We start from the raw sequence: 84,047 nt of genomic DNA, 5'->3' as shown, positions 1-84,047 counted from the left end.
CCAACCTTCAGCGCCAGCGAGAATGGCGCTGATGACAAGAAAAATAACATCAATCAGCTCGTATTGACGATTGATGTCAGAACGAGTTTCTTTCACAACGGTTAAATGTTCAATCAGGGTCTGGTTCAGATTCATGGGCGAGTATTAAAAAGAAAAATAAGGAGAATGAGATCATATAATTACGGTTCATTCAAGGGGGGGTAAAAAAGTATGCTCGCGCCCTGGGGTGATGCCAGTTGCCATTCTGTTGTCAGGAATACGATAAGGTTCAGGCACGAATAGGAGAAATTCAGGAAAAAGCCAGAATGCAGGGGCTGGATTCCCTTACGCCGGCAGAAGTACGGGAATGGGCTGATTTACGGGGTGCGATGTTGAATATTGACGCATCTCGGAATTTGGTGATCCAAACCGTTTTGCTATATTTATATACCCTATGGATTTCAAGATGGATCGCGACGGCAAGGGAACGAATCCCCGGGAGCATAGATAACTATGTGACCGGGGTGAGTGAGTGCAGCCAACAAAGAGGCAACTTGCAAGATGACGAGTATACAATTTAAGAGGTAATTTAATAGGGGTGTTTATCGGACTAATAAGTTATTGTTTTATATATTATCACCTGTATGATTTACGTAAATTAATAATCAATCTTTGGATTGAGATGACTATTTGGAGAAATTTTATGAAGTGTATTAAATGTGAAAACCCAGTATTGCATGAATCAGATTTTTGTGCAGCATGTGAAGAGAAAGAACTGAGTAGAATTGGCGGGTTTCTCTATTTTCCGGCAATAAATATTATCTTTGTAATATTAAGTTCTTTATTTAGTTCATATAAAACAATGACAACCTTGATCTTTGGTTATGATTTTCTAGGTGAATTACGTATCCTTATAGGATTTGAATTTATTTGTTTTACTATTATTTTTGGAGTTGCACTTTATACATCTATTCTTTTCTTTAGAAAAAAGAAAGAAACACCTTTATTTTATATTATCCTTTTAGTTTTTACTTCATTATTTATAATAACTGATTTATCATTGGCTCATTATGTATATGAAATAAAACTGGATTATAATTATCTCTTCTTACTTTTTAGAGCTGTGTTTTATACATGTATATGGGTACCTTACTTTATTATATCTATCCGAGTTAAAAGAACATTTATAAAGTAACGATTAAAATTAAACTATTTTGCAACTCATATTTATTCAAAAAATATGGCAATTAAAACTAGCCCGGCTTTATGAATTATTTACAAAAGTCAGGCAATTTAAATCACTCGTTCATCAAGGTCTGAGTACTGTATTTTGCTGAGCTCAGACTATTTAATTTCTACTTGATTCGTAAGCATGCGGCGGAAAAGGGTAAGCTAGCGATAATACCCTTGCGAGATTACGATGGCCCACCTATCCAGTGAGCCATTTTTACCGTTATTGCTTAGCCTTATGGCAAGTTAAATCAGGCAAATTTTCCCTTGCCAATTATGGTGTCTGCCCACGCCGTCGTAATAGCCTCTTTCGCCTTGCTGTCCAGCCCTTCGATAAAACCGTTATCACCGGCTGTTGGGGAAAAACTGCTCATTGCCTGAATTAAGGTATCAACCGCATTGTCGGAAAGTGCCGTAAATTCACGCTCTCCTGATGTATCCTTATGCTCCATCTGTGTCACTAATTTGGCACGGTTACCATTAAAGTAATCACTAAAGGTGACTGAACCCACCGATTCAAACAGGCTCTGAGCAGTTTTATCCTGAGTAGGGCGATTCACTGATAAAACCAGATCATATCCACTGCGCTGGAACCACAAGTCTTGCCAGTCAATATCGTTAAAGGCAATCATATCTTCTGCATTAATATCATCAACCTGACTGTCAATCACCTTACCACTGACCACAAAGCTATCTACTCCTGCCCCTCCTTGGAAGTGGTTCTGGTATCCCCCCAACACCAGTAGATCCTGACCCTCTCCGCCGTCAAACTGGCTGAATTTCGAAATTGAGGCCGCTATCAGGTGGTCATCACCTTCTCCGCCATTAATTACCGCATGATAGCCCATCAGTTTAATGACATCGCTACCCATGTTGCCATCAATTCGGTTGTCATTACCAAACACCCTGCTAAAGTCATTGCCTTCACCTAACTCAACCCGGTTGTTATTACCGATGGTCACGGCATAATCTTGATCTTCTCCAGTATCCACCTGGTTGTAGTTACCAGAAGTGACAACGTAGTCCTGTCCATTACCGGCATCAATAATGCCGCCTTCACCAAAAACAAATGTCTGATCATTACCCTCACCCATGAACACATGGTTAATGCGTCCGGCTACCACTGCGGTATCATCGCCACTACCACCAAACATCCAGTTTTCACGTCCCATCAGAACGCCCAAGTCATCACCTTCACCACCGGTAAAGATGTTGGAAGTACCGATGGAGTAATAAACATCATCTCCGCGACCACCCCAGAAGTTGTTGTTATCGCCCAGATAAGCACCGAGATCTTTACCGTCACCGCCCCAGTTGAAGTTATAGTTCCCTAACGAGATATGGATATCGCTATCCCCTTGCAGATGACCGCTGTTACGCAGGAAATCAAACGTTTTCTGCTCCATATTGAGCAGATCTGCCGTGAGATTCTCTTTCAGATTGGTCACTAATGACTTCATCTCTTTTTGTTTATCTTTGCTGAATATCGTCGCAAACAGGTTAGGCAAATTCAGCGAATTAAAGCCCAAAGCACGCTCTGATTTGTCATTAGCCTGACTATCCCCACTGTTGATGGCACCCGGTATACTCTTTTCCCGATTTTTATCAGGCGCTTTCTCTTTCAGCCCATGACTGACAAAAAATGACTCAATACCATCAGCACTCATATCAGCGTTCTGTTTCAAACCATTAATCAATTTATCCGGATCAGTGAAGGCACTTAGTTGATCACCACCAAACTGCTTAATCACTTCCAACATCTCTCGCAAAATCACCTTGCCATCAACCGGCTTACCAGTACGGGCAACAATCTGTCCCTCCGGCGTGTAATCCACACAAAAAATATCCGCTAACGTGGTCTCTGCATCCACACCGGCTAACCGACCCTGTAGCTTGTTTTTAAGCTGACGCGGTAAGTCCTGTAGATTGTAAGTAAATGTTGTTTTCGCCAGGCCCGTTGTTGAATATTGCTGCGTCATCAGACCAAACAGAGAACCCAGGTTGGTATCCAAAATCGATTGAATATGGTCACCGAACATAAAGTTCCAACTACCGGTTGTGACCTGAATGTCCGCCCCTTGACCACCTACCGCAAAATTGAAAGCCAGTTTCTCATTGGCCTGACGAAATTTATCCGCACGGCTCATTTTACTGGTATCAATCTTTTTACCGTGACCACTTAACCAATGGTGGTATTTTTTATTCAATGCCGCTTCTGTGTCACTTTTCAAACCACGGCTACTGCGCTCGCGCTGCGAATCCAGATCAACCAATGTCTTGTAATCCACACTACTGGTTTGGTCTAAACCAGACATGTCCCGCACAAATTTTTTCGCACCAGATAGTGTCCACTGCTGATTTTGCACCGCCAACCAATCCCACTCTTCGCCGGAATGAGCAATAGATTTCAGTACACCGGTAATACGCGCAGCGCCATCAAATGGATTAACCAACGGTGGTGTAGGGAGGGATTTATCCATCATGACAATCAGGTCATTGCTGCGACCCTGGTTGAAGCTGACGTTACGGTTGCCAATAAACATCTGCGCCCCTTCAAATGCTTGATAACCACCCAGATTAACGCTGTGCTTACTGTCACCCTCCCCGATGTGAATCATCACATTGTTGTCGCCAAAGGCCAGTGATTTAAAACCACCCGTACCCACTTTGATACCGACGTTCGAGGTTCCCCAGTTGATCGCGGTAAATTCACCGTCACCCACGTTTACCTGTATATTCCCGGCGTAACTCAGCGGCTTCGATTGAGGATTTGAACCGAGCTCAACCCTGTTTTTGCGCTTCCCTGGCACGGTGAAAACATCATGGTTATCCGCAATTGCCCCTTTGGTTGTTGAATCCGCTTCCGTGTACCCCACCCGGGCAAGGTTGATATCGCTTTCAGCCACACCACGACGCAGTTTTTCTGTTGTAGCCGTTAGTTCATCCTGTTCATTCCAACGTAACACCAGTTTGTTATCGCCCAACTTGTTAACCCACTGATGATTTTTATCGCGGGTAAATTTACGACCTGTTGCATCAACGGCCACTGTACTACGACGCGCTGAAACCTCACTACGGATACCCTGTTTATCTAAAGCGGTAATAAAATGGTAGGCAAAACCGTGCTGCTTATCATCACTAATCAGTGAACAACCCACGATGCTGATACGATCAGGTTTACCCGCTTGGTTAAAGTTCTGACTGAACTGTTTTAGTTTTATTGCCAATTCATCGGCACTGTAACCACTCAAACGAGTGTTATTTTGTGCCGATTCATCACGGCCATGACCAACAATCTGCCAACGTAATTTGCCTGATAATCTGGCAGGATCACCATAAATGACATGATATTTGCCATCAGCATCAAATTTCACCACCACGCTGGATTCCCGGTGTTTACCCGCCAGATTGATCGCGGCTTTTGCTACAATCGGGTCATCTTCCATTTGAATAATGATCTGACTATCAAAACGTGTCCCATGATTGCCACTCTTTTGCAACGAGTTCTTCACCATATCCCGATTTTTATTTTGAAAATCGGAGAGCGTAGAAACAATCCTATCAGTATATTGGCTCATTAAAGCACCGCTCTCAACATGACCATAAAAGGTTTGTTCACCCGATACGCGATAACCAGAAGCGGTCAATCTTGCACGCAGCTTTTCCCCTTCATGCCCTAAACCTTGATTGTCAGTTAACAGCATGATCGGCGTATTGATCGGCAGACCTTTGAGGTTTTTTTCTACTGAAAATTGTCCGTTCATCGCTTTTGCCAATGCCCCAATCATGCCACCAGGGTTTGGTACGTCATGCGCGGTTATGGTTTTGGTTATACTCGATATTGGCCTGTCGAGTAACAGACCTGACACGGCTTGATTATTTTGCGCTGCATATCGAGCAAGATCTGCCGCCACCGGCCCACCAACGGAATAACCATGAAGGATAATATTACCCGGCTTAATACCGCGATCTTGCACCAAATAGCGAAACATCGTCCGGGCATCCTGATAGAACTCTTGCTCACCGGGACTACCATCACTACCACCATAGCCGCGCATGTTGACAGCCAGTATATCAATGCCCTGATTTTGATAGTGGCTTTGGATGTCATGAGCTTGCTCTTCCGCGGACAAACCTGAATCATGAAGGAAAAGCACGACTTTTTTCTCTGCTGCCGTCGAGATATCATCTGGTTTTATGTCACCTTGATGATAATATCCCGTTAAACGTCCCCCTTCGCCTTTTAGGGTGATTTTGCTTGAGCTGCCATTAGCAACCGCATCATTAAGCATAGTCTGCGTCTCATCACTGATATGGCGGCGCTCTTCTTTAAAACCATACAATTCGTTGTTAAAGAATCGGGTCACTGGGTTTAAAGAGTCTTTCTCCCGTGGCGAAGTACCATCATTCTCAATTAATACCGACTCTGACGCTCTATTTTTGCCCGATAACGCCTGTAATGCTTCCACTGAAGAGTCGTTCTGTTCTCTCTCAGGGGTATTTTCTCGATAAAGATGTTGGGTTTTCTCAAATGCGCTATTTAATGCCTGATTTATCCACAGTTTCCCTTTATCTCCCGCGATATCCATCAGATCTGTATAACTGGCGGTGTAGTTTTGCAGTACCTGCCGACGTTCATCACCAGCCGTCTGCAATGCTTTGTAGACCACCAAACTTTCATTAACTGAATGACCGCCATCAAACACCAGGAACGCCAAAGTATTAAGATATGCCTGCTCCGGCGAGAAAGTGGGATCTTGACTAGCAATATGGTTATTGAGATGAACCATGATATTAGTTGATCCAGATGCCCCCGTCACCACGGAATGCCCTTGTGCCAAGGCGTTACGCTCAAGCGTTGTTTCCTGTCCAGGCGTCAGTACTCTGCCCGCCGCCACCTTTCTGCCATACAGGAAATCTTCATATTGATCACCGGATGGCTGGTAAGGCAGTGCAATACCATAATCATTGGTTTGCTGTTCAGTTAATTTCACTTTATAGGTAACATCCGCCCTATTCGTTAATTTACTACTGGTGGAACGAGCCTTATAGATCTCATCCCGATAAAAAATATCCGCTTCCGCCTTCCATTGAGATAAATGTAACCCCATACCATCAGTGTTCGACATTTTTACTGCCAGAAACGGAATTTTGATCATTTCAAAGCCGCTATCCACCTTGGTCATCATGATCTTAAAGTTATCAAAGGTCGGTTTTTGCAGGAATGCGGTCAGTTCAGGCACCCGACTGAACCAAGGACGAATATCCTTTTTAATTTTTTCGGCAAAAGCTTGCATTCTGATAGCAATCTGTCCGTCGAGTACAGGTGAGCCCGGAGTACTTTGCATATACGACTCAAACTCCTGCACCAGAAACTGACCTATCCGTCTGGAGGTCGCTCTCGCATCCGGTGACGCGTTTTTCACCAACGTATGCGCCAACTCAGAATCAAAACGACGGCCAAATAAGTTGTCAATATATTGGGTAGTTGACTTTTCTCTGTGAGCATCAGCCTGTAATGACAGTACCAAAGCATGTAACTCAGGATATGCCTGTAACTGGCTAGCAGCAGCATCAAATAACTTGATAGTTTCCTTCGATGTGACTTGTCCAGTGAGCCAGAGTCTTCTAGCCCGTCCAATCAAAAGCCTCGCTTCCGGGATATTCGCGGTTTCCAATCGGCTCATAAAAGCAACCAAACTTTCACTCTCGGTCTTAGGCGCTTCCCGTTTAGCGGTTGAGTTCGTTCGAGTCAACGGTGTAATTTTCCACTCAATAAGATGATTAATTTCGTTTTGTGTTACACCGTTTTTTAAACCGACAACACGTCCAGTTCCATCAAATATGACCCGCTGCTTAAGATGTTCAGCATGTCGAGGCGCCACGGCGATCCCAAGGACGCCAGCGGATTCAGCTCGCTGAGCCTGCAAGTGCTCTATCATTCGGCCCATTTTAAAACGTACTAAGTTCACCTGATTGGTGCGTAGAGCAAATTCCTTTGGGCTATGCTGTTGCCAATCAGCTATCGCCTGCTCAAGCAGCAATATATGCTCTTCATCGAAATGGCTCATCGTTTTATAGAACATATCACGTACAGCAACCAGCGCTTTACTAAGTCGCCTTTTCCGCCCCAATGTTCGTACATTAGGGTTGATAAATAGCTTATTTCCCTCTTTCAATACATTAAATTTTGCATTGTCAAATATTGCAGAATCTTTCTGTTCTACCTTGACATCATTCCCCAACGATTTCAGATTAATGCCTGAAATCCGCGGCACTCTTCTGACTCGCTCACCTGAACTGTTCGACGTTGGTATCACCCTATCGTCAGATTGTCCTTTGGCAAACTTTGAAGTAGTTAAAACGCCAGTATTTTTCGCGCGGATACTGGCATTTATCTGTAGACGCTCAACCGCTTGTTTAGCATCATCCAACGCCTGTAGCTCTTCTTCGGTCAATCCCTTGTAGAATCTTTTTTCAGCTTCCGGTATTAATTCGGGATCAATATAGCTACCGGTTTCTCCCGCGCCTGTCGATTCGTAGGCATTACCAGACAAACCACTACCACCGGCACCGGTACGATCAGGTTTGGAATCGCCCTGTTTTGCCCCTCTAACATCTTCTTGTACCTGGGCAATTTTATTTTCAGCCGCAGCAATATCACGTTTACCCCGATATTCCGACCCCTGATAGGCGATATTTGCGTCATTTTCCGCTTCTTTAGCCCGCTGTTGCTGCAATAATGCTTCTTCTTTTCTTAACTCTGCTTTCTTCTGAGCCTCTGCAATATCTTGTTTTGCACTGGCATGATGCTGCTCACTTTGCGCTACGCCAATCTCGGATTTCTTAACCGCTTCTTTTACTTGTTGTTGGTTATCCGTAATAGATCGTTGAGCATTAGCTAATTTTTTTTGGGTAATAAATTTGGTGTAATTCAGCTCGTCCTGGGTACGGTTCAAAAATTGGGAAGCAAACTGATTACGCCACTGGTCACCTGATTGGCCGCTGTAGTTGGCATAGTCACCAAGCACATCCAAACCTTGCGTCATGGAAACCAGTTTGTCAGTCTCCGCCTGCGCTTCTGTTTCTATCGCCTTACGCTGTGTCAGCCCATTTCGGCTAACTGCTGCCTGATCCGTTAATTCCAACTGGGATTGCGATTTCGCAATTTCTGCCAGTTGTTTCTCTTTTTCCTGTTCCAACAGTTGGCGATCTTTTTCTGCTTTTTCTTTATCGCTTAACGCATTTTGCGCCGCTTTATCCTGTTTCACCTGTTCGGTAATAATATTGGCTTGTCGTGAGCGCTTAGATTTTGCAATAACGTTGTCCAGAATATAGCCTATACCATCATTCAAACCAGTTCCTTTAAACTCAATTCGATTACTGCCCGCTTTTGCTGTCAGCTCTAGTGTTTTATTTTGCCATTTCTCGGCATCGCCAAAAGTCGAGAATACAAGTTTGCCGTTCCAGAAAACATCCATACCATTGTCAGCTGAATAAGCATTGGGACGATTGGCAAAATCAAAGCTCAGCGAAATCACTTCTCCCTCAGAACGGTTTTGCAGGTCCTGGTAAATTGTGGTGTTTTTATCAACATCAAGTTCACTGACTCGTTCGCCATAACGGGTATTATTAGGTTCATCAGTACTCACTGGGCTATAGGCCGCAATATCATTGGTTGATTGCCAACCCAATTTACCTTGCTCAAGGTCACTATTGACAATCAGTGACGTCTCAGATTTCACAGCGATATTGTCTAAGATATAGCTAAATCCATCATCCTGGCCTGTACCTTTAAATTCAATCCGGTTAGTACCTGCTTTTGCCATTAAATCGAGTTTTTGAGTTCGCCATATAGCTCCCGGTCCAGAAGCTGAGAATACAGACTTACCATTCCACAACACCACTATTCCGCAGTCACTCAGATCACGGTCCACCATCTCTAAATGACTCATAAAATCAAAAGTCAGTGAAACCACTTCTCCTTCAGACAAATTTTGTAATTCCTGCCAAATTACAGTATTTTTATCAACATCAAATTTACCGGCTCGTTCACCATCACCGGTATTATCAAGACCATAAGCACTCGCTGGGTTATATGCCTCTATGCCATGAGTTGACTGCCAACCTTGATTACCTTGCTCAAAGTCACCATTGACAATCAGATTTTCATCCTGATCTGACTCCGATAGCGTTTTTTGACTCAAAACACTTTCTATTGAACTGACGTCAGGCGTCTCCACGGCTGTTATAGCACCATTGAAACTATGGTTTAAATCTGAACTTACCGACGCAATTTCATCCATCTGAAAGCCATCAATAGCAGATACTTCCGCTAAATGAATCGCCCCTCTGCCTTCATGGGTGCCCGACGTGTTAGCTTCCTGTCCATGAACCAAATAGTTGATTGCCTGACTGCCGCCCACACCTAATGTTGTCTGTTTGATATGCTCAAAGAGGGAAGAAAGTTTGTTGCCTTCTGTAACAGAGAAGCTGTAGAAATCACCATTACCAATCTTAACCACCACGTTATTACGTGCATAACAAGCGTTGATACCCAGACCATCACCCACATGGATATTGGCATTAGCTTGACCTTTCATGACCGCAACATTGAGGCCATTGCCCACTTTGGCATTAATATTGTGCTTACCCCACGCCAGGTTAACCGAAACGCCATTACCTACATGAGTGTTAATGTTAACGTCACTATGAGCAGCGGTGATATTTAAGCCATTGCCCACTGTTGTCGTTACGTTAGCTTTCCCTTTTGCCACCGTCACCTGCATACCGTCACCCACTTTGGTGACGGCATTGCCTTCGCTCCATAAGGCATTAAAACCGTCTCCTTTACCCACCTGAGTGACAATGTTAGCCTTACCTTTCGCCAGCACCACATTACGCCCGTCACCGACTTTAGTGATCACGTTGGCTTTACCCCAGGCACCGGTGTAATCGTCACCGTTACCCACATGGGTAATGATATTGGCATCGCCCTGCACCACCGTGACTTCTTGTCCCTTCCCTACTTTGGTAATGATGTTAGCTTTACCTTTCGCAAAGGTGTAACGGTCGCCATTTCCCACCTGAGTCAGGATATTCGCTTCACCCCAAGCCGCATTCACCCCGGTGCCATCGCCAATTTTGGTGATAAGATTGGCTTTACCTTTGGCAAACCCCACTGTCGTGCCCTCGCCGACATGGGTCATCACGTTACCGACATCGGAAATAAGCAGGCCGACTGTGGTACCGTCGCCCACTTTGGTCAGGATATTACCCTTGCCAAGAAGCACGCCCGCAGTTGTTGAATCTCCCACATGCGTGATGACGTTCGCTTTCGCCGCCGCAACCACCCCCATAAAATCATCACCCACCTTGGTGACGATATTCGCCTCACCCAGTGCTAACACCCCTGTTAAGCCATCCCCCACATGAGTCATAACGTTGGCTTTACCAAACATGGCCGCCAGTGTTGTCCCCTCGCCGACTTTGGTCATCACGTTCAGTTCACCGGCAAACAAACCAATACTGACGCCATTACCCACATGGGTAAAAATATTCGCTTTCCCTATCATTAAGGCGGCGGTCTGGTCATGACCGACTTTGGTCAGCACATTAATCCCGCCAATCAGAGCCGCAAAGGTATTGCCATCCCCAACATGGGTAAAGAGATTGGCTTTGCCGATCATCGCCGCCAGGGTCATGCCATTACCCACTTTCGTGGCGATATTGCCTTTTGCCAGCATCAGCGCAACACTGGTGCCATCCCCAATATGCGTAAACACATTGCCTGCGGCTACCATCAAGGCCAGCGCATTACCGTCACCCACTTTGGTAAATACGTTCACTGCGCCGCCCATTAACGCCCAAGTATCCCCTTTGCCGACATGAGTAAACAGGTTACCCGCGCCAATCAGGGACGCAATTGATGTCCCCTCCCCGACTTTAGTGAAGATGTTCCCTGCCGCGGCCATCACGCCCAGTGTCAAACCGTCGCCAACATGGGTCAGCACGTTGCCAATGCCGAACATGATGCCGGTGGTGTCACCCTTTCCGACTTTGGTTAAGATATTCGCGCCACCCAGCATCACGCCCGTGGTATTGCCGTCACCGATATGTGTAAGAACATTCGCACCGCCGCCCATGACCGCCAGCGCATAGCCTTTCCCTTTCTTGGTAAAGATGTTAGCTCCGCCCAACGCTATTGCTGTAGTGTTTGACGTTTCAGTCTCCTCACTGAGATGGGTGATAATATTGGCACCGCCGAACAGACCGGAAACCAGATCTCCCGCACCGAGTTTAGTCAGTACGTTAGCACCACCCAAAAGTACGGAGAAGATATCCCCTGTTCCGGCCTGGGTGATGACGTTAAAACCGCCCGCACCGGACCAGTTCCCATTGCCATTACCGATTTGGGTATGAGTGTTGTACCCGCCTAACATCAGCACCCGGCTGTTACCGCTGCCTTTGTGAATTGAAATATTGCCATAGGACAGAAGGTGAGCCAGATATTGTCCATCCCCGACACGCACAAGAATATTTACCGCGCCGCTGGCGTAAACATCCATTTTCCCGCGCTGGCTTTGGTGAACCAAGACATTGGCTAAACCCGCACCACGGAACGATAGATTGCCCTCTTCACCGTTTTTCACAATAACATTAGCACCACCTCCCCCGTCAAAATAGGTATTACCGAATGTTGAACTGTGTAGAATAATGTTAGCCGCGCCCGCTCCTGTGAAATTAATATTACCGTGCGACACATTGGATGTAATAACGTTTCCACCCCCTGCACCGATGAAATAAATATTACCCGAACTATCACCGCCATTCTTTGATGATTTAATAACATCTTGCTCAAAATAACCTTCAATATCAGTCAGACAATCAGTAATCTCATCTGTTACATTTAAATCATAGTGAAGCTGACTTAACGTATAACCAGCCCCCATTGATCGATAACCGCGAGGATAGGAAAAATGTTCATTCGCCAAACGGCCAGTATGGTCCCCTTTTTTATACCAAGATTTTGCAATATATTTCAGCTTTCCTGTTTCATAATCATTCGCCAACTTAACCTCAACCACTTTGGTATAAGGTTCCAGAAATATTGCATATACATAAGTATCCGGCTGCTCGTTTGATTTCACCGGAGAGACATCGATTTTCAGCCCATCAGAAGAGAGCGCGTATCCCCCCATTTTGGCACTACCCAGTGTGACATTTTTCGCTTCAATGTTAGTACCATCGGAATAATTCACCCATCTATCGGTTAATAATGCCTCCTCAACGCCCTGTATTGTGGTTTCTTGTCGATATACAAGATTAATATTGGCAAGCGTAATAGCACCTTCCCTTTTAACGGGGATAAATCCATTATTTACGTTGATATTTTCCTTAGCAATATCCTTAAGATGATTACCTTCCTTATACCAAGAAGTGGCATAATAACGGAGCTTACCGGTATCAGGATTATTTTGCAGCCGCACAGAAACAACTTTAGTATTAACATTATTGGCAATGGCAAAGAGATAAGTATCAGGCTCTACCGCGGATTTAACCGCGTTAACTTGCTGGGATTGTTGAATCCAGCGTCCTTCCATTGTGGCTGATGTCATCACAATATCTTTAGCCTGAGCAAATTCTATTTCATTTTCCATCCCTGCTCGGGTAATTTCGTTATAAGCCCCTGCACCAGTAAAATGAATATTACCGTGAGCAACGTCAGAATAGAGTTTGTTATATCCCCCCGCACCTTTAAAAGTAATATTACCCTGTGTCTGTCCATACCTATCTTCACTGTGGCGTATACGTTCAATGCGATTCGCTGCCCCCGCACCACGCAAGATAATGTTACCTTCTCTACCTTTACGTACAATATGATTATCAGCACCAACCCCATTCAAAATGACATCGCCGCTTTCTATCCGCGAATCGATACTATTTGCAGCGCCTGCGCCGTTAAATGTCACATCTCCTTGAGTACCCTCATAATGATTAAACCAGGTACGGTCAATTTTGTTAGCCGCTCCTGCGCCAGCAAAATAAACATTTCCCTGATCAGTTTCATGCCATAACTGATTATATCCACCAGCCCCTTTAAAACTTGTATCTCCAGATAAACCTTTACGAACCAGTTTGTTATAGCCGGCAGCACCCGAATAATTTAAATTTCCAACTTCACCCGTGTGATTAATAATAGCCGCACCGGCTGCACCGGCAAATGACAAGCCGCCATTTCCCGTTTTACTAATACCGGTATAACCTGAGGCTCCCTTTACCGAAAGTTCACCATTCGTATGGTATACACCGACCTTTAATGAACCAACAGTAACATCATCATCTCCGCCATAAGCATAAACTTCACCACCAATACCAATAGCAGTAATACTGTTACCGTCATTATCGTCATAATATTTCCCAGTAAAAAAGTACTCTGTACTTCTATTTGATGATTTCCCCATCAATAGTCCTTTAATTTATTATTGAAGTTAAGCAGAAAACCACTGCACCTAACAGATAGGGCAGTTATTTTGAATATTCAATCTCTCACGAAACAGTGAAATCTTCTGAATTTTTAATAGCAAAAAATCAAATAAAGAAAAAACCGCCATTAAAATTAACATCAGATATTGTTTGCATGAATTTATCAAACATACTTTTTCCAAAAAGTAATTTATTAATAACACGGATATAACAAAGAAAATATTAAGTTCAGAAAAGTTTCAATTTGATCGATTTACAAACACCTTAAAACAAATCCATCGAATGAGATAAATAAAAAATTCAAAAAGATCGTTAACACAGATGTTTTTTCCGCGATAATATTGAAAATACAGAGAAGATAATAAAGTAACGACTAAACTAAGATATAAAATTTCATCAATTACGATCAATTACTTTATTCCATTCCCATAAATAACCACACAGATTATAGACATTAAAACAGTACAAGTAAATGAGATAATAATATCCTACTTTTTTAGTCAGGAAATAATAATGACAAATGAAATTAATCAATAAAAATAACCATTGGTCAGTGAACAAACTATAATATAACGAGCATTTGTTATTCAGCGGAAAAAAAAGCTCACCCATTCTGTGAGCCATTTTTATTATTCATTTTAACTTTTATTCTTGAGAACTAATTACGCAAACTGCGTCTTACCAATAGTAGTATCTGCCCACGCCGTTGTAATGGCAATTTTTGCCTTACTGTCCAGATTTTCAATAAAACCATTATCGCCCGCTGTCGGAGCAAAACTGCTCATTGATTGGATCAAGGTATCAACCGCATTATCCGATAGAGCCGTAAACTCACGCTCCCCCGATGTATTCTTATCCCTCATCTGTACGACCAGTTTGGCGCGGTTACCATCAAAATAATGACTAAAAGTGACTGAACCTATTGATTCAAATGCCCCCTGAGCGGTTTTATCTTCGGTATGGCGGTTTACTGATAACACCAGATCATATCCGCTACGTTGGAACCACAGGTTTTGCCAGTCCATACCGTCAAAGACAATCATATCTTCTGCATTGATATCATCAATCTGACTGTCAATTACCTTACCGCTGACCACAAAACTGTCTACGCCGGTACCACCCTGAAAACGGTTCTGATAACCCCCTAATACCAGCAGATCCTGACCATCACCGCCATTAAACTGGCTGAACTTCGAAATAGCGGCCGCTATCAGATGGTCATCACCTTCTCCACCATTAATCACCGCATGGTAGCCCAACAGTTTAATCACATCGTTACCGGCGTTGCCGTCAATTTGGTTGTCATTACCAAATACTCTAGCAAAGTCATGGCCTTCACCTAACTCAACCCGGTTGTTATTACCAATAGTCACGGCATAATCTTGATCTTCTCCGGTATCCACCCGGTTGTAGTTGCCTGAGGTGACAACGTAATCCTGGCCCTTATCGGTATTAATTAAGCCGCCTTCGCCAAAGACAAACGTCTGGTCATTACCTTCCCCCATGAACACATGGTTAATGCGTCCGGCTACCACCGCGGTATCATCGCCATTACCGCCAAACATCCAGTTTTCACGCCCCATCAGTACGCCCAGATCATTACCTGCACCGCCCGCAAAGATGTTGGAAGTACCGATTGAATAATAAACATCATCTCCGCGACCACCCCAGAAGTTGTTGTTATCTCCCAGATAGGCACCAAGATCTTTACCATCACCGCCCCAGTTGAAGTTATAGTTCCCCAACGATACATGGATATCGCTATTCCCTTGCAGATGACCGCTGTTACGCAAGAAATCAAACGTTTTCTGCTCCATATTGAGCAGATCCGCGGTTAGATTTCCTTTTAAATTGGTCACTAATGACTTCATCTCTTCTTGCTTATCTTTGCTGAACATCGTCGCAAACAGGTTAGGCAAATTCAGCGAATGAAAACCAAGTGCACGCTCTGGTTCGGTGCTCTCCGCTTTTTCATTTTCATCAGGCTCTTTCTGTTTCAGTCCATGACTCTCAGCAAAGGATTTAATGCCATCCGTCCCCATATTGAGGTGAGATTTCAGGCCGTCTAGCAATTTATCTGGATCAGTGAAAACTTTCAGTTGTTCACCACCGAATTTTCCAATGACTTCAATCATCTCTTTTAGAATAGCCACACCATCCACTGGCTCGTCTCCACGGGAGACAATACGACCATCCGCAGTGTAATCCACATCAAAGATATCCGCTAAAGTGGTATCTACATTCACACTGGCTAACCGGCCAAGCAATTTATTCTTAAGCTGGCGAGGCAAATCCTGCGGATTATAGGTAAACGTGGTCTTCGCTATACCGGTTGTCGAGTATTGCTGAGTCATTAAACTGAACAACGAACCCAGGTTAGTATCGAGAATCGACTGGATATTGTCACCAAACATAAAGTTCCAGTTACCCGTGGTCACTTGAATATCCGCCCCTTGGCCCCCTACTGCAAAGTTGAATGCCAGTTTTTCATTGGCTTGGCGGAATTTATCTGCGCGGCTCATTTTGCTCATATCAACGCTGTTGTCATTACTGCTTAGCCACTGGTTGAATTGCTTATTCAGCGCGGCTTCCGTATCACTTTTCAGACCACGGCTACTACGCTCATGTTGAGAACCCAAATCAACCAGCGTCTTATAGTCAACGCTGCTGGTTTGGTCCAAACCAGACATATCCTGAACAAATTTTTTCGCGCCAGCGATTGTCCATTGCTGATCTTGCACCGCTAGCCAGTCCTGCTCTTCACCAGAATGAGCAATGCTTTGCAACACACCGGAAATACGGGCTGCACCATCAAATGGATTAACCAACGGCGGCGTTGGCAGGGATTTATCCATCATCACAATCAGGTCATTACTACGGCCTTTATTGAAACTGACGTTACGATTGCCAATAAACATTTGTGCCCCTTCAAGCGCCTGATAACCTGCAATATCGAAGCTGTGTTGACTGTCACCATTGCCGATGTGCACCATCACATTATTATCCCCGAAGGCCAATGATTTAAAGCCACCAATACCTACTTTGATGCCAACGTTCGATGTTCCCCAATTGAGCGCAGTAAATTCACCATTCCCCACATCCACCTGAATATTACCTGAGTAAATTAGTTGGTTATTCGATACATGACTTGAATCGGTTTCAATTTTATTTTTGCGCTTCTCTGGCGCAGTGAAAATATCTGCATTATCCACAATTGCACCTTTAGGTGGCGTATCAGTATCCGCGACACCGACACGAGAAAGATTGATATCGCTTTCAGCAATATTGCGACGCACTCGCTCTGAACGAGTTTCAAGTTCACCTTTTTCATTCCAACTCAAGACGACTTTGTTATCAGTCAGATTATTGATCCATTGATTATTTTCATTCTGGGTAAATTTACGCCCAGTCACATCAACGGCAACTTCACTACGACGAGCCGAAACAGTTGTGTGAATACCTTGCCCTTTTAAGGTGGTGATGAAGTGACGAGCAAAGTCATCTCGTTTGTCATCATTAATCAGCGAACAACCCACGATGCTAATATGGTCTGGTTTACCCGCCGGACCAAAGCTTTGAGTGAATTGTTTGAGTTTTATTGCCAGTTCATCGGCACTGTAACCACTCAGACGCGTGTTATTCCGCTCTGATTCGCTACGACCATGCCCCACAATCTGCCAGCGTAACTTGTCCGATGGTGTAAATTTAGATGAATCACCATAGACAACGCGGTATTTACCCTCAGAATCAAGCTGAACAACTACGCTGGAATCCGGGTGCTTACTCGCCAGATTAGCCGCTGCTTTGACTGTTACAGGATCATCCTCCATCTGGATAATGATTTGACCATCAAAGCGGGTCTCTCGACCATCGGTTTGTGGTATTACCTCTACTGTTTGCCAGAGCTCAACGGGCTTATGAACTAACTCTACCGCTGATGTGGCTTGCAAACCATTAAGCAATTGAATACGCAGCACATTGGCAACATCGTCATAACGCTTGCGCAGGCTAATATCATCCGCCTGAGCTATGAAACGGTTATTTGCATCCACTTTAAGGGCCGGCAAACCGAGACGATGAGTCATGCCAGGTACAAAATGATCAATACCTTCATGGGATTGCAGATGAGCATCACCATAAATGGCAACAAATTTCTCTCCCTCAGCTAATTGTCCCAACTGCCCAACCGCCACATTATTAGCTGCACCAGCACGATACATCAGGCCATGTTGTGATCCCTCTATTGCCGGACGAGTCGTGCTGTTGTCATCCAATACAATAATTTTGATCCCTTTACTTTTAGCCCGCGCAAATAAGTCAACAGGCAAATGTTTGGTCTCAATCATAGCGGCCAGTTCAGCGGGCATATCTCCACCTGCCAAGAACTTATCTATCAACGGCTGAGCCAAATCCGAACGCAAATGCTCCAATCCAATAACCGTCACGCCATGAGCTTTCAACGCATCCATCTGCTCATTGACAAAACGCAATCCATTAAGATCTGAACCATGACTCTCACCGATCAGCAACCCTTGGCGATCCTTAAGTAGCACCGATAACTGGTTATTCAGATCTACCCCGTCACTAAGCTGACGGTTGAGTTGTGTCAGGGCGTCTGAGGAATATTGTTTGTCCCAAGCCGCGACATCTGTTTGACGGGAGCTGTGATATATCGCTTCTATCTGTGCCAACCTACCCCGCTCCAACTGAACCAAGTAGGCAGGATTAGCAAACCGATTAAGTAAAATCGCTTCGTGTGAACCAGCAAAATTTGGATCCGCTTGTTTAGCGACTTCCTTAAGGAAATAGACCGCCATCTTCACATCTTCAGATCCCGTCATATCCAGCAGCTCATTATAACTGTAGCCGAGATGAACCCGCTTATTCCGCTCATCAATCCGAGCATGAGTCAGCAATCCCTTATCTTGAGCTCGACTCAGGCATTGTTTGAAATCATCAAACTGATCACCTAAATCCACATGGAATTTAGGATTAAAAGCGAGATCGGCGGGAATTTCCCCCTGATATCCTAACTTAGCAGCAAGATAAGGATCTTCCTTCACCCAACGCACCATCAGATCTGTCAGTCCTGGTGTATCACCACGAACTTCATTGCTGGCAATCTGGTAGATCCGTAATGCCATCTCAGGTCGAGTTTGAGCTATCTCCAGCAACGGGCCACGCACCTCCTGTAATGCACCGCTAAACATAATATCCCCCAGTTGCGTCTGTACGTTGCTCAAGGCGGTATTACGTTTGGAATCAGGATGTGCATCAAGGTAACGGGTAATACGTTGATATAGTTCGAAGCCTGCGGCTAACTGCTCGTTTCCAGTCAGGTTATGAATGCGGTCAAGTTCGTCCAGAATTACCTGATAAGAAGGACCTATCGGTTTAGCAAAAACTTTGGCCTCCTTACGCAAACCATCCTTGGTAATAAGTTCATTCAATAATGGAGTGCTATCATTCTCCATGACGACTGTTTCTAATGCCTTATTTTTGCCAGATAACGCAGTTAAATCTTCCACAGGAGAGTGGTTTTGTTTTTTCGCTATTGTTTCAAGCTGAGCTTCCTGAAGTGCCTGAGCATAATTAAACAACTCAGTTGGCGTCCAGGTACCAAACTTTGGTAGCCACTTATGACCGACAAGTTTATCCGCACCCCCTGCTTTTAATACTCTGGCAACAATGCTTGAACAGTTATTCGTCAGCAATTGATAATGCTTATTAGGGTCGCTACTGATTTTATTCCATTCCGCCTGCATTGCCGCCACATCCAGACCTTCAAGGTTAATGCGGAATACGCGCCCTTGATCGGCTTCGCTAATTTTAAAGTCCCGAATATTCTCCAACTCTCGCTCTTTAAATTCACGAATGACATTAGCAACACGTTTTTCTGCCAGTTGAGGATCTTGTACATTTTTATCGGCTTGATATCGCAATTCTTCCGCAAAAAGTCTGCCAACATCGGCCATCTCATATTGATGATCATTCCACATTTCAACAAATGGCTGGTATATCTGCTCAGGAATGTCGGCTGATTGCAACAACGTAGGATTTGCCAATGCCATCATGGCAAAGCCTTCAGTAACATCTTTGAAGGTTATATCTATCCCTCGTGCCAATTGCAGCTTTTCAATGAAACGTTGTAATTTACGATCACCATCTTTCAGGCCGAACTTATCATGCTCTTCAAAGGCTACATCTGCTTCAAGAGTTTTATGGTTCAACGACGGCCACCAACTGACATAATTTTTCTCATTGATAGCACCCGCGTCGTCAGTATTAATATGCGCACGTCCCTGACCAATTTGCATGGCGACGTGACCCAATTCGCTATGATCGCTTGGTTTCCAAACAAACAGTGTGGCACTTATCGGAGATAAATGCTGCTCAATCGCTTGATGGATTTTTCCTAAACCAGAGACATCAATGCCTTTACCATCCATCGATAAATCGCTGGCTTTCAGATTCGAGAAGACGGCATCTGAGACATCTTGACCATATTCTTTAATAACCGCCGCCTTGACTTGCTCAACCGCTTTATCAGAACTCTCCGCTTTCTGGTTAATATGAATATTTGCCTTACCCCGAGTGACAAAATCACCATTTTCATCAATATAAAGATGTTTTGAATCCTTGATATTCGCACTGTCAAACTTATCGTACAGACTACTGAAATCGCCTTGCTCTGGGATTCTCACCGTGGATTCAGCAAGCACCATCGACTCTTCGAAACGCGTGTCAATTTGAGACAATAAGTCCTTCATTGCTGGTACACGACCTGAGTCAGGATGACCTAAGAGATATCCTTCAACCTGTTGGCGCAAATCGGATAATTTTCCAATCACATCCAATTCATAGTCTTTTCTTCCTTGTCGGGCATTGTGATAACTCTCTAATGCATCAATCACTTTTTGATAACTGTCACCACGAATTTTACCTGCAACAGATGCGGCTTGCTGGAACTCACTCACCGACATCAATTTTGGTATGGGCTTCCAGATGCCATTCACTTTCTCAGTAAGAATTCGAGTATGTCCTTGATGATGAGATATAATCCGATCTTCAATGAAATATAACTCATCAGGTAACTGTGCATAATTGTCGTAATTAGCAAGAATAAAACGTTCAACTGCTTTAAGCAGATTATTGCTAGTGGTATTTTTTACAATAATTCTCTTAAATTCATTGCCATTACCTGGCCACGAACGCACCTCAAATCCTTCATCACTCTTTTGCACTAATATGTTACGTTCTGTACGTAATCCATAAAACGGCAATGCTTGATTCAGCATCGTGTCGATAGCACTAAGCTTAATATCGAGATCAACAACGGTATCGGCTTTATAGCCGCCGGGGTTAGCTAACAGCCGTTTTTTCTGTTCTTCAATAGTCAAAACATCAAACCGCGCCTGCACAGCAATACCCGCCTCTGTTAATTTGCGGCCAATCGACTCGGTAGGCAACCCTTTATATTCACTTGCCGGCTTATCCAACAATCGAATATCACCGACTAATCCTTCACGTTGTAGTTTACGCAATACAGGTAATTCAACATTCCAGAAATAGTTGCCAAGACGTAATCCCCCCTCAGAGATCAAATAAACATCACCACGTGATCCCGCGGCATAGATGGAACTCCAGAAACCAGTGTTGCTATACGTAGCAGCATCAATTGCCGATCTTAGCGCTTTATGTTCACTATTTTCAGGATCGGCGAGGTACATAATTCCCCAACGCATGAGTTGCTGATTGAGTTGAATCGCAAAAGCGTTTCCCTGCACATCAACATCGTAAACAATTTTCTTACCATCCGGTTGAGCGGCCTCAAGAACATCTCGATGCCTTCTAAAACTCTTCCCGGACCAGAATGAAACAATACTTTTGTCATCGCGGGCAGGTTCAAAGCCATAGCCATAACTGTCTAGTTTTGTAATAAACTCAACTCGTTTATCCCAGTCATAATCTAATGTGGCGTCAACAAATAGTTTCGCTAAAGATGTGATTTCATTTTCAGGTACTTTATTTTTGGCATTGGGATTCTTGAGATGCCGTTCAACAAAAGTCACTATCCGTTGCCTGGTTTTATCAGAAATATCTGCATTAACACGCTTAAATCCGGGAACAGGAATATATTCGTCCGATGCATTATTGTTACCATTATCAAGCCAACGGTAGATATGGGCGATTTTTTGTGCACGACTGAGTACGGAAGAATCGACTGCCCTCTTCTTGCTGCCACCCAATCCTTCCAGATTAATACCAGAAATTATCGGCGCTTTTCTAACGAGTTCACGCGTCTCATGTGAAAGAGGAACCACAATGCTGTCAGATTGTGTTTCAACAGACCGAGGAATAAACGAAACACCAGTATTTTTTGCACGAATTCCCGCGTTGATCTGCAACCGGCTAACAGCTTGTTTAGCACTCTCCAACGCTTGCAATTCTTCTTCGGTCAGTCCTTGATAATATCTGTTTCTCGCTTCTGGCATCGATTCAGGATCAATATGGCTGCCGGTTTCTCCCGCCCCCGTTGACTCATAGGCTTTTTCTCCTGACAAGCCACTGCCACTTGCACCAATACGAGCAGGTTTAGAGTCACTTAGTTTCGCCCCTTTAGCATCAGTTTGGGTCTGAGCTGCTTTACTTTCCGCCGCTACGGTATCACGCTTACCACGGCTTTCTGCATTCTGATACGCAATATTGGCGTTGTCCTTCGCCTTTTCTGCCTGCTGCTGTTGTGAAAGAGCTTCTTCTTTTCTCTGATCTGCTTTGAATTGTGCGTCTACACCATCAAGAATCGCCTTATCACGATTTTGTTTACCTTTTTCAGCACCTGCTTCTGATAGCACCACAGCATCTTTTACTTTTTGCTGTGTATCAATAGTATCCCGATGTATCTCTGCCAGCCGTTTTTCTAATGTCGGACGGATATCATCCAACCGCTTCTGGATGTCCTCAGAAATTCCACCCACGTAGTCGAGATAATGGTTATCCAACTCACGACTATCATCAGTTTCATCTTTAAGTTGTTTAAATTTGTCAGCGATTAAAGTCAGTTCTTCAGTCGCTGCCTGAGCTTCTTCTTTTATCGCATCACTCTGTACTTGCCCATTTTGGTTAAGAGCTTCCTGATCCGTTGATTCCAATTGAGATTTCGATTTTTCAATCGCTGCCAGTTGTTTCTCTTTTTCTTGTTCCAGAAGCTGGCGATCTTTTTCGGCTTTATCTTTATCACTTAACGCATTTTTAGCCGCCTGATCTTGCCTGGCATATTCAGTAACACTATTGGCTGGCAATGTACCTACAGATTTTGCAACAACGTTATCCAAGATATAACCAATACCATTATTATCGCCGATACCTTTAAATTCGATACGGTTAGTACCTGCTTTAGCGATTAATTCCAGTGTTTCACTTTGCCATGCCGTATCACCATTAGTAATGGTAAATTTACTTTCACCATTCCAAATAACTTCCATGCCTTCATTAGGCATAACATTATTTGCACGTTTTGCAAAATCAAAGCTTAATGAAATGACTTCACCTTCAAACCGGTTTTTCAGATCCTGGTAAATAGTGGTACTGACATCCACATCAAGTTCACTGACCCGTGAGCCATGACCTGCGTTATCAAGGCCGTAAGCACTTGCCTCATAATATGCTTCAACACCATTGGTTGATTGCCAACCTTGATTACCTTGTTCAAAATTACCATTGACGATCAGATTTTCGTTCCGATCTGATACCGACCGCGTTTTTCGATTCAACGAACTGGCTAAAGAATTTTCTATTGAGTCAATATTAGGTACTTCTACCGCTGTTACAGAACTGCTCAGATGATTATTTAAGTCCGAACCAACTTGATCAATTTCATCCATCTTAAAACCATCAATGGAGGAAACTTCAGTTAAGTTAATCGCACCTCTGCCTTTGTGGGTACCCGATGTGTTTGCTTCATCCCCATGCACCAGATAGTTAATCGCCTGGCTGCCACCCACACCGAGTACAGTTTGTTTGATATTGTTGAAGAAAGAGGTAAGTTTGTTGCTTTCTGTATTACTCGATGCCACAGCCAAGCTGTAAAAATCACCATCACCAATCTTAATCGCCACATTGTTGCGCGCATAAGAGGCATTAACATATAAGCCATGACCAATTTGAATATTGGCATTACCTAAGCCTTTCATTACCGCAACATTGAGGCCATCCCCAACTTTGGTATTGACGTTATATTTCCCCCACGCCACGTTAACCGAAACACCATTACCTACATGAGTATTAATGTTAGCGTCACCATGAGCAGCAGTGACATTTAAGCCATTGCCCACTGTCGTCGTGACGTTAGCTTTGCCTTTTGCCGCCGTCACCTGTATACCGTCACCCACCTTGGTGACGGCATTGCCTTCGCTCCATAAGGCGTTAAAGCTGTCGCCCTTCCCTACCTTGGTGACAATGTTAGCCTGACCTTTAGCCAGCACCACATTACGCCCGTCACCAACTTTAGTGATGATGTTGGCTTCGCCCCAGGCTCCGGTGTAATCATCACCGTTACCCACATGGGTGATAATGTTGGCATCCCCCTGAACCACTGTGACTTCTTGTCCATTTCCCACTTTGGTAATAAGGTTAACTTTACCTTTCGCGAAGTTGTAACGGTCGCCCTTTCCCACTTGAGTCAGGACATTCGCTTCCCCCCAAGCCACATTTACGCCGGTACCATTACCAACCTTCGTGATGATATTGGCTTTTCCTTTGGCGAAGCCCACTGTCGTGCCTTCGCCAACATGGGTCATCATGTTACCGACATCGGAAATAAGCAGGCCGACTGTCGTGCCCGTGCCGTCGCCCACTTTGGTCAGAATATTGCCTTTGCCAAGCAAAACAGCCGCCGTCGTTGAGTTGCCCACGTGGGTAATCACGTTCGCTTTAGCCGCCGCAACCACCCCCATAAAATCATCACCCACTTTGGTAACGATATTGGCCTCACCCAGTGCTAACACGCCGGTTAAACCATCCCCCACATGGGTCATCATATTGGCTTTACCAAACATGGCCGCCAGCGTTGTGCCATTACCGACTTTGGTCATCACGTTCAATTCACCGGCAAACAAACCGATACTGGTGCCATCACCCACATGCGAATAGATATTGGCTTTCCCTATCATTAAGGCGGCGGTCAGGTCGTTACCGACTTTGGTCAGCACATTGGCACCCCCAATCATGGCGGCAAAGGTATTGCCCTCCCCGACATGGGTAAAGATATTGGCTTTGCCCATCATCGCCGCCAGGGTCATGCCATTACCCACTTTCGTGGCGATATTGCCCTTTGCCAGCATCAGCGCAACACTGGTGCCATCCCCAATATGCGTAAACACATTGCCCGCCGCTACCATCAAGGCCAGCGCATTACCGTCACCCACTTTGGTAAAGACGTTCACTGCGCCCCCCATTAACGCCCATGCATCCCCTTTGCCGACATGGGTAAACAGGTTGCCCGCACCAATCATGACCGCAATTGATGTCTCCTCCCCGACTTTGGTGAAGATGTTCCCTGCCGCAGCCATCACGCCCAGCGTCAAACCGTCACCAACATGGGTCAACACATTGCCAACGCCAAACAGGATGCCAGTCGTGTCACCCTTTCCGACTTTGGTCAAGATATTCGCGCCACCCAGCATCACGCCCGTGGTATTGCCGTCACCGATATGCGTAAGGACGTTTGCACCACCGCCCATTACCGCCAACGCATTGCCTTTCCCTTTCTTGGTCAAGATGTTGGCTCCGCCCAACACAATGGCGGTGGTGTTGGCGGTTTCAGTCTCCTCACTGAGATGGGTGATAATATTGGCACCGCCGAACATACCGGCAACCATATCTCCCGCACCGAGCTTTGTTAGCACGTTAGCGCCACCTAAAAGTACAGAAGAGATATCCCCTGCTCCGGCCTGGGTGATGACGTTAAAACCGCCCGCTCCGGACCAGTTCCCATTGCCATTACCTATTTGGGTATGAGTGTTGTACCCGCCCAACATCAACACCCGGCTGTTACCGTTGCCTTTGTGGATCGAGATATTGCCATAAGCCAGAAGATGTGCCAGATATCGCCCATCCCCGACCCGCACAAGAACATTTACCGCACCACCAGCGTAAACATCCATTTTTCCGCGCTGGCTTTGGTGAACCAAGACATTGGCTAAACCCGCGCCACGGAATGTCAGATCGCCCTCTTCACCACTTTTTACAACGACGTTAGCTGCACCAGCACCATCAAAATTGGTATCACCGAATTTTGAGCCGTGCAAAATGACATTCGCTGCTCCTGCGCCCTTAAAATTAACATTTCCCCGCGTGACATTAGATTTAATAACGTTTCCACCACCCGCACCGTTAAAATTAACGTAACCACTGCTTGTGGGTGACTTTACAAGGTCTTGCTGGCTATATTCTTCGCTATGTACTAATCGATGGGAAGTACGGCGCACCGTATTAACGTCATATTGAAGCTGGCTTAACGTGTAACCGGGGCCAATAGAGGTATATCCGTTAGCATAGGAAAGCTCTTCATTAGCCAAATTACCCGTATGATCGCCTGCTTTGTACCATGCTATTGCTTTGTATTTCAGTTGCCTTGTTTCAGGATCGTTTTTCAACTGAACTTCAACAATTTTGGTATATCGCCCCATTACCTTGGCATACACATAAGTATTGGGCTGCCGGTTCGATTTGACTGCGGAAACCTCAACTTTGCGGCCATCAGAGAAGATCGCATATCCCCCCATTTTGGCATCGCCTAGCGAGATATCCTCTGCTTTAATTACCATGCCGCCCGCATAGGTTACCCACCGATCTATCAATAGGCTTTCCTCGATAGCATGAATCTCGATAGGTTGCTGATGCTCAAAAACCAAACTGGAGAGACGGTAAGCCCCATTAGCGTTTACCGCGATAAATCCATTGCCTGACGAAATTTCTTTCGCCGCAAGATTTTTAAGGTGGTTACCTGCTTTATACCAAGAAGTGGCATGATAACCGAGTCTACCTGTGGTGGGATTATTCTGAAGCTGGACTTTGCTGATTTTAGTGTACATTTTGTCAGCAAACGCAAAAAGATAGGTATTCGGTTCGACGGTTGATTTAATACCTGTAACTTGCTGAGACTCCTGAATCCAGCTTCCTCCCATCGTTGCCGTCGTCAATACGATTTCTTTAGCTTTAGCAAATTCCAGTGTCTCACCATCGGAATCGCTATTCATGCCTATTCTGGTGATTTCATTGTAAGCACCCGCACCGGAGAAATTAATATTGCCATGCGCGACATCAGAATAGAGTTTGTTATACCCCCCCGCACCTTCAACAGTAATATCACCGCGGGTCTGTTCATACTCGTCTTTATTTTGGCGTACACGCTCAATGCGATTCGATGCCCCCGCACCACGTAAGATAATATTACCTTCTTTACCTTTACGTACAATGTGATTATCAGCACCAGCCCCATTAAATGTAACGTTACCGCTCTCCACTCGTGAGCTGATGCTGTTTGCAGAGCCTGCGCCATTAAAAGTCACATTTCCCTGTGAATCTTGATAACGGTTAAACCAGGTACGGTCAATGTCGTTGTATGCCCCTGCGCCGGCAAAATCTAAATTTCCCCGGTTAGTTTCATGCCATAACTTATTGTATCCACCAGCCCCTTTAAAATTTGTATCACCAGACAAACCCTTACGAACCAGTTTATTGTAGCCGGCAGCACCCGAATAATTTAAATTTCCCGTATCACCCGTATGATTAATAAAAGCCGCACCGGCGGCCCCCGCAAATGACAAGCCACCATTTCCCGTTTTACTAATGCCGGTGTAACCTGAAGCTCCCTTTACCGCAAGGTCACCATCTGTGTGGTATACATCGACTTTAAGTGAACCAACAGTAACATCATCATTTCCGCCATAAGCATAAACTTCACCACCAACACCAATAGCAGTAATACTATTACCATCATTATCGTCGTAGTATTTTCCTGTAAAGAAGTACTCTGTACTTCTATTTGATGATTTCCCCATCAAAAATCCCTTTAAATCATACAAAAATTAAACAAAAAACCACTGTACCTGACGAATACAGCGGTTATTTTGAACATCCAGCTTCCCGCGGACAGTACAAGCTTTCTGGCCTTTCCACGGCAAAAAGACACGGCGGCGCAAATCCTTGGCAACTTCACGACCGTGACCAAAAGGAGCAATCATTTCGGGAAAAAAGATATGTGGACCTGAGCGCCAGTCTGTGTGGATAAGCTCTCTTTCTCCCGAAAGAAGCTCATCTCGATTCTGCTCAGATAAAAAAGCCCAATTACAAAAGGCGATTGGGTGCCCGTGTTCATCTTCGTAATAGCAAAACTGATTCAACTCAAATGAAGGCAAGATACGCTGTTGCCACTCGGACACCAGGTATCTCCGATGCAGAGGAGAATGCTGACTCAGCAGCATTACTCCTCCAATCATTGCTTGAATTTCTGCGTTATTCAGTTTCACTGGTTGATGTATAATCGCCATCCGCTAATCAACCATGAGATCTTATTTTGTATTTTTAGATAGGCGTTTTTTAGCGTTAGCAGGTTCTTCCGCTATAGATTCCGATGCAATTTGCTCTTCAGCCACTTGTGGCGCAGGTAAAAACCCGGCTGCAACCAATTTGTCAAATTCAGCCGCCATTCGTGGATCTTCCAACATATTTTTAACCATCGAAACCATATACATAAATCCCGATGCTGGCATATGGATAACTTGCTTTAATTCAAGTTCATTATCATTTTCTGCCATTATCCCATTCGCCATACGATTAGGTTCTTGACCAACGAAATAAAGAGAAAAAATCCCTTTATTATAATTAACACTAGAGATGGTTTGTACGAATTTTTCAGACATATTTTTATTTACCAAAAATAAACAATTTATTAATGAAGTTATACAATGTTTACAACAAAAAAGACATTTGATTCACGGGTATCTTGAATTTTTATATCTATAAATACATTAAGAGTAAAAAAACCAATGAAATAATATAGAGAAAAAACTCAAAATCAACATTTACACCCAAAAAGTCCTTTTACCCCACATATATAGTCCCATTTACCCACATCGATAATGACAATAAATATAAGATAATAAGCAACACTTAAATGCTACACAAAATTAATATAACCATTTGTTTTAATTCATATTTTGTGGATTTTAAAGATATTTTTTCATGAATAAAATTGAGAAATTGACCATAGCATCATTAAAATTAATATTGATGATATATAATAGAAAAGAAAACATCACTGACATTGATAAATTAAAAAAATCTAATTGTTATTATTCATCTATAAGTAATATAGAGGAAAAATTTAATTTATCGATTTCAAGTAAAAATTCCGTAGGCAAAAAGCACCATAATATACTTCTACCCGCAATCTTGTTTGATAATAATGGCCTACCCTTTGTTTTAGCCAAATCGAATAAAGAAAGCTCACTAATACAGAGGGTTGATAAAGAAAATCCTGAAATATGGTCCGAAGAAAGGCTGATAAAAGAGTGGAATGGAAAATGGATTAAAATAAAACAGAAACAAGCTAAATTTAACATCCGTTGGTTTATTCCAGAATTTCTGGCACAAAAGAAAAATCTATGTGAGATACTGTTATTTTCCTTTGTGTTACAGATTCTTGCGCTAATTTCTCCCTTGGTTATTCAAGTGGTAATGGATAAGGTCTTAATCCATCAAGCGCTATCAACACTTGATGTATTAGTCTTTGGCTTAATCATCGCCGGCATCATCGAGGTGATTTTGCGTGGATTACGAGAATACCAATACGCTCACACCGCAAACCGCATTGATATCAAACTGGGATTAAAACTAGTCCGGCATCTGTTCGGGCTACCTTTACTCTTTTTTAAATCCCGCCAAGTGGGCGCTATTGTTACTCGGGTGCGTGAACTGGATACCGTTAGAGAGTTCCTGACCGGCTCAATGTTCACCTTATCTGTCGATGTTCTATTTATGTTTATTTTCATCTACGTGATGAGCCTGTTATCCGGCCTACTAACTTGGGTTTTTCTCGCAACCTTCCCTTTTTATGCCATTTTGGCATGGTGGGTAACGCCTCGTATGGAAAAAGCGGTTGAACAACAATTCACCCATGCAGCAATAAATACCTCTTTTCTGACTGAAACGGTTTCTGGTGCTGAAACCCTGAAAAGTCTGGCGGTAGAGCCCAAATTCGTTCGCCGTTGGGATAGCCAGACTGAGAAGATGGTCAATACTAGTTATGCAGTACAGCAACTGGGTAATCGCTCAAACCATATTGTTATGCTACTGCAAAAAGTTACCAGTGCGGCAATTCTCTGGTTAGGCGCATCAGAGGTTTTATCACTGCAAATGACCATCGGTCAGTTGATCGCCTTCAATATGATGGTAAATCACACGGCCCAACCATTAGCCAGATTAGTGGAACTATGGGGACAATTTATCAGAACACGGGTGGCCGTCGATAAGTTAGGAGATATGTTAAACCTGCCAACCGAGCATCAATCCGGCCAGCAGCAAATCACACTGCAAGGAGCAGTCTCATTTAACCATGTTGTTTTTCGCTATCAACCCGATATTCCACCAACGATTAAAGGATTGACGCTCGATATCAGAGCCGGAGAAACCATTGGTATTATCGGTGCCTCTGGTTCCGGAAAAAGTACATTGGCTCGTTTATTACTCCGCCTTTATACCCCAGAAATAGGCGCAATTACCTTAGATGGAATCCCATTACAAAATATAAATATTGAAACACTCAGACAGCAAGTCGGTGTGGTTTTACAAGAAAATTTCTTATTTAACAAAACGGCATATGAAAATATTGCCCAGTCAAAACCTGACGCCGACCTGGAAACCGTGATTAAAGCAGCTAAGCTGGCGGGTGCTCATGAATTTATTCTCAAGCTGCCGATGGGATATGACACAACTATCGCAGAAGGCGGACAATCTTTATCCGGCGGTCAACGTCAGCGGCTGGCTATTGCCCGCACTCTCCTGACTAACCCCAAAATTCTCATTCTTGATGAAGCAACCAGTGCGCTTGATGATGAATCACAATCACTCATTCAATCCAATATGGCAGAAATTGCCCAAGGCAGAACGGTTATCACAATCGCACACCGCCTTTCAACTGTACGTCATTGTGATCGCATCATTGTTCTTAAACAGGGGGAAATTCTCGAACAAGGCTCCCATGAACAGCTACTTAACCACGGTAGACAGTACCGGAAGCTCTGGCAGTTACAACAAGAATTAAAACAGGAGATGCCTTGTCATGATTAAAGCTTTTAAGAATAAAATTAAAACCTGGTTGCGCCCTTGCCCACGGCACTATGACTTTTTACCGACACATTTAGCGTTGTCACAACGACCACCGTCGCCTTTTGCCCGCTACACTGCAATAATGCTCAGTATCGGCATTATCATAGCCTTGCTCTGGGCCTATCTGGGTAAGTTGGATGTTCAGGCAACCGCAACCGGTCGCCTAATTGTCTCTGGCCGTTCTCAGATAATTCAGGCATACGAACAGAGCAGAGTAACCGCTATCCATGTTCAGAATGGGCAGCAGGTAAAGAAAGACGCCCCACTTCTGACACTCAATACACTCGGTGTTAACCAGGATATCATCCGGTTATTAAAGCAGATCGAATATCAAGCCCACGAAAAAATTCGTTATCAGGCTTTGACAAAAGAGCAGGAACCGACAGAACAGGAACTGTTTCAGGCGTTGCCGGCATCTCAACAAACACAAGTTGCTGACAACTATTCCCGGGAGAAAAGAGAATACGAAGCTGTTGTAACAAATCTGAAAGCAGAGATGAACGTCAATCTCTCTTCTCAACAATCACGAAAAAGCGATATCAATGCGCTCACTAAGCTCCGGCAAAATATCAGCCAGCGTTTAAAAGCACGTCAAACCTTAAGTCAAAAACAAGTGATCAGTAAAGTTGAATATCTTGAACAGGAAAAAGAATTTCTGGAAACAGAACGCCTGATTGCCCAACAAAATGCGGAGCTTCATGTTCTGCAATCGCAATATATTAGCCTGGAAGAACGCTTAAACAGCCTGAAAACACAAAAAGAGCGCGAATGGTTTGATAAAAGAAAACAGGCCGAAGTTCAATTGGTCGTTTTAGAGCAAGAGCTGGCAAAAGCTCAGGTACGGGAGCAACTTGAAGTCATTCGCTCCCCCGTTACAGGAACAGTTCAACAACTCAGCGTCCATACATTAGGCGCGGTACTGCAACCAGCACAAAACTTAATGGTGATCGTCCCTGATGACAATGTGCAGTTGGCGGAAGTGCAAATTTTAAACAAAGACGCCGGGTTTGTTTATCCAGGCCAACTAGTCACCGTTAAGGTAGATGCTTTCCCTTATACACGTTACGGCACGATTGACGGCGAACTGCTGAGTATATCCAGAGATTCAACCACCGATGAACGGTTAGGATTGGTCTTTCCCGCTCAAGTGAGCCTTAAAAGTAATAGCATTGCCATAGACGATACCCAGGTTGAAATTACCCCAGGTATGTCAATCGTCGCTGAAATCAAAACCGACCAACGCCGCGTTATCGATTATCTCTTGAGCCCTATCAGAGAGTATCAATCCGAAGCATTGAGGGAGAAATAATCGTGAACCTATTACCTTCTTCTGCCACTGATTCCAGTAACTACACTCATAATCAGGCGCTAAATTGCATCGTCTATGTGGGGAAACAATTTCATAAGTCAGCTACTGTTGATCAACTTCAGCACAGCCTGGGTTTTGACTCCTTATATCTGAGTGATTTACAGCTGCGTGAAGCCGCCAACACTATTGGGCTACACAGTAAAATTGAGCAATTAACTGTCAACACAGGGCCAACATTACCCTTACCGGCATTGATTGAGCTGGAACAACAATGGTGGGTACTCATTAAAATCGAGAATGACAATGTTACCATTCTCGATCCTGTGACTGAACAAACGCAATCGCTTTCCTTATCTACATCTACGGGTAATAAAGAGAATGTATATAAGATTCTTTTAATCGCAGATCAGGAATTAACTAAAAAGCATGTCAAATTCGGCTTGAGCTGGTTTTATCCCTCCATTTTCCGGCAGAAAAATCAGATAAGAGATCTGTTTTTGTTTGCCATAGTTCTCCAGTTATTTGCCCTGACCAGTCCGATCTTATTTGAAAACATCATCGATAAGGTATTAGTAGGACGAAGTTTATCTAGCCTGCATGTATTAGGTATAGCCATGCTAGCTATCGCCCTTGCCGAACCCTTGTATAGCTTTATGCGCAACACCGTGTTTGGGCACATGGCAAGCCAGATAAATTCTGAGCTCTCCGGCCGACTGTATCGTCATCTGGCAGGATTGCCGCTGCAATATTTTAAGCAACGGCAAACAGGGCAGATCATTGCCAGAGTCAGAGAGATGTCTCAAATCCGCCAGTTTCTGACAGGTTCTACCCTGATGCTGTTGCTGGATTTAATTTTCGTCATCATGTTTATTGGCATCATGTTTTATTACGCCTGGATACTAACCTGGATTGTTATTGGCTCACTTTTTGTTTACTTCGTATTCTGGGTAATCGCCGGGCCGGTTATTCGCCGCAAAGTAGAAGCAGAATATGAAACCGATGCAAATGCAACAAGCTTTCTGACTGAAGCCGTCACTGGGATTGAAACCATCAAAACCACCGCGACTGAAAACCGTTTCTTACATCAGTGGCAACGTATTCTCAGCCAGCAGTTGACTAAAAGCTTCGCGGCACAGAAAAGCGGTTTAATCGCAGGACAGGGAATCGATTTTGTCCAGAAATTTACCGCCGCGATCCTCCTATGGTGGGGGGTGACAGAAGTCTTACGCGGTGAACTGACTCCGGGGCAACTTATCGCCTTCAATATGCTGGCCGGACATGTCACGCAACCTATCCTCCGGCTCGCACAGGTTTGGCAGGATTTTCAGCATACGTTAATCGCCTTGAAACGTGTGGGGGATATTCTCGATGAGCCAATGGAAAACAGTAAACAGGGATTAGCTTCTGTACCTGAGCTGGAAGGCCAAATTGAATTCAAAAATATTCGCTTCCGCTACCATGACGACACGCCAGAAGTTCTGGCGAACCTGTCATTATTGATAAAATCGGGTCAATTTATTGGTATAACTGGACCGTCCGGTTCAGGTAAAAGTACTCTCACCCGTTTGCTACAAAGGTTGTACATACCTCAACATGGACAAGTTTTGATTGATGGCATGGATTTGGCTATTGCTGATCCCGTCTCTTTACGCCGCAATATGAGTGTTGTGCTCCAGGAAAGTATCCTGTTTTCTGGCAGTATCACCGATAACATTCGGCTGTGTAAGCCCAACGCAACAGATGCAGAAGTCTATCGTGCCGCTGAGTTAGCGGGGGCCATTGAATTTATTCAATCCTTCCCTCACGGTTTTGCGCATCCAGTTGGGGAAAAAGGAGTCAATCTTTCAGGTGGTCAAAGACAGAGAATCGCATTAGCAAGAGCGCTCCTGGTCAACCCAACTATTCTGATCCTTGATGAAGCCACCTCAGCATTGGACTATGAATCCGAAGCGGCAATCATGGCAAATATGGACGAAATATGCCGTAACAGAACAGTGATCAGCATTGCTCATAGGCTCAATACAATTCGCCACGCGGATAAAATCTGTGTGTTAGATCAGGGACAAATTATCGAATTTGGCTCGCATGACCAATTGCTCCAGCAAGGCGGCTTATACGCGCATCTGTGGCATCAACAAGTTGGCGAAAATTAAATGACAATTCAGCCAACTCTAAACAAAGACGGAATAAGTTTTGGCTGAAATTATTTTTTATTTTACTTATTTGTTCAAAAAAAATAATTCAATGTAATTAACTTATTTAAATTGTTACAATAAGTTATTAAGATGTTAGGCAATGAAATATCTTGATACATCTTAATTTTTAAGTTGGAGAATTCTTATGGACAGGAATCCAGTTTCTTTAAGCGTGTTAGTATTTTCAGGAGGATCTCTGACTTCTATTACTGGCCCAATAGAAATTTTAACCACTGCTGCTCGTTTAGCCGGAGCGCCGGAGCCAGAAATCAATATTGTCACACAGGATAATCAGGATGCTGTCGGGATGGGGGGTATTCGGCTAAAACCTAATAAACTCATAGGAGAAATAAAACAAACAGATATTGTCCTGGTGGGTTCAATTGGGGCCCCTTATTGCGATTTCGATCTTTGTACTCAAGAAACCTTAGATTGGCTCCAGATGATGGGAGAAAAAAATGTTCCTATCGTCTCCGTTTGTACAGGTTCTTTTATACTGGCTAAAGCTAATTTACTCAATAACCGCAAAGCCACCACACACTGGCTATTTACCAAATTATTCAAGGACATGTTTCCGCAAGTACAGTTACATTCAGAAATAAAAGTCACCAGCGATAACAATATTTTTTGTACTTCTGGCACCTATGAATACAACGATGTCATGATGCATATTATTGAACAGATATATGGTCAAAATACTAGGGAAACCTGTAGTCAGTTCATATTTGGTCATAATATGGAAGGTCTCCCCTCTCATACTCTCGCAAGTTTTGTACCCTATCGCCAACATTCAGATACATTAATCCACAAACTACAAGACTGGATGCATTCTGCCCCATCAGACAGATTATCAGTTGGCAATTTGGCCGATAAAATTCATCTGTGTGAAAGACAGATGAAGCGGCGCTTTAAGACTGCAACCGGCCAGACACCTATTCAATATATCCAACAGATTCGACTATCTCTGGCGAAATGCCGGTTGGAAAAATCGAATAAGACCATAGAAGAAATCAGCCATGAAGTTGGCTATGAAGATACTCGCTATTTCAGAGAGTTATTCAAGAAACTTAATGGGTTAACACCAATAGAGTACCGTAGAAAATACCAACACCGCTAAAACGGAAACTCAACCACAATCCTTTACAGATAAGCAATGACGCCGTTTTTATCTTTGTCAGGCAGTAGCGATACACTAGAAGCTGGGGTATCATGGCGTGCTATATTTTATGGTATACGCCCTTTACTAATTGAATTTATGGCAAAAGAACAAATGGATCGCACCACTCTGGATTTGTTCGCAAATGAACGCAGACCGGGGCGCCCAAAAACCAACCCACTTTCCAGGGATGAACAACTCAGAGTCAACAAGCGTAACCAACTTCGCCGTGATAAGGTGCGCGGTCTGCGTCGTGTGGAGCTGAAAATAAATGCTGATGCAGTAGATGCGCTTAACTTTCTTGCACAGCAACGCAACATCAGCCGCAGTGAACTCATCGAGCAAATTTTGCTGGCCCAGTTAGCAGAAAGTAACATCACGACTTGATAGCATTGAAGGCACGAAATCACACAAATTTGACAGAATTGTCCTGACTGTTTAGTCAGAATAGGATTTTGTTTTTTTATTAATACAATCAGAACCTTTTCTACTGATTTTTAACATTTTATACGTATATCTCATACAGAAATACACAAATAAAACAAGAGGTTATATTATCCTATGGCAATTATAGGTATATTTTTTGGCAGCGATACCGGCAACACAGAAAATATTGCCAAAAAGATCCAAAAAATTCTGGGTTCCGACATTGCAGAAGTTCATGATATTGCCAAGAGCAGCAAAGAAGATATCGAACAGTTCGATATTCTGCTGCTCGGCATCCCGACCTGGTACTACGGTGAAGCACAGTGTGACTGGGATGATTTCTTTCCTACTCTGGAAGAGATCGATTTTGAAGGGAAGTTGGTCGCCCTTTTTGGTTGTGGTGATCAGGAAGATTACGCGGAATATTTCTGCGATGCTATGGGAACTATCCGTGACATTATTGAACCCCGCGGCGCCATTATTGTTGGTCATTGGTCAACCGAGGGCTATCACTTCGAAGAATCAAAAGGTCTGGCTGATGATAGCCATTTTATTGGGCTTGCTATTGATGAAGACCGCCAACCAGAATTAACAGAAGAGCGTGTTAATGCCTGGACTAAACAGATCTACGAAGAGCTGAGTTTGTCAGAAATTCTTGCAGGATAGCGGCCTATCCCAGTAAGCGTAATTGGTGCAGGCCATTTCTTATCAATAGTGAACCCACGGTAGGTTGAGAAGTGACTCGCTTCACTCGCCCTGTGGGATCGCATTCAAAGGCTATTACTTTTGTCAGAACACTGCTTAAATCCGCTTTTTATTACGAAGAATGGCAAAAAACAGCCTAAGCATGATAAATAGTAAGGTTATTCCTGCGTTTTATAAACGATTATTCTGGCAAAATGTGTAATGAAAGTTAAGGTTAACGTGGTTTTCATTTTCATTAGCCATGCCTATAATCATAATCTGATAACTAACTGGTACTTTTTGAAGTATCACTAAGTTCACTTTACTGAGTAACAGGACTGAATCCGCATGACCGACAACAATAAGGCATTAAAAGATGCTGGACTTAAAGTTACACTTCCTCGTCTGAAAATATTGGAAGTGTTACAGGAGCCTGAATACCACCATGTCAGTGCGGAAGATCTCTACAAGAAACTGATTGATAACGGTGAAGAGATTGGACTTGCTACTGTCTACCGCGTGTTGAATCAGTTTGATGATGCCGGTATTGTCACCCGCCATAACTTTGAGGGTGGCAAATCGGTTTTTGAACTCACTCAACAACACCACCACGACCATTTAATCTGCCTGGACTGTGGTAAGGTCATTGAATTCAGTGACAAATATATCGAAAAACGCCAGAAGAACATTGCTGACCGTTATGGGATTAAGCTTTCAAACCACAGTCTTTATTTATATGGTCACTGCTCTGCCGGTAATTGCCGCGAAGATAGTAGCGCACATGACGAGAAATAATTCACGCCTGAACCACTAATTTTTTATCTACCTAGAGAGGAGAGAGGAACCCATCAGGGTTCCCCTCTTGCTACAACATTATCATGCCTTTACGTTATCAATTCGACTATAACGTTTACCATCCGGGCTGACAGAACGGATCAACACATCACCCCTCACTCTTGGACGTTTATGGTTATTATAAACTTCCCAGTGACGACCGCCATCCGTCGAATACTGGATTACCAACCCAGGCAGAGCAACATTAGCCCGCAAAATGCCACGTTTTACCTTAGCCCCCGGCACCGGTAGACGGTAAGCAATGCCGGCTTTATCCAGTTTACTAAGCTCACGTTGCCCTATCAGGTTAGCGAACCGGGTCCAGTCACGATTAAGCGCATCTATATCGACTTTATACGTTTCTCCACGCTGATATACCTGGCCCGGAACATAATCCAGCTCCCAACTGGCCCGGTGCCATGCCCGTTCCGCCAGCGGTAACAAGCGCGGATAAATCATATATTCCATCTGTTCATCAGTCCGAACCGTTTCACTCCATCCTTGACCTGAAAGCCCATAAGCGCCCGGCCACGGTTTATCACTTTTCGCACGGAATGCATTACCATCACGGTCAACGGAAGTTTCAGCATTTTGAGGTATGTTATTGGGTGCAAAACTAAAGATCTTAGCTTCATCGTTAAAACGAGCCGCCCAATAATAGCCACGCTCCTGTGGATGAACTTCATATGGCATATCCAGATAAATATAATCTGGGCTAGATATCACCACTTCATAGCCCTTATTCGCCCAATCATTGACTGAATCAAAGCCGCCATCGTAGAGAGCGTCCCAGAAATTCACCCCAACGCGTTTGGTGGCAAAATCTTTAGCGCTGCCAACATGTTTAAAACCATCCTGCCACGCCTGCATCCTTTCGATGCCATTAGCATTCACAATTTTGCTCACTTCAATTGCAAAGTCGCTGGCAAGATGATCAATGTCTTTCACAACCCCCTGTTCTATCAACTTCTGACAAATCTGAGACTTAGCCCATGGTTTATCTTCCGCATTTTTATCAATAATGCCCTTACCCGGTACGATAGGACCATTTTTATCCTGGAATCCGTCTCCCAAACGGATATTCTTCGCTTCATCTCCCCCGAAATGCCAAGTCTCCAATGGTGAGCCTGCTGCTTTATGCATAGCGGCAATTTCACCAATGACTTTCTCAACAAACCGTTTTGAAGAATCCATACACGGGTTCAAATAACTGCGACGATCATAGAGCTGAACAGATGTTGCTCTGGTGGTATCTGTTGGGTCCAGCAAACGATATTCATTCGCCCCTTTCACATTTCCCTGAGCGATTAATTTCTTATAGCGGGCTTCCATAGAAACAACAGCGGCACGAGCATGGGCTGGCATATCAATTTCAGGAATAACGTCGATATAACGGGCTTTGGCATATTTCAAAATATCAATGTAATCTTGACGGCTGAAATATCCGCTACCCATGTTGTTATCGGGGCCTGAACCCAGTTGTGGTAACAAACATTTAGTTTCACTTAAATCATGACACCGCTGGCTGCCAACTTCCGTCAACTCAGGTAATCCAGGAATTTCCAAACGCCAACCTTCATCATCAGACAGATGAATATGGAATTTATTCAGCTTGTAACTTGCCATTTGGTCGAGCAAACGCAGAACAGCCTGTTTACTGTGGAAATTACGCCCTACATCAAGGAGAACCCCACGATACTCAAAGCGGGGCGCATCTTTTGCCGTCAAAGTAGCAATCTTCCTATCGCCATCAACAGGAATTAATGACAACAGAGATTGAAGACCGTAAAACACTCCTGATTGGTCAAAAGCAACAATTTGTGCCCCATGTTGGGTAATATTTAGACGGTAAGCTCCTTTAACCTGCAAATCACCAGTAAAATCTGAAGAGACAATCTGGGTCGCAACGAGATAGCCACTATTCTCTAATTTAATTCCTTGATCAGTAAAACGTTTTCTGACAAGAATAACTGCCTCGTCATTTAAACCACCTAATTCCAGCCTTACCCCGCCAGATAAATCAGCATCCCCGGTAAAAATCTGAACCTCTTTTGGTGTCGGGATAATTTGCCCACGCAACTTTTTTGATCCAACCTTTTTGACCTGCAAATTCTTCATATAACGATTTTCAGGTGTCATCAAAATATTGTTATCTGTCTGTGTGCGTTTCCATTGATCACCGGTGAAAGCAGATAAGAATTGACTTAGATCTTCTGTATCTGTACTAACAAGCACTTTAGGTTTCGCATCACCCGACGTTGCATACCAGCGAGGTAGAAAATCAGTGCTGTAAATCTGCCAGTATTCTCCAATAAACGGCAGTTTTACCTGCTCATTAGCTTTAATACCGGTGAATTTTTCGGTCGGCTCCAGTCTATGTAAATCGCCCGTGATACGCGTGACTTTGAACTGTTCATTATCTACGCTCAGGACTTGGCGAATACTATGGAAATAAATCGCCCAGTCAACAGAGTCAATCGCCTGATTACCATTGGTTAAAGTAATATCCACTCGATTACATTTAGCCCAGTCAGCCCCCAACACTGCGCAGTTAACACCGTGATCTCCCGCCTGATTATCAATGACCTTATAATTAACTTTTAATTGACTCAGTGCATCAACCACTTGCTGCGCTGTTTGGGAAGCATACACAGAACCCATAAGTCCAACTGTTGCAGTCAGTGCTGCTAATGTATGCAATTTAAATTTCTTCATTATTACCTCTTTCAAACACAAACGTTATGTAAGGTAAGCCGCTGCCCAGAAGCACTAAGAACAGCAACAATGAGCCATGAGAAGACAATAAACGGCATGATGACGTTGAATTTAATCGCTTTCTCGTTTTGGAAAAAAATACCAATCTTTACGCCATATATAACCATAAAATTACTGCCAAAAATGTAAATCGATTTATAAAATAAAAAACATTACATTAAGAAATAAAATTAAAATCATCTAATCGACATCTATAAAGATTATTTTTCGCACCACAAATTATCAATAGTGAAAAAAGGATTTTTTTGTAAAACATGACAGAGAACACATTAAAAAGGAACGAGATAAAAGTTATATACCTCATTGATATAAAAATGTAAAATAATACAAAAACGAAAGATTAACAATATAAAAAACATACTGGAAAATAGATTGACTAATACAAATGCTTTCCAACTAAAATAGATATAAAATTATTTACCAATGATAATATTTAAAAAAATAAACTACCAATTGTGATTTGTTTTTCTATTATAGAGAATCATTAAATGATCAGAGTTTAACTGAATAAAAAATTCAATCATTGAGATGCAATTAATATATATAAACCACCGGGATACTGCTAATAACCTCTATCCCGGTGAAATCATTATCTGTTTTTAAATACAAATCTATAAAACCTACACTTACTTAAATTCAAAGCTCTTCACGAACAGCAAGACCTAAGTTTTGCAACATTGGCGCATTCTCACATGCAATATAGAATACTTCATCAATAGCACCACTATTAACATGTTGATGCCATGCCCATACAGGAATATAGATCGCATCACCGGCTTTCCATGAAATATGTTGTTCACCAATGAGTGAATACCCCTCCCCATTAACGATATATATTATGGTTTCATAACTATGTCTGTGTTTACGGGTCGATTGTCCAGGTTGTAACCCTCCCAGAGTCATACTGAGAACTTTACTGGGTAAATTAACCATAGCCACTTTATGGCGCCTTTCATTTGAGAAATTCAAATCTTGACTCACTTCAGAGTTCAATACATTTTCATGAATCAATTGAGTAGGCTTATCTTCAATTAACTCTCCGGGAACTTTACCAAAGTCTCCAGATGAGAAAAACGTTTTTTTCACTATAATTACCTCTAATATTGTAGTTTATTGTAAAATTTGTATTTTTTAACCATCTTGAAATAATACTCAACATATTTTATCTTAGTTATCATTTCTGCCTATCTTCTCTAATTATCTTAACAATACCATGTCATATGTCCGTAATTTCTAACAAACGCACAAGAAGTGCCATCAAAATTACCGATAAGTTTTTTTATAATATTAACTGCATCATTCTGCGTAATAACAGTGGTGGTTGAACTATATTATCGTTCTATACCCGTTATCCTTCAAGTTGCCTCTTTGTTGGCTGCACTCACTCACCCCGGTCACATAGTTATCTATGCTCCCGGGGATTCGTTCCCTTGCCGTCGCGATGCATCTTGAAATCCATAGGGTATAGATATTACCAAAAGGGCTGTTACCTGCCATAAAAACATCCGCCTTAACCATCATATTGTGATCCCTATTTCATTAGCGTTAATATCTTCATCCCAGAAAATCATCCCTTTACTTACCTACCGACAATTTTATCCAATATTGAACCTATGTTGCTAGGAACCCTATCACCTCTCCAGGCAATATATTGGTCAGGACGCACTAAAAGGAGCCTAGTTTGATATAATTGCCAAGCATCATGGCCGGGAAGATCAATAATCTTGACCGGAATTTTACGTTGATGTGCCTGAGCTAATAATTCAGATATATCGGGAAAATGCGATCCTACCCGAAGCAAGCTAAATCCAGTGCCTAAAATATCGAACAGAGATACCCTGGTGCCAGGAATAGGTGTGAGCCATAAGTGCGGCAATCTCCCTCCGGGTACACTACTTGGTTTATAATTAAGCCAATCATCATCCGGTACGGGATCGCTATTAATAATATGAGGAGAACTATCATATCGGGCACCAAGTTCCACTCCGATAGAAGTAAATTGACAGCGAAAATGACTTAGCTCAGTATTAATCTTTTCACGCGCCAGCTCACCCGCATAATCCGCATCTTCCAAATTTGCAGGCACATATAGTGATGCTGTCTGCTGGGTATAAGAACGAGCAACGGCAGTATTTCTCCATGCAATTGGACGACGCTCGCTTTCATAAGAATCCATTAACGCATTACCTGCCCAACCATTTATAGACGCAACAATTTTCCAAGCTAAATTGCTAGCATCGTCGATCCCCGTATGCATGCCAAAACCACCGGTGGGAGCAAATAAGTGAATAGAATCTCCTGCTAAATATACCCTACCCTCAGAATATTTATCAGCAACGAGAGCAACACCGCCTTTCCATATCGTATTGCCAAGGACTAATACCTCAATATCTGAACCTATTCCTGCCTGAGCTATGCGAACGACTTCCAAATCATCGATAACTTTCCCATCCTTACTCTGGGTCACAAATAAAAAATCATCTTCACCGTCCAGGCAGATAAATAACATATTTTCCCTAGGTGAGACAATATTATACATCCAGGATTTTTTGTCTCGTAATAATCCCTGGTGAATTCCGGGAACACGGATATAACTGGAAACCATTCCACCCGTTAGAAAACCTGCCTTAGCTTCAACGGTTCCTTCGTAAACTATACCAAGTTTAGATCGAACAAAGCTCTGTCCGCCATCACACCCAACCATATATGCTGCTTGCCAGACTTCATCAGCATACTTTCCATCAATATGCTCCGCATAAAGTTTTACTTCATCTTTATATTGGATAAAATCTTTAACGCGCCAGCCATATCTTATTATGATATTTGGACGACTCTTTGCATGTTGTAGTAGAAACCTTTCAACATACATTTGATTTGCACGTATTATTGGTTCTGGAACGGAATTTGTCGAAGCCGCATTTTCGCACATAGACATTTTCTCCATTTCCGACGGTAACGTAATCCGTGCAAGCTCCCATCCATTAAACTTAGTAAAATATGATACGTCCAAAGGGAACTCTTTTGGCACACCTAATGACCGAATAGGCTGAGATATACCTACACGACGAAAATGCTCCATAATACGGGCACTATGGGTACTGCCTTTAGGTTGCCATCGGGTCTCTTCCTCCAAATTAAAGATAACGGAACGAACACCATATAAATCCAGGAATAAAGCCAACATTAGACCAACGGGTCCACCACCAACGATAGCAACTGGTAATACAGAAATATTTTCCGAAGTCAAAATATACTCTCCTTAATAATGATTAATAACAATAAATATTTCATACCAAATATATTAATTAAAAAATTTATATATCTGCGAATTATTTCCTTTTCCTCTCTCCTCATATAAAACAAAATAGTTATAGCCATGCTCTATGCATCATTCACTAAACACCGTTTCATTTCCCTGGCGGTTAAGCTCCACAACTCTTTTTCCTGAGTAATTGTGATACTTTCTCATTTCTTTAAGGAAACGCTTATATATTATATATTGTGTTTCGTCAAACACATGATAAGTTTCCCTTTTAAAAGAGTCACTTTCAAGAATAAATAAAAAATTAAAGTTCAAAAAAAACAACATCAAATTTTTCACTATTTTTTAATATTTAAAATAAATCGCCATATTTAACAGAAACGAGTTCATTTACCTTATATCACACTATACTAAACAAGGTATTCTTTATCGTTTCCTTAATATAATAAACAATAATCTGATAATTCCTCTCTCATGCTGTCATAAAAACAATAACTCTTACGCCGTAGCTTAATTCCAAAAAAGAGGTATCCTAAATTCTTAGTAAAAATACCGGTGGACTGAAAGTAAGTTGGTGGGAACACATCTTTGTGAATGTTAAAGAACCACTCCATGCGTTCAAACTCAGAGACATCGGGAGATTCAGCAAGAATTAATCTTTTTATAGCTGCGATAACAGTATTTTCATAAAAACCTCCATTCACAATATTTTACCTTCTCCATAATCAACTCTAATTACTGGATGTATAATTAGCAATTTTTAAAATCCTATCAGGAAATTCTTTATTTCTTTCATATTTATCGAGAATTTTAGGAGAAATATCACTTACTTAAGTTTCAAAACTTTACCTATTGCCATCGAGGAAATTTGACCGAAACTATTCACAACAACGACATATTCTCTAATATAGTATTTATTCTCGACCTTTTCCAATATTAGCTGAATAATTTATTGTCCAACAATATTTACATCTAAATTTAACTTTCCATTCAATAGAATCAATAATTACTAATTTCGTTTTTTTATTTTTGACATCATACGAGTTCAATCCAATAATTATTCCATTATATATGATTACGATCATTGGTATTGCTTATTTTGCCAAAAATATACCCACCAACACTTTATGCAGATATTTCATCACCAGAAACTATATCAAGTACCTTTACTGTACATGTCATTATGCACACAAAGTATCTCAATCACACTCGGATAAAAGCATCGTTACGTCTATGTTTATCCTGATATTGTTTTGATATAGTTCATTAAGCATCCCAATGCGAAAACGCACCATTTCTTCACCAACCGCAATAACATCCCCCCTTCGGTAAGGTTTCTCTTCAATCATTCGATCAATAATTTTTCTCATCGCAATCGCATGATCTTCATCCTCTTCAACATGGATTCTAAAGAAATGTAATGCATCATTAGGTGCCTTTATTAATTGCAAGGCATCTAAAATTGGGCCATAAACCAAAGGTACGATCGCTTCAGCACCTAAACACAGTGCCGCAAGCCCTCTTAGAGAATCATCACTGCGGCAGTGGCGAAACATGGCATCAATCAGTTGTTGAGTACTGTTAAGAATCGGGTCACTTTTAGGAACAGCGTTAATAGCCGCCATCGCTTTTTTATATAACTCTGCATGAGATATCTTTGCTGCATCGGTTCCTGTTAGCTCTTCCAACAGATTATGAGAAAGCAGAATAAAATCTTTTTGATCTGCTAAACCTCCCATCAATGAACACAAATAACGGGTGAAATATTGTGAATAGTAATGGTGCTGGATCATAAACTTTCTTAATAAATTCTGGTCCGCCTGACCAGAGCGGCAAGCGACCAAAAATACATTCGAATTGAGTTCCTCCAATAACACCTTAGAGAAAACGTCTTCCCATAGTGGAGATAAAAAGTAACCGGTTTCTTCTTTAAGCTCGTTTTGAGTATTGATAGTGAGTTCCATAATAAACCCTTTTAGTAACATTCAACCGATGGAATAGATGATATACCCGTCATCTTTCAAATTGCCTCTTTGTTGGCTGCACTCACTCACCCCAGTCACATGGTTATCTATGCTCCCGGGGATTCGCTCCCTTGCCGTCGCGATCCATCTTGAAATCCATTGGGTATATACAAGCTTCTCAAGCCAAAAATATTAGTTCTATGTTTATGCAACCCTATCAATCTATTAACAGAGATTGATCTGTAAAGCCGTAGGTAAGTTAATGACCCAACTCAATTCTACTGTGCTTCCATTATGTACTGTATTCAAAGGGATAAACGCAGCAATAAGACAAGCAGTCAGGACAAGTGAAATTTTATTTACACTCGATCCTATGTCTATTTTGGTTTTCATGGCCATTTGAATTTTCAGCCTTGAATCTGTGTGGCTTTCCGCTATATAGCAGCTAAAGCAAGATAAATTCTATTTCATACTACAGATTCGCTAATAGTGGATAAATAGACCTACAATCACTTCTGAAGTGACTTTCTTGTCACCAATCGCAACCTAAAAAAACCCAGGAGGCCCAAGTGAATAATTTGAGTGGATTCATAATCTTCATTCATGTCGCCGAAGCTCGTAGCTTCGCAACCGCAGCCAGGCAACTCGGACTCTCTCCTTCGTCCGTTAGCAAAAGCATATCCCGATTAGAAGAAAAATTAGGTGTACGTCTGCTCCAGCGCAGCACTCGTAGTGTCAGTTTGACGGCTGAAGGCACACTGTTCCTTGAGCGCTGCAAACGCATCTTGGACGAGATTTCCACTGCGGAAAATGAGCTATTAAGCTCTATCTCTGCCCCTCAAGGCCGCCTGCGAGTGAGTTTGCCATTGCTCAGTAACCTGATGTTACCCGTATTATCTGCTTTTGCGACTTGTTACCCACAGATAGAACTGGAGCTGGATTTTAGTGATCGATTAGTTGATGTTATCGATGAAGGCTTCGACGCCGTGGTTCGCACTGGAGAACTCAACGATTCACGACTGATGAATAAACGTATAGGGTCCAGCCATTTCGTCTATGTTGGTGCTCCAAGCTACTTTGCTCAACATGGTAAGCCATCACACCCCGGAGAGTTACTACACCACGCCTGCTTGATACATCGTTTTCCCACTACCGGCCTTTTAGAGAAATGGCCGCTGTGCTTAGGAAGATCCGAAATAGACATACATCTTCAAGCAAAGATAACCAGCAATCATGTCGAAACACTGCTACACATGGCGATTCAAGGCCACGGCATAGCCTGTTTGCCTGATTTTACCGTTAAACAAGCATTAGCTAACGGTACATTGTTAACAATCTTGGATAAGTGGGCGGGTACTTCAAGCACCTTCCGTGTTCTCTGGCCATCTAACCGTTGGGTATTACCTAAAGTCAGAGCTTTTGTCGATTTCATGGCAGATAATTTATTCCCAAAAGAGAAATAAAATATTTATCAAGAAATTGATTATATTAGGTAATTAAATATAAATGACATAATTAATCTCTTTAACTTTATTCTGTAATTCTGATACCTCGTTTATCCATGACTCAATCTTCTCTAGTAATGATAAATTTAGCCATAAAAAACTGCACCTCAATGCTGGATTAAGTGTCCAACTTGTGAGGTACAGTCCATTATCTCAATTAATCCTAAGAAATTTTTGCCCAAGTATCACGCAGGCCAACGGTACGGTTAAATACCAAATTTTCTGCACTGGAATGACAACTATCAGCACAGAAATAACCTTCACGCTCAAACTGATAAGTTTGTTCTGATTTAGCATCAGCTAAACTTGGCTCAACAAAGCCCTGACGGATCACCAGTGACTCTGGATTGATTGTCGCCAGAAAATCATCCTCCGCACCGGGATTCGGTACGCAGAACAGACGATCATACAGACGGAATTCAGCAGCAACCGCATGAACCGCACTGACCCAATGAATGACACCTTTCACTTTCCTACCATCCGCTGGATCTTTATTCAACGTTTGATCATCGTAGCTGCAATAGATTGTCGTGATATTATCATCAGCATCTTTCTCAACGCGCTCCGCTTTAATGATATAAGCGTTACGCAGACGAACTTCTTTACCCAATACCAGACGCTTATATTGACGGTTCGCTTCTTCACGAAAATCTGCTCGGTCAATATAGATCTCACGACTAAATGGCACTTCACGGCTACCCATCTCCGGTTTGTTCGGATGATTAGGCATATTCAAAATCTGCTCCCCTTCTGGCATGTTTTCGATCACTAATCTAACCGGATCAAGAACAGCCATTGCGCGAGGCGCATTTTCGTTCAGATCATCACGGATACAAGATTCCAATGCCGCCATTTCCACATTATTATCCTGCTTGGTGACACCAATACGACGACAGAATTCACGAATAGACGCGGCAGTATAACCACGACGACGCAAGCCTGAGATCGTTGGCATGCGGGGGTCATCCCAACCTTCAACAATCTTATCTGCCACCAGCAGATTCAGCTTACGCTTAGACATAACCGTATATTCAAGGTTCAAGCGCGAGAATTCATATTGGCGTGGACGACAATCAATGGTGATGTTTTCCAGCACCCAGTCGTACAGGCGGCGGTTATCCTGAAACTCCAGCGTACACAGCGAATGTGTAATACCTTCAAGCGCATCAGAAATACAGTGAGTAAAATCGTACATTGGGTAGATGCACCATTTGTTACCACACTGATGATGTTCTGCAAATTTAATCCGGTACAAAACCGGATCACGCATCACAATAAAAGGGGATGCCATATCAATTTTAGCACGCAGACAAGCTTTACCTTCGTCAAATTCACCGGCACGCATTTTTTCGAACAACACCAAGTTTTCTTCAATATTGCGGTCACGATATGGGCTATTTTTACCCGGTTCTTTTAACGTGCCACGATATTCACGGATCTCTTCCGGGCTCAATTCATCAACATAAGCCAGACCTTTGTTGATCAATTCAATAGCATACTGATACAGCGTATCGAAATAATTAGAAGAGTAGCGAATATCGCCACTCCACTCAAAACCTAACCACTGAACATCATTTTTAATAGAATCGACGTATTCAACATCTTCCTTAACTGGGTTGGTATCATCAAAACGCAGATTACACTGCCCCTGATAGTCCTTTGCAACACCGAAGTTCAAACAGATAGATTTTGCATGACCAATATGCAGATAACCATTGGGTTCAGGCGGGAAACGAGTATGTACCGATGTATGTTTACCAGTTGCCAAATCTTCGTCAATTATCTGACGAATAAAGTTTGTCGGGCGGGCGTCTGCCTCACTCATTGTTTTATACCTCAATAATGCCAAAAACGCGTCACGTAACCGCATATAATCCAACAAGCAGTGCCGAGAAACAACCGTTTGTTCATGTAAATTGACGATTCAGTACAAAATTGGAGCGAAAAGACACTCAACAGTAGCACATGTCAACAATACAGCTCGCTTTATTATATACCCGTCATCTTTCAAGTTGCCTCTTTGTTGGCTGCACTCACTCACCCCGGTCACATCGTTATCTATGCTCCCGGGGATTCGCTCCCTTGCCGCCGCGATCCATCTTGAAATCCATAGGGTATAATTATCCGTGAAAACAAAGGAGGATTGAATAAGTTATGATAATGAAATAACCAGTGAAACAGTTTTTAACCTATATTTCATTCAATCATAACAGATATTACTGAATAACAATCATCCAATTTTAAAGAATAAATAATTGGCACTATATCCTATGGATTTCAATATACGAAAAAAACCTATTCACTATTAATCAGCAGTTACAATATATAAGCTCTTTAATTTCAAAAGCATGTTTTGAAGATAGTATGGGCAAAGCCTGGGAAGAAGTTTCAATAAGTTATATGGCAAAAAAAACCCGTTTCTGAGTGTCTATCATAACACTTCAACTATTCCTCAAATCAATGGGCACATACAAACGCCCATTTACAAAATTCCTGGCAACATCTTCCCGTAATTAAATCATTAAGTTAATTCAGTTAAAAATTTGAACCCGTTTACTACAGATGACTCAATTTATGCAATTTTAAACAATATCGCTACAGTGATCACAATTACTCACTTATGTGTAGCTTTTTATTATTTTTCGACTAAAAATAAGTTGTATTGCTGTTGTTAATAGCGAGCTATTTTTTCAATAAAACTTCCTACAACTAAGGTAAGCATTATGGGTATATTCAATTACTTGCAGCGATTGGGAAAAGCATTAATGCTTCCCATTGCCACGCTTCCCGTAGCGGCGCTTTTGCTACGTTTCGGTCAACCCGACGTATTTAATATTCCTTTCATCGCCAGCGCTGGCGGTGGTATCTTTGAAAACCTCCCTCTGCTATTTGCATTAGGTATCGCGATAGGCTTAGCAAAAGATAATGCTGGCGCTGCCGCGCTGGCAGGTGTCGTCGGTTTTTTAGTACTCACTAAAGCCACGTCAGTCATAGACTCGACTATCAATATGTCTTTTTTCGCAGGTATTATCGCAGGTATTGTTGCCGGTCATTGTTATAACCGTTTTTCAAATACACGTCTGCCAGAGTTTCTTGCTTTCTTCGCCGGTAAGCGATTAGTCCCTATCATGACCGGCATTATTTGTCTGTTCATTGCATGGATATGTGGCTATGTATGGCCATATGTCCAGCACGGTATTGATACTTTCAGCCTTTTAGTATCAAAGAGCGGCATGGCCGGATGGTTTACTTATGGTGTGCTTAACCGCTCTCTCATTCCATTTGGTTTGCACTATATCCTGCATTCTGTTTTCTGGTTTAGCCTAGGTGACTGTCTGAAAATTACTTATGACTTAGCCAGTTCTGTACATAATATCTGCCTGGCTCCAGATGTTGTCCGTTCTCTGACCGTCGGCGCAGCAGTTCCAGGTATTGATGGCTCTACCATTACCCAAATAGCCACCGATATGAGCCGCGGCGACTTGAACCGTTTCTTCGCCGGTGATCCACATGCCGGAATCTATATGGCCTGGGCTTATCCCATCTTTATGGGCGGTTTGCCCGGTGCTGCGCTGGCAATGTATCTTGCAGCACCAAAGGAACGTCGTCCTCAGATCGGCGGGATGCTATTATCCGTCGCTTTGACAACATTCTTAACCGGTATAACTGAACCAATAGAATTCTCATTCCTATTCTTGGCTCCAGCTTTATATGTTCTACATGCAATATTGGCTGGTGTTAGCATGGTTATCGTCAATTCATTGGGTATTCTGCATGGCTTTGGATTCTCTGCCGGATTAATTGACCTTGTATTGAGCTGGGGTCTGGCAACCAAGCCGTGGTTGTTAATCCCATTAATCGCCTTGTTCTTTGTGCTGTATTTTGTTTGCTTCACCCTCATGATTCGTATTTTCAACTTACGTACACCAGGCCGCGAAATTGGAGAAACAACCCAAGCGACTTCCGCCTCCCAAGACAACGAAACAATTCAACATTACATTACCGCTCTTGGTGGTGCACAAAATATTCATACCGTAGATGCCTGTATTACCCGTCTTCGCTTGACCGTTGAAGACAACACACAATTGGATGAACACCGGTTAAAACAATTAGGTGCAAAAGGCGTCCTGAAAATAGGTAAACAGAGTGTTCAAGTGGTATTGGGACCCCAGGCAGAAAATATTGCCGGGCAGATACGTACTCAGCTACCCTCAGATAGACCAGACAAAAGGTCACCAAATAAAAGATCGTAGTTAAAAACACCTCGAACTTAAAAGGGAACTCATCTCTCGTTCCCTTTTATTTTTCTTGCAAAAATAAGATGACTTAATAAGTGACAAAAACAGTAAAATCCCTCATTTCTCCTATTAATTTTCTGGCTATTTTTCGCATCTTATTTTAAGATGAAAAATATCTTTGAAGTACAGCATATCTCTGCTTATAAAAATGATTTAATATTCACGCGATAAAAAGATTAGTTAATCAACTAATTTATCCAACTGCTATAATTTCTTGTTTTAAGAGGCAATTATGAGGCTGATCCCCCTAACGAATGCAAGTGACGTTGGTAAATGGTCCGCACACTATATCGTTAGCAAAATCAATGCATTTAACCCCACCGCCGAGCACCCTTTTATTTTGGGGTTGCCAACCGGCAGTACACCACTGGCAACTTATAACGAATTAATTGCTCTGCATAAAGCAGGGAAAGTCAGCTTTAGACATGTCGTGACATTCAATATGGATGAATATGTCGGTATCGCCGAAAATCATCCACAAAGCTATCACCATTTTATGCACCAAAATTTCCTTGATCATATTGATATTCCAAAGGAAAATATCAACCTGCTCAATGGTAATGCTTCTGATGTCGAAACAGAATGTCAACGTTATGAAGACAAAATTAAATCTTACGGTCAGATTCATCTATTTATGGGGGGAGTCGGTAATGACGGTCATATTGCTTTCAATGAACCCGCATCATCCCTGACTTCCCGTACACGCATTAAAACACTTACCGTAGAAACCCGCACGGCTAACTCCCGCTTCTTCGATAATGATATTAATCAGGTGCCTAAATATGCCCTGACCGTAGGTGTAGGCACGTTAATGGATGCAGAAGAAATTATGATCCTTGCAACGGGTCTAAATAAGGCCCAAGCCATTCAGGCGGCAATTGAAGGCAATGTTAACCATATGTGGACAATAAGCTGTCTGCAAATGCATCCTAAATCCATCATTGTCTGTGACGAACCGGCAACAATGGAATTGAAGGTAAAAACAGTCAAATACTTCCATCAACTGGAAGCAGATATTATCAACGAATTCGCCAGCAAAAAATAAGAATCTACGCAGCCTGATGCCTCTCTCAGGCTGATTACCGTCATTATCTTCAATCATCATCTCCCGATCCCATAGGAGGCTAAGATGTATGCTTTAACCAACTGCATTATATATACCGGTCACAACAGACTAGATGAGCATGCCGTTATAATTGCAGACGACTTAATCAACAGTGTTTGCTCAATACAAAATTTACCAAAAGATATTGTCACACGCGATATGAATGGTGCAATACTTTGCCCCGGCTTTATTGATTTGCAAGTTAATGGTTGTGGTGGTGTTCAGTTCAACGATCAGTTGGAAAACATTTCAGAAAAAACACTGGATATCATGCAAAGAACCAATGAACGCTCTGGCTGCACCAGCTATTTGCCAACTCTGATTACCAGCACAGACGAATTGATGATAGCCTCTGTTGAGGTAATGCGCACCTATCTTAAACATAATCAGCATCAGGCCTTAGGTTTGCATCTGGAAGGACCTTATCTCAATCCAGCAAAGAAAGGCACTCATAATCCAGAGCTTATCCGTAAGCCTACATCTGAAATGATAAATTTCCTGTGCGATAACGCTGATGTCATCACTAAGTTGACCCTCGCACCGGAAATGGTTGAGCAAAAATATATTCAGCAGTTGGTAGAAGCCGGTATTGTTGTTTCTGCCGGTCATTCAAATGCCAGTTATGAAGAGGCCCGACAGGGATTCCAAAACGGAATTACTATCTCAACCCACCTTTATAATGCCATGCCTGCTATTTCGGGACGCCAACCCGGCTTGATTGGCGCTATCTTTGATACACCTGAAATCTATGCTGGAATCATCGCTGATGGTTTGCACGTTTCATGGCCAAATATTCGTAATACTAAACGTTTGAAAAATGATAAATTAATTTTGGTAACGGATGCGACGGTCCCAGCAGGACTTGATCCTGCCATCAGTAAAATGGAACATTTCACCTTTGCAGGTAAGGTCATATACTATCGCAACGGATTATGTGTTGACCAAAACGGCGTTCTAAGTGGCTCCTCTCTCACTATGATAGATGCCGTTAAAAATAGCGTTGAACATGTTGGTATTGCACTGGATGAAGCACTGAGGATGGCAACTCTTTACCCTGCCCGCGCAATTGGTGTTGATAAATATCTTGGCACTGTTGAAACCGGGAAAATCGCTAACCTCATTGTTTTCAGTCACGACTTTGAAATTCGCAAGACCATCGTTAACGGAAAAGAAACTGAACTTTGACGGACTAAATAGCTGATGAGTTATAACAACACACAAAAACAAATTGGTAATATTGACCTTGTAAAGCAACTTAACGGAGCCGTGGTATATCGGCTGATTGATCAACAAGGGCCAATCTCTCGCATTCAAATTGCTGAACAAAGTCAACTTGCGCCAGCTAGTGTGACTAAAATTACTCGTCAGTTACTTGAACGCGGCTTGATTAAAGAAGTCGATCAACAAGCCTCTACCGGAGGCCGCCGCGCCATTTCCATCGTTACAGAAAATCGCCACTTCCATACTGTTGGTGTCCGCCTTGGCCGCCATGATGCTACTCTTGCTCTTTATGATATGAGTGGCAAGGCATTGGTTGAAGAACATTATCCACTGCCTGAAGCGACTCAGCAAAAAGTTGAAAACCAGCTCATCAACGCAATAGAAAATTTTATCCAGCAAAATCAACACAGAATCTGCGAACTGATCGCCATTTCAGTTATCCTGCCCGGATTAGTTGACCCAGATACCGGCATCGTCCGTTATATGCCTCATATCAAAGTAACCAACTGGACTCTGGTCGATAACCTGAAAAAACATTTCAACATTAGCTGTTTTGTTGGTCATGATATCCGCAGCTTGGCATTGGCTGAACACTATTTCGGCGCCACCCGTGATTGTGAAGACTCAATACTGGTACGTATCCATCGGGGTACCGGTGCCGGGGTGATTATCAATAGCCAGATACTTCTCAATAATAGAGGAAACTTAGGTGAAATTGGTCATATTCAAATTGATCCACTCGGTGAACGCTGTCACTGTGGCAATTTTGGCTGCCTGGAAACTATCGCCGCTAACTCAGCGATAGAAGCGCGAGTTCAACATCAATTAAAGCAAGGTTTTCCAAGCCAGCTAACATTGAATAACTGCAATATCAGAGCTATCTGCCAAGCCGCTAATCAAAATGATCCATTAGCATCTGAAGTAATAAAAAGTGTCGGCCATTACCTCGGCAAAACTATCTCTATCGCGATTAATTTATTTAATCCACAGAAAGTTGTTCTGGCGGGAGAAATTACTGAAGCTCAGAAAGTACTCTTACCCGCTATTCAAAGTTGTATCAACTCTCAGGTCCTGAAAGAATTTCGTCAAGATCTGCCGATCGTTATTTCTGAATTAGTCCACTGTTCTGCTATTGGCGCCTTCGCTCTGACTAAACGTGCTATGCTTAATGGCGTTCTGTTACAACACTTACTCGAAGGGTAATGTTATTTTTTGTTGATTTTGCCATCAAAATGCTTATATGCCAAACAAACAAGCGACTTTAAACAGATTTCGAGAAAAAAGCAGTTGACGCATTTAGCTGATATACGCATAATGCGCCCCGCAACGCCGATGAAGGTAATGCAAAAAAGATGGCTACGTAGCTCAGCTGGTTAGAGCACAGCACTCATAATGCTGGGGTCACAGGTTCGATTCCCGTCGTAGCCACCATCTTTTGCGGGAGTGGCGAAATTGGTAGACGCACCAGATTTAGGTTCTGGCGCCGCAAGGTGTGCGAGTTCAAGTCTCGCCTCCCGCACCATTCATTCATCGAGTTGTCGTTACTCAGATGGGGTATCGCCAAGCGGTAAGGCACCAGGTTTTGATCCTGGCATACCCAGGTTCGAATCCTGGTACCCCAGCCATAATTCTGATAGCACAATTCTGACAACATGTTGCACAGTGACCACTTTCAGTTGGGGTATCGCCAAGCGGTAAGGCACCAGGTTTTGATCCTGGCATACCCAGGTTCGAATCCTGGTACCCCAGCCATTGACTGGATGTCGTTCACTGGTGTTTTTTAATAAATTTTCTCACATCAAAAAAGGCTACGTAGCTCAGCTGGTTAGAGCACAGCACTCATAATGCTGGGGTCACAGGTTCGATTCCCGTCGTAGCCACCATTTATTGGGGTATCGCCAAGCGGTAAGGCACCGGATTCTGATTCCGGCATTCCCAGGTTCGAATCCTGGTACCCCAGCCATATTTATCAATGTGTTACATGAAGCGACGTGTTGAAAAAATATACAGAAAGAATAGAAAAAGAATATACAGGTAGAATATATTTTGATGTAGAAGGCCGCCAAGAGGTGGTTTTTTTGCTTTCCAGCCCCCTATCTTTTCTTGCTTGCTTGTTAATTGCTGCATATAAAAAAGCAAACCGTCCACGCCATAATATAAACTTACGACGTGCTTGTAATCTTCACTACCAGTTCTATACCCTATGGATTTCAAGATGGATCGCGACGGCAAGGGAGTGAATCCCCGGGAGCATAGGTAACTATGTGACCGGGGTGAGCGAGTGCAGCCAACAAAGAGGCAACTTGAAAGATGACGGGTATATACGCTACAATCCCAACGCATACTTAAGCACCGCTTTTTTTATTACGCTAGCCCGTTGAGCTGCCATCAGCGCCAGATTACGAGCAACTTTCAGCCCTGGTAATTCATTACTGAACACGGTGTAAAATAGATCCATTCCAGCTTGCATCATTAGGTTATCCGGCATTCTACGGCGCTGATAACGCTTCAATACTTCCAATGAATCCCACTGTTCTGTTAATTCTCTCGCTTTCACCAAAACATCAAGCAGAGTATTCACATCCCGATAACCAAGATTTACTCCTTGCCCGGCCAGTGGATTAATGGTATGAGCTGCATCCCCCAACAATACTAATCCTTCACGCACATAACGGTTAGCATGATGACGAGTCAAAGGAAATGAACCAGCGGCAACGGGAGTCACTTTACCTAACCGTACAGGAAATGCCTGGAAAATCTCCTGTTCAAGTTGAGCCATTGACATTGTCTGTAATTGTCGTATACGTGCCGGTTTGTCATACCACACCAGCGAAGCCCATTGATCAAACAGTGGAAGAAACGCTCTCGGGCCAGAAGGAAAAAACTGCTGCCAAGTCATATCCTGCTGTGGCTGTTCTGTTTTTACCGTGATCAACATACAAGACTGTCTGTACTGCCAACCACGACTGCCAATTCCTGCCATTTGCCGAACCTGAGAACGAGCACCATCAGCCCCAACAATCAAACGTGCAGCCATTTTCATTCCATCAACCAGAGTCACTAACCACCCTACTTTCTGCCACTGCATTGATTGCAATACTGCCGGGCATAGCAAAGTCAAATTGGGATATTTTTCAAACTGCTGCCACAGAGCCAGTTGCAAGATACGGTTTTCAACCATATAGCCCAACTCAGGCAGCCCTAAACTTTGTGCATCAAACACCAAATTAGAATCATTCTGTTCCCAGGTCTCTAATCTACGATACGGCGCACTGCGCATCTGTAATACCGCATCCCATGCGCCAAGTTGTTTGAACAAATCGACAGAAGCACAACTGATTGCTGATACGCGTACATCTGGCTGACTCTGTGTATCATAAGATTGTGGTGGTTGATGATCCAATAAAGCGACTTTCCAACCTTCCTGTGCCAACCCCAATGCTGTTGCAGCGCCGATCATGCCAGCACCGACCACCACTACATCAAAAATCTGTTGTGAATTATTCATATCAGCCATGCTATTAACCCATTGATTAGTACAGTGTACCGAATTTTTAATTCTCCGGTAGAGAATATCCTGTTTAACAGTCTGGTCACTGCTCCTGCAAATGACTACAATATCCGACAACTTTATGCCTAATACACAATTGCTTTTGCCGTGTAATAACACTTTTCAGCGCGGTAGAAAGCTCGGATGCACAAGAAAATGTCGACGATAAAAAAACTGTATATTAAAACTTGGGGCTGTCAGATGAATGAATATGATTCATCTAAAATGGCCGACCTGCTGGAAAGTACTCACGGTTATCAGTTAACCGATGTCGCCGAAGAAGCAGACATTTTGCTATTGAATACCTGTTCAATCCGCGAAAAAGCACAGGAAAAGGTTTTCCATCAATTAGGCCGCTGGAAAAACCTAAAAGATACTAATCCTGATATCATCATTGGAGTCGGTGGCTGTGTAGCCTCTCAGGAAGGAGATTTCATCCGTCAGCGCGCTCAATGTGTGGATATCATTTTCGGGCCGCAAACATTGCACCGTTTACCTGAAATGATCAACCAGGTGAAAGGCACCCGCAGCCCGGTTGTTGATATCAGCTTCCCGGAAATCGAGAAATTTGACCGTCTACCTGAGCCGCGTGCTGAAGGTCCGTCTGCATTCGTTTCTATTATGGAAGGCTGCAACAAATACTGTACTTTCTGTGTCGTACCTTATACTCGCGGAGAAGAAGTTAGCCGCCCATGTGATGATATTCTGTTTGAAATCGCTCAACTTGCCGCTCAAGGCGTACGTGAAGTCAACCTTCTCGGTCAAAACGTGAATGCTTATCGTGGTGCCACTTATGATGGTGATATCTGCTCTTTCGCTGAGTTAATTCGTTTGGTAGCGGCTATAGATGGTATTGACCGTATTCGCTTTACGACTAGCCACCCAATTGAGTTTACAGACGATATTATCGCTGTTTACGAAGATACACCGGAATTGGTTAGCTTCCTACATCTACCGGTGCAAAGTGGCTCGGACCGTATTCTAACGTTGATGAAACGTGCCCACACAGCCCTTGAGTATAAAAGCATTATCCGCAAACTGCGTAAAGCACGTCCTGATATCTTGATAAGCTCTGACTTCATTATCGGATTCCCAGGTGAAACCCAAGATGACTTCGAGAAAACCATGAAACTGATCGCTGATGTCAATTTCGATATGAGCTACAGCTTCATCTATTCTGCTCGTCCGGGAACGCCGGCAGCCGATCTGCCTGATGACGTCAGCGAAGAAGAGAAGAAACAGCGACTTTACCTGTTACAACAACGTATCAACCAACAAGCTATGAGCTACAGCCGTGCTATGTTGGGCAGTGTACAACGTATTCTGGTTGAAGGAACTTCCCGTAAGAATGTGATGGAACTTTCTGGCCGTACCGAAAACAATCGGGTTGTCAACTTTGAAGGCCAGCCTGATATGATTGGCAAATTCGTTGATGTTGAAATTGTTGATGTCTACGCCAACTCACTACGCGGTAAAGTTATCCGTACCGAAGATCAAATGGATCTTCGTACACACGAATCACCTGAGTCCGTTATAGCCCGTACCCGTAAAGAAGATGAAATCGGGGTCGGCACTTATCAGCCATAAATATAGAGATAATCAGTGATTCAACAAATTCATTCACAAATAGCAACTCAGGAAATTTTCCTCGAACCCGCCGACAATCAGCGCCTAATGAGCCTGTGTGGTCCGTTTGACGACAATTTGAAACAGCTTGAACGTCGGCTAGGTATTGAAATTAACCGTCGTGATAACCGTTTTAAACTGATGGGCAAACCGCTGTACGTTAGCGCAGCCACCAATATCCTACGGCATTTATATGCGGAAACTTCCCCTGTCCGTGGTGTGATCCCAGATATCAAGCCAGAACAGATTCATCTGGCAATTACCGAGAGCCGGGTTCTGGAGCAAACTGCCGAGAGCATACCCGAATACGGTAAATCCGTTAATATTCGCACCAAACGCGGCATGGTGAAACCACGTACGCCCAATCAGGCACAGTATATTGCCAATATTCTTAGCCACGATATTACGTTCGGGATTGGCCCCGCAGGCACAGGAAAAACTTACCTGGCCGTTGCAGCTGCGGTTGATGCACTGGAACGACAAGAGATTCGCCGTATCCTGCTAACCCGTCCGGCCGTCGAAGCAGGCGAAAAATTGGGTTTCCTACCGGGTGACCTGAGCCAAAAAGTGGATCCGTACTTGCGCCCACTCTACGACGCTTTGTTTGAAATGCTCGGCTTTGAAAAAGTTGAGAAGCTGATCGAACGTAACGTTATTGAAGTTGCTCCATTAGCTTATATGCGAGGACGAACCCTGAACGACGCTTTTATTATTCTGGATGAGAGCCAGAATACAACCATCGAACAGATGAAGATGTTCCTGACCCGTATCGGCTTCAACTCCAAAGCGGTTGTTACCGGTGACGTTACGCAGATTGACCTGCCTCGTGGGCAAAAATCCGGCCTACGCCATGCCATTGAAGTTCTATCAGGCGTCGGCGAGCTGAGTTTCAACTTTTTCCACAGTGATGATGTTGTCCGCCATCCGGTGGTTGCCAAAGTTGTCATTGCCTATGAAGAGTGGGAAGCAACCGAGCAAAAACGCAAACAGGCACTCAGTGAACAACGCAAGCAGGAAGCACAATGAGTTCAGTAATACTTGATTTACAAATTGCCTGTGAGCATTCACAAGGTCTTCCTGAAGAAACCCTGTTCCAGCGGTGGCTGGACGGGGTTTTACCTCAATTTCAATCTGAAAGCGAAGTCACTATCCGCATTGTTGATAAGGCAGAAAGCCACGATTTAAATCTGACCTACCGTGGTAAAGATAAGCCAACAAATGTGTTATCTTTCCCATTTGAGGCACCACCAGAGGTTGATTTACCCCTGCTTGGCGATTTAATTATTTGTCGTCAAGTCGTTGAAAAAGAAGCGGAGGAGCAACAAAAAACAATAGAAGAACATTGGGCGCATATGGTTGTCCACGGCTGTCTACATCTGCTGGGTTATGACCATATCGAAGATGATGAAGCTGAAGAAATGGAATCTTTGGAAACAGAAATTATGCAAAAGTTAGGTTATACTGACCCCTATCTTGCAGAAAAAGAGTAACCATTCGTACCATTTTTATGCTAAAAAATACCAACAATAACTTATTTAATGGGAAATTTTCATTAAAACTCCATGAGCGACGACCATCCTTCAAATAACGACAACCCTGGCCCTAAGAAAGGGTTTTTCACTCTTCTTCTTAACCAGCTTTTCCATGGTGAGCCAAAAAGCCGTGATGAACTGGTGGAATTGATCCGTGACTCTGAACAAAACGATCTGATTGATCCTGATACCCGCGATATGCTCGAAGGGGTAATGGATATTTCCGATCAGCGTGTCCGGGATATCATGATCCCCCGTTCTCAAATCGTTACCTTAAAACGTAATCAAACCCTGGACGAATGTCTGGATGTAATTATCGATTCGGCTCATTCTCGTTTCCCTGTGATCAGTGAAGATAAAGATCATATTGAAGGGATTTTAATGGCAAAAGATCTATTGCCATTTATGCGCACCGATGCCCCACCATTCAGCATAGATAAGGTTCTGCGTCAGGCTGTCGTTGTACCTGAAAGTAAACGGGTTGACCGCATGCTGAAAGAATTCCGTTCTCAACGTTATCATATGGCAATCGTCATTGATGAGTTTGGTGGTGTATCGGGCCTAGTCACTATCGAAGATATTCTTGAACTGATCGTCGGTGAAATTGAAGACGAATACGATGAAGAAGAAGATGTCGATATTCGTGCTTTGAGCCGTCATACCTATACGGTACGAGCGCTGACTCAGATTGAAGACTTTAATGAAGCCTTTAGCACCCAATTCAGTGATGAAGAAGTGGATACTATTGGCGGTCTGGTTATGCAGGCATTCGGTCATTTACCCGCCAGAGGAGAGTCCGTTGATATCAACGGCTATCTCTTTAAAGTTGCTATGGCCGACAGCCGAAGGATTATTCAGGTTTATGTTACGATACCGGACGATGCGCCAATACCTAATCTTGAAGAAGAATAAAATCTGAATGAACAAAGCTTCATTATTAAATTGCCAGCGGCTGCGCGCCTTACTGGCACTGTTTTTTGGAGCCAGTGGAACACTGGCTTTTTCGCCTTTTGACTTCTGGCCCGCCGCGATTATCTCCCTGTTTGGACTACAACTTCTGACTTTAAACAGAACACCCCGACAAGCGGCATTTATTGCTTTTTGTTGGGGGTTCGGTCTGTTCGGCAGTGGTACAAACTGGGTGTATGTCAGTATTGCTAATTTCGGTGGCATGCCAACAGCAGTCAATATTCTGCTGGTCATATTACTTGCCGCCTATCTCTCGCTCTATCCTGCTTTATTCGCTGGCTTACTCAATCGTTTCTTCGCAAAAACGAACGGGTTGAGGCTGGCTGTAGCAGCACCTGTATTATGGCAACTCACAGAATTCCTGCGAGGCTGGATTCTAACCGGTTTCCCCTGGCTACAATTCGGTTACAGTCAATTAGATGGTCCGATGAAGGCTATCGCGCCAATTTTCGGTGTTGAAGCAATCACTTTCCTGCTAATGGCTATCAGTGGGTTATTCGTTCTGGCTGTGGTACACCGGAAAATTGTCGCGGGTATTATCGCTATCGTCATTCTACTGTTACCATTGCCTATGCGTCATTATCAATGGTACAGCCTACAACCTGAAAAAACCGTTGATGTAGCGCTAGTTCAAGGAAATATTCCACAGTCCCTGAAATGGGACCCTAAAATGCTCAGCGAAACTATAGACATTTACATGGGCAACAGCCTGCCATACATCGGTAAAATACCGATAATCATCTGGCCGGAATCCGCTATTCCTTCATTGGAAAGTTATCAACGCCACTTTCTAACAAAATTGGATGAGCTATTACGTAATCAACATACCAGCCTTATTACCGGTATTGTCGATGAAAGAGCCGTTGGCGACAGTGATAAAATCTATAATAGCGTGATTGTCCTCGGCGATAAAAGACCTTATCAATATCCAGCAGCTATTCGCTACGATAAATATCATCTGGTACCATTCGGTGAATTTGTCCCGCTGGAATCCCTACTCCGGCCTCTGGCGCCATTCTTCAACTTACCCATGTCTTCATTCAGCCGTGGCAACTACATTCAACCGCAGCTTTCTGTTGCAGGATATAACCTGACGGCTGCTATTTGTTATGAAATCACACTGGGTGAACAAGTTCGTGCGAATTTCAAGCCGGATACCGAATTCTTACTCACTGTTTCCAATGATGCTTGGTTTGGTGGTTCAATCGGCCCTTGGCAGCATTTCCAAATGGCGCGCATGCGTTCCCTTGAATTAGGACGCCCGTTACTACGTGGTACCAATAACGGCATTACAGCCGTTATCCGCCCGGACGGAAAAGTGCAAGCAGCACTTCCACAATTTACCCGTAATGTTTTGGTAGCTAAAGTGACACCTGCAACCGGGATAACACCCTATGCACGCTGGGGTAACTGGCCGGTATGGATAATTACCGTATTGTTTGCCCTGTTTGCCTTAACGTATAACCGCCGTAAATCTTAATCCAAATATCCATATAGCCAAAAGGGAGCAAAAATGCTCCCTTGAGATTGTCGATTTAACATTATTAATCGGCCTTATCAACCTATGGAATCGTCTGGCGATTAGTATGAAATATACCTTGCCCAATTCAATCGTTGACCCATCCTAAAATAATTTGGCATGGTTAATAATCAACTATGCCAACTCTCAATAACTGATATCACTCTATGTTATACAAATAACCTACTTAAACAACTTATTGGTATTAATTTTACCCTTCTTTATTATTTTGGCACGCTAATTGCTGCTATATCTATGAATGAAAAGGAAAATAGCTGTTTCACTAATAAAAAATGGGAACATGCACCAAAAAAATGATAATCACGTATCTTTATTGTGCAAGATAAACAACATTGTTCATTTATAGTGCGAGACAGCTCCCGAAATAGAAACAATTCATTTTCATTATCTAACCCTTTTGTACTATTTTTTAACACTATATGTACATATAACAGCAAATGATCCTCGATAAAAAACAAATCCCAGAGAGTCTTTTGCAAACACAACATCGCAAACGATAGCCACATTAAAGGAGTTATATATGCGTATGCGTAACCTAGTATTAACCATGATGTTACTTGGCATCGCGGGGGCTGCTCAAGCCGAAGAATTAACGGGAACACTGAAAAAGGTTAAAGATGATGGTGTGATCATTGTGGGACATCGTGAATCCTCCGTACCTTTTGCTTACTACGATAACCATCAAAAAGTCGTCGGCTACTCTCAGGATTATTCTAATCTGATTGTTGAAGCAGTGAAGAAAAAACTGGACATGCCAAATCTGCAAGTAAAATTGATACCCGTGACTTCGCAAAATCGCATCCCATTGCTACAAAATGGAACTTATGATTTCGAATGCGGTTCCACTTCCAATAACCTTGAACGTCAGAAACAAGTCACTTTCTCTAACAGCATCTTTATTATTACGACGCGTTTGCTGACTAAAAAAGGTTCCGGTATAAAAGATTTCCCAGATTTGGCAGGTAAAAATGTCGTTGTCTCAGCAGGTACGACTTCTGAAATATTGCTGAATAAACTCAACGATGAGAAAAACATGAAAATGCGCATCATCAGTGCAAAAGATCATGGTGACTCATTCCGTACTCTGGAATCTGGCCGTGCAATCGCCTTTATGGTAGATGATGCACTACTAGCAGGTGAACGCGCTAAAGCGAAAAAACCTGATCAATGGGAAATTGTTGGTACACCTCAATCTAGAGAAGCCTATGGTTGCATATCACGCAAAGACGATCTTCAATTCAAGAAGCTGATCGATGAGACCATTGTTCAAGCGCAAACCTCCGGAGAGGCAGAGAAATCATTTGAGCGCTGGTTCAAACACCCCATTCCACCCAAGAACTTGAACTTGAATTTCTCTTTGTCTGATGAAATGAAAGCACTATTTAAATCGCCAAATGATAAGGCACTTGACTAGAAATATAATTAGAAAAATGACTATTTGATTGGCATCACAGGGTGCGAGGTGGCCGTTCCCTACCTCGCTTTTTTTTCTCAGCCAATCAATCGTTTTCAGGGGATCAAGCTACACCCTAACAGGGAGTATTATTATGTCAATCGATTGGAATTGGGGCATCTTTTTGCAAGCTGCCCCTTTCGGCAATACGACTTATCTAGGCTGGTTGATAGCTGGATTTCAGGTGACGATTGCCTTGTCTATCTGCGCCTGGATTATCGCTTTCATTGTCGGCTCACTGTTCGGCATCTTACGCACTGTTCCCAATAAAATATTATCTGGAATAGGTACCTGTTATGTTGAGCTCTTTCGTAACGTACCATTGATAGTTCAATTTTTTATCTGGTATCTGGTTGTACCTGAACTACTACCAGAAAAAATCAGTCTGTGGTTTAAAACTGAACTGGACCCTAATATCCAATTTTTTATCTCATCCACTGTCTGTTTAGGTCTTTTCACTGCTGCTCGGATGTGTGAGCAGGTTCGTGCCGCCATACAATCACTACCACGCGGTCAAAAAGCGGCAGGGCTGGCAATGGGGCTAACTCTGCCACAAACCTATCGCTATGTCCTATTACCCAATGCCTATCGAGTGATTATTCCACCCATGACATCAGAAATAATGAATCTGGTGAAAAACTCCGCCATTGCCTCCACTATTGGTCTGGTAGATATGGCAGCACAAGCAGGTAAGTTACTTGATTACTCAGCACATGCTTATGAAACATTTACGGCGATTACACTAGCTTATATCGGAATCAATCTGGTGATTATGCTTGCCATGCACTTGCTTGAGAAAAAAGTGCGTTTACCGGGTAATATTGGAGGTCAATAAATGTACGAGTTTGACTGGAGTTCGATTATCCCCAGTATCCCATTTCTGCTACAAGGCTTAGTCATTACCGCAAAAATCACGATTATTGCTGTTGTTGTCGGTATTCTCTGGGGAACTGTACTGGCTGTTATGCGCCTCTCTTCGGTAAAAATATTGAGCTGGTTTGCCACTTTATATGTCAATCTGTTCCGTTCTGTACCATTGGTTATGGTACTGTTATGGTTCTATTTGATTGTGCCTAGCCTGGTGCAAAACGTTCTGGGGATTTCTCCAAAGACTGATATTCGTTTAATTTCAGCTATGGTAGCGTTTGCCTTTTTCGAAGCTGCTTATTATTCAGAAATTATCCGGGCGGGAATTCAGAGTATCTCCCGCGGGCAATCTTCGGCAGCACTGGCATTGGGTATGACACCAATGCAAAGTATGAGGCTGGTTATCCTGCCTCAGGCATTCCGTGCGATGACCCCGCTGTTACTGACTCAGGGTATCGTACTGTTTCAAGACACCTCATTGGTGTATGTGCTCAGTCTAGCGGACTTTTTCCGTACTGCGGCAAATATCGGTGAGCGTGATGGCACTCAGGTCGAAATGATCCTATTTGCTGGTTTGGTTTATTTTATTATTAGTATTGCCGCATCTATGCTGGTTAACTATTTGAAGAAAAGGACTGTTTGATGATCTCCCTGAAAAATGTATCCAAGTGGTATGACCAATTTCAGGTTCTCTCCGACTGCTCAACTGAAGTTAAAAAAGGTGAAGTCGTTGTGGTCTGTGGCCCATCTGGCTCAGGCAAATCCACCCTGATAAAAACGGTCAATGGCCTGGAATCCATCCAACAGGGTGAAATTCTGGTTAATGACATTAAAGTTAATGATAAAAACACCAATCTGGCACAACTACGCTCTAAAGTCGGCATGGTGTTCCAACATTTTGAGCTTTTCCCCCATTTATCCATCATTGAGAATTTAACTCTAGCGCAGATTAAAGTGCTTAATCGCAATAAAAAAGCGGCGGAAGAAAAGGGGTTGAAATTACTTGAACGCGTTGGGCTTGCCAGCCAAGCGGATAAATTCCCGTCTCAACTTTCCGGTGGTCAACAACAACGTGTAGCAATCGCCCGTGCTCTTTGTATGGACCCAATTGCTATGCTATTTGACGAACCTACCTCCGCACTCGATCCTGAAATGATCAATGAAGTGCTCGATGTCATGGTTAAACTGGCAAATGAAGGGATGACCATGATGGTTGTTACTCACGAAATGGGCTTCGCTCGTAAAGTAGCCAACCGAGTTATCTTTATGGATGAAGGCAGAATTGTTGAAGATAGCAAAAAAGAAGATTTCTTTGCGAATCCAAAATCAGATCGCGCCAAAGAATTTCTAGCTAAAATTCTTCACTAACCTCATTTCATCCCCGGTGGTGGCTCCCGTCGCCATCGGATTTTCCCTCATAACCTCTGTTTCTTATATATCAAATCAGATATGCTATGCCGACCTCATATTTTACCAACTAAATGATTGCTACAAACGTAGCTTTTTACTCACCATAGGATCATCGGTGCCATGCAAGAACAATACCGTCCAGAAGATATAGAGCCGCAAGTTCAGCTTCACTGGCAAGAGAAGCAAACTTTCAAAGTGACAGAAGACAACAGCAAAGAAAAATATTACTGCCTGTCCATGCTACCTTACCCTTCTGGTCGACTACACATGGGCCATGTACGTAACTACACTATTGGCGATGTTATCTCCCGCTATCAACGTATGCTTGGTAAAAACGTCCTGCAACCTATCGGTTGGGATGCGTTTGGCCTGCCTGCGGAAGGTGCTGCGGTCAAAAACAATACCGCACCTGCTCCGTGGACCTACGCCAACATTGAATATATGAAAGGTCAATTGAAAACACTGGGCTTCGGTTACGACTGGGATCGTGAAGTCACAACCTGTACCCCGGAATATTACCGTTGGGAACAGTGGTTCTTCACCAAATTGTATGAAAAGGGCTTGGTTTATAAAAAAACCTCCGCAGTTAACTGGTGTCCCCACGATCTGACTGTTCTGGCTAATGAACAAGTGGTCGATGGCTGCTGCTGGCGTTGTGATAGCAAAGTTGAACGTAAAGAAATTCCGCAATGGTTTATCAAGATCACTGATTATGCCGAAGAGTTGTTAAATGATCTGGATACGCTGGAAGAGTGGCCTGAACAAGTCAAAACCATGCAGCGCAACTGGATTGGTCGTTCTGAAGGGGTAGAAATCACTTTTGATGTGGCTGATAGTCAGGAGAAGCTGACCGTTTATACCACTCGTCCTGATACGTTCCTGGGTGCCACTTATGTTGCGGTTGCCGCAGGTCATCCTCTGGCAAAACAAGCAGCAGAAAATAACCCCGAACTGGTTGCTTTCATTGATGAGTGCCGTAATACCAAAGTTGCAGAAGCAGATATGGCAACAATGGAGAAGAAAGGCATGGCAACCGGTATGTTTGCTATTCATCCATTGACCAAAGAAAAAGTGGCAATCTGGGTTGCAAACTTCGTCCTGATGGAATACGGCACCGGTGCTGTCATGGCAGTGCCTGGTCACGATCAACGCGACTGGGAATTTGCGACAAAATATAACCTGCCAATAAAAGCCGTTATTCTGGATAGCGAAGGCAATGAACCAAACGTCCATGAAGCGCCTGTAACAGATAAGAATATCCTGTTTAATTCCGGTGAATTTAGCGGTCTGAATCACGAAGATGGTTTCAATGCTATTGCTGATAAACTGGTGGAAATGGGCGTAGGTAAGCGTAAAGTCAACTATCGTCTGCGTGACTGGGGAGTTTCTCGTCAACGTTATTGGGGCGCTCCTATTCCAATGGCAACGCTGGAAGATGGCACAGTTGTTCCGGTTCCAGCAGCTCAACTGCCAGTTATTCTGCCAGAAGATGTCAAAATGGACGGCATCACCAGCCCAATTAAAGCTGATCCTGAGTGGGCGAAAACCACTATTAACGGCCAACCAGCACTACGTGAAACAGATACCTTCGATACTTTTATGGAGTCTTCCTGGTACTACGCTCGCTACAGCTGTCCAGATTATGACAAGGGCCTGCTCAATCCAGCAGCAGCTAACTATTGGCTGCCAGTTGACCAATACATCGGTGGTATCGAACATGCTATCATGCATCTGATGTATTTCCGTTTCTTCCATAAACTGATGCGTGATGCTGGCCTGGTCAATTCCAATGAACCTGCTAAGCGCCTGTTATGTCAAGGCATGGTTCTAGCCGATGCTTTTTATTACATCGGCAAAGATGGTGAAAAAATCTGGGTTTCCCCAGCTGATACTATTGTTGAGCGTGATGATAAAACCCGAATCATTAAAGCGACGGATAAAGAAGGCCATGAACTGGTTTATACCGGCATGAGCAAAATGTCTAAATCCAAAAACAACGGTATTGACCCACAATTGATGGTAGAAAAATATGGGGCTGATACCGTTCGCCTGTTTATGATGTTCGCGGCTCCACCAGAGCTGACGCTAGAATGGCAAGAATCCAGTGTTGAAGGGGCAAATCGCTTCCTGAAACGTGTATGGCGCCTAGTTTATGAACATAGCAGCAAAGGGGCAACTCAACCGCTAGACATCACAAACCTGACAATGGAACAAAAAGATCTATTCCGAGATCTGCACAAAACCATTGCTAAAGTCACAGATGATGTCGGTCGCCGCCAGGCATTCAATACTGCTATCGCTGCCGTAATGGAATTGATGAATAAACTGGCCCGCGCACCACAGGAAACTGAACAGGATCGCGCTCTGATGCAAGAGGCTCTGCTGGCAGTTGTCCGTATGTTGTCACCAATAACTCCCCATGCTTGCTTTATTATGTGGCAAGCTCTGGGAGGTGAAGGTGATATTGATACGGCTGATTGGCCACAAGCTGATGAACAAGCAATGGTTGACGATACCAAGTTAGTCGTCATTCAAGTTAACGGTAAAGTGCGTGGTCGTATTACTGTGCCAGCTGAGGCGACTAAAGAATATGTTCATGATATGGCAGCAAAAGAGTATGGTGTGACGAAATATCTTGAAGGCGTCACTATTCGCAAAGTCATTTATGTACCAGGCAAACTGCTGAATCTGGTCGTCGGCTGATAAAGGAGGCAATGTGCGACATCGTATTTTAGCGTTGTTGCTGGGGTTAGCGGTGCTGGTCACCGCTGGCTGCGGTTTTCATCTGCGCGGTACCACCCAGGTGCCACCTGAACTCAAAAAGCTGCAATTAACAAGCAGTGACCCATATGGGCCACTGGCCCGTTCCGTTCGCCAACAGCTTCGTCTGAATAATGTCACTATCCTTGAGGATGGTAGCGCTGATGTTCCTGTTTTGAAGTTAATTAACTCTTCTGAAAATAAAGATACTGTCTCTATTTTCCAAGATGGTAAGGCGGCTGAACGTCAATTGACACTGAATGTCGATGCTCAGGTTATTATGCCAGACGGTAGCGTATACCCGCTGCGATCCAGGGTTGACCGCTCTTTTTTCGACAACCCATTAGAGGCCCTGGCGAAAGATGCTGAAAACGAGATAATCAATCAGGAAATGCGCGAACAAGCTGCTCGCCGGTTAGTTCGCCAGTTATTGACCGTTCACAACGCAGAAAAGCAGAAAGCCAGAGAAAAACAGGTGGGACAGCAAGCTGCGCAAGCACAATGATCAAACTCTATCCCGAACAACTGATTTCGCAGCTCAATGAGGGGCTGCGAAACTGTTATCTAATATGGGGTAATGAACCCCTACTATTACAGGAAAGCCAGGATCATATCCGCAAGGCTGCTGAAAAACACGCCTTCACTGAACACTTCACCTATACACTGGATAATCACACCGAGTGGGATGAGATATTCAGTGTTTGTCAGTCACTAAGTCTGTTTGCTAGCCGTCAAACACTCACTTTACTACTGCCGGAAAATGGCCCTAACACAACCATAGCCGAACAACTGGTGAAACTGGCAGGACTACTTCACCCAGATATACTGCTAATACTACGCGGTTTGAAATTGACCAAGGCTCAGGAGAACAGTAACTGGTTCAAAATACTAGGAAAAAATGGTGTTTATGTCAGTTGTCAGCCCCCCGAACAGAACCGTCTGCCGCAATGGGTTGCACACCGGGCCAAAGCCATGAAATTGGCACTGGAAGAACAAGCCAATCAACTCCTGTGTTATTGTTATGAAGGAAATTTACTGGCGTTAGCTCAGGCACTTGAGCGACTTTCCCTGCTATACCCAGACGGTAAACTAACCTTACATCGTGTCGAAAATGCGGTGAATGACGCGGCTCATTTTACACCTTATCACTGGGTAGACTCGCTATTATCAGGTAAAGCAAAACGAGCCTGGCATATTCTGAAACAGTTAAAACAGGAAGATTGCGAAGCTGTTATTCTATTACGTACCGTACAGCGTGAATTACTGCTGCTGCTCACTCTGAAACGTCAAAGTACCACAACCCCGATGAAAACACTGTTAGATCAGCATCGGGTATGGCAAAACCGCCGTCCATTACTGACAAGCGCACTGCAACGTCTCACTCAACATGATTTGCAGCGAGCAATTCATTTACTTGTACAGATGGAACGCCAGATCAAACAGGATTACGGCCAGTCTATTTGGTCAGATTTAGAAACTCTTTCCATGCTGTTATGTGGAAAAACCTTACCTGAGAGCTTTTTTAATGCCTCATACCATTGATTCTACTTGCCCGAAACAACCCGTTATTAAAGCATTATTTGGTGGAACATTCGATCCCATCCATTACGGGCACTTACAACCAGTTGAAACCCTGGCATATCAAACTGGCCTGAATCAAGTGATTTTACTACCAAATCACGTCCCCCCACACCGCCCACAACCGGAAGCCACTGCACAACAGCGGCTTGAAATGGTACAACTGGCAATACAGGATAGCCCACTGTTTACCGTCGATAAGCGTGAACTGGAGCGCACTATCCCCTCTTACACAATTGATACGCTAGAGTCATTCCGTCAGGAACTTGGTAACAAACAACCACTAGCATTTATAATCGGCCAGGATGCTTTGTTATCACTGCATACTTGGCATCGTTGGTCAGAACTACTGAGTTTCTGCCATTTGCTAGTTTGTGCTCGTCCTGGTTATCAAACTCAGTTTTCCACAACTGAAATGCAACAATGGCTTACAAAACATCAAATCTGCGATCCAAGCCAGCTTGGCAGTAAACCTAACGGTTATATCTATCTGGCAGATACACCTCTGCTGTCGATCTCAGCAACAGACATCCGTCAACGCCACCAGCAAGGGTTAAGTTGTGACGATTTACTCCCCCTTTCAGTACAAAAGTATATAGATTCACAGGGGTTATATCGCCAATAGCGGAATCTGCCTCGATTAGTCGCTTAGTTGACTTACCCTTAAGTGACCTGACATGCTATTATTCCGCACTATTTAATCAATTGTGATAAAAAATAAGGATGAGCCTTTTGCAAGGTAAAGAACTCCAACAGTTTGTTATTGATAAGCTTGAAAACTCCAAAGCACAGGATATTGTTTCCCTTGATGTCCAAGGGAAATCAAGTATTACCGATTGCATGATTGTCTGCACCGGAACTTCCAACCGCCATCTGATGTCTGTCGCAGATAATCTGGTTGATGACTGTCGTGCGAGCGGCCTGATCCCACTTGGCGTTGAAGGACAAGGCGTATCTGACTGGATTGTCGTAGACCTCGGTGAAGTTATCGTACATGTCATGCAAGAAGAGAGCCGCCGCATGTACGAACTCGAAAAGCTCTGGAGCTGAGTTTGAAGCTGCAATTAATCACTGTAGGTACAAAAATGCCGGACTGGATACAGGCCGGCTTTACAGATTATTTGCGTCGTTTTCCCAAAGACATGCCATTTGACCTGATAGAAATTCCGGCTGGCAAACGGGGGAAAAATGCGGATATTAAACGCATTCTGGAAAAAGAAGGCGAACAAATGCTGGCCGCTGTCAGCAAAGGCAGCCGTATTGTCACCCTGGACATTCCGGGTTCCCGCTGGGAAACGCCTCAATTGGCGCAACAGCTTGAACATTGGAAACGGGATGGTAGAGATGTCAGTTTGTTGATAGGTGGGCCCGAAGGTCTCGCTCCGGCATGTAAAGCTGCCGCAGAACAAAGCTGGTCACTGTCACCGCTAACCTTACCCCATCCTCTGGTGCGAGTTTTAGTTGCGGAAAGCCTGTACCGGGCATGGAGTATTACGACCAATCATCCCTATCATCGGGAATAATTTGGTTATCAACGGATAAAAGCGAATTTCTGGCAATGGGATGAAGAATAAACGTACCCCTTTTCGTGATTATACGGCTGAATCAGCCCTATTTGCTCGCCGCGCATTGGTGGCGTTTATTATCATCCTGGTACTGACTGGTATCCTGATGGCCAATCTTTACCATTTACAAATCACCCGCCACGAAGACTATCAAACCCGCTCAAACGAAAACCGTATTAAACTGGTTCCAATTGCGCCAAGCCGCGGGATCATTTATGACCGAAACGGCACGCCATTGGCACTTAATCGAACTATCTATCAGTTGGAAATCATACCTGAAAAGGTAGAACACCTTGAGCAAACGCTGAATGATTTACGTAATGTTATCGATCTGACTGACGAAGATATTGCCAATTTTGAAAAAGAGCGTAAACGCTCGCGCCGCTTTACCTCTATTCCATTGAAAACTTCACTTGATCATATTCAAGTAGCACGCTTTGCCGTTAACCAATATCGTTTCCCTGGTTTTGAAATAAAAGGCTACCAACGCCGCTTCTATCCTTATGGTTCAGCACTGACACATATCATCGGCTATGTTGCTAAAATTAATGATAAAGATGTAGAACGATTGGATAAAGAAGGTATTTTACCTAATTACGCCGCTACCCATGATATCGGCAAACTGGGTATTGAACGCTATTATGAAACTGTTTTACACGGCAAAACGGGTTATGAAGAAGTCGAAGTGAATAACCGAGGCCGGGTGATACGCCAATTACATGAACAACCACCACAGGCCGGACAAGATATTTACCTAACTATCGATCTCGAATTGCAGATTTACATTGAGAAACTCCTCACAACCAGCCGCGCTGCGGTCGTTGTCAGTGATCCACGGAATGGGGAAATTCTGGCACTGGTATCTAACCCAAGCTATGATCCAAACCTATTCGTAAACGGTATCTCCAATAAGAGCTACCAAGAGCTATTAAACAATCCTGATAGGCCGCTTATTAATCGTGCTACTCAAGGAATCTATCCTCCAGCTTCGACAGTGAAACCTTTTATTACCGTCGCAGCACTAAGTACAGGCGTTATCAATAAAAATACCACTATTTTTGATCCGGGTTGGTGGCAATTACCGGGTTCAGAAAAACGCTACCGTGACTGGAAACGTTGGGGGCACGGTAGTCTCAATGCACACAGAGCCATTGTAGAATCGGCGGATACTTTCTTCTATCAAGTAGCCTATGATATGGGAATTGATCGTCTATCTGAATGGATGACCAAGTTTGGCTATGGCGAACATACTGGCATCGACCTAGCCGAAGAGCGCACCGGTATCATGCCTACCCGCGAATGGAAACAAAGAAAATATAAAAAACCTTGGTATCAAGGAGATACCATTCCTGTGGGTATCGGCCAGGGATATTGGACAGCAACCCCCATTCAACTGGTAAAAGCGCTGACAACCTTAATTAACGACGGTAATGTAAAAACACCACATCTTCTGCTAAGCAAAAAGCTGAAAGGTGAGATGATCCCTTATCAACAAATAGAAAATATTCAGATCGGTGATATCCATTCAGGATATTGGGAATTAGCAAAAAACGGTATGTACGGTGTTGCTAACCTGCCAAACGGTACCGGCCACAAGAGTTTTATCGGCACGCCTTACAAAGCAGCGGCCAAATCAGGAACAGCACAGGTCTACAGTTATGAAACCTACAATGCCAGTAAAATTGCTGAGCATTTACGGGATCATAAGCTGATGATCGCTTTCGCTCCTTATGAAAATCCGACAGTAGCCCTTTCCATTATTTTAGAGAATGGTGGTGCAGGTCCAGCAGTGGGAACCCTTGTTCGCCAAATCCTCGACCATGTACTATTAGGGGATAACAACACAACATTGCCGAATGCTGTCCCTACACCTCCCGGAACAGAAAGTGACTGATTAACACCATGACAGAAAACCAAAAAAGGGTTCCTCTCTGGACCAGATTACATATCGACCTACCGTTACTCCTGTGCATTTTAGCATTGCTGATATACAGCGCTTTTGTTATGTGGAGTGCCAGCGGTCAAGATATGGGTATGATGGAGCGCAAAATTGGCCAAATTGGTGCTGGACTGGTTGTCATGCTCATCATGGCGCAAATTCCACCAAGAGTTTATGAAAGCTGGGCGCCCCATCTCTATATTGTTTGTGTCATTTTACTGATTTTTGTCGATGCTTTCGGCCAAATAAGTAAAGGTGCCCAACGCTGGCTAGATTTAGGGATCATCCGCTTCCAACCTTCAGAGATTGCCAAAATAGCCGTACCTCTGATGATCGCACGTTTTATGAACCGCGATTTATGCCCCCCATCACTGAAAAATACGACTATCGCTCTGATGCTCATTTTTCTGCCCACTTTACTGGTTGCCGCTCAGCCAGACCTAGGGACTTCAATACTGATCGCGGCTTCTGGTCTGTTTGTCTTGTTCCTTTCGGGCATGAGCTGGAGGTTGATCGGTATCGCCGCTCTACTGTTAACCTGTTTTATCCCCATCTTGTGGTTCTTCCTGATGCATGGCTATCAGCGTGATCGCGTCATGATGCTACTTGATCCAGAAAGCGATCCACTAGGTAAGGGTTACCATATTATTCAATCAAAAATCGCGATTGGCTCCGGTGGTTTATCAGGTAAAGGCTGGCTATTAGGAACACAATCTCAATTGGAATTTCTGCCAGAACGTCATACAGATTTCATATTTGCCGTACTGTCAGAAGAACTTGGTTTGATTGGCGTACTACTATTATTAACATTATATATGTTATTAATTACTCGTGGGCTGGTTATCGCAACCAGAGCACAGAACACTTTTGGTCGGGTTATGGTTGGCGGCCTAATGTTAATTCTATTTGTTTATATCTTCGTCAATATTGGCATGGTGAGTGGTATCCTGCCTGTAGTAGGCGTTCCTTTGCCATTTGTCAGTTATGGCGGCTCTGCGTTAATCGTCTTAATGGCGGGTTTCGGCATTATCATGTCGATTCACACACACAGAAAATTGTTGTCCAAAAGTTTATAGAGAAGAGGTTTCAATGCGTCAACACTGGCTTATATTCGGCATGATTGCAGCCCTGCTATCTGGCTGTACTACTCCTGACAAACAAAAACCTGCCCCGTTACCCGTAGTACCAACGCAGGATGTTCTGGGTGCAGAACCTCGTTATGAGCCTTATCATCCTAGCGCCAATGATGATTATCAGATGAACGGACATACTTATCACATTGTGCAAGCCCCCTCTCAGTTTAGTGAGACAGGTTACGCTAGTTGGTACGGTGAAGAATCTAGCGGCAAAATGACCGCAATTGGTGAACGTTTTAATCCTTATGCTCTGACAGCCGCCCATCCTACCCTGCCAATTCCAAGTTATGTCCGTGTGACCAACTTGAGCAATGGCCGCATGATGATTGTTAGAGTCAATGACCGTGGTCCTTATAAACCAGGGCGAATTATCGATCTATCGAAGGCTTCCGCTGAACGGTTAAACCTAACTCAAAGTACCAAAGTTAAGGTTGATTTTATTGCGGTTGCCCAGGACGGTTCTGTATCCGGTCCCGGTACCATTGGCAGCCAGATAGTTAAACAGAGTTATGCTCTACCGGGTAGACCAACGCTGACAACCAGTCCATTAGGAACACCAACAATGGAGAATATCCCTGATCAGACTAGCAGCCAGCCCTTAACAAATCAGCCGATGAAACTGACGATACAACCGGAAGCGACTGAACAGCTCCCCGCAATGAAGCTGCAACCACCTAAGCCTGTTACAAACAGTACTTCAATAGTCACAACACCAACAGCCGCCTCAACAAATGGTTTTATAGTTCAAGTTGGTGCTGTTAGCAGTGAGCAACGAGCAAAAGAGTGGCAACAAACACTGGCGCAACGCTTTAATGTTCAAGGCCGCGTAACTCAATATAATAACGTTTATCGTGTACAGTTAGGGCCATTCAACAATCGCCAGCAAGCTGCCGATTTACAACAAAAACTGGCTGACCAGATACAGCAATCTTCTTTTATCGTCAGTCCTTAATCGTTCTCTTACTGATATCTCACTTTGATTCAAATATCAGTAAGAGGAGTAAAAAAATGTAAACCTGAGTCTTGTCAAAATTTGGCAATGTCAGTATTTTTTTCATTTGCTATGATGTGGCTCGATATCAATCTTTTCTCACGGATGTTGTCAAACTAACCATGAAATATACAACCACTTCTCGTTTTATAAAAAGCACCACCTTGGGTATTGCGCTGGCAATAAGTGCTTCTGCCTTTGCCAATGGGAATGATGTCAACCTGAAAACGATGATCCCAGGAGTGCCTCAGATTGATGCGGAAGCTTATATCCTTATCGACTATAACTCAGGCAAAGTGCTGGCTGAGATGAATGCAGATGCACGCCGTGATCCTGCCAGTCTGACAAAAATGATGACCAGCTATGTTATTGGTCAAGCAATCAAATCAGGCAAAATCCACCCAAATGATATGGTCACTGTTGGCACTGACGCATGGGCAACCGGTAATCCGGTATTTAAAGGCTCTTCCCTGATGTTCCTCAAGCCAGGCGATCAGGTCTCGGTTTCTATGTTATCCCGCGGTATAAACTTGCAATCCGGTAACGATGCCTGTGTTGCAATGGCAGATTATGTTGCCGGTAGCCAAGAGTCTTTCGTTAATTTAATGAATGGTTATGTGAAATCGCTTGGATTAAAGAATACGAATTTCAAAACCGCTCATGGCCTGGATGCAGAAGGCCAATACAGCTCTGCCCGTGACATGGCATTGATTGGTCAAGCGCTGATCCGTGATGTTCCTGAAGAGTACACCATCTATAAAGAGAAAGAATTTACCTACAACAATATCCGCCAGACAAACCGTAATGGCTTATTGTGGGATAAGAGCCTGAATGTCGATGGTATTAAAACCGGTCACACTAGCGCAGCGGGCTATAACCTAGTTGCTTCTGCAACGGAAGGCGATATGCGCCTGATTTCTGCGGTATTAGGAGGCCACACTCATAAAGGCCGTGAAACAGAAAGTAAGAAACTGCTGACCTGGGGTTTCCGTTTCTTTGAAACTGTTGCTCCTCTGAAAGCAAGCAAAGAATTCGCCTCTGAACCAGTCTGGTTTGGAGATAACGATAGGGTTCAATTAGGTGTTGATAAAGATGTTTATCTAACTATTCCCCGTGGTCGTCTGAAAGATCTGAAAGCCAGCTATGTCATGAATAATAGTGAATTACATGCACCACTGGCGAAAAATCAAGTCGTAGGTACTATCAACTTTCAACTTGATGGCAAAACTATTGAACAGCAGCCTTTAGTCGTCATGAATGAAGTAAAAGAAGGCAGCATCTTCGGCCGCTTTATCGATTACATCAAGCTACTATTTCATCATTGGTTTGGCTAATTCTTGAGATAATGAAGCGATAAACAGAGTCCATCAAAGCGAATCGGACTACTGCCCGATCGCAATAAGCACCTCCGCGTTTTAAGGCGGAGGAAAGTATCAAATTTTACAGAAGAAACTGACCGTACGTATCGCGGAAAGCAAAACAGGAGCGCCCATGAAAACGAAATTAAATGAACTGCTTGAGTTCCCTTGTTCATTCACTTACAAAGTGATGGGTTTGGCGGAGTCTGAGCTAGTCAATCAGGTCGTTGAAGTGGTTCAACGTCATGCGCCGGGCGATTACTCTCCACAAGTGAAGCCAAGCAGCAAAGGTAACTACCACTCAGTGTCCATTACTATCAATGCGACTCATATTGAACAAGTAGAAACGCTGTATGAAGAATTAGGTAACCTTGAATTGGTACGGGTAGTATTGTAATACACATTAGAGAAATCCCCTATAATTTCACAGGGGATTCTTTATCTATCAGGAATACTACAGTTTCAGGTGCACTAAACTGGTGAGAAGCTCTTCTGAGGGTTATACTGACCAAATCTTATAGCTATCAAATGAAGTTTCAATTGCAACATAAAACGATTTTCTTACGTCAATTAGGAATACAACCCTACGAGCCGATTTCTGATGCAATGCACTTGTTTACTGAGCAGCGAGATACTAATACACCTGATGAAATCTGGCTGGTACAGCATCCAAAAGTCTTTACTCAAGGACAAGCAGGTAAAGCTGAGCATTTGCTGTCCCTCGGTGATATTCCGGTTATTCAATCCGATCGTGGTGGACAAGTCACCTATCATGGCCCTGGTCAGCAGGTTATGTATGTCATGATTGACATTAAACGCGCCAAAATTGGTGTACGGCAACTGGTTACGGCGATAGAGGATACTGTCATTAAAACCCTTGCTCACTTTGGTGTGAAAGCCCATGCCCGCCCGGATGCCCCTGGTGTCTACGTCAATGAAGCAAAAATTTGCTCTCTTGGATTACGGATACGTAAAGGTTGTTCTTTCCACGGACTAGCCCTCAATATCGCAATGGATTTAGAACCCTTCCAGCGTATTAACCCTTGTGGCTATGCCGGTATGAAAATGATTCAACTCAGTGACTTAGTTCCTGGAATTACTGTTGAACAAGTACAGCCTGTTTTGGTAGAGAAATTTTGCCAGCAGTTAGGATTTAACCTGAACAGTTAAAGATGCTATAATTTTTTAACATTTTTCAAAAATTTTTAATTTTTTATCATACAGTAGACTGAATGATAAATCTCAACCTGATGAATTTAACACTGGAACCAGCACGATTATGAGTAAACCAATTCAGATGGAACGCGGAGTTAAGTACCGCGACGCAGACAAAATGGCGCTGATCCCTGTCAAAACAGTGATGACCGAACGTACAGAAATCTTGCGTAAACCTGAGTGGATGAAAATCAAACTTCCTGCGGATTCCAGCCGCATTCAGGGCATCAAATCTGCCATGCGCAAAAATGGTCTGCATTCCGTTTGTGAAGAAGCGTCTTGCCCTAACCTGGCAGAATGCTTCAATCACGGTACAGCAACCTTTATGATCCTTGGCGCAATTTGCACCCGCCGTTGCCCTTTCTGTGATGTTGCGCACGGCCGCCCAATGGCACCTGACACCAACGAACCCATAAAACTGGCACAAACCATTAAAGATATGGCACTGCGCTACGTTGTCATCACCTCCGTTGACCGTGATGATCTACGTGACGGTGGTGCTCAGCACTTTGCTGACTGCATCTCTGCTATTCGTGAAAAAAATCCATCTATTAAGATTGAAACCTTAGTTCCTGACTTCCGTGGACGTATGGATCGTGCACTTGAAATACTGACAGCGACACCGCCCGATGTCTTTAACCATAATCTGGAAAACGTACCCCGGGTTTACCGTCAGGTGCGCCCTGGTGCAAACTATGAGTGGTCATTAAAATTACTTGAAAAGTTTAAAGAAACCCATCCTGATATTCCAACCAAATCGGGTCTGATGGTCGGTCTTGGTGAAACCAACGAAGAAATTCTTGATGTTATGCGTGATCTGCGCCGCCACGGTGTGACTATGCTGACTTTGGGACAATATCTACAACCTAGTCGCCATCATTTACCGGTACAGCGCTACGTCAGCCCACAGGAATTTGATGAAATGAAAGAAGAAGCGTTAGCTATGGGGTTCACCCATGCCGCCTGTGGTCCATTTGTCCGTTCTTCTTATCATGCTGACTTGCAAGCCAAAGGTGAAGAGGTCAAATAACCCAGTTTCTTATACCCTATGGATTTCAAGCTGCATCGCGACGGCAAGGGAGTGAATCCCCGGGAGCATAGCAAACTATGTGACCGGGGTGAGCGAGTGCAGCCAACAAAGAGGCAGCTTGAAAGATGACGGGTATATTATGACTAATATTATTCTGGCTGTATTTATCGGAGGTGGCTTAGGCAGCGTATTACGCTGGTTTATCAGCCTCCGTCTTAATAATATTTCTTCTAATATCGCGATTGGCACCCTTACCGTTAACTGTATTGGTGCATTAATTATCGGACTAGGGTTAGCCTATTTTAATAAATCTACACATCTTGATCCGGCTTGGAAATTGATGTTGACCACCGGTTTTTGCGGAGGTTTAACAACCTTTTCTACATTCTCTGTTGAAGTTGCTTATTTGGTACTGGACGGGAAACTAGGATGGGCACTGGGAACAGTTTTGCTTAACCTTTTTGGATCATTACTGATGACCATGTTAGCTTTCGTATTGATGCATGAACTTTAAATTAAAATCACCTACATATCGGCCTCATACAAGCCAAAAAAAACCCGTTGTAATAACGGGTTTTCGAAATATGGAGTTAAAATCAGATAGCGACAACGTTTACAGCAGATGGACCTTTAGCGCCGTCAGTGATTTCAAACTCTACTTTTTGACCTTCTGCCAAAGTTTTAAATCCGTTACTCTGAATAGCAGAGAAATGCACGAATACGTCTTTGCTACCATCTTCTGGAGTGATAAACCCGAATCCTTTAGATTCATTAAACCACTTAACGTTACCTTTAATTTTTGACATCAAACTTACCTTTAACGTGAAAATTAAGACACAAAATCTGCGTCGCATACAGTACAACAAATAAGTTGGCTCACTGTCTACAACCAAGATCACGAAAAGCATAATAAAATACGATAGATGTTATCTTTATTTAGTTTTACTACTAAATAATACACATATATAAATATCTATAATCCTCCCTGGTCTTTTATCACACAAGTTATCTAATAAACAAATGACTAGGTTTTTTCATGTTCTAATAGCCAGCTTTTAATATTCAGGCCACCGGTATATCCCACCAATTTACCATCATGTCCAATAACACGATGACAAGGCACAATTAATGAGATCGGATTACGAGAATTAGCCATTCCTACCGCACGACAATAATTAACTGAACCTAATGCTAATGAAAGTTGCTTATAACTCCACACTTCTCCAAACGGGATCTTACATAACTGTAACCATACACGCTGCTGGAATTCAGTTCCTGCCGGGTTGAGTGGAACGGAAAACTCAGTTCGCTTACCCGCAAAATATCCTCGTAACTCTTTCACGCACTGCTTAGTAATATCATTTTTCACTTCAGGCGCTGTTTTTTCATCAACAAAATATAGACTGGTCACTCCCTTATCATCCGCAGTGATATGAATATACGGTTTAGGAAATCCTTTGGGTGTATCAAAATAGTGATGATACATAACCACCTCCATTGAAAAAAATATCAATCATTATAGAGATTAGAGTAAATCGTCTTTTCGACAAATTGCAATGATGAATTCAGTTGCTCCCTTACCACCGACTAGAAAACTTAAACTTGTCTGAAGACGAAAAGCCTGCCAACAAACAGAGAATAACCCACATCGTAATTTTAATGATAGTCACTCGATGTAAAATTAACACCACATATAGTATGGTTGAAATAAAATTTCACTATATATAGTATGATTCAAGTTCTGGCCTTTAGGTAAATTATTACTCATGAACCAAATTTTGCCATCACATGCCCACAAACTGACAAAGGAGTCGTTAATGAGCATTACCATTTATAGCAAACCGGACTGCGTACAATGCAGCGCAACCTATCAGGCGCTAAGCCGAAGAAATATTCCTTATCAGATTGTCGATTTAACCGAAAACCCGCAGGCTTTAGCGACTATCCGTGCTATGGGCTACCAGCAAATTCCTGTGGTTGTAGCAGGTACACAGCATTGGTCAGGATTTCGTCCAGATAAAATCAACGCATTAACCGAGGATTTATAGGTTTATTATGAATATAAATCCGCTGATCTATTTCTCCAGTTCATCCAGTAATAGCCATAGATTTGTTCAGAAACTGGAGATACCAGCCTTTCGTATTCCAATAAATCAATCAGACAGCCCATTAAACGTAACTTCTCCTTACATTTTACTGACCCCCAGTTACGGTGGTGGCAGTACTAAAGGCGCTGTTCCACCACAAGTGATCCGATTTCTCAATATCGCCGAAAACCGGGCATTCATCCGGGGAGTCATCGCGGCCGGGAATACCAACTTTGGCGAAGCTTACGGCATCGCTGGGCGGATAATTTCAGAGAAATGCCGGATACCCCTCCTATACCGTTTTGAACTGTTGGGTACTGAAGAAGATGTACAACGGGTACGCAAAGGTATTCAAAGGTTCTGGCAACATGATTCATTAGAGAATATGTAATTATGACTTTTCAAATTAATGCACAACAGGATTATCATGCTTTAAATGCCTTGCTCAATCTGTACGATAGTGAAGAAAAGATTCAATTTGACAAAGACAAACTGGCTATTCATTATTATTTTCGCCAGCATGTAAATCCAAACACACTATTTTTCCATAGCCTAAAAGAGAAACTGGATTTCCTCCAACAAGAGGGATATTACGAAACAAACGTGCTGGAGCAATACGATTTTGCTTTTATTAAAAAGCTCTTTCAGCAAGCCTATAGCAAAAAATTCCGCTTTCAAACCTTTCTGGGCGCATTCAAATATTACACCAGTTATACTCTGAAAACCTTCGATAATAAACGTTATCTAGAACGCTATGAAGATCGGGTATGCATGGTAGCACTGACCCTAGCCCAAGGCGATCAAGTGCTGGCTTGTCGTCTAGTGGATGAGATGATCAATGGCCGTTTTCAACCAGCAACGCCAACTTTTCTTAATTGCGGTAAGAAACAGCGAGGAGAATTGGTTTCCTGTTTCCTGCTACGCATTGAAGATAATATGGAGTCCATCGGACGTTCAGTTAATTCAGCCTTACAGCTTTCAAAACGTGGTGGAGGGGTCGCATTCTTACTCAGTAATCTACGGGAAACGGGTGCACCGATAAAAATAATTCAAAATCAATCATCAGGTGTTATCCCTGTGATGAAAATGCTGGAAGATGCGTTTTCATACGCCAATCAACTCGGTGCACGCCAAGGTGCAGGGGCCGCTTATCTCCATGCACATCATCCCGATATTCTTCGTTTTCTGGATACAAAACGGGAAAATACCGACGAAAAAATCCGTATAAAAACACTCTCTATTGGCGTTGTTATTCCTGATATCACTTTTAAGCTGGCTAAACATAATGAAGATATGTATCTATTCTCCCCTTATGATATTCAGCGGATTTATGGTGTGCCAATGTCCGAAATTAGCATGACAGAAAAATATACTGAAATGGTAAATAACCAACAAATTAGGAAATCAAAAATCAATGCTCGTGAATTTTTCATGACGTTAGCTGAGCTCCAATTCGAATCTGGTTATCCCTATATTATGTATGAAGACACGGTGAATAATGCTAACCCGATTAAAGGTCGGATTAATATGAGTAATTTATGTTCCGAAATTTTACAGGTTAACAGTGCCAGCGAATATGAAGAGGATTTAAGTTACCACCATATTGGGAAAGATATTAGTT

The 84,047-nt window shown here is 43.2% G+C and carries 56 protein-coding genes, 6 tRNA genes and 1 pseudogene (1 of these 63 cut by a window edge); 47 read left to right on the top strand and 16 right to left on the bottom strand.

Going from position 1 to position 84,047, the window contains the following annotated elements; genetic code table 11:
• A pseudogene (locus tag AAC155_RS02850) lies at positions 1–135 on the bottom strand (transposase family protein); the annotation flags it as partial.
• Positions 136–236: 101 nt separating this feature from the next.
• Here AAC155_RS02850 and AAC155_RS02845 point away from each other — a divergent pair.
• Together AAC155_RS02845 and AAC155_RS02840 are read left to right on the top strand one after the other, a co-directional pair.
• Positions 237–560: a hypothetical protein gene (locus AAC155_RS02845; protein ID WP_113040950.1), complete on the top strand. Its 324-nt coding sequence runs from the start codon at positions 237–239 to the stop codon at positions 558–560.
• Positions 561–682: 122 nt separating this feature from the next.
• Positions 683–1,174 (top strand): DUF2569 domain-containing protein, encoded by a 492-nt coding sequence (locus tag AAC155_RS02840; protein WP_158536474.1) that lies wholly within the window; start codon positions 683–685, stop codon positions 1,172–1,174.
• A 286-nt stretch (positions 1,175–1,460) separates the two neighbouring features.
• Here AAC155_RS02840 and rtxA (AAC155_RS02835) read toward each other — a convergent pair whose 3' ends face one another.
• The 4 genes from rtxA (AAC155_RS02835) to rtxH all read right to left on the bottom strand — a co-directional run bounded on the left by rtxA (AAC155_RS02835) (position 1,461) and on the right by rtxH (position 28,619).
• A complete protein-coding gene (gene rtxA, locus AAC155_RS02835; RefSeq protein ID WP_113040948.1) occupies positions 1,461–13,673 on the bottom strand; it encodes an MARTX multifunctional-autoprocessing repeats-in-toxin holotoxin RtxA in 12,213 nt (4,070 codons plus the stop codon).
• 684 nt (positions 13,674–14,357) lie between these two features.
• Positions 14,358–27,758: an MARTX multifunctional-autoprocessing repeats-in-toxin holotoxin RtxA gene (rtxA, locus tag AAC155_RS02830; protein WP_113040947.1), complete on the bottom strand. Its 13,401-nt coding sequence runs from the start codon at positions 27,756–27,758 to the stop codon at positions 14,358–14,360.
• A gap of 27 nt (positions 27,759–27,785) precedes the next feature.
• Complete coding sequence (rtxC, locus tag AAC155_RS02825) at positions 27,786–28,247, bottom strand: RTX toxin-activating lysine-acyltransferase RtxC (RefSeq protein WP_113040946.1); 462 nt, start codon at positions 28,245–28,247, stop codon at positions 27,786–27,788.
• A gap of 21 nt (positions 28,248–28,268) precedes the next feature.
• Positions 28,269–28,619 carry a protein RtxH gene (rtxH, locus tag AAC155_RS02820; RefSeq protein WP_113040945.1) on the bottom strand — a complete coding sequence of 117 codons (351 nt, stop codon included), beginning with the start codon at positions 28,617–28,619 and terminating at the stop codon, positions 28,269–28,271.
• A gap of 322 nt (positions 28,620–28,941) precedes the next feature.
• On the opposite strand from rtxH, the gene AAC155_RS02815 reads away from it, so the two are divergent.
• From AAC155_RS02815 to fur, 7 genes are all read left to right on the top strand, one after another.
• On the top strand, positions 28,942–31,047 hold the full coding sequence (locus AAC155_RS02815; RefSeq protein ID WP_113040944.1) for a peptidase domain-containing ABC transporter: 2,106 nt from the start codon (positions 28,942–28,944) through the stop codon (positions 31,045–31,047).
• Positions 31,040–32,395 (top strand): HlyD family type I secretion periplasmic adaptor subunit, encoded by a 1,356-nt coding sequence (locus AAC155_RS02810; protein WP_113040943.1) that lies wholly within the window; start codon positions 31,040–31,042, stop codon positions 32,393–32,395. The genes AAC155_RS02815 and AAC155_RS02810 overlap by 8 nt, the downstream gene beginning before the upstream one ends.
• A gap of 2 nt (positions 32,396–32,397) precedes the next feature.
• Complete coding sequence (locus tag AAC155_RS02805) at positions 32,398–34,548, top strand: type I secretion system permease/ATPase (RefSeq protein WP_113040942.1); 2,151 nt, start codon at positions 32,398–32,400, stop codon at positions 34,546–34,548.
• 187 nt (positions 34,549–34,735) lie between these two features.
• Complete coding sequence (locus AAC155_RS02800; protein ID WP_113040941.1) at positions 34,736–35,707, top strand: GlxA family transcriptional regulator; 972 nt, start codon at positions 34,736–34,738, stop codon at positions 35,705–35,707.
• A gap of 138 nt (positions 35,708–35,845) precedes the next feature.
• Positions 35,846–36,133, top strand: coding sequence for a LexA regulated protein (gene ybfE / locus AAC155_RS02795; RefSeq protein ID WP_049583800.1), 288 nt, complete (start codon positions 35,846–35,848; stop codon positions 36,131–36,133).
• A 174-nt stretch (positions 36,134–36,307) separates the two neighbouring features.
• The gene (gene fldA / locus AAC155_RS02790) at positions 36,308–36,838 is read left to right on the top strand and encodes a flavodoxin FldA (protein WP_112878100.1); all 531 of its coding nucleotides are present in this window, start codon (positions 36,308–36,310) and stop codon (positions 36,836–36,838) included.
• Positions 36,839–37,204: 366 nt separating this feature from the next.
• Positions 37,205–37,651 (top strand): ferric iron uptake transcriptional regulator, encoded by a 447-nt coding sequence (fur, locus tag AAC155_RS02785; RefSeq protein WP_113040940.1) that lies wholly within the window; start codon positions 37,205–37,207, stop codon positions 37,649–37,651.
• 81 nt (positions 37,652–37,732) lie between these two features.
• Here fur and AAC155_RS02780 read toward each other — a convergent pair whose 3' ends face one another.
• The 6 genes from AAC155_RS02780 to AAC155_RS02755 all read right to left on the bottom strand — a co-directional run bounded on the left by AAC155_RS02780 (position 37,733) and on the right by AAC155_RS02755 (position 45,691).
• A complete protein-coding gene (locus tag AAC155_RS02780; protein WP_113040939.1) occupies positions 37,733–40,405 on the bottom strand; it encodes a beta-N-acetylhexosaminidase in 2,673 nt (890 codons plus the stop codon).
• 696 nt (positions 40,406–41,101) lie between these two features.
• Positions 41,102–41,551, bottom strand: coding sequence for a cupin domain-containing protein (locus tag AAC155_RS02775; protein WP_113040938.1), 450 nt, complete (start codon positions 41,549–41,551; stop codon positions 41,102–41,104).
• A 240-nt stretch (positions 41,552–41,791) separates the two neighbouring features.
• Positions 41,792–41,986: a hypothetical protein gene (locus AAC155_RS02770; protein WP_158536473.1), complete on the bottom strand. Its 195-nt coding sequence runs from the start codon at positions 41,984–41,986 to the stop codon at positions 41,792–41,794.
• A gap of 58 nt (positions 41,987–42,044) precedes the next feature.
• The gene (locus AAC155_RS02765) at positions 42,045–43,712 is read right to left on the bottom strand and encodes an FAD-dependent oxidoreductase (RefSeq protein ID WP_158536472.1); all 1,668 of its coding nucleotides are present in this window, start codon (positions 43,710–43,712) and stop codon (positions 42,045–42,047) included.
• Between the two features lie 452 nt (positions 43,713–44,164).
• Complete coding sequence (locus tag AAC155_RS02760) at positions 44,165–44,431, bottom strand: hypothetical protein (RefSeq protein ID WP_113026470.1); 267 nt, start codon at positions 44,429–44,431, stop codon at positions 44,165–44,167.
• 495 nt (positions 44,432–44,926) lie between these two features.
• Positions 44,927–45,691 (bottom strand): TenA family transcriptional regulator, encoded by a 765-nt coding sequence (locus tag AAC155_RS02755; RefSeq protein ID WP_158536471.1) that lies wholly within the window; start codon positions 45,689–45,691, stop codon positions 44,927–44,929.
• A gap of 569 nt (positions 45,692–46,260) precedes the next feature.
• Between AAC155_RS02755 and AAC155_RS02750 the strand changes: the two genes are divergently transcribed.
• Positions 46,261–47,154, top strand: a complete 894-nt coding sequence (locus AAC155_RS02750) for a LysR family transcriptional regulator (RefSeq protein WP_113040934.1) — start codon at positions 46,261–46,263, stop codon at positions 47,152–47,154.
• 205 nt (positions 47,155–47,359) lie between these two features.
• On the opposite strand, the gene glnS is transcribed toward AAC155_RS02750, so the two are convergent.
• Together glnS and AAC155_RS02740 are read right to left on the bottom strand one after the other, a co-directional pair.
• Positions 47,360–49,021, bottom strand: a complete 1,662-nt coding sequence (gene glnS / locus AAC155_RS02745) for a glutamine--tRNA ligase (RefSeq protein ID WP_113040933.1) — start codon at positions 49,019–49,021, stop codon at positions 47,360–47,362.
• Positions 49,022–49,120: 99 nt separating this feature from the next.
• A complete protein-coding gene (locus AAC155_RS02740; RefSeq protein ID WP_262405098.1) occupies positions 49,121–49,246 on the bottom strand; it encodes a hypothetical protein in 126 nt (41 codons plus the stop codon).
• A 673-nt stretch (positions 49,247–49,919) separates the two neighbouring features.
• Between AAC155_RS02740 and nagE the strand changes: the two genes are divergently transcribed.
• From nagE to AAC155_RS02685, 11 genes are all read left to right on the top strand, one after another.
• The gene (gene nagE, locus AAC155_RS02735) at positions 49,920–51,449 is read left to right on the top strand and encodes an N-acetylglucosamine-specific PTS transporter subunit IIBC (protein WP_113040932.1); all 1,530 of its coding nucleotides are present in this window, start codon (positions 49,920–49,922) and stop codon (positions 51,447–51,449) included.
• Positions 51,450–51,726: 277 nt separating this feature from the next.
• A complete protein-coding gene (nagB, locus tag AAC155_RS02730; protein WP_113040931.1) occupies positions 51,727–52,539 on the top strand; it encodes a glucosamine-6-phosphate deaminase in 813 nt (270 codons plus the stop codon).
• A gap of 84 nt (positions 52,540–52,623) precedes the next feature.
• Entirely contained in the window at positions 52,624–53,784 is a 1,161-nt protein-coding gene (gene nagA, locus AAC155_RS02725) for an N-acetylglucosamine-6-phosphate deacetylase (RefSeq protein ID WP_113040930.1), read from the top strand.
• Between the two features lie 15 nt (positions 53,785–53,799).
• A complete protein-coding gene (gene nagC, locus AAC155_RS02720; RefSeq protein WP_113040929.1) occupies positions 53,800–55,023 on the top strand; it encodes a DNA-binding transcriptional regulator NagC in 1,224 nt (407 codons plus the stop codon).
• Positions 55,024–55,174: 151 nt separating this feature from the next.
• Positions 55,175–55,251 (top strand) — tRNA-Met (locus tag AAC155_RS02715).
• Positions 55,252–55,257: 6 nt separating this feature from the next.
• Positions 55,258–55,342, top strand: a tRNA-Leu gene (locus tag AAC155_RS02710).
• A 28-nt stretch (positions 55,343–55,370) separates the two neighbouring features.
• A tRNA-Gln gene (locus AAC155_RS02705) sits at positions 55,371–55,445 on the top strand.
• Between the two features lie 52 nt (positions 55,446–55,497).
• Positions 55,498–55,572 (top strand) — tRNA-Gln (locus tag AAC155_RS02700).
• Positions 55,573–55,626: 54 nt separating this feature from the next.
• Positions 55,627–55,703, top strand: a tRNA-Met gene (locus tag AAC155_RS02695).
• Between the two features lie 5 nt (positions 55,704–55,708).
• Positions 55,709–55,783, top strand: a tRNA-Gln gene (locus tag AAC155_RS02690).
• A 28-nt stretch (positions 55,784–55,811) separates the two neighbouring features.
• Positions 55,812–56,060, top strand: coding sequence for a hypothetical protein (locus AAC155_RS02685; RefSeq protein WP_146748040.1), 249 nt, complete (start codon positions 55,812–55,814; stop codon positions 56,058–56,060).
• An 86-nt stretch (positions 56,061–56,146) separates the two neighbouring features.
• On the opposite strand, the gene ubiF is transcribed toward AAC155_RS02685, so the two are convergent.
• Positions 56,147–57,328 carry a 3-demethoxyubiquinol 3-hydroxylase gene (ubiF, locus tag AAC155_RS02680; protein WP_113040963.1) on the bottom strand — a complete coding sequence of 394 codons (1,182 nt, stop codon included), beginning with the start codon at positions 57,326–57,328 and terminating at the stop codon, positions 56,147–56,149.
• Positions 57,329–57,526: 198 nt separating this feature from the next.
• Here ubiF and miaB point away from each other — a divergent pair, with 198 nt between their 5' ends.
• From miaB to crcB, 23 genes are all read left to right on the top strand, one after another.
• Positions 57,527–58,957, top strand: coding sequence for a tRNA (N6-isopentenyl adenosine(37)-C2)-methylthiotransferase MiaB (miaB, locus tag AAC155_RS02675; protein ID WP_113040928.1), 1,431 nt, complete (start codon positions 57,527–57,529; stop codon positions 58,955–58,957).
• A gap of 87 nt (positions 58,958–59,044) precedes the next feature.
• Entirely contained in the window at positions 59,045–60,022 is a 978-nt protein-coding gene (locus AAC155_RS02670) for a PhoH family protein (protein ID WP_191214707.1), read from the top strand.
• Positions 60,019–60,486: an rRNA maturation RNase YbeY gene (gene ybeY / locus AAC155_RS02665; protein ID WP_113040927.1), complete on the top strand. Its 468-nt coding sequence runs from the start codon at positions 60,019–60,021 to the stop codon at positions 60,484–60,486. Before AAC155_RS02670 ends, ybeY begins: the two co-directional genes overlap by 4 nt.
• A 72-nt stretch (positions 60,487–60,558) precedes the next feature.
• On the top strand, positions 60,559–61,440 hold the full coding sequence (gene corC, locus AAC155_RS02660) for a CNNM family magnesium/cobalt transport protein CorC (protein WP_113040926.1): 882 nt from the start codon (positions 60,559–60,561) through the stop codon (positions 61,438–61,440).
• Positions 61,441–61,447: 7 nt separating this feature from the next.
• Positions 61,448–62,977, top strand: a complete 1,530-nt coding sequence (lnt, locus tag AAC155_RS02655) for an apolipoprotein N-acyltransferase (RefSeq protein ID WP_113040925.1) — start codon at positions 61,448–61,450, stop codon at positions 62,975–62,977.
• Between the two features lie 580 nt (positions 62,978–63,557).
• Entirely contained in the window at positions 63,558–64,451 is an 894-nt protein-coding gene (locus tag AAC155_RS02650) for an amino acid ABC transporter substrate-binding protein (protein WP_113040924.1), read from the top strand.
• Positions 64,452–64,584: 133 nt separating this feature from the next.
• Positions 64,585–65,325, top strand: coding sequence for an amino acid ABC transporter permease (locus tag AAC155_RS02645; RefSeq protein WP_113040923.1), 741 nt, complete (start codon positions 64,585–64,587; stop codon positions 65,323–65,325).
• Entirely contained in the window at positions 65,326–66,000 is a 675-nt protein-coding gene (gene gltK / locus AAC155_RS02640; RefSeq protein ID WP_112878081.1) for a glutamate/aspartate ABC transporter permease GltK, read from the top strand.
• Positions 66,000–66,725 carry an amino acid ABC transporter ATP-binding protein gene (locus AAC155_RS02635; protein ID WP_113040922.1) on the top strand — a complete coding sequence of 242 codons (726 nt, stop codon included), beginning with the start codon at positions 66,000–66,002 and terminating at the stop codon, positions 66,723–66,725. The genes gltK and AAC155_RS02635 overlap by 1 nt, the downstream gene beginning before the upstream one ends.
• A gap of 162 nt (positions 66,726–66,887) precedes the next feature.
• A complete protein-coding gene (gene leuS, locus AAC155_RS02630) occupies positions 66,888–69,470 on the top strand; it encodes a leucine--tRNA ligase (RefSeq protein ID WP_113040921.1) in 2,583 nt (860 codons plus the stop codon).
• Between the two features lie 13 nt (positions 69,471–69,483).
• Positions 69,484–70,032: an LPS assembly lipoprotein LptE gene (gene lptE, locus AAC155_RS02625; RefSeq protein WP_113040920.1), complete on the top strand. Its 549-nt coding sequence runs from the start codon at positions 69,484–69,486 to the stop codon at positions 70,030–70,032.
• Positions 70,029–71,069: a DNA polymerase III subunit delta gene (gene holA, locus AAC155_RS02620; protein ID WP_113040919.1), complete on the top strand. Its 1,041-nt coding sequence runs from the start codon at positions 70,029–70,031 to the stop codon at positions 71,067–71,069. The genes lptE and holA overlap by 4 nt, the downstream gene beginning before the upstream one ends.
• A complete protein-coding gene (nadD, locus tag AAC155_RS02615; protein WP_113040918.1) occupies positions 71,053–71,730 on the top strand; it encodes a nicotinate-nucleotide adenylyltransferase in 678 nt (225 codons plus the stop codon). Before holA ends, nadD begins: the two co-directional genes overlap by 17 nt.
• Positions 71,731–71,828: 98 nt before the next feature.
• Positions 71,829–72,155: a ribosome silencing factor gene (gene rsfS / locus AAC155_RS02610; RefSeq protein ID WP_191214694.1), complete on the top strand. Its 327-nt coding sequence runs from the start codon at positions 71,829–71,831 to the stop codon at positions 72,153–72,155.
• Positions 72,156–72,157: 2 nt separating this feature from the next.
• The gene (gene rlmH, locus AAC155_RS02605; RefSeq protein WP_113040917.1) at positions 72,158–72,628 is read left to right on the top strand and encodes a 23S rRNA (pseudouridine(1915)-N(3))-methyltransferase RlmH; all 471 of its coding nucleotides are present in this window, start codon (positions 72,158–72,160) and stop codon (positions 72,626–72,628) included.
• 40 nt (positions 72,629–72,668) lie between these two features.
• Positions 72,669–74,564: a peptidoglycan DD-transpeptidase MrdA gene (gene mrdA, locus AAC155_RS02600; protein ID WP_113040916.1), complete on the top strand. Its 1,896-nt coding sequence runs from the start codon at positions 72,669–72,671 to the stop codon at positions 74,562–74,564.
• Positions 74,565–74,572: 8 nt separating this feature from the next.
• The gene (gene mrdB, locus AAC155_RS02595; protein WP_112895025.1) at positions 74,573–75,685 is read left to right on the top strand and encodes a peptidoglycan glycosyltransferase MrdB; all 1,113 of its coding nucleotides are present in this window, start codon (positions 74,573–74,575) and stop codon (positions 75,683–75,685) included.
• Between the two features lie 13 nt (positions 75,686–75,698).
• Positions 75,699–76,697, top strand: coding sequence for an endolytic peptidoglycan transglycosylase RlpA (gene rlpA / locus AAC155_RS02590; RefSeq protein ID WP_113040915.1), 999 nt, complete (start codon positions 75,699–75,701; stop codon positions 76,695–76,697).
• Positions 76,698–76,858: 161 nt separating this feature from the next.
• Entirely contained in the window at positions 76,859–78,070 is a 1,212-nt protein-coding gene (gene dacA, locus AAC155_RS02585) for a D-alanyl-D-alanine carboxypeptidase DacA (RefSeq protein WP_113040961.1), read from the top strand.
• Between the two features lie 157 nt (positions 78,071–78,227).
• Positions 78,228–78,491 carry a DUF493 family protein YbeD gene (gene ybeD / locus AAC155_RS02580; RefSeq protein ID WP_112878070.1) on the top strand — a complete coding sequence of 88 codons (264 nt, stop codon included), beginning with the start codon at positions 78,228–78,230 and terminating at the stop codon, positions 78,489–78,491.
• 131 nt (positions 78,492–78,622) lie between these two features.
• On the top strand, positions 78,623–79,264 hold the full coding sequence (gene lipB / locus AAC155_RS02575) for a lipoyl(octanoyl) transferase LipB (protein WP_191214697.1): 642 nt from the start codon (positions 78,623–78,625) through the stop codon (positions 79,262–79,264).
• A 109-nt stretch (positions 79,265–79,373) separates the two neighbouring features.
• On the top strand, positions 79,374–80,339 hold the full coding sequence (gene lipA, locus AAC155_RS02570) for a lipoyl synthase (protein ID WP_113040914.1): 966 nt from the start codon (positions 79,374–79,376) through the stop codon (positions 80,337–80,339).
• A 139-nt stretch (positions 80,340–80,478) separates the two neighbouring features.
• Positions 80,479–80,853, top strand: coding sequence for a fluoride efflux transporter CrcB (gene crcB / locus AAC155_RS02565; protein ID WP_113040959.1), 375 nt, complete (start codon positions 80,479–80,481; stop codon positions 80,851–80,853).
• 82 nt (positions 80,854–80,935) lie between these two features.
• Here the strand turns inward: crcB and cspE are convergent, their stop codons facing one another.
• Both cspE and AAC155_RS02555 read right to left on the bottom strand, forming a co-directional pair.
• Complete coding sequence (gene cspE / locus AAC155_RS02560) at positions 80,936–81,145, bottom strand: transcription antiterminator/RNA stability regulator CspE (protein WP_021323071.1); 210 nt, start codon at positions 81,143–81,145, stop codon at positions 80,936–80,938.
• 218 nt (positions 81,146–81,363) lie between these two features.
• Positions 81,364–81,825: a methylated-DNA--[protein]-cysteine S-methyltransferase gene (locus AAC155_RS02555; RefSeq protein WP_011145612.1), complete on the bottom strand. Its 462-nt coding sequence runs from the start codon at positions 81,823–81,825 to the stop codon at positions 81,364–81,366.
• 331 nt (positions 81,826–82,156) lie between these two features.
• Between AAC155_RS02555 and nrdH the strand changes: the two genes are divergently transcribed.
• The 3 genes in view from nrdH to nrdE are tightly spaced (at most 13 nt apart) and all read left to right on the top strand, a layout consistent with a single transcriptional unit that may run on beyond the window.
• A complete protein-coding gene (nrdH, locus tag AAC155_RS02550) occupies positions 82,157–82,387 on the top strand; it encodes a glutaredoxin-like protein NrdH (protein WP_113040913.1) in 231 nt (76 codons plus the stop codon).
• Positions 82,388–82,400: 13 nt separating this feature from the next.
• Positions 82,401–82,817, top strand: a complete 417-nt coding sequence (nrdI, locus tag AAC155_RS02545) for a class Ib ribonucleoside-diphosphate reductase assembly flavoprotein NrdI (RefSeq protein WP_191214709.1) — start codon at positions 82,401–82,403, stop codon at positions 82,815–82,817.
• Positions 82,818–82,819: 2 nt separating this feature from the next.
• A protein-coding gene (nrdE, locus tag AAC155_RS02540; protein WP_113040911.1) for a class 1b ribonucleoside-diphosphate reductase subunit alpha crosses the window boundary here: on the top strand, positions 82,820–84,047 show its 5' portion. Its footprint extends 902 nt past the window's final position; the window shows 1,228 of its 2,130 coding nt (coding positions 1–1,228); it begins with the start codon at positions 82,820–82,822; its stop codon lies off the right edge, out of view.

The sequence above is a fragment of the Photorhabdus sp. HUG-39 genome (assembly GCF_963878365.1).
In the GTDB taxonomy this organism is placed as follows: domain Bacteria; phylum Pseudomonadota; class Gammaproteobacteria; order Enterobacterales; family Enterobacteriaceae; genus Photorhabdus; species Photorhabdus kayaii.
This window is presented reverse-complemented; position numbering and strand designations above follow the sequence as displayed.

Coding starts and splice junctions, on each gene's coding strand:
- AAC155_RS02840 (WP_158536474.1), top strand. CDS start 683: ATGAAGTGTATTAAATGTGAAAACCCAGTATTGCATGAATCAGATTTT.
- rtxA (WP_113040948.1), bottom strand. CDS start 13,673: ATGGGGAAATCATCAAATAGAAGTACAGAGTACTTTTTTACTGGGAAA.
- rtxA (WP_113040947.1), bottom strand. CDS start 27,758: ATGGGGAAATCATCAAATAGAAGTACAGAGTACTTCTTTACAGGAAAA.
- rtxC (WP_113040946.1), bottom strand. CDS start 28,247: ATGGCGATTATACATCAACCAGTGAAACTGAATAACGCAGAAATTCAA.
- rtxH (WP_113040945.1), bottom strand. CDS start 28,619: ATGTCTGAAAAATTCGTACAAACCATCTCTAGTGTTAATTATAATAAA.
- AAC155_RS02815 (WP_113040944.1), top strand. CDS start 28,942: ATGAATAAAATTGAGAAATTGACCATAGCATCATTAAAATTAATATTG.
- AAC155_RS02810 (WP_113040943.1), top strand. CDS start 31,040: ATGATTAAAGCTTTTAAGAATAAAATTAAAACCTGGTTGCGCCCTTGC.
- AAC155_RS02800 (WP_113040941.1), top strand. CDS start 34,736: ATGGACAGGAATCCAGTTTCTTTAAGCGTGTTAGTATTTTCAGGAGGA.
- ybfE (WP_049583800.1), top strand. CDS start 35,846: ATGGCAAAAGAACAAATGGATCGCACCACTCTGGATTTGTTCGCAAAT.
- fldA (WP_112878100.1), top strand. CDS start 36,308: ATGGCAATTATAGGTATATTTTTTGGCAGCGATACCGGCAACACAGAA.
- fur (WP_113040940.1), top strand. CDS start 37,205: ATGACCGACAACAATAAGGCATTAAAAGATGCTGGACTTAAAGTTACA.
- AAC155_RS02780 (WP_113040939.1), bottom strand. CDS start 40,405: ATGAAGAAATTTAAATTGCATACATTAGCAGCACTGACTGCAACAGTT.
- AAC155_RS02770 (WP_158536473.1), bottom strand. CDS start 41,986: ATGATGGTTAAGGCGGATGTTTTTATGGCAGGTAACAGCCCTTTTGGT.
- AAC155_RS02755 (WP_158536471.1), bottom strand. CDS start 45,691: ATGGAACTCACTATCAATACTCAAAACGAGCTTAAAGAAGAAACCGGT.
- glnS (WP_113040933.1), bottom strand. CDS start 49,021: ATGAGTGAGGCAGACGCCCGCCCGACAAACTTTATTCGTCAGATAATT.
- nagE (WP_113040932.1), top strand. CDS start 49,920: ATGGGTATATTCAATTACTTGCAGCGATTGGGAAAAGCATTAATGCTT.
- nagB (WP_113040931.1), top strand. CDS start 51,727: ATGAGGCTGATCCCCCTAACGAATGCAAGTGACGTTGGTAAATGGTCC.
- nagA (WP_113040930.1), top strand. CDS start 52,624: ATGTATGCTTTAACCAACTGCATTATATATACCGGTCACAACAGACTA.
- nagC (WP_113040929.1), top strand. CDS start 53,800: ATGAGTTATAACAACACACAAAAACAAATTGGTAATATTGACCTTGTA.
- ubiF (WP_113040963.1), bottom strand. CDS start 57,328: ATGAATAATTCACAACAGATTTTTGATGTAGTGGTGGTCGGTGCTGGC.
- miaB (WP_113040928.1), top strand. CDS start 57,527: ATGTCGACGATAAAAAAACTGTATATTAAAACTTGGGGCTGTCAGATG.
- AAC155_RS02670 (WP_191214707.1), top strand. CDS start 59,045: ATGAGCCTGTGTGGTCCGTTTGACGACAATTTGAAACAGCTTGAACGT.
- ybeY (WP_113040927.1), top strand. CDS start 60,019: ATGAGTTCAGTAATACTTGATTTACAAATTGCCTGTGAGCATTCACAA.
- corC (WP_113040926.1), top strand. CDS start 60,559: ATGAGCGACGACCATCCTTCAAATAACGACAACCCTGGCCCTAAGAAA.
- lnt (WP_113040925.1), top strand. CDS start 61,448: ATGAACAAAGCTTCATTATTAAATTGCCAGCGGCTGCGCGCCTTACTG.
- AAC155_RS02650 (WP_113040924.1), top strand. CDS start 63,558: ATGCGTATGCGTAACCTAGTATTAACCATGATGTTACTTGGCATCGCG.
- AAC155_RS02645 (WP_113040923.1), top strand. CDS start 64,585: ATGTCAATCGATTGGAATTGGGGCATCTTTTTGCAAGCTGCCCCTTTC.
- gltK (WP_112878081.1), top strand. CDS start 65,326: ATGTACGAGTTTGACTGGAGTTCGATTATCCCCAGTATCCCATTTCTG.
- AAC155_RS02635 (WP_113040922.1), top strand. CDS start 66,000: ATGATCTCCCTGAAAAATGTATCCAAGTGGTATGACCAATTTCAGGTT.
- leuS (WP_113040921.1), top strand. CDS start 66,888: ATGCAAGAACAATACCGTCCAGAAGATATAGAGCCGCAAGTTCAGCTT.
- holA (WP_113040919.1), top strand. CDS start 70,029: ATGATCAAACTCTATCCCGAACAACTGATTTCGCAGCTCAATGAGGGG.
- nadD (WP_113040918.1), top strand. CDS start 71,053: ATGCCTCATACCATTGATTCTACTTGCCCGAAACAACCCGTTATTAAA.
- rsfS (WP_191214694.1), top strand. CDS start 71,829: ATGAGCCTTTTGCAAGGTAAAGAACTCCAACAGTTTGTTATTGATAAG.
- mrdA (WP_113040916.1), top strand. CDS start 72,669: ATGAAGAATAAACGTACCCCTTTTCGTGATTATACGGCTGAATCAGCC.
- mrdB (WP_112895025.1), top strand. CDS start 74,573: ATGACAGAAAACCAAAAAAGGGTTCCTCTCTGGACCAGATTACATATC.
- rlpA (WP_113040915.1), top strand. CDS start 75,699: ATGCGTCAACACTGGCTTATATTCGGCATGATTGCAGCCCTGCTATCT.
- dacA (WP_113040961.1), top strand. CDS start 76,859: ATGAAATATACAACCACTTCTCGTTTTATAAAAAGCACCACCTTGGGT.
- ybeD (WP_112878070.1), top strand. CDS start 78,228: ATGAAAACGAAATTAAATGAACTGCTTGAGTTCCCTTGTTCATTCACT.
- lipB (WP_191214697.1), top strand. CDS start 78,623: ATGAAGTTTCAATTGCAACATAAAACGATTTTCTTACGTCAATTAGGA.
- lipA (WP_113040914.1), top strand. CDS start 79,374: ATGAGTAAACCAATTCAGATGGAACGCGGAGTTAAGTACCGCGACGCA.
- crcB (WP_113040959.1), top strand. CDS start 80,479: ATGACTAATATTATTCTGGCTGTATTTATCGGAGGTGGCTTAGGCAGC.
- cspE (WP_021323071.1), bottom strand. CDS start 81,145: ATGTCAAAAATTAAAGGTAACGTTAAGTGGTTTAATGAATCTAAAGGA.
- AAC155_RS02555 (WP_011145612.1), bottom strand. CDS start 81,825: ATGTATCATCACTATTTTGATACACCCAAAGGATTTCCTAAACCGTAT.
- nrdH (WP_113040913.1), top strand. CDS start 82,157: ATGAGCATTACCATTTATAGCAAACCGGACTGCGTACAATGCAGCGCA.